The sequence below is a fragment of the Paenibacillus sp. J22R160 genome (assembly GCF_059692135.1).
The window spans coordinates 173,015-286,840 of sequence record NZ_JCAUAU010000002.1 but is presented as its reverse complement, the minus strand read 5'-3'; the positions used below and the strand labels follow the sequence as shown (position 1 = coordinate 286,840).

Annotated in this window: 126 protein-coding genes and 3 tRNA genes (1 of these 129 running past the window's edge); 35 read left to right on the top strand and 94 right to left on the bottom strand. The window is 43.9% G+C overall.

All coding sequences use genetic code 11. The features are described 5' to 3' along the window. The 5 genes from gntK to AC58UW_RS04785 all read right to left on the bottom strand — a co-directional run. On the bottom strand, positions 1-1,020 hold the 5' portion of the coding sequence (gene gntK / locus AC58UW_RS04805; protein ID WP_497419568.1) for a gluconokinase. The gene continues 552 nt to the left of window position 1, outside the view; 1,020 of the gene's 1,572 nt are visible here — the first part of the coding sequence; its start codon is at positions 1,018-1,020; its stop codon lies beyond the left edge, outside the window. Then, positions 1,017-2,288, bottom strand: a complete 1,272-nt coding sequence (locus AC58UW_RS04800; RefSeq protein ID WP_497419567.1) for a nickel pincer cofactor-dependent isomerase, group 22 — start codon at positions 2,286-2,288, stop codon at positions 1,017-1,019. The genes gntK and AC58UW_RS04800 overlap by 4 nt, the downstream gene beginning before the upstream one ends. 18 nt (positions 2,289-2,306) lie before the next feature. Beyond that, on the bottom strand, positions 2,307-3,311 hold the full coding sequence (locus tag AC58UW_RS04795) for a LacI family DNA-binding transcriptional regulator (RefSeq protein WP_497419566.1): 1,005 nt from the start codon (positions 3,309-3,311) through the stop codon (positions 2,307-2,309). A gap of 207 nt (positions 3,312-3,518) precedes the next feature. Beyond that, positions 3,519-4,115: a YkzI domain-containing protein gene (locus tag AC58UW_RS04790; RefSeq protein ID WP_497419565.1), complete on the bottom strand. Its 597-nt coding sequence runs from the start codon at positions 4,113-4,115 to the stop codon at positions 3,519-3,521. A 218-nt stretch (positions 4,116-4,333) separates the two neighbouring features. Beyond that, on the bottom strand, positions 4,334-4,570 hold the full coding sequence (locus AC58UW_RS04785; protein WP_497419992.1) for a DUF6953 family protein: 237 nt from the start codon (positions 4,568-4,570) through the stop codon (positions 4,334-4,336). 229 nt (positions 4,571-4,799) lie between these two features. Here AC58UW_RS04785 and AC58UW_RS04780 point away from each other — a divergent pair, with 229 nt between their 5' ends. Next, positions 4,800-4,898, top strand: coding sequence for a YjcZ family sporulation protein (locus tag AC58UW_RS04780; RefSeq protein WP_497419564.1), 99 nt, complete (start codon positions 4,800-4,802; stop codon positions 4,896-4,898). Positions 4,899-4,998: 100 nt separating this feature from the next. On the opposite strand, the gene AC58UW_RS04775 is transcribed toward AC58UW_RS04780, so the two are convergent. The 3 genes from AC58UW_RS04775 to AC58UW_RS04765 are packed head-to-tail and all read right to left on the bottom strand — an operon-like array spanning position 4,999 to position 8,275. Next, a complete protein-coding gene (locus AC58UW_RS04775) occupies positions 4,999-6,153 on the bottom strand; it encodes an ABC transporter permease (protein ID WP_497419563.1) in 1,155 nt (384 codons plus the stop codon). Then, a complete protein-coding gene (locus AC58UW_RS04770) occupies positions 6,146-7,327 on the bottom strand; it encodes an ABC transporter permease (RefSeq protein ID WP_497419562.1) in 1,182 nt (393 codons plus the stop codon). Before AC58UW_RS04770 ends, AC58UW_RS04775 begins: the two co-directional genes overlap by 8 nt. 12 nt (positions 7,328-7,339) lie before the next feature. Then, entirely contained in the window at positions 7,340-8,275 is a 936-nt protein-coding gene (locus AC58UW_RS04765) for an ABC transporter ATP-binding protein (protein WP_497419561.1), read from the bottom strand. Between the two features lie 159 nt (positions 8,276-8,434). Between AC58UW_RS04765 and AC58UW_RS04760 the strand changes: the two genes are divergently transcribed. Beyond that, positions 8,435-9,589 (top strand): sensor histidine kinase, encoded by a 1,155-nt coding sequence (locus tag AC58UW_RS04760; protein WP_497419560.1) that lies wholly within the window; start codon positions 8,435-8,437, stop codon positions 9,587-9,589. Positions 9,590-9,621: 32 nt separating this feature from the next. Next, positions 9,622-10,284 (top strand): response regulator, encoded by a 663-nt coding sequence (locus AC58UW_RS04755; protein WP_497419991.1) that lies wholly within the window; start codon positions 9,622-9,624, stop codon positions 10,282-10,284. A 1-nt stretch (position 10,285) separates the two neighbouring features. Here the strand turns inward: AC58UW_RS04755 and AC58UW_RS04750 are convergent, their stop codons facing one another. Further along, positions 10,286-11,140, bottom strand: a complete 855-nt coding sequence (locus AC58UW_RS04750) for a stalk domain-containing protein (RefSeq protein ID WP_497419559.1) — start codon at positions 11,138-11,140, stop codon at positions 10,286-10,288. 190 nt (positions 11,141-11,330) lie between these two features. Here AC58UW_RS04750 and AC58UW_RS04745 point away from each other — a divergent pair, with 190 nt between their 5' ends. The 5 genes from AC58UW_RS04745 (at position 11,331) to AC58UW_RS04725 (ending at position 15,402) form a co-directional block, all read left to right on the top strand. Then, on the top strand, positions 11,331-11,963 hold the full coding sequence (locus tag AC58UW_RS04745) for a YktB family protein (RefSeq protein ID WP_497419558.1): 633 nt from the start codon (positions 11,331-11,333) through the stop codon (positions 11,961-11,963). 111 nt (positions 11,964-12,074) lie between these two features. After that, positions 12,075-12,764: a hypothetical protein gene (locus AC58UW_RS04740; RefSeq protein WP_497419557.1), complete on the top strand. Its 690-nt coding sequence runs from the start codon at positions 12,075-12,077 to the stop codon at positions 12,762-12,764. 177 nt (positions 12,765-12,941) lie between these two features. Then, complete coding sequence (locus AC58UW_RS04735; RefSeq protein ID WP_497419990.1) at positions 12,942-13,670, top strand: ABC transporter ATP-binding protein; 729 nt, start codon at positions 12,942-12,944, stop codon at positions 13,668-13,670. Then, positions 13,667-14,695: an ABC transporter permease gene (locus AC58UW_RS04730; RefSeq protein ID WP_497419556.1), complete on the top strand. Its 1,029-nt coding sequence runs from the start codon at positions 13,667-13,669 to the stop codon at positions 14,693-14,695. Before AC58UW_RS04735 ends, AC58UW_RS04730 begins: the two co-directional genes overlap by 4 nt. A 38-nt stretch (positions 14,696-14,733) precedes the next feature. After that, a complete protein-coding gene (locus AC58UW_RS04725) occupies positions 14,734-15,402 on the top strand; it encodes a TetR/AcrR family transcriptional regulator (protein ID WP_497419555.1) in 669 nt (222 codons plus the stop codon). 214 nt (positions 15,403-15,616) lie between these two features. Here the strand turns inward: AC58UW_RS04725 and AC58UW_RS04720 are convergent, their stop codons facing one another. Then, entirely contained in the window at positions 15,617-16,789 is a 1,173-nt protein-coding gene (locus AC58UW_RS04720; protein ID WP_497419554.1) for an MFS transporter, read from the bottom strand. Between the two features lie 34 nt (positions 16,790-16,823). Then, a complete protein-coding gene (locus AC58UW_RS04715; protein WP_497419553.1) occupies positions 16,824-18,065 on the bottom strand; it encodes an MFS transporter in 1,242 nt (413 codons plus the stop codon). Positions 18,066-18,235: 170 nt separating this feature from the next. Here AC58UW_RS04715 and AC58UW_RS04710 point away from each other — a divergent pair, with 170 nt between their 5' ends. Next, the gene (locus tag AC58UW_RS04710) at positions 18,236-19,705 is read left to right on the top strand and encodes an aminotransferase class I/II-fold pyridoxal phosphate-dependent enzyme (protein ID WP_497419552.1); all 1,470 of its coding nucleotides are present in this window, start codon (positions 18,236-18,238) and stop codon (positions 19,703-19,705) included. Positions 19,706-19,790: 85 nt separating this feature from the next. Beyond that, positions 19,791-20,210 carry a DUF1885 family protein gene (locus AC58UW_RS04705; protein ID WP_497419551.1) on the top strand — a complete coding sequence of 140 codons (420 nt, stop codon included), beginning with the start codon at positions 19,791-19,793 and terminating at the stop codon, positions 20,208-20,210. Positions 20,211-20,343: 133 nt separating this feature from the next. Here AC58UW_RS04705 and AC58UW_RS04700 read toward each other — a convergent pair whose 3' ends face one another. The 3 genes from AC58UW_RS04700 to AC58UW_RS04690 form a co-directional block, all read right to left on the bottom strand. Beyond that, positions 20,344-20,655 (bottom strand): DUF1292 domain-containing protein, encoded by a 312-nt coding sequence (locus AC58UW_RS04700; RefSeq protein ID WP_127452090.1) that lies wholly within the window; start codon positions 20,653-20,655, stop codon positions 20,344-20,346. A 91-nt stretch (positions 20,656-20,746) separates the two neighbouring features. Next, positions 20,747-21,367, bottom strand: coding sequence for a stalk domain-containing protein (locus tag AC58UW_RS04695; protein WP_497419550.1), 621 nt, complete (start codon positions 21,365-21,367; stop codon positions 20,747-20,749). Positions 21,368-21,448: 81 nt separating this feature from the next. After that, on the bottom strand, positions 21,449-22,342 hold the full coding sequence (locus AC58UW_RS04690; protein ID WP_497419549.1) for an alpha/beta hydrolase: 894 nt from the start codon (positions 22,340-22,342) through the stop codon (positions 21,449-21,451). A gap of 146 nt (positions 22,343-22,488) precedes the next feature. Between AC58UW_RS04690 and AC58UW_RS04685 the strand changes: the two genes are divergently transcribed. Both AC58UW_RS04685 and AC58UW_RS04680 read left to right on the top strand, forming a co-directional pair. Beyond that, positions 22,489-23,241: an MBL fold metallo-hydrolase gene (locus AC58UW_RS04685; RefSeq protein ID WP_497419548.1), complete on the top strand. Its 753-nt coding sequence runs from the start codon at positions 22,489-22,491 to the stop codon at positions 23,239-23,241. Between the two features lie 167 nt (positions 23,242-23,408). Then, complete coding sequence (locus tag AC58UW_RS04680) at positions 23,409-24,986, top strand: sensor histidine kinase (protein WP_497419547.1); 1,578 nt, start codon at positions 23,409-23,411, stop codon at positions 24,984-24,986. A gap of 30 nt (positions 24,987-25,016) precedes the next feature. Here the strand turns inward: AC58UW_RS04680 and AC58UW_RS04675 are convergent, their stop codons facing one another. Both AC58UW_RS04675 and AC58UW_RS04670 read right to left on the bottom strand, forming a co-directional pair. Then, complete coding sequence (locus tag AC58UW_RS04675) at positions 25,017-25,454, bottom strand: GNAT family N-acetyltransferase (RefSeq protein ID WP_497419546.1); 438 nt, start codon at positions 25,452-25,454, stop codon at positions 25,017-25,019. A 74-nt stretch (positions 25,455-25,528) separates the two neighbouring features. Beyond that, complete coding sequence (locus tag AC58UW_RS04670) at positions 25,529-25,990, bottom strand: divergent PAP2 family protein (protein WP_497419545.1); 462 nt, start codon at positions 25,988-25,990, stop codon at positions 25,529-25,531. A 161-nt stretch (positions 25,991-26,151) separates the two neighbouring features. Here AC58UW_RS04670 and AC58UW_RS04665 point away from each other — a divergent pair, with 161 nt between their 5' ends. Beyond that, positions 26,152-26,583, top strand: a complete 432-nt coding sequence (locus AC58UW_RS04665) for a CBS domain-containing protein (RefSeq protein ID WP_497419544.1) — start codon at positions 26,152-26,154, stop codon at positions 26,581-26,583. On the opposite strand, the gene AC58UW_RS04660 is transcribed toward AC58UW_RS04665, so the two are convergent. The 8 genes from AC58UW_RS04660 to AC58UW_RS04625 all read right to left on the bottom strand — a co-directional run bounded on the left by AC58UW_RS04660 (position 26,552) and on the right by AC58UW_RS04625 (position 31,825). Continuing rightward, positions 26,552-27,760 (bottom strand): ArnT family glycosyltransferase, encoded by a 1,209-nt coding sequence (locus tag AC58UW_RS04660; RefSeq protein ID WP_497419543.1) that lies wholly within the window; start codon positions 27,758-27,760, stop codon positions 26,552-26,554. The two genes, AC58UW_RS04665 and AC58UW_RS04660, sit on opposite strands and share 32 nt — an antisense overlap. Positions 27,761-27,810: 50 nt before the next feature. Further along, complete coding sequence (locus AC58UW_RS04655; protein ID WP_497419542.1) at positions 27,811-28,167, bottom strand: EamA family transporter; 357 nt, start codon at positions 28,165-28,167, stop codon at positions 27,811-27,813. Further along, positions 28,164-28,508, bottom strand: coding sequence for a DUF2304 domain-containing protein (locus AC58UW_RS04650; RefSeq protein WP_497419541.1), 345 nt, complete (start codon positions 28,506-28,508; stop codon positions 28,164-28,166). Before AC58UW_RS04650 ends, AC58UW_RS04655 begins: the two co-directional genes overlap by 4 nt. A 6-nt stretch (positions 28,509-28,514) precedes the next feature. After that, positions 28,515-29,213, bottom strand: coding sequence for a glycosyltransferase family 2 protein (locus AC58UW_RS04645; protein WP_497419540.1), 699 nt, complete (start codon positions 29,211-29,213; stop codon positions 28,515-28,517). Between the two features lie 611 nt (positions 29,214-29,824). Next, positions 29,825-30,013 (bottom strand): hypothetical protein, encoded by a 189-nt coding sequence (locus tag AC58UW_RS04640; RefSeq protein WP_497419539.1) that lies wholly within the window; start codon positions 30,011-30,013, stop codon positions 29,825-29,827. Positions 30,014-30,227: 214 nt separating this feature from the next. After that, on the bottom strand, positions 30,228-30,761 hold the full coding sequence (locus AC58UW_RS04635; RefSeq protein ID WP_497419538.1) for a hypothetical protein: 534 nt from the start codon (positions 30,759-30,761) through the stop codon (positions 30,228-30,230). A 22-nt stretch (positions 30,762-30,783) separates the two neighbouring features. After that, a complete protein-coding gene (locus AC58UW_RS04630; protein WP_497419989.1) occupies positions 30,784-31,323 on the bottom strand; it encodes a superoxide dismutase family protein in 540 nt (179 codons plus the stop codon). A gap of 175 nt (positions 31,324-31,498) precedes the next feature. Further along, positions 31,499-31,825, bottom strand: a complete 327-nt coding sequence (locus AC58UW_RS04625) for a hypothetical protein (RefSeq protein WP_497419537.1) — start codon at positions 31,823-31,825, stop codon at positions 31,499-31,501. A gap of 308 nt (positions 31,826-32,133) precedes the next feature. Here AC58UW_RS04625 and AC58UW_RS04620 point away from each other — a divergent pair, with 308 nt between their 5' ends. From AC58UW_RS04620 to AC58UW_RS04610, 3 genes are all read left to right on the top strand, one after another. Then, positions 32,134-32,289, top strand: a complete 156-nt coding sequence (locus AC58UW_RS04620; RefSeq protein ID WP_497419536.1) for a hypothetical protein — start codon at positions 32,134-32,136, stop codon at positions 32,287-32,289. 143 nt (positions 32,290-32,432) lie between these two features. Next, positions 32,433-32,642 (top strand): alpha/beta-type small acid-soluble spore protein, encoded by a 210-nt coding sequence (locus tag AC58UW_RS04615; protein WP_497419535.1) that lies wholly within the window; start codon positions 32,433-32,435, stop codon positions 32,640-32,642. 196 nt (positions 32,643-32,838) lie between these two features. After that, positions 32,839-33,132 (top strand): hypothetical protein, encoded by a 294-nt coding sequence (locus AC58UW_RS04610; RefSeq protein ID WP_497419534.1) that lies wholly within the window; start codon positions 32,839-32,841, stop codon positions 33,130-33,132. Between the two features lie 69 nt (positions 33,133-33,201). Here the strand turns inward: AC58UW_RS04610 and AC58UW_RS04605 are convergent, their stop codons facing one another. After that, entirely contained in the window at positions 33,202-33,396 is a 195-nt protein-coding gene (locus AC58UW_RS04605) for a hypothetical protein (RefSeq protein ID WP_079420361.1), read from the bottom strand. 373 nt (positions 33,397-33,769) lie between these two features. On the opposite strand from AC58UW_RS04605, the gene AC58UW_RS04600 reads away from it, so the two are divergent. Next, positions 33,770-33,842: transfer RNA gene (locus tag AC58UW_RS04600), tRNA-Val, on the top strand. A gap of 272 nt (positions 33,843-34,114) precedes the next feature. Here AC58UW_RS04600 and AC58UW_RS04595 read toward each other — a convergent pair. From AC58UW_RS04595 to AC58UW_RS04585, 3 genes are read right to left on the bottom strand one after another with little or no spacing between them, the layout of a single operon-like run. Beyond that, entirely contained in the window at positions 34,115-34,495 is a 381-nt protein-coding gene (locus AC58UW_RS04595; RefSeq protein WP_497419533.1) for a YolD-like family protein, read from the bottom strand. Then, on the bottom strand, positions 34,492-35,763 hold the full coding sequence (locus tag AC58UW_RS04590; protein ID WP_497419988.1) for a DNA polymerase IV: 1,272 nt from the start codon (positions 35,761-35,763) through the stop codon (positions 34,492-34,494). Before AC58UW_RS04590 ends, AC58UW_RS04595 begins: the two co-directional genes overlap by 4 nt. 6 nt (positions 35,764-35,769) lie before the next feature. Then, entirely contained in the window at positions 35,770-36,138 is a 369-nt protein-coding gene (locus AC58UW_RS04585) for a YhjD family protein (protein ID WP_497419532.1), read from the bottom strand. Positions 36,139-36,499: 361 nt separating this feature from the next. On the opposite strand from AC58UW_RS04585, the gene AC58UW_RS04580 reads away from it, so the two are divergent. The 4 genes from AC58UW_RS04580 to AC58UW_RS04565 all read left to right on the top strand — a co-directional run bounded on the left by AC58UW_RS04580 (position 36,500) and on the right by AC58UW_RS04565 (position 39,092). After that, the gene (locus tag AC58UW_RS04580; protein WP_497419987.1) at positions 36,500-37,342 is read left to right on the top strand and encodes an ATP-dependent DNA ligase; all 843 of its coding nucleotides are present in this window, start codon (positions 36,500-36,502) and stop codon (positions 37,340-37,342) included. Positions 37,343-37,354: 12 nt separating this feature from the next. Beyond that, positions 37,355-37,510, top strand: coding sequence for a hypothetical protein (locus tag AC58UW_RS04575; RefSeq protein WP_497419531.1), 156 nt, complete (start codon positions 37,355-37,357; stop codon positions 37,508-37,510). 339 nt (positions 37,511-37,849) lie between these two features. Beyond that, positions 37,850-38,314, top strand: coding sequence for a DUF2243 domain-containing protein (locus AC58UW_RS04570; protein WP_497419530.1), 465 nt, complete (start codon positions 37,850-37,852; stop codon positions 38,312-38,314). After that, entirely contained in the window at positions 38,304-39,092 is a 789-nt protein-coding gene (locus AC58UW_RS04565; protein WP_497419529.1) for a cytochrome c oxidase assembly protein, read from the top strand. Before AC58UW_RS04570 ends, AC58UW_RS04565 begins: the two co-directional genes overlap by 11 nt. Before the next feature lie 63 nt (positions 39,093-39,155). Here the strand turns inward: AC58UW_RS04565 and AC58UW_RS04560 are convergent, their stop codons facing one another. Then, on the bottom strand, positions 39,156-39,281 hold the full coding sequence (locus tag AC58UW_RS04560) for a hypothetical protein (protein ID WP_497419528.1): 126 nt from the start codon (positions 39,279-39,281) through the stop codon (positions 39,156-39,158). A 170-nt stretch (positions 39,282-39,451) separates the two neighbouring features. On the opposite strand from AC58UW_RS04560, the gene AC58UW_RS04555 reads away from it, so the two are divergent. Together AC58UW_RS04555 and AC58UW_RS04550 are read left to right on the top strand one after the other, a co-directional pair. Further along, positions 39,452-39,736 (top strand): WGxxGxxG family protein, encoded by a 285-nt coding sequence (locus tag AC58UW_RS04555; protein ID WP_497419527.1) that lies wholly within the window; start codon positions 39,452-39,454, stop codon positions 39,734-39,736. Positions 39,737-39,827: 91 nt separating this feature from the next. Further along, positions 39,828-40,685: a manganese catalase family protein gene (locus AC58UW_RS04550; protein WP_497419526.1), complete on the top strand. Its 858-nt coding sequence runs from the start codon at positions 39,828-39,830 to the stop codon at positions 40,683-40,685. 65 nt (positions 40,686-40,750) lie between these two features. On the opposite strand, the gene AC58UW_RS04545 is transcribed toward AC58UW_RS04550, so the two are convergent. Continuing rightward, positions 40,751-40,933: a hypothetical protein gene (locus tag AC58UW_RS04545; protein WP_497419525.1), complete on the bottom strand. Its 183-nt coding sequence runs from the start codon at positions 40,931-40,933 to the stop codon at positions 40,751-40,753. 529 nt (positions 40,934-41,462) lie between these two features. Here AC58UW_RS04545 and AC58UW_RS04540 point away from each other — a divergent pair. Together AC58UW_RS04540 and AC58UW_RS04535 are read left to right on the top strand one after the other, a co-directional pair. Beyond that, positions 41,463-41,651, top strand: a complete 189-nt coding sequence (locus AC58UW_RS04540) for an MBL fold metallo-hydrolase (RefSeq protein WP_497419986.1) — start codon at positions 41,463-41,465, stop codon at positions 41,649-41,651. A 66-nt stretch (positions 41,652-41,717) separates the two neighbouring features. After that, positions 41,718-42,236 (top strand): DUF3231 family protein, encoded by a 519-nt coding sequence (locus tag AC58UW_RS04535; RefSeq protein ID WP_497419524.1) that lies wholly within the window; start codon positions 41,718-41,720, stop codon positions 42,234-42,236. Positions 42,237-42,395: 159 nt separating this feature from the next. On the opposite strand, the gene AC58UW_RS04530 is transcribed toward AC58UW_RS04535, so the two are convergent. The 27 genes from AC58UW_RS04530 to AC58UW_RS04400 form a co-directional block, all read right to left on the bottom strand. Continuing rightward, a complete protein-coding gene (locus tag AC58UW_RS04530; RefSeq protein ID WP_497419523.1) occupies positions 42,396-43,151 on the bottom strand; it encodes a glycoside hydrolase domain-containing protein in 756 nt (251 codons plus the stop codon). Continuing rightward, positions 43,148-43,648, bottom strand: a complete 501-nt coding sequence (locus tag AC58UW_RS04525; RefSeq protein ID WP_497419522.1) for a phage holin family protein — start codon at positions 43,646-43,648, stop codon at positions 43,148-43,150. Before AC58UW_RS04525 ends, AC58UW_RS04530 begins: the two co-directional genes overlap by 4 nt. Before the next feature lie 76 nt (positions 43,649-43,724). Beyond that, positions 43,725-46,466 carry a sialidase family protein gene (locus tag AC58UW_RS04520; RefSeq protein ID WP_497419521.1) on the bottom strand — a complete coding sequence of 914 codons (2,742 nt, stop codon included), beginning with the start codon at positions 46,464-46,466 and terminating at the stop codon, positions 43,725-43,727. Positions 46,467-46,506: 40 nt separating this feature from the next. Beyond that, entirely contained in the window at positions 46,507-47,256 is a 750-nt protein-coding gene (locus AC58UW_RS04515; protein ID WP_497419520.1) for a phage tail-collar fiber domain-containing protein, read from the bottom strand. Further along, entirely contained in the window at positions 47,257-47,820 is a 564-nt protein-coding gene (locus AC58UW_RS04510; protein ID WP_497419519.1) for a phage tail protein I, read from the bottom strand. It abuts the gene before it with no gap. Continuing rightward, complete coding sequence (locus AC58UW_RS04505; RefSeq protein WP_497419518.1) at positions 47,813-48,937, bottom strand: baseplate assembly protein; 1,125 nt, start codon at positions 48,935-48,937, stop codon at positions 47,813-47,815. The genes AC58UW_RS04510 and AC58UW_RS04505 overlap by 8 nt, the downstream gene beginning before the upstream one ends. Then, positions 48,934-49,257, bottom strand: a complete 324-nt coding sequence (locus AC58UW_RS04500; RefSeq protein WP_497419517.1) for a hypothetical protein — start codon at positions 49,255-49,257, stop codon at positions 48,934-48,936. Before AC58UW_RS04500 ends, AC58UW_RS04505 begins: the two co-directional genes overlap by 4 nt. Then, positions 49,254-49,652 (bottom strand): phage tail protein, encoded by a 399-nt coding sequence (locus tag AC58UW_RS04495; RefSeq protein ID WP_497419516.1) that lies wholly within the window; start codon positions 49,650-49,652, stop codon positions 49,254-49,256. The genes AC58UW_RS04500 and AC58UW_RS04495 overlap by 4 nt, the downstream gene beginning before the upstream one ends. Continuing rightward, positions 49,649-50,050: a phage baseplate assembly protein V gene (locus AC58UW_RS04490; RefSeq protein ID WP_497419515.1), complete on the bottom strand. Its 402-nt coding sequence runs from the start codon at positions 50,048-50,050 to the stop codon at positions 49,649-49,651. Before AC58UW_RS04490 ends, AC58UW_RS04495 begins: the two co-directional genes overlap by 4 nt. Before the next feature lie 4 nt (positions 50,051-50,054). Next, the gene (locus tag AC58UW_RS04485) at positions 50,055-51,098 is read right to left on the bottom strand and encodes a phage late control D family protein (protein WP_497419514.1); all 1,044 of its coding nucleotides are present in this window, start codon (positions 51,096-51,098) and stop codon (positions 50,055-50,057) included. Further along, positions 51,077-51,286 carry a tail protein X gene (locus AC58UW_RS04480; protein ID WP_497419513.1) on the bottom strand — a complete coding sequence of 70 codons (210 nt, stop codon included), beginning with the start codon at positions 51,284-51,286 and terminating at the stop codon, positions 51,077-51,079. The genes AC58UW_RS04485 and AC58UW_RS04480 overlap by 22 nt, the downstream gene beginning before the upstream one ends. Further along, on the bottom strand, positions 51,283-53,697 hold the full coding sequence (locus tag AC58UW_RS04475) for a phage tail tape measure protein (protein ID WP_497419512.1): 2,415 nt from the start codon (positions 53,695-53,697) through the stop codon (positions 51,283-51,285). Before AC58UW_RS04475 ends, AC58UW_RS04480 begins: the two co-directional genes overlap by 4 nt. A gap of 164 nt (positions 53,698-53,861) precedes the next feature. Then, positions 53,862-54,203 (bottom strand): phage tail assembly protein, encoded by a 342-nt coding sequence (locus tag AC58UW_RS04470; protein WP_497419511.1) that lies wholly within the window; start codon positions 54,201-54,203, stop codon positions 53,862-53,864. Positions 54,204-54,221: 18 nt separating this feature from the next. After that, positions 54,222-54,740, bottom strand: a complete 519-nt coding sequence (locus tag AC58UW_RS04465; RefSeq protein WP_497419510.1) for a phage major tail tube protein — start codon at positions 54,738-54,740, stop codon at positions 54,222-54,224. Positions 54,741-54,761: 21 nt separating this feature from the next. Continuing rightward, positions 54,762-56,210: a phage tail sheath family protein gene (locus AC58UW_RS04460; RefSeq protein ID WP_497419509.1), complete on the bottom strand. Its 1,449-nt coding sequence runs from the start codon at positions 56,208-56,210 to the stop codon at positions 54,762-54,764. A 5-nt stretch (positions 56,211-56,215) separates the two neighbouring features. Next, positions 56,216-56,482, bottom strand: a complete 267-nt coding sequence (locus AC58UW_RS04455) for a hypothetical protein (protein ID WP_497419508.1) — start codon at positions 56,480-56,482, stop codon at positions 56,216-56,218. Continuing rightward, positions 56,479-56,877, bottom strand: coding sequence for a hypothetical protein (locus AC58UW_RS04450; RefSeq protein WP_497419507.1), 399 nt, complete (start codon positions 56,875-56,877; stop codon positions 56,479-56,481). Before AC58UW_RS04450 ends, AC58UW_RS04455 begins: the two co-directional genes overlap by 4 nt. Before the next feature lie 35 nt (positions 56,878-56,912). Next, complete coding sequence (locus AC58UW_RS04445) at positions 56,913-57,488, bottom strand: phage tail protein (RefSeq protein ID WP_497419506.1); 576 nt, start codon at positions 57,486-57,488, stop codon at positions 56,913-56,915. Beyond that, on the bottom strand, positions 57,485-57,802 hold the full coding sequence (locus tag AC58UW_RS04440) for a hypothetical protein (RefSeq protein ID WP_497419505.1): 318 nt from the start codon (positions 57,800-57,802) through the stop codon (positions 57,485-57,487). Before AC58UW_RS04440 ends, AC58UW_RS04445 begins: the two co-directional genes overlap by 4 nt. Before the next feature lie 2 nt (positions 57,803-57,804). Further along, positions 57,805-58,101, bottom strand: coding sequence for a hypothetical protein (locus AC58UW_RS04435; RefSeq protein WP_497419504.1), 297 nt, complete (start codon positions 58,099-58,101; stop codon positions 57,805-57,807). A gap of 15 nt (positions 58,102-58,116) precedes the next feature. Next, a complete protein-coding gene (locus tag AC58UW_RS04430) occupies positions 58,117-59,163 on the bottom strand; it encodes a major capsid protein (RefSeq protein ID WP_497419503.1) in 1,047 nt (348 codons plus the stop codon). Between the two features lie 23 nt (positions 59,164-59,186). After that, positions 59,187-59,558 carry a head decoration protein gene (locus tag AC58UW_RS04425; RefSeq protein WP_497419502.1) on the bottom strand — a complete coding sequence of 124 codons (372 nt, stop codon included), beginning with the start codon at positions 59,556-59,558 and terminating at the stop codon, positions 59,187-59,189. Then, positions 59,558-60,664: a head maturation protease, ClpP-related gene (locus AC58UW_RS04420; protein ID WP_497419501.1), complete on the bottom strand. Its 1,107-nt coding sequence runs from the start codon at positions 60,662-60,664 to the stop codon at positions 59,558-59,560. The genes AC58UW_RS04425 and AC58UW_RS04420 overlap by 1 nt, the downstream gene beginning before the upstream one ends. Then, positions 60,624-62,183 carry a phage portal protein gene (locus tag AC58UW_RS04415; protein ID WP_497419500.1) on the bottom strand — a complete coding sequence of 520 codons (1,560 nt, stop codon included), beginning with the start codon at positions 62,181-62,183 and terminating at the stop codon, positions 60,624-60,626. Before AC58UW_RS04415 ends, AC58UW_RS04420 begins: the two co-directional genes overlap by 41 nt. Beyond that, positions 62,180-62,404 (bottom strand): DUF6148 family protein, encoded by a 225-nt coding sequence (locus AC58UW_RS04410; protein WP_497419499.1) that lies wholly within the window; start codon positions 62,402-62,404, stop codon positions 62,180-62,182. Before AC58UW_RS04410 ends, AC58UW_RS04415 begins: the two co-directional genes overlap by 4 nt. A gap of 21 nt (positions 62,405-62,425) precedes the next feature. Beyond that, positions 62,426-64,282, bottom strand: coding sequence for a phage terminase large subunit family protein (locus AC58UW_RS04405; RefSeq protein ID WP_497419498.1), 1,857 nt, complete (start codon positions 64,280-64,282; stop codon positions 62,426-62,428). Then, positions 64,230-64,901 (bottom strand): type IV toxin-antitoxin system AbiEi family antitoxin domain-containing protein, encoded by a 672-nt coding sequence (locus AC58UW_RS04400; RefSeq protein WP_497419497.1) that lies wholly within the window; start codon positions 64,899-64,901, stop codon positions 64,230-64,232. The genes AC58UW_RS04405 and AC58UW_RS04400 overlap by 53 nt, the downstream gene beginning before the upstream one ends. A 214-nt stretch (positions 64,902-65,115) precedes the next feature. Here AC58UW_RS04400 and AC58UW_RS04395 point away from each other — a divergent pair, with 214 nt between their 5' ends. Next, complete coding sequence (locus AC58UW_RS04395) at positions 65,116-65,295, top strand: hypothetical protein (protein WP_497419496.1); 180 nt, start codon at positions 65,116-65,118, stop codon at positions 65,293-65,295. 169 nt (positions 65,296-65,464) lie between these two features. Here AC58UW_RS04395 and AC58UW_RS04390 read toward each other — a convergent pair whose 3' ends face one another. The 3 genes from AC58UW_RS04390 to AC58UW_RS04380 form a co-directional block, all read right to left on the bottom strand. Continuing rightward, positions 65,465-66,022, bottom strand: coding sequence for a tyrosine-type recombinase/integrase (locus AC58UW_RS04390; protein ID WP_497419495.1), 558 nt, complete (start codon positions 66,020-66,022; stop codon positions 65,465-65,467). Positions 66,023-66,678: 656 nt separating this feature from the next. Continuing rightward, positions 66,679-66,894 (bottom strand): hypothetical protein, encoded by a 216-nt coding sequence (locus AC58UW_RS04385; RefSeq protein ID WP_497419494.1) that lies wholly within the window; start codon positions 66,892-66,894, stop codon positions 66,679-66,681. Further along, on the bottom strand, positions 66,881-67,921 hold the full coding sequence (locus tag AC58UW_RS04380) for a TIR domain-containing protein (RefSeq protein ID WP_497419493.1): 1,041 nt from the start codon (positions 67,919-67,921) through the stop codon (positions 66,881-66,883). Before AC58UW_RS04380 ends, AC58UW_RS04385 begins: the two co-directional genes overlap by 14 nt. 92 nt (positions 67,922-68,013) lie before the next feature. Between AC58UW_RS04380 and AC58UW_RS04375 the strand changes: the two genes are divergently transcribed. Continuing rightward, the gene (locus AC58UW_RS04375) at positions 68,014-68,223 is read left to right on the top strand and encodes a hypothetical protein (protein ID WP_497419492.1); all 210 of its coding nucleotides are present in this window, start codon (positions 68,014-68,016) and stop codon (positions 68,221-68,223) included. A 27-nt stretch (positions 68,224-68,250) separates the two neighbouring features. On the opposite strand, the gene AC58UW_RS04370 is transcribed toward AC58UW_RS04375, so the two are convergent. From AC58UW_RS04370 to AC58UW_RS04310, 13 genes are all read right to left on the bottom strand, one after another. Continuing rightward, complete coding sequence (locus AC58UW_RS04370) at positions 68,251-68,424, bottom strand: hypothetical protein (protein ID WP_497419491.1); 174 nt, start codon at positions 68,422-68,424, stop codon at positions 68,251-68,253. 6 nt (positions 68,425-68,430) lie between these two features. Beyond that, the gene (locus tag AC58UW_RS04365) at positions 68,431-69,738 is read right to left on the bottom strand and encodes a hypothetical protein (protein ID WP_497419490.1); all 1,308 of its coding nucleotides are present in this window, start codon (positions 69,736-69,738) and stop codon (positions 68,431-68,433) included. A gap of 85 nt (positions 69,739-69,823) precedes the next feature. Further along, complete coding sequence (locus AC58UW_RS04360) at positions 69,824-70,207, bottom strand: hypothetical protein (protein WP_497419489.1); 384 nt, start codon at positions 70,205-70,207, stop codon at positions 69,824-69,826. An 88-nt stretch (positions 70,208-70,295) separates the two neighbouring features. Next, the gene (locus AC58UW_RS04355) at positions 70,296-70,523 is read right to left on the bottom strand and encodes a hypothetical protein (RefSeq protein ID WP_497419488.1); all 228 of its coding nucleotides are present in this window, start codon (positions 70,521-70,523) and stop codon (positions 70,296-70,298) included. A gap of 1 nt (position 70,524) precedes the next feature. Next, positions 70,525-70,797 (bottom strand): hypothetical protein, encoded by a 273-nt coding sequence (locus tag AC58UW_RS04350; RefSeq protein ID WP_497419487.1) that lies wholly within the window; start codon positions 70,795-70,797, stop codon positions 70,525-70,527. A gap of 28 nt (positions 70,798-70,825) precedes the next feature. Beyond that, positions 70,826-71,125, bottom strand: a complete 300-nt coding sequence (locus AC58UW_RS04345) for a hypothetical protein (RefSeq protein ID WP_497419486.1) — start codon at positions 71,123-71,125, stop codon at positions 70,826-70,828. 350 nt (positions 71,126-71,475) lie between these two features. Then, complete coding sequence (locus AC58UW_RS04340; RefSeq protein WP_497419485.1) at positions 71,476-72,492, bottom strand: Lin1244/Lin1753 domain-containing protein; 1,017 nt, start codon at positions 72,490-72,492, stop codon at positions 71,476-71,478. A 65-nt stretch (positions 72,493-72,557) separates the two neighbouring features. Then, positions 72,558-73,007, bottom strand: coding sequence for a hypothetical protein (locus tag AC58UW_RS04335; protein ID WP_497419484.1), 450 nt, complete (start codon positions 73,005-73,007; stop codon positions 72,558-72,560). Between the two features lies 1 nt (position 73,008). Beyond that, on the bottom strand, positions 73,009-73,293 hold the full coding sequence (locus tag AC58UW_RS04330) for a hypothetical protein (protein WP_497419483.1): 285 nt from the start codon (positions 73,291-73,293) through the stop codon (positions 73,009-73,011). A 201-nt stretch (positions 73,294-73,494) separates the two neighbouring features. Continuing rightward, a complete protein-coding gene (locus tag AC58UW_RS04325; RefSeq protein ID WP_497419482.1) occupies positions 73,495-73,803 on the bottom strand; it encodes a hypothetical protein in 309 nt (102 codons plus the stop codon). A 37-nt stretch (positions 73,804-73,840) separates the two neighbouring features. Then, a complete protein-coding gene (locus AC58UW_RS04320) occupies positions 73,841-74,341 on the bottom strand; it encodes a helix-turn-helix domain-containing protein (RefSeq protein ID WP_497419481.1) in 501 nt (166 codons plus the stop codon). Between the two features lie 194 nt (positions 74,342-74,535). Further along, complete coding sequence (locus AC58UW_RS04315) at positions 74,536-74,724, bottom strand: helix-turn-helix domain-containing protein (protein WP_497419480.1); 189 nt, start codon at positions 74,722-74,724, stop codon at positions 74,536-74,538. A 79-nt stretch (positions 74,725-74,803) separates the two neighbouring features. Then, positions 74,804-75,022 (bottom strand): helix-turn-helix domain-containing protein, encoded by a 219-nt coding sequence (locus AC58UW_RS04310; RefSeq protein WP_497419479.1) that lies wholly within the window; start codon positions 75,020-75,022, stop codon positions 74,804-74,806. Between the two features lie 160 nt (positions 75,023-75,182). Between AC58UW_RS04310 and AC58UW_RS04305 the strand changes: the two genes are divergently transcribed. The 5 genes from AC58UW_RS04305 to AC58UW_RS04285 all read left to right on the top strand — a co-directional run bounded on the left by AC58UW_RS04305 (position 75,183) and on the right by AC58UW_RS04285 (position 78,635). Then, positions 75,183-75,611, top strand: a complete 429-nt coding sequence (locus AC58UW_RS04305; protein WP_497419478.1) for a helix-turn-helix domain-containing protein — start codon at positions 75,183-75,185, stop codon at positions 75,609-75,611. Between the two features lie 507 nt (positions 75,612-76,118). After that, positions 76,119-76,313, top strand: a complete 195-nt coding sequence (locus AC58UW_RS04300) for a hypothetical protein (protein ID WP_497419477.1) — start codon at positions 76,119-76,121, stop codon at positions 76,311-76,313. Between the two features lie 83 nt (positions 76,314-76,396). Beyond that, a complete protein-coding gene (locus AC58UW_RS04295) occupies positions 76,397-77,026 on the top strand; it encodes an ImmA/IrrE family metallo-endopeptidase (protein ID WP_497419476.1) in 630 nt (209 codons plus the stop codon). Then, entirely contained in the window at positions 77,004-77,396 is a 393-nt protein-coding gene (locus tag AC58UW_RS04290) for a hypothetical protein (protein WP_497419475.1), read from the top strand. Before AC58UW_RS04295 ends, AC58UW_RS04290 begins: the two co-directional genes overlap by 23 nt. A 3-nt stretch (positions 77,397-77,399) precedes the next feature. Next, complete coding sequence (locus AC58UW_RS04285; RefSeq protein WP_497419474.1) at positions 77,400-78,635, top strand: tyrosine-type recombinase/integrase; 1,236 nt, start codon at positions 77,400-77,402, stop codon at positions 78,633-78,635. A gap of 722 nt (positions 78,636-79,357) precedes the next feature. Here AC58UW_RS04285 and AC58UW_RS04280 read toward each other — a convergent pair. The 4 genes from AC58UW_RS04280 to AC58UW_RS04265 form a co-directional block, all read right to left on the bottom strand. Continuing rightward, positions 79,358-79,543, bottom strand: a complete 186-nt coding sequence (locus tag AC58UW_RS04280; RefSeq protein WP_497419473.1) for a hypothetical protein — start codon at positions 79,541-79,543, stop codon at positions 79,358-79,360. 152 nt (positions 79,544-79,695) lie between these two features. Beyond that, positions 79,696-80,208, bottom strand: coding sequence for a metallophosphoesterase (locus tag AC58UW_RS04275; protein ID WP_497419472.1), 513 nt, complete (start codon positions 80,206-80,208; stop codon positions 79,696-79,698). Between the two features lie 19 nt (positions 80,209-80,227). Beyond that, positions 80,228-81,571, bottom strand: a complete 1,344-nt coding sequence (locus AC58UW_RS04270) for a Na+/H+ antiporter NhaC family protein (protein WP_497419471.1) — start codon at positions 81,569-81,571, stop codon at positions 80,228-80,230. 9 nt (positions 81,572-81,580) lie between these two features. Next, a complete protein-coding gene (locus AC58UW_RS04265; RefSeq protein WP_497419470.1) occupies positions 81,581-82,420 on the bottom strand; it encodes an alpha/beta hydrolase family protein in 840 nt (279 codons plus the stop codon). An 86-nt stretch (positions 82,421-82,506) separates the two neighbouring features. On the opposite strand from AC58UW_RS04265, the gene AC58UW_RS04260 reads away from it, so the two are divergent. Then, entirely contained in the window at positions 82,507-83,712 is a 1,206-nt protein-coding gene (locus tag AC58UW_RS04260; protein WP_497419469.1) for a hypothetical protein, read from the top strand. A 49-nt stretch (positions 83,713-83,761) separates the two neighbouring features. On the opposite strand, the gene AC58UW_RS04255 is transcribed toward AC58UW_RS04260, so the two are convergent. Both AC58UW_RS04255 and AC58UW_RS04250 read right to left on the bottom strand, forming a co-directional pair. Next, entirely contained in the window at positions 83,762-84,496 is a 735-nt protein-coding gene (locus AC58UW_RS04255) for a DUF1906 domain-containing protein (protein ID WP_497419468.1), read from the bottom strand. A 133-nt stretch (positions 84,497-84,629) separates the two neighbouring features. Continuing rightward, complete coding sequence (locus tag AC58UW_RS04250; RefSeq protein WP_497419467.1) at positions 84,630-84,917, bottom strand: DUF2277 domain-containing protein; 288 nt, start codon at positions 84,915-84,917, stop codon at positions 84,630-84,632. Between the two features lie 179 nt (positions 84,918-85,096). Between AC58UW_RS04250 and AC58UW_RS04245 the strand changes: the two genes are divergently transcribed. After that, positions 85,097-85,594 carry a hypothetical protein gene (locus tag AC58UW_RS04245; protein WP_497419466.1) on the top strand — a complete coding sequence of 166 codons (498 nt, stop codon included), beginning with the start codon at positions 85,097-85,099 and terminating at the stop codon, positions 85,592-85,594. Further along, positions 85,591-86,088, top strand: a complete 498-nt coding sequence (locus AC58UW_RS04240; protein ID WP_497419465.1) for a hypothetical protein — start codon at positions 85,591-85,593, stop codon at positions 86,086-86,088. Before AC58UW_RS04245 ends, AC58UW_RS04240 begins: the two co-directional genes overlap by 4 nt. Before the next feature lie 149 nt (positions 86,089-86,237). On the opposite strand, the gene AC58UW_RS04235 is transcribed toward AC58UW_RS04240, so the two are convergent. From AC58UW_RS04235 to AC58UW_RS04165, 15 genes are all read right to left on the bottom strand, one after another. Beyond that, a tRNA-Ile gene (locus AC58UW_RS04235) sits at positions 86,238-86,311 on the bottom strand. A 10-nt stretch (positions 86,312-86,321) separates the two neighbouring features. After that, positions 86,322-86,398 (bottom strand) — tRNA-Met (locus AC58UW_RS04230). Between the two features lie 90 nt (positions 86,399-86,488). Then, positions 86,489-86,653, bottom strand: a complete 165-nt coding sequence (locus AC58UW_RS04225; RefSeq protein ID WP_164484139.1) for a hypothetical protein — start codon at positions 86,651-86,653, stop codon at positions 86,489-86,491. A 158-nt stretch (positions 86,654-86,811) separates the two neighbouring features. Beyond that, entirely contained in the window at positions 86,812-88,563 is a 1,752-nt protein-coding gene (locus AC58UW_RS04220) for a hypothetical protein (protein WP_497419464.1), read from the bottom strand. Between the two features lie 24 nt (positions 88,564-88,587). Beyond that, a complete protein-coding gene (locus AC58UW_RS04215; protein WP_497419463.1) occupies positions 88,588-89,847 on the bottom strand; it encodes an efflux RND transporter periplasmic adaptor subunit in 1,260 nt (419 codons plus the stop codon). 29 nt (positions 89,848-89,876) lie between these two features. Continuing rightward, a complete protein-coding gene (locus AC58UW_RS04210) occupies positions 89,877-92,987 on the bottom strand; it encodes an efflux RND transporter permease subunit (RefSeq protein WP_497419462.1) in 3,111 nt (1,036 codons plus the stop codon). A 289-nt stretch (positions 92,988-93,276) separates the two neighbouring features. Then, positions 93,277-95,427: a COG1470 family protein gene (locus tag AC58UW_RS04205; protein WP_497419461.1), complete on the bottom strand. Its 2,151-nt coding sequence runs from the start codon at positions 95,425-95,427 to the stop codon at positions 93,277-93,279. Between the two features lie 54 nt (positions 95,428-95,481). Next, positions 95,482-96,954 (bottom strand): ABC transporter substrate-binding protein, encoded by a 1,473-nt coding sequence (locus tag AC58UW_RS04200; protein ID WP_497419460.1) that lies wholly within the window; start codon positions 96,952-96,954, stop codon positions 95,482-95,484. Beyond that, positions 96,951-97,874 carry an ABC transporter ATP-binding protein gene (locus AC58UW_RS04195; protein ID WP_497419459.1) on the bottom strand — a complete coding sequence of 308 codons (924 nt, stop codon included), beginning with the start codon at positions 97,872-97,874 and terminating at the stop codon, positions 96,951-96,953. The genes AC58UW_RS04200 and AC58UW_RS04195 overlap by 4 nt, the downstream gene beginning before the upstream one ends. Position 97,875: 1 nt before the next feature. Beyond that, a complete protein-coding gene (locus tag AC58UW_RS04190) occupies positions 97,876-100,821 on the bottom strand; it encodes an ABC transporter permease (protein WP_497419458.1) in 2,946 nt (981 codons plus the stop codon). After that, the gene (locus tag AC58UW_RS04185) at positions 100,821-101,915 is read right to left on the bottom strand and encodes an efflux RND transporter periplasmic adaptor subunit (RefSeq protein ID WP_497419457.1); all 1,095 of its coding nucleotides are present in this window, start codon (positions 101,913-101,915) and stop codon (positions 100,821-100,823) included. Before AC58UW_RS04185 ends, AC58UW_RS04190 begins: the two co-directional genes overlap by 1 nt. Then, positions 101,878-102,651, bottom strand: a complete 774-nt coding sequence (locus tag AC58UW_RS04180) for an ABC transporter ATP-binding protein (RefSeq protein WP_497419456.1) — start codon at positions 102,649-102,651, stop codon at positions 101,878-101,880. The genes AC58UW_RS04185 and AC58UW_RS04180 overlap by 38 nt, the downstream gene beginning before the upstream one ends. Positions 102,652-102,892: 241 nt before the next feature. Then, the gene (locus tag AC58UW_RS04175) at positions 102,893-105,208 is read right to left on the bottom strand and encodes a cache domain-containing protein (protein ID WP_497419455.1); all 2,316 of its coding nucleotides are present in this window, start codon (positions 105,206-105,208) and stop codon (positions 102,893-102,895) included. 81 nt (positions 105,209-105,289) lie between these two features. Then, positions 105,290-108,022, bottom strand: a complete 2,733-nt coding sequence (locus AC58UW_RS04170; RefSeq protein WP_497419454.1) for a discoidin domain-containing protein — start codon at positions 108,020-108,022, stop codon at positions 105,290-105,292. A gap of 72 nt (positions 108,023-108,094) precedes the next feature. Next, positions 108,095-113,527, bottom strand: a complete 5,433-nt coding sequence (locus tag AC58UW_RS04165) for an S-layer homology domain-containing protein (protein ID WP_497419453.1) — start codon at positions 113,525-113,527, stop codon at positions 108,095-108,097. Positions 113,528-113,826 lie beyond the last annotated feature (299 nt).

The window sequence follows — 113,826 nt, the reverse complement described above, 5'->3', positions numbered from 1 at the left end:
CTCCGTCAAGTAATCATAGGGATCGATTCCTCGGCGGCGTGCTTCTTCAGACTCTGCGGTAGCGACCTGGTCCCGAACCCAGCGGAAAACTATGCCGCCATTGTTGATGGGTCCGCCAACGACCCAGAACTTTTCGGTTAGCGCATAGCAAAACAGCTTGCCCTCCGGGTCCGTTTGCGGCTTAGTCACCACGCTGCGCACTGCGCCGCTGGTTCCGATGGTGACAGCGACAACGCCGGGCTCAAAAGCGCCTACGCCGAGATTAGCCAAGACACCGTCAGAGGCTCCGACAATAAACGGCGTATCTTGGGACAATCCCATCGCAGAAGCATATTCAGCGTTAAGGCCTTCTACGCGGTATGTTGTTGGAACTAGTTCTGATAGCTGATCCGGAGTGACGCCAGCTTGACCTAGCGCTTCTACATCCCAATCCAAGTTCTCCAGATTGAATAAGCCTGTTGCACTGGCAAGGGAATGATCAATTAGATAACGGTCAAAAAGCTTTGCGAAGACATATTCTTTGATGCCAATGAACTTGTACGTCTCTTTCATGAGTCCAGGTTCATTATCTCGGAACCACATTAGCTTAAGCAGTGGAGACATCGGATGGATTGGCGTGCCTGTTCGCGAATAAATCTGCTGCCCCAGACCGCTGCGCTTTAATTCAGCCGCGTACATCGCGCTGCGATTGTCTGCCCATGTAATACAAGCGGTCAGCGGCATCGTGTTTTTATCAACAGCAATAAGACTATGCATAGCTGAACTGAAGGAGACGCAAAGCACTTGCTCAGGCTTGACGCCTACCATCCGAACAACTTCGCCAATCCCTTGCACGACAGCATCAAAAATTTGATTCGGATCTTGCTCAGCACGATCAGCAGCCGGTGTGAACAGGGGATATTCAATGGAGTGAGACCCCAGAACTTTCCCCTCGCGTGAAATGACGAGCGTTTTTGTACTTGTCGTACCAATATCAGCCGCGATGATGTAAGGCTTGAGGGTACTTAATTGGTCTGTCATTTGCTAATATTCCCCTCTGTGTTAAATGAAAGCTCGTAAGGCTCCGTTAAAATCTCAATATCTGGATGAACACGCGCTGCGTCGAGCAAATTCACGGAGATTTCAATTTCGCCAAGATGAAGCGTATCTTGGATCCGAACCAGCTTACACTTCGTGTAGTCTAGAATGTTGCAAGTTTTTACAGCAGCCTTAATCGCATAGAAATCATTCTCCAATGTTGTTGCAATCTTAGTTGGCGCACATACGGTGGAAGTTAATCCGTTAGCATAGGTGAACTCCAGGTTTGTTTTATCCACTAAGCGTTGAGTCGTAAAATCGGCCGTTCCTACCCCATTTGCATTTCCTTTTGTTTCTGGTGTCAAATCCAAAACAACCATTTTCGCAACATCAGGGCCACCGTGCGCATAAGGCGTCGGGTAACGGCCTGTTACGTTAGGATCCATGCCGTCGCCGCTAATATTTTTACCAATATAATCAATGACCAGCACATCAATCTCATCGAACAAAATCTTTGGAAGACGCGCCTTCGCTTCAATCAACAGCTGCTCTTCGCGCTCTTCAATTTCAGCAGCAGGTAGCACTTCTACACGGCAAGTCTCGTCGTACGCATTCTCAACAAGGGCTACGCCGAACACGATTGGCAGCTTCTGGATCATCAAGTTAGCCATGGCCGGCACATTTTCCGCCATATACTTAAAGCCAAGCTGATGACAAGCTTCAGCTCCCTTCTGCTTCCCTAGCCCGATCGCGATCATCTTCATGATGCCGCTCTCAATGCGCCCACGGAACGCTGTATGCGGCTTCACACGGTTAATTACGACGATGGCATCCGCTTCCGAAGCGATGCGATCCACATAAACCGGCAATCCGTTGGGAAGCTCGTCAATTTTCACGACTTCCATGGATGAGCGAATTGGCGCGCCCATCGTCGCTTCCGTGATGCCGAAGTGAAGCAGCACTTCCGTTTGTCCTTCTGCCGTTGCCCCGCCATGGCTGCCCATGCAAGGCACGATGAACGGGAACGCGCCTTTTGCCTTAATGGCATCAATGGTTGTTTTGGTAAACCCGGCGATGTTCGCAATCCCTCTGCTCCCTACGGCGACTGCAACTTGCTGACCTGGAAGAATGGTCTCCATGACCCCGGTGCTCGCAAGCTTATCCGCAAGCTCCTGCTCCGGATTTTCCAGAATCGTACGGTCGAACTTTTGACGAATCTTGACCACTTGCGGGATCGGAATATCATGTAACAGCTCTCTTAAAATGCTCATCGAGTTTCCCCTCTTTCTTTATGTTGACAGCTTCTTTACGGACTCCCGCACAACGAGCTCTGTCTTCAAAAGTACTTGCTCCGTCTCGTGCTGCTTATTTTCAATATTGCCCAGGAGCCGTACAGCGCCTTCTTTACTAATTTGTTCAATTGGCCTACGGACAGTTGTTAACGCAGGCGTAACGTAAGCTGCAAATACCGTATCATCAAACCCAACGACGGAAATGTCCGCCGGCACCTGCATGCCGGCTTCCGATATCGCTTTCATTGCGCCAAGCGCCATCTCATCATTACAGCTAAAAACGGCGGTAGGCCGCTCTGTCAAGGCAAGAAATTGCTGCATTGCTTTATGACCGCTTTCAAGATCGTACAAGCCTGGTATTCTGTAGATTGGCGGGATGCTTATCCCGTAATGCTTCATAGCTCTTTCGAAACCGTCTTTCCGGTTTTGAGCGGATTTAAAGCCTTTGCGCCCCTCAATCAACGCAATACGCGTATGACCTTGTTCAATTAAATAGGAACAGGCCAGGAAAGCGCCCTGCTCTTCGTCGGACAGGACATTCAACACGCCAGCCGTAGAAACCGGCCGATTGAGAACGACAAGCGGGATGCCTTTACTTGCGATATGGTCAATAATGGACTGGTCGTCATCGCTTTGAGAGACAATGATAATTCCGTCAAAGCTTTTGCGAGTAATGGATTGAAAGCTCGAATAGTCATCAATCCCTTTGACAATCAATTGGTACCGGTCCTGAATGACCGAGTTGACGCCGCGAATGGCTTCATAGAAGAAGCCTGCTGAAGTTCCTTTACTCAGTGTTGTAAAGAACAGTCCCAAATTATACGATCGATCGAGTACTAAGCTCTTTGCACTGTAATTGGGCGTATAATCCAGTTGCTCAGCTATGAGGCGAATACGTTCTTTCGTTTCCTCTTGAATAAGCGGACTATTATTAAGCGCCCTGGAAACAGTTGTATGGGACACACCCGCAAGCTTGGCAATATCCTTAATCGTTACGCTCATTCCTTCACCTCTATCAGAAGCATATCATATTTATGCACACGTTAACAATAGTCTTTTTCAATAAAAAAACTCCCTTTCCTGGGAGCGGTCTATCGATAGTTTAAGCAAAAAATCCAAGTAAATATACGTTTTCTTTTCCAGAAACACAAAAGAGAGTCCGTATGTATAAATACAGGCTCTCTTCTTATTCAAATCCACTATTCATTCTCACATCTCCAATAAGAGCATTTCTTGACGCATTTCAAGCAATTTGGTTTTACTCTCCATAATCGCTTTGGCATCCCCAGATACTATAGCATCATATAAGGTGGCTAGTTCATAATCGAGTTCCATGCGCAAAATAGGAATTCGCTCATCAGTACGCTTGGATCGCAGCGCTTGCATGACTTCTTCTACTGTCACGGCTGGCTCCTTCTGATACAGCACTTTATGTTCGATGCCGCTAATTTCGACCATGCGAATAATTTCCCCGAACATAATATTCTCAATGAGAATCTGCCGATCCTTAAATCTTTTGACTACCGCATGACCGCGTGTGTCACCAATCAGTTTTTCCATCATTTCCGCGAGCTTCTCGTCCTTGAACGAATAATTACCCACGATTTTATACTTTTCACCAATTCGCTCAAACTTCAGCTTAATCAGCTTGCGTCCTGTACGAATGGAAATGATGAATTGCAGCTCACTTTCGTTCCAATACAGAGAATAACCTTCCTGAATGAGCGCTTTAATGAAGTTCCGGATTAGCCGGCGATCAAATCGTAACTCTAGGTTGCAGTACTCCACTTCATGACTCTTACTCACGGCAATCCCCTCCATAATTGGTGCGTTTTGATTTTATTTAAATATTCAGACAACTTATCTTCTTATCCTTATCTTATTATGAATTCTATGTTTTAGCAACTTGGATTATTGACATTTTTTTAAGGAAAAACGTACAAAAAAAGCCGATGCCTGTTTGACAGCGGCGTCAGCCTAGCAAAAAAATGGAAGGTGGATTCTACTATGCAGAGGTGTCCAATTTAATGCCATCCCCAGAAAAATCCGTCACGCTCCCAGGCTGCTTTGCCGCCATGAAGTTTCTTGAATATTTTTTTGACCTCTTTGGAAATCGCTTGATTCCCATTTTCGTTGACATAAATAAAGGATTCTCCATAATGACGAATAATATAGTCAACCGCTTCTTTCTGATGTAAAATCCCAGCGGATTTCAACTTTTCCAGCATCCACTCCGCAACCTCGTTCGCCGTAACGGCCATTCCCGTTCTCCCCTTCATTTCAACTCGTTTTAAATAATTGAACCTTGTCCAATAAGATGAAGCCATCGTTCCATTGTAGCACATTTTCTTAACATGTATCGATCTAATAGGTACAGGAGCACAATCATTCCCATTCAGGTTCACTAGCCCATTCATTCCTAGGGAGATCACCATATGCTATCTCTGTAAGACAAACGAACAGTACTAATAAGCGAAAGGGTGATTTTGAATGGGTTATGGAGCTGGTGTTGGCGGTTATAATTCTGCCGCAGCAATTTTGGTTCTCTTTATTTTGTTAGTTATTATTTCTAGTGCATTCGTTATCTAATCCACTTCAAATACGAAAGGGCTGACTGGCAAATATGCCATCAGCCCTTTATTCGTAGTTTGAATGAACGGTTTGGTAACCCTCAATGAAGGAAAATGGACTAGCCTACCTCTGCATCCTCCGGTCTCAAAATCACTGTCCCGACACCTAACAGAATCAGAGCAAACAAGGTGAGCACGGCCATGTGCATCCACATCTGGGACAAAGACTGCCCCGCGGCCATAAGCTGGATTGCTTCTATCACCCATTTCTGGGGTATGAAATTGGCGATTTTCTGCATCCACCCCGGCATCAGTGAAATGGGCCAGAAACAGCCGCCTAACATGCAGGAAGGGGTAACGATCAAAGAGTTGATCATGTTCATATTTGACGCATTCTTCACCACGCCTGCAATTGCACTGGCAATTCCCATACTCGCTAATAAGAAAAACTCCAACATGACAAATTGCGAGAAAAACGGCAGTCCGTAATCGTATAGGGCCACATAACGGGTAACGATCAAGATAACAAGCACTTGCAATGTTCCTACAAAAAAGCTGCCCATAAAATTGCCTAGCATAATTTCAATGGAGCGAACCGGAGCCGTGAAGGTTCTTGCCATGGTTCGCATTCTCCGGTCCTCCATAATGACAGAGATCGTATTATTAATGACCCCCATCATGAACATCAGCATAAAGCCAATGACGAGATGCATATTCGGATTCACATACAAGTTCAGATCCGTGACACGCGCCTTAACCTGGTGCTTTTCCAGTTGGATCAAAGTCTTTTCCACGGCGTCCTGAAGCAATTTCTCCTGAAACCCTTGCTTCCGGTGTACATCTACAGTTCCTTGATAGCCAGTTAGGATACTGTCTAGCGTTATTTTCAACGTAATAGTCGCTTCACTTACACTCAGTTGATACATATCTACTTGCGGCACGGAGCCCTTCAACAATGTCTCACTGAATCCTTCCGGAATGACGAACGCGCCTCCGACTTTTTGCTTCGTGACACTTTCCTTTAAGGCAGCATCGGAAGCCTGTTCCTTCAGCCTGTAATCCGGCAGTCCGGTCAACTCCTGCACCAAGTGAGCGCCGAGCGGCCCGCGATCCATATTGATATAAGCAATATCAACCCGATGCTCCTGCTGCTGCCCCATTATACCAATAATCAAGGAAACCACACCTGCAGGGATGAGGAGATACATCAGTAAACCTCTCTTTTGTAAAAGTGTGCGACGAAGCATGTTATAGGCGATAAACAAACTATTCATGGTATCCCGCCTTTCGGTAAACGATGAAGGAAATGAGAAGCAATCCACCGCTAATGCACCCCAAGACGAATAAATGATGGCCTAAGACGGAGGGTTCACTGCCCAGCATAATGCGATACATACTTTGCATGGCCCAGTGATTCAGAGTGAAATCGCCAAGTTGACGCAGAAATCCATCAGGTAGAGGTGTAAAGCCTCCGCTTAGAAAAGACATTACCATCACCACCATCTGGAAAATGGTTGAGATCCCTTTGGATGATTTTACGATTAGAGCTATTAAAACGGCGAGACTCATGGACGCTATGATGACGAAAAAGCAGATAACTGCAAGTAACCCATACGAATTCCCCCAATTGACATGGTAAAAAATAACCGTTGTTCCGACGATGATCGCTGCCTGACAGATCGCTATAAAGGCGTTGCCGAGCACCTTTCCGAGTAAGATTGTATACTCACGAAGCGGCATGGCATTAAGGCGGGATAGTGTATGTTTATCTTTTTCTCCTTGCAGCGTCATCGCTGTGGACAGGCCAGAGTATAACAAGAACATGACCAGCATAGAAGCCGCGTAATATTGCATGGCGGAATACTGGGAATTAGACGTCGTTAACTTACCTAACTTAACGTGAGTAGCTGCAGAGGCTGAGACTTGATCCGATAAATTTTGGTATTGAATAGAAGCTGCTGCATCAGGACCTGCCGTTATCGCGATTGCCTGCCTGCGGTTCACGCTGTCCAGAAAGGAGCGAAGCACCATTTGGGCTGTCAAATTCTGCTCATAGTTGTTCCCGAGGATCATCTCCCAGTCTGCTTCCTTGCCCGCCATCACATGAGCACTGAAATCACTAGGGATAATAAGCGCAAATTCAGAGTCTCCTGATTTTAGCCGTTTGACTGCTTCGTCACGTGTCTGACTATTGGAGGCTTGAATCATATTCCCAAGTTCGGGCGAGTGTAGAAAGCTTTCAATACTTGATTTCAGCGCCCCTCTATCTCCCTGTACGACGTCCACTTTCACTGGATTGATGGCCCTGTCCTCCACTTTGAAAGCCCCTGAAAGCGCTGAGCCCAATATGAAAATGAGCAAGAGCGGCATTACAAATTGGATGGCCATGACATAACGCATGCGAAGCATTCGCAAAACTTCATATTTTGCAATAATCCATAACTGCATCGCGCTCTCCCCCTAATCCCGTAAAGTTCTACCGGTCAACGACAGGAATAATGCCTCGAGATCCGGTTCTATCTGCGCGAGAGATTGAATTTTGACATTGTGCTTGGATAAGATGAACAGGATGTCTTGCAAATAAGCTTGTGACGAACCAACGAGCAGTTCAAGCGCTTGCTCCTGAGTGTTAACCTGTTTGATTTTGGGATGTTCACGAAGCTCCGTTACCGCATCTTCTGTTAAATTTGCCACCTGAAGCATAATCTTGTTGTCCTGCGCGACTTTGCCACGAAGCTCCTCTTGCGTGCCGCAAGCGATCAGATGTCCGTGATCCATGATGCCGACACGCGTCGAAATTGCAGCTACCTCTTCCATGTAATGCGATGTGTAAATAATTGTAGAACCCATACGGTTCAAGGTTTTGACCGACTCCAGAATGTGATTCCGGGATTGAGGATCGATGCCCACCGTCGGCTCATCCATTATAATCAGCTTAGGATGATGCATAATGGCGCATGCAATATTCAATCTCCTCTTCATTCCGCCAGAAAAAGCATTCGGCTTAACGCTTGCCCGATCGGATAGGCCCACGAATTCCAGCGCTTCCTTCACGCGGCTCTGCAGTAGAGCGCCTCTTAAGCCATAAAGTCTAGCAAAAAACGTTACATTTTCCCTAGCGCTTAAACCTTCGAAAATAGCAAGCTCCTGAGGAACAAGACCAATGAGGCGTTTAACCTCCAGCGTATCCTTTGCAACGGACAATCCATCTACCGTCATTTCTCCCCCATCCATTTTGAGCAGGCCGCTTAGCATTTTGATTGTGGTGCTTTTACCCGCTCCGTTTGGGCCTAGCAGCCCGAAAATTTCACCTTGCTGCACGGATAAATTCAAATGATCAACGGATATTTGATTGCTGTATTTTTTGACAACATTATTAATTTGAATAAAGCTCATAGGATCCTCTCCCTTTTCTCGACTGCTTGAATTACACTCATTGTACCTCTTTAAAATTACATCTACAGGTAGATTAAGTCATCAAACAAGGTGACAAAAGTCATAAACACGCTATTTAACATGTAAACTCACTTGTCAAATATGCTATAATTTGGCTACATGCTTACAAAGGAAGGGAATCGCTTGTTACCTTTACTGCTTATTACCCGCTACACACTCATTCTCATTCCAGCGATTGCCTCCATGTATCTCGAAAGCTACGCGTCTGATGGTACGTATGTGTTCTTTATTCTTCTATTCTTTTGGGTTGCAGAGCTGCGGAGAACGATTTTCAAGAAATCCGTTGGGATGCTTCTGGTAGAAATCGGATTCGGCGGATGGCTTAGCTATTCGTTTGACGGCTTGTTATTCATCATCTTTTATTCCACATTGCTGACTTATCTTCATACCCTTCATCGTCAAATCCGATTTTCTTTCTTAGGTGTTCAATTGATCGCATTAAACCTGAGTTTACAGGGCCAATCGAGCAGTTATTACGTGCTTGCCAATCTCCTCTTTTTTACACTGGCGCTGCTGTTGCTGCATATGAACCAGGTGGAACAAAACAAAGTGGACATTGAACTCCTCTATGATCAGCTGCGGCGGCAGCATTATGAGCTGGATGAAGCTCGCATGCAGTTATTGGACTATGCCAGACAGGTTGAGAATATAGCCCAGCTGGATGAGCGAAACCGGATTTCCCGAGATATTCATGATGATTTGGGGCATCAATTAATCCGTCTGAAAATGATGATGGAAGCCGGTCTGCGGATATTGCCAACGCAAATGAACAAAGGCATGGAGATGTTAACCTCCGTTAGGGACCAGTTGACAGAAAGCATGGAGCTGCTTCGATCAACGGTACGCAAGCTGAAACCGGATGACGATTCCATGCAGTCGTTCACCTTGAATCGGCTTATTGAAGGATTGACCAAGGAGAAAGGCATTTCGATCGAGGTTGATATTCAGGGAATGCCCTATGTCCTGTATCCTAGTCTAGCCTTCATTCTATATCGCAACGCCCAAGAAGCCATAACGAATGCGATCCGTCACGGCAGTGCAACATCTGTCCAGATTCAATTAATTTATGAAACCAAGCAAATTACAATGAGCGTTTCGAATAATGGGCAGCTCCCTACCGCTCAAACCGCGAAAGGGCTCGGAATGACAGGCATGGAAGAGCGCAGCAAGCTTATCGGCGGTCAGCTTCATGTGACAATGGATTCCCCTTTTACGGTGACAACGGTCTTGCCCACTTTTCGCCAAACGCACTAATGCAAACGAAGAAAGAAAGGGTTGAAACAACCATGATACATGTTCTTATTACGGACGATGATCCATTTATTCGAGAAAGCTTACAATTAATTATCGGACTTGACGATAACATCACGGTTGTCGGTACGTGTACCCATGGCGATGAAGCTTTGGCTTTTATCCAGAGCGGCGTTCAGGTCGATGTAATCCTCATGGACATTAGAATGCCTATCTGCGATGGCGTGGAGGGAACGTTGAAAATCAAGCAAGCTAATCCCGCGATTTCCATACTAATTCTAACGACATTTGACGATGATGAATTTATCGTGCAGGCGCTTCGTAACGGAGCTAGCGGCTATTTACTGAAGAATATTTCCCCCGACCGTATCATTCAAGGCATAAAAACGGTTGAGCAAGGTAATTTGCTTATTCATCCTGATATTGCTAAGAAATTGGCAACTTTCATTAGCCCCGCCTCCGCACCAAGTGCCCCCCAACCTGCCACACTCCGAGAGTATGGGTTGACGGCCAGTGAACAAGCCGTTGTCGAGAAAATATCGGAAGGATTATCGAACAAAGAAATCGCCCAGGAACTTTTCCTGAGCGAAGGTACGGTCAAAAATTATATAACTGAAATTCTTAGCAAGCTGAATCTCCGCGATCGCACGCAAATTGCCATCTTTTATTTAAAAAAACAATCCGGAGTACGCAACTAGTTTAGTTATTTTTTACTTTAGCAACCTCGATATCCTCCTTAGAGGAACTTCCCACCACATAACCAAGCTGATTATTGATGCCATTAACCTGAGTCAGCTTGAGTGTCGTGCGGAAGTAGTGCCCGTTTTCAGTAAGCAAATAGCTGTAAGTATTGAGTTCAGGCAGGGCATCAATAACAATAGGACTCGAGATAAACGGCATCTTGTTGATTTCGTAGAATCGGAAGTCTTCCACATAATCTTTGAGTGTTTTTAACTTGACAGGATCATTCTCTCCTGTAATGGGAACACCATCCGTATTCGAATAAGATACTTGCGGAGGCTGGTTCCCCCAAGCCTTCTTCAATTCGTCCTCTCCGACATACAGTTCTTGCGAATATTTCTCCTTGGCTTTACGCAATCCGGCTGTTGGCACTCCCATTCGTTCCACATCCACTAATCGGTAGTACGTCTGTTCGGTCATATTCGTTACCACTGGATAAGTGGCGCCTCGATATTCAAAGTACTGGACGTAAGGGTATTGGAACACTATTTCCGTGTAACCTGTCTCATTCCCCTCAGCAGGTTGTCCGGGATTGATGCGCGGATTCATATAAATCGTTTTGGTGCTCTCCTGCCAATTAACGACTGCGCCCAAATAGTTTCCTAATTCTTTCACTGGCAAATAGCTGCTATTGTTATAAATCAACGGCGGATTCGTAAGCTTCACCTGCTGCCCATTCACAACTACCTTGAAATCATTTCTTAAATACGCATCAACACGTTGCAGCACATCTTCCGCATAGACGCCTGCCGTAAAGCATGTTCCCATTAAAGAGCCCAAAACAGCGATCACGGACCATTTCTTCATTTTCATAGCAGAATTCTCCTGTCTTTTCCATTTAGATTATTCCACATATTTCGGCAAACTCCTATTTTTTCCTGCTTTTTTTGACAAATTGGGACCTTCTTCCTACTTTCATTCTACGAAACTCGTAAAACATTGCAGAGCTCACTCATTTAATTTAAAATAATTGAAAAACGTAAGTGAAAAGAGGCACCCGATTATGAGCTTTACAGGATTTACACAGCATGATTTCGATACATTTGCCATAGAAGGTTTGGATGGACGAATGGAAGCCATTCGCGAGCGCATTCAACCTAAATTTAAAGCGTTAGGCGATTCGCTCACGCAGGATCTCTCGCTCTTTGCCGGAACCGAAATGTTCTTACATATTGCCAAGCATTTAAGACGCAAAATCAACCCGCCAGTGGACACCTGGATGGCCATCTGCCCGAATAAGAGAGGCTATAAACAAGTTCCTCATTTCCAGGTTGGCCTTTTTGATGACCGCGTGTTCATCTGGCTTGCACTCATTTATGAGCTGCCTAATAAAAGCAACATCGCCACCACGTACATGAATCAGATTGATCGCATTCAAAAGGAAATACCTGCCGATTTCGTCTTGTCCTTCGATCATATGAAAAAGGATGTCACACCGCTTGCTGATCTAGACCTCAGTGCTTGGAATGACGCTTTGATACGTTTCCGCGATGTCAAAAAAGTGGAGCTGCTGATCGGCAGAAACCTTCATTTCCAAGATCCTGTGCTTACCAAGCCTGACGAGCTTGAATCGTTGATTAAATCCACATTCGAGAAGCTGATTCCGCTGTATCAACTAGCTGTCGACGCGAAATAACTCGAATCTTGGAAATTTTATGTAAAACTAAGGTTATTTTAAACTAAAATTAATCCCTCCTGCACAGACTATGTTCTGTAATTCCTATTATTTGGGAAAGGAGGCGTACACATGAATCAGCCTTATATGAAAAAGCTCCTGGTGAGCACGATGGCCCTTTCGTTCGTCATGGGAGCTACTGTGCTCCCTTCACTTTCTGCTTCGGCGCAAGCACCTACCGGAAACCCGCAGGAAATCGTTTCTCTGCAGCAAGCCGATGAGAAAGGGCACGGGCGGCATGGCCGAAAGTGGCCGATTATCGAGGAGTCTGCTAATGTCATTGGCGTTGACAAAGAAGTGCTCGTGAAGTCGCTTAAGAGCGGTAAAAGCATCGTGGAAGCAGCCGCCGACAAAGGGATCAGTGAAGCCGATCTAACGGCAAAGCTCCAGCAGCTCCGTACCGGGAAGATTGAAGTGGCCGTGAAAGATGGCAAGCTGACTGCCGACCAAGGCGAGCACATGAAGCAAAAGCTTGGCGAACATTTGAAGTTCATCCTCAACGAGAAGAACCTGCTGGACAGCCATGGCCGAAGCAAATGGCACCGCTTCGGATTGAAGCCCGACACGGAGAAACTAGCCAAAACACTCGGACTGAGCAAGGATGAACTGCGTGCCCAGCTCCACGCCGGCAAATCGCTCACCGAAATCGCACAGTCAAAAGGCATTTCCAAGGACAAGCTCGTCGCGTCCATTAAAGATCAGCTAACCCCTTCCATTGAGAAGTGGGTTGATCACAAGAAAGAGAAGAAAGCTAAAGAATAGGCGCATAACAAAGGCTGCCCACTGTCATCATTGATGGCGTTGGAGCAGTCTTTTTCTTATTAGCATAATTATTTTTTCAAAATGAGTGATTACTCACTTCACAACAACATACAGATGACGTATGATGAGTTTGATAACGAAATGAGTGATTACTCACTTAGAAAGAGGTGCCGGGCCATGGCGATCAACACGTCCATCGAAGTGCAGCATGTCGGGAAGCAGTTCGGAGAAAAGGTTGTCTTGCAAGACATTACCTTGGCCGTTCCAAGAGCTCAAATATTCGGTCTCCTCGGCCCTTCCGGATCTGGCAAAACGACTCTCGTACGGCTCATTGCGGGTATCGATGCTCCCTCCTCCGGCACAGTCGAGGTGCTCGGAGAGCGTATGCCGCAATTAGCCATGCTATCCAACATCGGGTATATGGCACAGTCTGATGCGCTGTATGCCGATTTAACGGCACAGGAGAATTTAGAATTTTTCTCTGCCTTATATGGGCTCGCAGGCGCAAAGCGTAAAAAGCGTATCCAGGATGTTATGGAGCTCGTAGATCTGGGATCGCACTTGAAAAAGCAAGTATCGAACTACTCCGGGGGCATGAAACGCCGCCTTTCGCTCGCGATCTCGCTTTTGCATGAGCCGGCCATTCTAATTCTAGATGAACCGACGGTAGGTATCGACCCTGTCTTGCGCAAATCGATTTGGGAGGAGCTCACCCATCTGAGCCAGCAAGGCACCACGATCCTCGTCACCACGCATGTCATGGATGAAGCAGATAAATGCCATCAGCTCGGGATGATTCGCGATGGACAGCTGACTGCCGTAGGTACACCGAATGAATTGAAACAAGCGACCTCCTCCTCGACGATAGAAGAAGCATTCTTATACTATGGAGGTGTACGCGCATGAGAATTCGAGCCATTGTTATTCGGATTTTACGACAGTTTTTCCATGATAAACGGACACTCATGATGATGCTTGTCGCACCCATGCTCATTCTGTTCATGATGTCATTGGTTTTTAACGGGGATACCTATGTCCCTAAACTGGGCGCCGTGAATGTTCCTGCTCCGCTCATACAGAAGCTGCAGGATTTGAATGCGGAAGTCACGAGCTATACGGCTGAAGAAGCACAAGCCGAACTCGACGCTATCCATTTGGATGCGGTAATCACCATGAATGGAGCAGCTCCGCAGCTAACACTTGAGGGGAGTGATCCCAGCAAAAATAAAGCCGTTTTGTTCCTGCTGCAAAAGGCTTTGCAATCGGCTGTCCCAGCCAACTCCAATCTGCAAGCTCCGGTCATCACCTATTTGCATGGCTCAGCTGATATGGCTGCGTTTGATAATTTTGGTCCCGTATTAATCGGCTTCTTTGTATTCTTCTTCGTTTTCCTGCTCTCAGGTGTATCTTTCCTAAGGGAACGAACGGGCGGAACGCTTGAGCGTCTCCTAGCTACTCCGCTGCGCCGCTGGGAAATTGTCGTCGGTTATATTCTTGGCTTCGGCATATTCACAACCTTGCAAGCAACGTTGATTGCCTGGTTTGCTACAAGCGTACTAGGTTTAATGATGGTTGGATCTTTCTGGTATGTCCTGCTGATTACCGTGCTGCTTGCGTTAGCGGCACTTTCACTCGGAACCCTAATTTCCGCCTTCGCCGACAACGAGTTCCAGATGATTCAATTCATACCGCTCATTATCGTCCCTCAGGTGTTCTTCTCAGGCCTTTTCAGCCTGGATACGATGTCTGTGTACTTGCGATGGATCGGGGTCGTCATGCCCCTAAAATACGGCGCTGACGCGCTGCGCAATATTATGATTCGCGGCGTTGGATGGGATCGCATCTCGATTGACGTCGCGGTTCTCGCTGCCTTCACGTTCATCTTCATGATCTTGAACATACTGGCACTGAGGAAGCATCGTAAGATATAATAGTTGGATGCGACCACTTAACCGAGGAGGTGAATGCCGTGTCCGACATTGAAATCGATCCATGGCTGAAAGAGCTGCTGCGCCTGAACGACGAGGAAGAGAAAATGACCGATAAACAAATCAAAATTGTGCAAGCGGCCGTGGAAATTTTCTCGGAGAAAGGGTTTGCCGGCTCCTCAACCAGCGAGATCGCTCAGAAAGCAGGCGTAGCGGAAGGAACGATCTTCCGACACTATAAAACCAAAAAAGAGCTGCTGCTCTCGATTGTCGCTCCGATGATGACGAGGCTGATCGCTCCCTTCGCCGTAAAAGACTTTACCAAGGTCCTTGAAGCAGACTATCCCGACGCGGAACAATTTTTGCGCGCCATTACGGTCAATCGGCTGGAGTTTGCCCGCAAGCATTTTCCTGTGATCAAAATTTTCATGCACGAAATCCCGTTCCACAAGGAACTCAGGGAACAATTTAAGGAAACCGTGGCTGACATGGTGCTGGAAAAAGCATATAAAGCAATCCGGCATTTTCAGGGGGAAGGCCAGCTCATTGAGATCCCGGCTCCCACCAGTATGCGGTTGATTGTTTCGAGTATTATCGGTCTTTTGATTACCCAATTCCTATTGGTACCGGATTCCGAGTGGGATGAAGCGAAGGAAATCGATTATACGATTAACTTCATCATGCACGGTTTGTCGCCACGCAAAAACTAGTGCTAGCTGAACTACAGCTACTAGGCGCATATTTAGCAAAATGGTGACAAGAATAGGATAATGAGTTGAGACAAGGGAACTGGAGTCCGCTATTTGGATGAAAATGGTTATTTTTTGGTGCGTTGTTCAGTTGAAATCGGCAAAATAAATATTCAAAAAAAGCTGTACACCCGCCTTCTCCATAGAGAAAGCCAGTGTACAGCTTTTATTTGTGCTAAGCCGTTTGCTGTTGGACGCGCGTCTGACGATCGACAAGCACGAAGCGCTGCAGCAGCAGAATCGCCGCCAAGCAAAGCACGCCGCCGATAATAAACGGCAAGGAATGCGCGATGGCGAACACCGCTCCGCCAAGCAGTGGGCCAGCGATGCGGCCCAAGCTGTCCATGGAGGAGCTGAGGCCCGTCGCGACGCCTTGTCCCACTTTCGTACGCTGTGTAATCAGCGACGTCACACAAGGGCGTATCAGCGCGTTCCCTGCGCCGAATACGGACAAGTAAATCGCAGCGGTGACAACGCTGCTGGAGTACAGCAGCAGGAAGAAGCCAGCTGCTGAGAGCAATAAGCCGATGCCGATCACCTTCTGCTCGGCACCCTGCTTGACCAAGCGGCGAACGACACCGCCTTGGATCAAGGCGCCGACGATTCCGCTGGCGAGGAACATCATGCCGATGTCAAATGGCGTTGCGCCGATCTTGTCCATTTGATAATACTGAAGCGTCGCTTCTAAGCCAGCGAGCGTAAACGAAACGAAAAAGGATAACACATACAGATACTTGGAAGCTCCGGAGAACGCGGTCCACCTGGAAGGAGCCTTCTCCTTCACCGAAGTTCGCTTATTTGCCGGCAGCGATTCCGAGAGGATCGCAAAAGCAAAAAGAAACGATGCAAACGCTAGGATCGACGCTGCGAAGAAAGGCACGTAAGTCCCCCAGCGGCTTAGAATTCCTCCAAGCGCCGGCCCGAAGATAAAGCCTAAACCGATCGACATGCCCACCATTCCCATGCCTTTCGTCCGATTCTCAGCCGTTGTAATGTCCGCCACGTATGCGACAGCGCAGGCCGTTGCAGCACCTGAGAATAAGCCGCCCAAGATGCGAGACACGTACATAATCCACAGGTGTCCATCCGCGAATCCGAAAATCAAGAAGCTAATGCTAAAACCCAGCAGCCCAATTAAGATGATAGGTCTGCGTCCAATGCGATCCGAGACCGCGCCCCATATCGGAGACATCAGAAAGGAAGCCGCAGAGTAAACCGATAGCAACAGTGCGTTATGATACTCAGAGCCGGCTCCTTTGACAACTTCCGGCAGGATGGGAATGATAATGCCAAAACCTACGAAAATGGTCATCAACAACAGCATGATGATTCCAATCTGTTTATTCATGATGCTTATGAGCCTCCAAACCAAACATTTTCCCTTATCGTACCATACCTTTTTTGGGGATGGAAATGAACATTTGAAGAACAAGCAGCAGCACGAGGACTGAACCGCTCATCAAAAAAGGCGCATGATAGCCAAATACATCCCAAAGCTTGCCGGAAACAATCGGCCCGATGATCATACCCAGCCCTTCAATCGTTAGAAAAAAACCCCAGACAGCACCTCGTTTCTCAGGAGGTATAGCCGATGCAATCAGCGCATTCCAGGAAGGTATGATAAAGGCATAACCGATTCCAAGCAGAGCAACCAATATATACAGTATGGTCATAGACTTGGCATATGTAAACAGCAGCAAAGCAGCGGCGCTTATCGTAAAACCCGCAATCAAAAAAGGTCGTATGCCTTGGCGGTCCACCCATTTCCCCATTGGCACCAAACAAATGACTGTAACGGCTCCTCCTGCAACTAAAAACATGCTGTATTCAAAAGATGAAAGCTTAAGCACTTCTTTCGCATACAGAGTCAAAATGGGTGTCAATATACCGAGAGCAAACGTCTGCGCGAACATCGCGGGAAACATTAGTGGACTAACAGATATCGATCGCTTTACTTCACTTAGATAGGCCGAAATTCGCTGAGCGAGCGGGGCTTTCTCTGATTTAGCATGCGTCACGGCCTTTGCCATCGCCGCTGAATTTTTCCGAGGCAGCATCAGCGCTACGAGTACTACAACTGTCATGCAAGCAATCAATAATCGAAATGCAATGTTGTACCGATTTTCGCCTACAAAAAAGTTGATGGCTACAGGCCCTAGTCCAACACCCGATAACCATGCCATGTAAACAACGCTCATGATTGTTGCTTTGCCATCCTCCCCAGCCACCTCCGTCGTTCCTGTAATCACACATGGCCATAATGGGGCTGTACCAAAGCCAAGCAGCGCGCAGCCGACAATCATCCATATATATTGGGAGGTCGTTGCCATGAGGATGACAGAAAGAAAGGTCAGGAGTACACCTGTGAGCATCGTAGTACGGTATCCGAGCTTATCAATGATCCAGCCGACAGGCGTGCGCAGCACATTATCGCCAATATATTGAGCCGCAAGCGTCCAACCAATAATGAAAGCGGATGCCCCGAGCCCTGTTTTCATATAGACCGGCAATATCGTAATTAGCAGTGCGCCCTTCACAAATTCGACGATAAACATAATAATTAACAATTCGATCACAAATGGGGAAAACAGCCGGTTTTTCCGCCATTTTTGCATCAAAATCATGTGATTTCTCCTTATTTGGCCGTATTTTAACAAGTGTTGTTAGTTTTTCCCCAATTAGCACAAACTATTTTCAAAAAATTAGCTTGCATGAAATCTCTAGTTTGATATACTCATTTTGTTTGTTGCAACTTTCGACAAGCAATTCACGATAGAAGGGAAGCGATAATCAGGTGGATCATACCCGTACCCCCCTGTTCACTGCATTGCTCAAGCATGCTGAAAGAAATCCAATTCAGTTTCACATTCCTGGCCACAAAAAAGGAGTCGGCATGGACCCGGAGTTTCGTTCCTTCATTGGGGACAATGCTCTGTCCATCGACCTCATCAATATAGCACCGCTGGATGATCTCCATCAACCGATGGGTGTCATTGAGGAAGCCCAGAAGCTGGCTGCGGACGCCTATGGCGCCGACCATACGTTTTTCTCCGTACAAGGAACGAGCGGAGCCATCATGACGATGATTATGACGGTCTGCTCTGAAGGCGATAAAATTATCGTCCCGCGAAATGTACATAAATCCGTTCTTGCTGCGATTATTTTCGTTGGCGCTAAGCCGGTGTTTATCCAACCAGCACGTGACAAAAACTTAGGAATTGACCACGGTATTCCAACTCGTTCTGTCCGCAGAGCGCTCGAGAAGCATCCCGATGCCAAAGCCGTATTGGTCATCAACCCGACTTATTATGGCGTATGCACGGATCTTAAAGAGATTGTTGATCTGGTACACAGCTATAACATGCCAGTCCTTGTTGATGAAGCGCATGGCGTGCTCATTCACTTCCATGACAAACTGCCGATGTCCGCTATGGAAGCAGGCGCTGATATGGCAGCAACTAGCGTACATAAGTTAGGTGGGTCCATGACACAAAGTTCCGTCTTGAACGTCAAAGGAAATCGTGTAAATCCTAAGCGGATCCAAACGATTATCTCCATGCTTACGACGACTTCTACGTCTTATATCCTGCTAGCCTCGCTAGACACAGCCCGTAGGCACTTGGCTTTGAATGGGAATGAAATGGCGGAACGCACAATTGCTCTTGCTCAATATACCAGAAAGCAAATCAATGAAATTGAGAACCTCTACTGCTTTGGGGAAGAAATTCTAGGCGGAGAAGCTACGTTTACTTATGATCCGACGAAAATATGTGTCCACGTGCGAAAGCTCGGCATCACGGGCTTCGAGGTTGAGAACTGGCTGCGCGAGCACTACAATATCGAAGTCGAAATGAGCGATATGTACAACATCCTTTGCCTCATTACACCGGGCGATACGCCAGAGAACATAGAGATTCTATTAGAAGCTCTGCGCAAACTCTCGCATATGAATGACGATGTTGTCGAAGTCAAAGAGGTTGTCATTAAAGTTCCTGCTATTCCTCAATTAACGCTGACGCCGCGTGATGCTTTCTATGGTGAGACCGAAATTCTGCCATTTAAAGACTCCGCTGACCGCATCATCGCTGAGTTCATCTATGTATATCCGCCGGGAATTCCTATTTTGCTTCCAGGTGAAGTTATCACCCAAGAACTTATTGACTACATTGTCGAGCATGTTGAGGTCGGACTCCCTGTCAAAGGTCCTGAGGACCGCAGCGTTCAAAATGTCAAAGTCATCGTTGAGACACAAGCGATATTCTAGGCCTTGACCTGATAGGTAGATATTGTAAAACCGTTTACATGATGCTATGATGTTGGTGATGTTTAGCGAATGAGGTGAACAAGGAATGGCTCAAAGCGCTTATATTAAATTCGTAACAGGCTCCCTAGTACCCGCACTCACCTTGGATGAACTGAGGGACAAGCTTTTGCATTACCGTGAGCAGCTTAGTCTAACAGCCAAGCAGCTTGGCTGGGAATATGACGAAGCCGGATTCCCTTATACCATTGAGACGAAGCCGGAAGGCGAAGGTAAATGGTTCTATCTGAAAGGTATCAATCCTTTATACAAATATATCGTGATTGGTGTCGGCAGCGAGAAGAATCAAGAGGAAGATCGGCATTATGTCCAAGTCGTATTGCCTGACGACGCCACACATGGCGACAAGAGCAAAGGCAATGAGTTTTGCAAATACCTTGGCAAACTGCTTAAAGCTGAACTTCATCTATTTAACGGCAGAATCATGTACTTCAATCCTCGAAAATGAAATCTACCACGAACGGGGCTGTCCCAGAAGGTTACACCAAACTTCTAGGACAGCCCCGTTTAATATAATAGTGAAAGGGCTGCCCTTGAGTAGATTACCTACTTCATGGACAGCCCTTTCTTATGTATAGCTCTTATTCTTCGCCTTCTTGAGCTACGATCTCATTGTAAATGGTCACTACGCGTTCCCATTCTTCTTCATCCTCAATGTTGACTAAGAAAGCATCGTCGCCATCTTCCTCAACACGGAAAATTACGCCGTCCGCTTCAGGATCATTGCGATCAAGCAATACCGCATAAGCTTGCTCTTGAGATTGGAAGGTATACACCATAACCATCTCGTGCTCTTCACCGTTCTCGTCCGTTACGATAAAAACATCTTCCCCATGCTCGTGATCGTGGTCACAGTCCGGGCCGTGTACATGATCGTGCTTCTCATCGCTCACAGGCAGAACCTCATTTCGTCGAATAATTAGTTACGTAATCATCCTAACATTTTCATATTCAGAGGTCAAACCACTTTCTAGCGAGCTTATCCTATTCGGATTGGATCTGCTTCTCGGAAACAACAGAATAATCGCTAGCTCCTGCCGCTTGCATCGCAAATTTAACAACGTAAGTGCCTGCTTCGTCAAAAGAAACACCATACAAAGGTACCTTCAACCAGAAAGATTCTTTGGAGTCAGTGATGGATTTCACTACAGGTGTAACCACGCTCTTCCCGCTTGGCGATACAATGGATACTCTGACAGAATTAATGCTTGTTTTCAAGTTATCGACCTGTGCAAACACAATAAAATCCGCTTGCTTGCCACGCTCAACAACGCCAAACGGAACTATGGCAGAGTCTTTACGCACTTCCGTTGTAAAGAACAAATGCACGTTCGGTTTGTACAAATAGGCTGTCTTGTTGGTATTATCCCATTTCACCAACGCTTGCAGGGCATCGCTAACAGCGCGTAAAGGCAAAACAGTACTCCCATCGACGATAAGTGGCGGAACATCCGAATCCGCGAACTCCGATGTCGTATCGTTGACGATCAGACGTGCAATGTTGTAACCCTTAAAATCCCCCCATATCGATGAGGCCACCACTGCAGCCGTGCTTAAAACAAAAAACACCAGCATCAACGTAAATATCCGCTGAACAACTTTCATTTTGAACTACCTCCAGCTCTCGTTAGTAAACTTTATGTCTGCATCTTTATACTCCGAAGGTTAAAAAGAGTTGCGATGATTTTATAATTTTGATAAAAATGATAGAACGCGTTGGTTATACGCCTCTGGCTGCATATGATAGGACCCGACATGCCCTGCTTTTTGTGTCAGCCACAGTTCAAAAACATCCGGGTGTCGACGCCACATCCCTTCACTATTCGACCATGGAATCGCATCATCATCCTTGCTGTGAATAAATAGAATCGGCCTAGGATAGATATGGTCGACAGCTGCAAGCGCATCTACATGCCGGGGATTAATCCCTATCAATCTTGGCAAAATGCCCAAAATTAAAGGCGTGAACGGAAATCTTGGCAGCTTCGACCACACCGGCAAGTTATCTCGTAAGTAGGGGCTTAGTTGGCTAAAGGCGCTGTCCGTAATGACTCCCATAACGGTGGATTCTTCTGCTGCAGCTAAAAGAGACGTGCTTCCTCCCATTGAAAAGCCCAGCAAGCAAATTTTACTAGGCATGTGCTCCTGCACCCACTTAATTGCGCCAAGCACATCTTGCTTCTCCAAGTAGCCGACGGTCGTTACACTACCTTCGGAATTGCCCGAATTGCGAAAATCAAACATTAGCACATGATAGCCCTCATCAACCATTGCCTTCGCCAAGGCAAGCGCCGGCAGTCCCTTTTCCAATCGTGTACCTGCATATCCGTGTGACATAATGACCGTCGTTGCTAACTCGCCAGCGGGTGCTGAAGGTGATTTGAAAAACCATCCATCCAGTGCAACATCGTGCAACTGACTTGGAAATGTAATATCCTGCTTCTCCAAGCCATACTGCTCTGGGAACTCATCGACGATCTTACGTTTCGGATGTGTTAGCTGCCAGCCTACATAGGTAGAAATGCCTACCATAATCAAGCCAATCGTCACGATCAACGCACCAATTAGATACCAAATCATCCAAATATCATCACCTTAAATGAAATAAAAAATAGGTAAACCTCGCACTTTAAGCTTATATGTCAGACATATAATGGTTGAAATCGAGCAACCTCCCATGCTACATTAGAAAAAGATGTTTTTTGTCGAAAAATGGGGGCGGCTGAATGAGTTTGCAAATTCAAATGTTGGGAACCGGCAGTGCTTTTGCCAAAACATTTTATAATACAAGCGCATTAATCCGTTCAAACGAAATGAATATACTCATCGACTGCGGTTCAACAACTCCAAGATCACTTTACGACATACAGATACAACCTGATCAAATCGATGGCATTGTGATCTCACATATTCATGCCGATCATGTTGGCGGATTAGAAGAAATGGCTTTCCGCTTAATATATGAAAGCAATCGGAAGAAAACAAAGCTTTACTTGGCCAAAACGATCGCAGACGTCTTATGGGAGAACACCTTGAAGGGCGGCATGTATAATCCGGAGGACGGTTATCATTCCCTCGAGGATTATTTTGACGTCATTGTGGTGGAGGAGCAAGCGCCTGTTGTCATAGGTCCCGGCATAACCATCGAACTTGTGCCTACACTTCATATTCCCAGCAAACCTAGCTACTCGCTGTTTATCAACGACCGAATCTTCTATAGTGCAGATATCCGCTTCAGCGAAGATCTGCTCGTTCACGAAGTCATTGATAAAAGAAACTGCCATACCATCTTTCATGATTGTCAATTAAGCGGCCAAGGATTCATACACGCTACGCTTGAAGAATTGCTAACGTTACCTGTACATATTCAGCAACGGATCTATCTCATGCATTATGCTGACAACATGAGCGACTACATTGGTAAAACCGGCCGTATGCGGTTCGTTGTCCAACATGAAATTATTGATCTTCCAGAATAATTATCCTCATAGAACCTTAGGAATTCAATAGCCTATAGGTTCTTTTTTCGCGAAAATCCGTGTTTATTTCCTATTCTTTTTACCTGAAAGCAGGATTTGGGTAACAGACAGAGAACATGTCTCAAGAGTGGTTACTCTGGACATCGTAACTTGCAGGAGATGATACTTTGATAATCAATTGGATTCTTTTTGCTTATGCATTTGTTTTTATGCTATATACGACAGTTCTACACACTTCAATTAACACGCCTTTACAAATCCTTCTTGTTTTACTGTACATGATAAGTTTCCGCTATCCATCAAAAAATGCTGCAGTGCCATGGCTTCGCTTACTGATCATTGGCATCTTACATTACATCGGTCATTTAAATTTGATTCTCCCTCTATACATACTAACGCTGTTCCATGATATTTATACAGAAGAAAATCGCAAAAAATCGTGGGTGCTATCCGCCTCCTACGCGCTCATCTTTTTAGGCAATGTTTATCTCATTAAAGGGCTATATGACTTGCTTTGGATTTATGTCATTGAATGCTTGCTGCATTTCACAGCCGTTGCTTTACTTACGAAAGCGACATATTCCACACTCAAGCAAGCAGATCGATTGAAGAAAGAACGTTACTTATATTCGCAGCAGGATTCGCTAACAGGCCTTTACAACTACGAAGAATCCCATCGCCGGCTGGAGCAGCTCATCCGTCAGAAACAGGGCTTGGTCCTGATCCTAATCGATTGTACGGATTTGAAAGCGATGAATACAACCCGCGGCTTTCAGGCTGGAAACTTTATTTTGAAGCAGATGGCAGAACTCCTCCAAATCTTGTTTAAAGATGCACTATTTATTGCAAGATACGGCGGTGATGAATTCGCGGTGGTTATGCCATTAGTCGCTGACCAATCATCCACCTCTTCTTTAAAACTAAAACTGGATTCCGAGCTGCCGAAACTGACAGGAATACAAATTACATATGGGATTGCTTCCTACCCGCTTGATGGCTTGACGAAAGATGATCTGATCTTGTTAGCTGAGAATAATTTATTTACGAAGAAACGTGAATCGTGGTTAAAGCGTGAGGAACATATGCTTAGATCCGATAAGTTAAGGGTCATCGGTGAATTGGCCTCTGGTATGGCTCATGAAATACGGAACCCGCTTACTACCGTCAAAGGATTTTTACAAATTTCGAAAGCAAACGGTTACAATATTGAAAATTGGTATAGCTTGATTATGGAAGAAATTGATCGCATGAGTGACTTAACCGGCGAATTCCTACAATTCTCCAAACCGCATAGCATTGATTTCCGAGTCTATTCCTTACACGAGTGTGTGCTCAAGGTCATTGCACTGATGGAGTCGGAAGCCACCCGATTCGGACATCAAATTCATTACAAAGAAGCGACGGGTCCCGTCCTCGTTCTAATGGATCAAGATAAAATGATTCAATTACTGCTCAACATTGTAAAAAATGCCTGCGAAGCAATGGAAGAAAACGGTGTCGTGCACATGCAACTAACGTCTGATGCCAAAAATGTGACCGTCGTTATTGCTGATAACGGTCCTGGGATTCCAAATGAGCAATTGGAAAAGATCTTCCATCCCTTCTTCACAACGAAAGAATCTGGCACAGGACTTGGTTTGTCGATCTGCTACAAAATCGTGCAGGATCACCAAGGAACGCTGGAGGTGGAAAGTGAGCTTGGAACTGGCACACGATTCATTATCACCTTCCCTTTAGTGCATTAACATCATCATCATAGAAAAAAGCCGCTGTAATTACAGCGGCTTTTGCATTCTTACGTGCAGAATTCCTGCATCGTAGAATGGTTCTGTCGAGATGACTTTGTATCCAAGTTGACTATAGAAACCCTCAGCTTGGCACTGGGCATCCAGAATAGATGATGTGCAGTTCAATTCACGGGCTTGCTGCTCCATAGCAAGAATAATTTGCTTGCCTAGGGATTGTCCTCTATATTCTTTCAAAACAGCTACACGCTGCAACTTGGCAGTTTGGGGCTGGTATTCATACCAACGGGCTGTGGCTACAGGTTGTTCGCCGTCTAGAATGAGAAAATGATGGCAGGCTTCCGGCGATTCGTCCTTCTCATCCATCTCCAAATGTTCAGGCACTTGCTGCTCGTCTACAAATACATTGAAACGAACCTTAAAGCAATCTTTCAGCTGATCTTGATTAGTAACGCGAATGATTTCCATGTGGACTTACTTCCTTTCAATGAATTCCCTTGATCTTATCTCATTCATGAAAAGATGTCCACACGCGTCAAAGATTACCTCTTTTTCTCCAGCATATAGCTGAAAGCGCCAATGGCTACCCCCAAAACCGCACCGCCTAAGACTTCCCGCGGCAAATGCCCGAGTCTTTCCTTCAAAGCTTTACGTCTGCGTGTATGGTATAAGCCCGGATGCTGCTTAGCTAGTCGCTCAACCTGCTCATCTATTTCATTCACTTCTATGGCAATTTCCCCTGCTGCATGACGAATTCCCATGGCATCATACATGACTACAGCTCCAAAGACAGAGGTAACAGCAAAATCAATTGCGGAAAGCCCTCTTTTCATAGCGATATAAGTGGCTAAAGCCGACACTCCCGAGGAGTGCGAACTAGGCATTCCGCCCGTTTGAATAAGTTGCGACCAATCCCACTTCTTCGTCGTCATATAAGTAAGAGGAATTTTTATCGCCTGAGCGGTTCCAATTCCTAGCAATGCTGTTATAAGAGCTCGATTCATTCTACTCACCTCACATGTAGCATCCAACACAGGTTTAGATTCTATTCGTAAATTTTGATACAATAGGAGTGTTAGCTTACGAAGAAAGTTTTCCTGCGAAAAACTCCAAGCCTTTGCTAGCAACGTCAGTTTTCTTATGAAAACTCTAAGGAGTGTGAATGATGAATATCGCTTTTTTCCTTTTACCGAAATCCGAAGTTATTACAACAACTTTACAAACAACGCTTCGTCAAACACTTGAGCGTATGGAATATCACCGATATACGGCGGTGCCGATATTATCCGATGATGGTCATTACGTAGGTACCGTCACCGAAGGCGATTTATTATGGTTTATGAAAAATTCGGAAGGCATTACGTTTGAGAATGCCCACCGTCATTTGCTATCTGAGGTTCCGCTGCGTGTGCAAAACAAGCCCGTTCATATCCATGCTGACATGGTGGATCTCATTGATTTAGCCAAAGTGCAAAACTTCGTACCCATTGTTGATGATTCCGATAAGTTCATCGGCATTGTCCGAAGAAGTGAAATCATCGAATACTGCGCGAAGCAAGTCGTGTTCAAATCCCCCTCCGCTGCAGGAGAGAGGTAGTCACAGCATGCCGGATCAGGTAGAAGATTTGAGTAATCAAATGCGCGCTAGCCAGCATGAGGAATGGAAGCATGGCATACACATAACGATCTACAGGAATGAATACCATATGAACACCTAGAAACACGAGGAATGCGGCGGAAAGGTATTGGACTGCTTGGCTGCGGAAGAAGGTAATCATGACAATACTGCCCGCGGTGATCAAAAAGGTATGCAGATGGGTCAGCATCGACATATACCAAGCAGGGACGGAAAATGGATAAGGCCCGACCCACATGGTTTTGAAAAACACTTGTAATTTTCCAATGGTCATCCATTTTATCCATAACCGCGGCTCAGTGGTCAATCCTTCTTTGATCCTCTTCATGCCCTCTGCGAATTGATGTTCTTTATCGATATGGTCCCAATCAATGGAATCTTGGAAGTACGGGTCCGTTCCTCCCAGGAACGGATTGCCCGCTTCCCCTTTGGCGATGAAAATAAATTGATGAAACGTCATCCAATTCCGAATCCACCAAGGCATCATCACGCAAACAAAAGCGGCAGCTGCACTACAAGCATATGCGGCATCGATTTTCTTCGTTTTTCCCCACAGAAAGACATAGGGTAAGATTCCAAGCGGAAGCACATTCGGTCGAATAAGGACGCAAAGGCCAAGCAGCAGCCCCATCCATAGATGATCCTTCCGCTTGTTATCCTGTATCATACGCACCTGTACATAGAGTAAAGCTGTAAAAACAGTCAAAAACGGAACTTCTGTTAATATCAGAGACGTTGACCAAACGTAGGACGGATATACCGCGGCAAAGCCGCTTGCGATAAGTCCTGTTAACGGATGAAACAATCTTTGGCCAATCAGAAAAATGAACCCTATAGCTCCCAACGCAACAAAACAATTCAAGACTCGAACAACCATTAATGCAGATTCCAGTGACTCGTGGCCCGTAAGCTTGAAAATTGCCGCTAATAGTAACGGAAATCCCGGTGTAACCAACGAGTTCGGCACGTTATCTCGGTATGCATAAATGCCCTTGTCTATAAGTTGAACGGCTGTCTTCGTATACTCCAGCTGATCCCACTCCAATGGCGGATAGTCTGCTTCAAGCACATAGTGAAGGCGTAGATACAAGGCAGTTGCCATGATTAAAAAGAATACAAATCCTATGCCACGTTTCATATTTAAGCTTTCTCCCCTCTTCCCTTCTCCTATTTCCTATTTCCTATTTCCTATTTCGCCAGCAGGAACGCTCCTCCCACCAGAAAGAACAGCCCTAGCCATTGCGAGGACGAGAACGATTCCTTAAATACCAACCATCCGAACAACGCCCCAAGTACATAAGCTATGGACTGCAGCGGATAGACACGGCTGAGGTCGAATTTACTTAGTGCATAGAACCATATCAGTGTTGCCACTGCATACAACAAGCACCCTGCCAAAATATAGGGCTGCATCAAGACCGCCCCTAAATTATTAAGTCCAGTTAGCGGCATTCGGGTAAGCGCTATTTTCCATACAATTTGACCACAGACCAACAAAACGACATTCAGACATACAACGAATAATGGTTGCTGTAAAAGGGTCATTTGGAGCCACCTCCGCGTAATTGCTCCTCCAGCAGAGCCACCTCTTGAACAAGCCGGGTTAATTTACGGTGAAGCTTCGAAATGACAAGCGTTAGATGCATAATAAACGCAAGTGAAAATAACAATCCCACCAGAAACAATAAAGAAGGCGCATAATGAACATGCAGCTTGTACGATACTAGATCCAGCAAGTTAGGAAACATGCTGAATAATGCCATAATAAAGCCAAGTATGAGCCACAGAATGGCATACTGTTCCTGCAGTTTCTGCCTGCGTATCAGCTCAACAGAAATGAAAATAAACACTAAGCAAAAGGCTACTGCCAATAAATAAACATTCATCTTCGATCAACTCACATCACGGATTCTTGTAATACACACAGCTAAAGATACTTTAATCATATAGTAGAGCGATTTGATTGGAGTAATGGAAGATCTCCCTGCTTTCCTTGCATGCATGACCACTGAAACTTCCTTCACTCTAAAGCGCTTTCTTTCTAGCAAAACAATAGCTTCAACCTCTGGATAATCTTCGGGATACTCCTCTGCAAAAAGTTCAATGATAGGCCGATTCACAGCACGGAAACCAGATGTCGGATCTGTAAACGTTTTACCGGTCATCCACCCAATCATCCAAGTGAAAAATAGAATGCCTACTCTTCGATTCCAAGCTGACCGATAGCTTGTTTTCACCAAAAATCGAGAACCAATGCAGCAATCAACCTCCCCCGCTTCAATGGGCTCCAGGATATGTGACAGCGCTTGAGGGTCATGTTGACCATCTGCATCAATTTGTACGGCGATGTCATATCCATGCCTTGCCGCGTACAAATAACCCGTCTGCATGGCGCCTCCAATGCCTAGGTTGACGGGCAAATCAATCACCTTTGCTTGCTGTGTCAAACGGGCGACCCGTGAGGTATGATCTTTGGATCCATCATTGATGATTACGATATCCATCTCAGGCTGCGCACATTTAATAGCAGCCACGACTTGCGCTATGCTTTTTCCTTCATTGTATGCGGGAATGATGGCAAGCTTTTTCATTGTACTTGCTCCCTCCTATGTGAGGTTTGACTATTAGCCAGTCTAATTCCAAGCATACCCTCATCGCTCCCTAAATAAACCAGTTACCTAAAGGCATGGATAGTGTCACCCTTCCAGAGACAGGCAAGAGGAAAACATTGCTTTGAAAGGAATACGGTATCAATGAGTTAGATTGGCTCAATCGTCGAAGAGATATTCAACTCGTGTCTTGGGTTGCTGTCGGACAGCCTTCAGCAGAAGCCGTATTGGGAACAAAGTTTTCCATGAGAGGATGCCTGGCAACTCCTTGCTGCTAAGCTTTGGTAAGACGGGAGTAGAATCGGGTTATGTGGTTTCCGAGTACTTATTCAACTTTTACCGCAAAAAAAAAAGAACTAGGATTGGATCCCATTCTCCTTATTGTGGAATCGGCTAATAAAGGCGAGTATCAATAAAGTTAAAATTGGGGCGCCCTATCAGGATTCAAAGTTATTTGTTTCGGTGGATAATATGAATTTGAATATCGTTCGCATTCCCAAGAGTGGAGCGTCTTATCTGGATATGCACATCAAGATGAGAGGCGTCATTGAAGAATCGGCCTAAGTAGAGGAACGGCATACATGGCAATCTCTTTACCCTGAGTTGGAGTTCCGTGTTGGGATCGAAATGAAGCTCGAGGGCGTAGGCGTGATCAAATAATGATCGGCTTTACGAGTCCCTTCTTCCTGACCTGCATTCCCTTGATCAGACATCCATTTATACAATCGATCAGGCTGAATTCCGAGTTGATTCATCAGATGATGAATATCTATTTCTCTCATACACTACACCCCATCTATGGTTTGTCTCTTTCTGTTTAACTCTTCTTTACTTTATCGGTCAGACTCGATTATGTAAATAAGTGCATATTGTCGAATCGCCTAAAGAATCGATAAAACGCATCACCGAAAACCACATTAAAAAGGTTGTGTTTCGACAAAAAACTAAATAGAGCTGCAGCTAGCAGCTCTTTTACTTGTGTGATGACATCTAATATTATTGTAGCTGTCCATTAGAGGAGGCTTTGGATGATACAAATTCGCTAGCCCAATCGACCATGCCGTTCATTAACGTCAAAATCAGATTGACCGCGTCCTTCTCGGTTAATGTACCATTATTGGATTGACTGCTAACATACTGGGATGTTTTTTGTTCTAGCTTTTCAACCAAATCCTTAATTTTCAATAATTCATTGGCTAAGTCTGAGACTTGCTGCCCGTTAGCGCCATTTTGCCCATTTTGTCCGGCTTGCTGCCCCTGGCCCTGACCTTGACCTTGGCCTTGATCTTGACTCTGAGTTTGGGCCTGATCTTGTCCTTGTCCCTGACTTTGAACTTGATCCTGACTTTGTCCTTGATCTTGTCCTTGCTGTTGACCAGAATCCGAAGATTGCTGCTGATTCTGGCCACCTTGCGAGTTCTGGGATCCGCCTAACAACATTTTCTTTACTTGTTCGAGCTCAATTAGCACCAAATCGTTTTGTTTCGTGAGTTCGTCCATCTGCAGCTTGAGATCCTGTGTTTTGATCATGTTGTCAAGATTGCTCCTTCCTTTATTTCACGGTACCGCAGGCGATTCGTTTACCAGAATTTCCGGATGGATCCGTCTTCAGATCGTCAGCTTTCTCATGAATGACGAGAGAGGTTCCCCCTTGTTTAAGCAACGAGTTCGGCTTGTCAGGAAGCAGCACCACGGATTTGGTGACCGTACTCAAACGGCCATTTCCCTGCTCATCTACGACCAGATTAGGAAGATCCCCTGCATGAACCCCTTTTGGATTAAGAAAACCATGCTCTTTATGCATCGGATTAAAATGTGCACCAGCCGAGTCAAATGTCGGCGCGTCGCAAGCGGATTTTTCATGAATGTGAAAACCATGGGCACCAGGCGTTAATCCGCTTACTAGAAGATCAATTTGTACCCCATCTGGAACTGCTGCCAATTGCGCCTTTCCAACGGTTTGTCCACTTGCTCCAATTAATGTAACCTGTAGAGGTGGCGTAGAATCGGATTCTGCTGTCGCCGTGCTTTTTACGCTTTGACAGCCTGTCAGCACGAGTAGCCCCAAACCTACAGTCACAACAATTTTCATTGATTTCACGATGTATTTTCCTCCCGAAAACTTAGCATTTTACATAATCTACCCTTAGGATGCACAACTGACTTGTGCTGTAACCGTATTACAAGAATAAAATTTTCATATTTGTTCAGAAATAGTAAAAAGCCCGCAATCATCAGATCGCAGGCTTTTCATCATTTATTACCCCTTATAAAATGGTCATCAATTTGGCTATGATTTGTAGATTTTCAAGCTTTCGCTTGTAGAAATGGAACTCTACCTTCGTATGCTCAACGGCATCTTCCATTCGTAACACTTGTTCCTGCAAATCTTTCGTATAAGGCCACATTTCAGCTTGGCGCTGCTGTTCATTTTTCCCTGTCACCACGCCATCTCCAATGACCTCACATTCCTTCGCCAATAGTTCGTGCTTCGCCCAGCTCAGCTCAGATACAGCATCCACATAGATAGCTTCAGCTTGCTTGAGCAGCTCAGGTACTAACTGTAATTCCAAAATAACATCCGACCGATTCATTCGGACTCCTCCTAAGAGTTTTCGTAAGAAAACTATCTTTGTAAGCATAAGCTCAGCTTAGCAAATCATAAACTTTTGCTGCTTGCCTCATGTATATTCATAGAAAAATAAAACATGCTCACTAGAGAAATCCGGCGAAAATAAGTCATTCATAGGCAAAAAACGAGTATAATCGCTATCCCAATTCAGCAGTATACGACAAACCGATTAAGGTTTCATTAAATCTATTGATAGCCCTATAATCCTCTTGAATACCCTGATATTAGCGGATAGAATGATGATATACATATCAGAGGAGGTGACAATGCATGAGCCAAGAGGAAGAAGTTGTATCCCAAAACGAAGAAGAAATCGCTGAAGAGTCCACAGAAGAAGTGGTGAACGAAGAGGCGGCTGAAGAAGTTGCAGAAGCTAGTGAAGAAGCTGCTGCTGCTGAAGAAAGCGTGGAATCCGAAGAGGAATAATTGATCCTTATTTATAATAAATCCCCCCCCAGCCAACCGGTTGGGGGTTTATTGATTATATATATATTTTTTATTTATTTGCGCATAAATTTTCTGAACATTCAAATAATACTGGTGTACCATAAAAAAGGAGATGATTTTGAATGGCTAGAAACAACACTTTAGTCGTACAACAAGCAAAAGCAGCACTAGATCAACTGAAGTTTGAAGTCGCTCAGGAAATTGGTGTCCCTCTCTCCCCTACTGGCTACAATGGTAATTTGGCAACTCGTGATGCTGGCTCAATCGGCGGAAACATCACGAAGCGTTTGGTACAAATCGCTGAACAACAACTTTCCAGCTTCAAACGTTAATCCTTTGATGTAGCAGCAAACTACAAATGACTGATTTCACTCGATCCTCCTTAGAGTGATCATCAGTCTTTTTTCTTTTCTTCAATATCGTCATCTGTTTCTTCGATATCCTCACCAGTATTAACTCGCATATTCTATTCAGATTAGCTCTTTAGTATGATAGCTTTATCCCTTACATACTAAAGGAGTGGTAGCCATGACTGAACAGCAATATGAAATTTTCCGTGATCCGTACCGCATGCTTATTTTATTGGCCACATTAGTTAGCGAACAAAAAGGTGAAACAGCGCTGCAGTTTGACAACGCACCCTATTTCGAGAACGACACCTTCCTCATCCAGCACGGCAAATTTATTTACAAAAAAGCGCAGACTGAAATCACTTGGTTCCAATTCCTAGGAAGAGACATTGCCTGCAACAAAGACTGCACCCGTGAGGAATATAACAAAATGTTCGTTGATTGTTTGGCTTCCCTTTACAACATTGCCTAGGTAACTTACAAAAATGAAAAGCGCTGTTTAGGAGGGATGTACCCACCTAGACAGCGCTTTTTACCATGATTATTTCTTCTTCACTTCTTCTACAAACACATCGCTTGCATCACGATTACTTCCTAGCTCAAGAATTGTATATTTCTTATCGCCAATCATAATCACATCTTCCACTTCAGGAAGCGGATCACCCAAATAAACGGTACCTAGATATACATTACTGCTTTTCAAACGCAAATTCCATCGATGCTGCTGCTTCGTCATGCCTGTTCCTCCCAAACTCTAATGACACCAAGTTACCATAAATCCCGCTAATATGAAAGTCCTATATCAAAGGGCTGACTTTTTTGATATATTAGTGACATGATTGAGCAGAAAGGTTGACTAATCCATGACAACGCAAGGCGTAACTGACGATGAGCTATCCATCCTTTTGGGTAAAGGTCATACAGCAACTTTAGAAGCTTCATCTAATGAACTTTCCTTTATGCCCAGGTCCAAAAAGAAGCGTAAAACTTACCATATTCTCATAAAGCTTTTTCGACTTTGGCGCAGCTAATCTGTTTACAAAATAACCATCTTGTGTATTGACACACTTTAAAATTCTTGGTATATTACTAATTGTCTTCACAAAAACGACTTGTTAGCTCAGCTGGGAGAGCACTATCTTGACAGGGTAGGGGTCAGTGGTTCGAGCCCACTACAGGTCATATATAACAGAAACCCGCAAAGCCATGTGTTATGCGGGTTTTGTTTATTAGTACAGTCTTCAAAATGTATATATAACAGTTTGTTTTTTGATTCCTTGGGTACGCATTGGGTACCAAATAGTTCAAAACGATTCATAAAACGAATAGGTAACTTCATTTATAAACTACATTTAACGAAAAACAAGCCCATGGTAAATTCCTTTGGGCTTGTTTTATCTTCATTATAGGGATTGCTACTCTTCGAGTGGTCTCTCCTATAATTATTTATTTGTTCACGGATCTATCATTCCATCATCTGCCCATTCTTTGCAAAATTCAGCTTTAAGAACATCTCTGTAGGAAATCCATTCCCAATCCCCTGCTCCGCTAAAATTCTCCACTATGTCTAATCGAAATTCACCATGTTTACTACGACCTACGATGCCGGTAACTGATCGAGTCTTAAACTCTTCATATAATGTTAGAGCAACTGGTCTTTTATACATCTGTGACAAGCTCAGCACTGATGAAATATTTTGAATTTCTTGCTCATCTCGTATAGGTCGTGACATGCGTTGATTTTCTTTTCGACTTCTTAGCGCGGCTTCCTTTTGCTGCGGAAGCATCATCCGACTAGACTCCCAGAGTCCGTTAAGTTCTAATTTTTTACTCATTTATAGTGACCTCCAATTTTGCCTGCTCTGTCCGCTGCGAGTCCGGCTTTCATTAAACTTGAAGCCCTAATAATTGCCGTGTTACCGAACCGGTCCTTGATGCCGTCCAATACACTATCCAGCTTACGCAGTTTCGTCACGTCCTCGAAGAGGTCCAGCTGTGTGACTTCCTCATCATCAAGAGACCCCAGCGTGACACCAACTTTACGTACCGGATGACCATTCCAATTACGATGAAATATCTCACGAACTGATCCAAATACTTTTAGCGTATTGTTCGTTGCAAAAGGCATTTTTCGCTGCTGACTAAATCCGGTAGGATCATCGTACGGCGAGCACATACAGAATACATGAATGGTTCCGCTCGTATAACCCTTCTTTCGCGCATCACGGCATACTTCTTCCGTTAATTCAAGTAGAACAATATCTACTTCTTCTGCCGTCGTATAATCTCGTGGCAAGGTCATTCCGTGCCCTATTGATTTCGGAGCTACATTGAACGTTCCTGGCGTGACTGGACTATCATCTAGACCATTAGCTGTACGCCACATAACCTCCGCTTGAATGTCTGACTGTTTACCAAATCGTGCACGAAACTTCTGTTTGAGTACATGCAATGGCGTCCTTGCAACGTGACCGATTGTGGTCATGCCAAGATTAACAAAATGCCTCGTCATGCGCGACCCAACTCCGTACATCTTATCTACACTTAGAGGCCATAAGACACGTTCTACATCTTCTTTACCAAGTGTAAAAATGCCATTCTGGTTTTTCTTTGCGAAGTTGTCCGTTGCTTGTTTAGCAAGGATTTTAGTAGGACCGATGCCAACACGAATACGTACGTTCATTGATGCCGCGACCTTCTTTTGAATCATGACAGCCAGTTCTTCAGGATTACAACGAAAATGATTGAGCGAGCCTGTCACGTCCAGAAACTGCTCATCAATCGAAAATACTTCCACAAGGTCTGTATACTCCTTGTAAATATCCGTAATCGCAAGTGATACATCAATATAGCATTGCATGTGCGGCCGCATTACAATCACATTCGGACATAACTGTAGTGCTTCTCCAAGCCTCTGCGCTGTACTAATTCCAAAGCTCTTGGCTATTGGGCAAGCAGCCAAAATAATTCCTGATCTTCTAGCTGGATCTCCAGCCACCACAACCGGGAGATTTTCTAAGCCCGGATGAGAAGCTTTTTCAACACTAGCGTAAAAAGATTGGCAATCCGAGAGATAGATCGTACGATCACTTTTTTCTCTCAATACCATTTACAAAGACCTCCGCATTCTCATTAATGTTGTCATGAGTTCAGCCTTAATCAAACTGCGTAACATTGTAAAATGGTGGACGTATCCGCGAACTTTATATTCAACATTAATGCCTAAAGCTGTGGTTGATGTTTTTAACACTCTGATGTCACGCTCTTTCATTGCACTCTTAATATTTTGTATTTCAGGATAAATTGCGTCCTCAACTTCTTTTAAATAAAACAGAATATGACCATATATAATTTTATCTTTGTGAACCCTAAGCTCTTCCCAATCCCTTGCCAGCATATCAAGCAAAATAGGAAACAATGTAAATTCTTTGATTAATTGAACATCTTCGTCAGTCTCAACATTTGTCATGACACTCATTTAATCACCTCAAAATAAGAACATTTGTTTGTATATTATATACCGAACACGTATTCGCTATGCAAGTGGTTTTTATGAATAAATAAAAATCCCCACCAAGCTCTTAAAGCCTGTGGGGAAAACTCATCACAATCTGGTTGTCGAGTTTACTTAAAGAAGCCCAAGTAAAACAATGCTATCCGAAAGTTCAGCATAATTTACCTTCCTTTTAGCGCGTAGTACATTGGAAATGAGATAGCGGCTGCTATACTCAAACAAACAAAGGTACTTTGAACAATCAAATTCTTCATTACTTTGCTCCTTGCTTCCTTCAAATCCCATTAGTCATAGTTATCTCTAAGGTGTACCATTATTATGGGTGATGAAGAAAATGTTTATTCCTCCAATGCTTCTCCAATATGCCAAAAACAACGAACCGTTTGATGGTGATTCCACTTTCGCCGAATTGAAATGGGATGGTATTCGGTTGATTGTATCAAATATGGATGAGTTTAACCTATACACAAAGAACACGAATGCAACAGTAAAATATCCTGAACTACACAGTCCACCGATTCCTAAAGGAACTATTCTCGATGGAGAAATTGTTGTCCTTGATGAACAAGGGCGAGCGGACTTCGAAGCAACAAATGCAGGCTTCCGGTCAAATAAAAAGCGTAAACCAGTCGTATTTATGGCTTTTGACATTTTGTATCATCAAGGCGTGGACGTGACTGGGTTGCCATTAGTTCGACGTAAGCAACTACTTGAAGAGACACTTATGGAGACGGAACAATATAGAATTGTTCGGCCAATTAAAGGCAGTGCAAAGGACTTTTTTAAAATCGTATGTCAGCATGGTCTTGAAGGTATTGTCATTAAGAAAAAAGACTCGAAATATGAAAAAGGAGTACGCTCCTGGTCATGGCAGAAGGTTATTAACTACCAAACGGCAGAGGTATACATAACCGGATACAGCAAGAAAGAACATTCTTGGCTTCTTAGCTATCAAGAGGGTGAATCTGTCCGCAGTATTGGCACCATGGAGCTTGGATTAAGTAAGTCTGCTCGTGAATCAATGATGCCTGTGTTTCATTCTTTTAAAAGTGGTGAGAGCAAAGATTACGTCTTTATAAAGCCTGTAGTACGCTGTAGAGTTAAATATAGGGATTGGTATAAATCTGGAATCATGCGACTTCCAGTCTTTGAGGAATTTATTGTTTAGGGGATGACACTTATGGAATACCGAGTTAAGCATACAGAGACAGGCGAAGAGAAAACACTGAGTCATTTAGAAGTGAATGATATGGATTATGATGTAAATAGCCTCATCGTTGTTTTCGATACAAACATGGAGGCATATTTTTTAATTGATGAAGTTCAAGAGTACTGAATTGTCGAGAATTATTGGATTTCACCGAATAGAATAAAAATTAAGCCTGGGGGTGCCCCAGGCTTTCACTTATTCCAGCAAGTATCAAATCCGTGACTAACAAACGTTCCCGTTAAACAAAAGGGGCAGTTGTCGCGGCATCTGCTGCCTGGTTTTTGAACTACTATCGTTCCTAGTTAGCGTAATGACCTCTCCTGTCATTTATGCTACGGTCTCCGCAAGTTCACCTCCTATTTCAATTTATCATCCTCTTGAATCTATAAGTGGTTACAATTTCATAAACAGGGCAAATTAACAATAGGATATGTAGCTGGAAAATATCAAAAGGAGTTATAAAAAGTGGAAACAGCTAACCGTAATCTGTGGTCGGGTATATTATTTGGCCTTGGTTTAGTCGGCTTTATCGATGAAACAGTATTTCATCAACTCTTGCATTGGCATCATTTCTACGATAAATCCACGACCCAAATTGGTTTAATTTCCGATGGTTTGTTTCACGCTTTTAGTTGGTTTGTGACAGTTGGGTCGTTATTTATGTTTGCAGATCTTCGACGTAGAAAAGCGCTACACCTCAAAAGTTGGGTTAGCGGCATTTTACTAGGTGCTGGCTTTTTCCAACTTTATGATGGTACAATCCAACATAAAATCTTGCGACTTCATCAAATCCGTTACATCCCAAATGTCATCATTTACGATACCATATGGAATATAAGCGCTATAATTATACTTTTCATTGGAATCATTTTAACTATTCATTCCCGTATTAATTTTAATGTCGAGAGGGCACCTTCGGATGACAAATGATCATTTTACTCATGGCGGTGGCGCTTACTCTGACTTTATCCTCATACTCCTATTTTTATTTGTGTTATTTTTTTATCTGTACGCTGCAGTCATATCCAACCGCACCTATAAGCAATGGCCCTTCTCACGTTATATCTACTGGTTAATAGGTTTACTATGTTTTGCGATATCTGTTGTTGGCCCTATAGCAAATCTTTCACACATAAACTTCACAGCGCACATGATAGGTCATTTACTTCTTGGGATGCTAGCACCTCTATTAATTGCACTTGCAGCACCTGTGACTCTCATCTTAAGGACTCTCCCCCTACAATCTGCTCGTAGGATCTCACGGATACTTAGAGGCATGCCGTTTCGTATGTTTAGCGATCCTTCAGTAGCTTCAATATTAAACATCGGTGGACTATGTATCTTATACACAACCAACTTATATTCGAATATGCACAAGTTTTCAATTTTACATTTAATAGTCCATCTACATATATTTACTGCAGGTTACCTATTCACAATCTCAATGATTTACATCGACAGACCACCCCATCGAACTAGCTACGTTTACCGTGGTATTATCTTTATATTTACCATAGCCGCACATGGCATATTATCTAAAACCATTTATGTGAACCCCCCACTTGGAGTCTCAGCCATTCAAGCGGAAAACGGTGCTAAGCTTATGTATTATGGCGGGGATGCAATTGACACTTTTATTATTATTATCTTTTTCTATCAGTGGTTAAAAATCAGACACCCTCGTAACTCATTAGTATCTGAAACCTAGCACAACCTCACTTCATTGAAGTGAGGTTGTTTGATAGTTTATTAAGTTATTGAAATAAATTTATTAACCACCTGAATTAATATTTGCATCATCAATACCATTATTGCTGCTACTTTTTTTACTACTGTTTTGATTTGGTTTTTGGTTTTTTTGCTTTGCTGATTCATTACTCTTTTTTTGGTTCGTCATGACTTTAGCCCACCCATCTTAAGTAATTGGAACATCAATATTATATGTTTTTCGGAACAATCTACACCTTCCATTTAGTGGACTACGTTGGTAATCTCTTATTCGTATAATTGATTTACATAAAGGAGAAAACAAACGTGTAAACAAATTGTATGAAGGAGCGAAGCCAAATGAAAAAGAAGGCCTTTATGTTTTTTTTAAGTATCTGTTTTATGTTTCTGTTGTGTACAGGGGTATCGAGTGCCGCGGATAATACAGGTATGACTGGATCGGTAAATAACGGATATGGTTCAGTTAACGGTACGACTACTACTAATAGTTACGGGACAAATTCAACACCTACTTATAGAACTAATGCTGCTACCGATGACAATGATTCCAATTGGGGCTGGCTTGGCCTTCTAGGGTTAGTCGGTTTAGTTGGTTTAAAAAAGCGGAATCGTGAACATACCTAAACAAAAACAGCTGTCCAAATAACCGTCTTTTCTAGGCGGTTATTTTATAATTCAGCCCCGAGAATTCAATTTCAAAGAAATGAGTGAATGTATGTACTATTATAAAGAAGAACTAATTAATCAAATCGTTCCAGACCAACCAGATCCAGCTGCAGCTAAAGTTTTACAAGAAGCACTTGGCGGACACTATGGTGAGATGAGAACAATGATGCAATATTTTTTTCAAAGTTCTAATTTTCGAGGCAAAGCTACTCAATATCGTGACTTAATCCGTGGGGTCTTTCTAGAAGAAATTTCTCATGTGGAACTAGTTCAAAATACGATAAATCAATTGCTGAACGATTCTGGTAACTCCACAGGTGTAGGGAATTCAGGTATCAATGGTGCACCTCTTGATGAAGCTGTCAAACATGCAAATCCCCACCATTTCATTGTCGGCGCTCAAGCTTCCTTACCTGTCGATGCGGGTGGAAACCCATGGAATGGCTCATGGGTTTATTCACATGGTAATTTGATTGCTGACTTATTGGATAATTTAGTACTCGAATCTACGGGAGTACTCCAAAAAAGTAGAATTTATGAGATGAGCTCCAATAAAACGTTCCGAGAGACAATTGGGTTCCTCATCGTAAGAGACAATGCACATCAAAATGCTTTTGCTAAAGCTTTAGAAACGTTAGGTGTTGATTGGGGAAAACTTTTTCCAGTTCCTAATTACGATATTAATAAGTATCCGGAATGCAGAAAATTTGTAGATATGGGTTATCATAATATGCAGTTTAACTTCCGTTTAGATGATACGCGCATTGGTGAGGTTTTCCAAGGTGTATCACCAAGTAGAAATAAAGGACAGCTATTAGTTACCCCGCCACCGATGGGATTTCCAGTGCCAAACTTACCTGATATGCCAAATGAGCATAGCCCAGGATTGCAAGATATGAATTTTTAACATTCATATTATAGGCTTACTCCTGTATCAGCAGGAGTAAGCTTATAAATTTTGATAGACTTTTTCTAGTTGTTGTCATTATTGAATACTTCATCTAGTTCTGAACTATGTTCGTTTGTTGCTACATTGATTTCTTGATCGACATTACTAGACCCTTGAATTTGCTCCACGCCTTCTGCTTGATTGTTCAGTTGCTTAACAATTTGACCAGTGCCATGAGCTCCTTGCTGTCCTCTATTTGAAGTCATCGTATTTGTATCCTCCCTTTTGCAAAAAATGGACTTCCAGCTATATTATGAAGCTATTTCCTTCCCTTATACACAAAATATTAAAGCTGAATGAAAATAAGCAATACCGTTGGCCTTCGGTGTATAAATTTTTACCAACTGCTTCTTAAGCTTGCTTATATTATGTTTTTAGCTGGATTTCATCGCTTAATAATGGAACATATAAAACATTTCCTTTTTTTTCCTTTTAACAATTGCTCATTTTCGCAATGTAAACAACGCATGTAGTCACCTCTGTTGTATTGTGTCCAAAATAAATAATCAAAAATTCACTTTTAAGTAATTTTATTCAATATCCAGATATAACTATCAATTTAGATTAGAAATAATTGTGAGAATTTCATTTCGCATAACTAGGCGACACGGACACTAGTGCAACATACTCATGGATATTGAAGATACGTTGGCAGATAATTTTATAAAGATGAATTCCGTTAGAAGTGGTGTTGGTGATTAGGTTAGCCATGATCTATTCTGTTATACCAATCAGATAGTTAATATAAGTTTGGTTGGAACTGCTGAAGGTTGGGTGTTAGTTGAAATGGGTATGCCGCAATCCGACAACCGCATTTTAAAAGATCATTTTGGCGCAGAATTGATACCAAAGGCCATCGTTCTAACGAATGGGCACTTTAATCACGTTGGCGCTGTAGTCGGAGATGAATCGACGGGCACATGAATTTTAAAGGAACAAATGGATATGATAATCAAGTCATCAAATTAGAAAAAAAGGAGCTACACTCATATGGGAATTTTAAGCGGTAATCCAAAAGATGAACCTCTACACTACGGGGAAATCTTTAGTGTATGGACAGCATCCTCTGTGGCTAAAGGAGCTGTATCCTGTTATCAAGCTTATTTAAATCACTCAGGAGACAAAGATCTTAAAAAGGTACTCGACGGTCTCATTGATCAAGCAAATCTTGAAATTAAAGAATTAGATAAAGTGCTGATTGATAACGGAATTGCCACAATTCCAATGTTGCCAGAACGACCACCAGTAAAGCTCGAAGACATCCCTGTCGGGGCAAGATTCGCTGATCCCGAAATTGCAGCCAAAATTGCAGCTGACGTCTCATTGGGATTAGTTGCCTGCAGTCAAGCTATGGGCCAATCAATTAGAGTGGATATAGGTGCTTTATTTGCAAAATACCACATAACTAAAACAGCAATAGGCCTTAAAATACTGGACATGAGCAAAGAAAAAGGTTGGCTTGTTCCTCCTCCACTACAAATAAAAAGACCTGAGACCGTTAATGCTTAGTTTGATCTAATCCGCGTGGGTATGGATGGCTTAGAAACCCCAAAAAGCCGCCTACAACAAGGCATATAACCGAACAACTTTTGATATTTTCAGCTTGATCAAGAAATATAAAAAAAGCCCTCAATCCTATTTTGGAAAGAGGGCTTAATTGTGTTTATTTTATTGTAAATCTTGTCCAGAGGCTTTACGTAACTCATTGGCCAGCCAATGAATGTATTTAGCTTCGTCGTCTGCTCCAACTTTGTTGGCTGCCTCCCAGTCTGGTGAAAGCCATGTATTAATAATTGTATTTGCTACTCCACTATCAAGCACTACCTTTTGTTGATTTGCCATTCCTACTCTCCATCCTCCCGCATCACCATTAGATTCATCTCGGTCGATTCCAATCCCGTTCACGGTGACATCATTTTCGTATTGATAAATATTTGGATTATTTACTTTGGCACCACGGCTCCATGCATATGTCTGCCAAATTTTCTTGACTACACCTCGTTTTTGCATTTCTTCGCAAATCTCGAACTCACCATAAATGCCAAGCTCATAACCTTCTATTTGCTCATCAAATGCACGGAGATAAGCTTCAATCGCATTATAATGGGATGGGTTTACATCTGTATCAACAGCGGCATAAATGACGGTCTCTTCTGGCTGCCCAACCTCCTTGGCGTATTTGAGTGCTAATGCTCCATCTTCTTTCCCTTGAGCTGCTCCTGCTATCGCATTTTGCGCGCCGCGTTCAAATACAGATACTAACCAAAGCCCCGCATCTGTACACACATTAGCTTCATTGGCCGTAAGACGTTTCCATGAACCCACAGGTGCGAGATATCGGCATACAAACGTAAACCCTTGATCAACAAAAAGAGCCGCTGTTTTGGCATTCAGCGGCGTTGCACAATCGAATCCCTTGCTCATTTACCTTCACCCTTTCTAGAAGTTGCTCGTTCGATCTTAGCTTTAATTTCACTGCTGACAAAAGATGTGACACTTTTCGGAATCCACTGCTCCCATCCAGCTCTATAAGCATTGGCCGTCATACTCTCCCAAGTGTGGTAGATCAGCATAATTGTAATTGCAAAGAACGCGTACCCTGGCTGATTTATTCCGAAAACGCTTAGTGATACCTTATCAAGTAATCCTCCGATAATAGGAAACAAAAGCATTAAAATCGTACGAGGAATGGCTTGAATACCATACTCAGAAGCGTAGGTATCATCTTTCTTTGCTGCAGCTGTCCCAGTGATCCAATCAGCAACGATAACCGCAATAAACAGTATAAGAGCCCAAGCCTTTCCATTGCTAAATGAATGCATAATAAATGGAACAATGACTGCTCCTACGGTAGCAGCTCCTGCATTTGCTGGCTTAAATAATGTTTCTAGAGTAAGTATTGATTGTAAGAATTTGTTCATTACTACCTCTTTTCTACCTCGAAGGGTTTATAAATGTATATAGAAAAGACGACCGCCATTTTTGGCAAGTCGTCTATTATACCGCCGTTAACGCGGTTCGTAAATCCATCCAATGCTGCCCTTTGCGGTCAATTGTTGTGTCGATGATTGGATCTACACTCCACGTTGGAATGGTTACGCCTAGCGCGACATAGATGTCGTTAATCGCCTGTCTGAGTTCAATTAAGTGAATAGATCGTATATCTGTACTTGATGAGCCGTTCGTCCAATCCTTGACCGTTGAATCAGTCCATGCGATGACAGCTAGACCGCGAGAATAACGAATCGTGTTTACCTTGCTCCGGATATCGTCTATCGTTCTCTTGCTGATCGTCGTGTCATTCACTGCAATCGTCGTCGGGAATGTTGCGGTAGTTATCGTGAATTGTACCACCGTACTCCATAGACCCCAATCTTTACCATCATATCCCATGACACGAACGTACCAAGATCCCGCCGATCTATCACCGGAAGGTGTAAAGTAGATTGTCGAACCGGAAGCCGCCGACGTTGCGCTAAATAGTGTGGGATTGGTCGAAGCTCTGCCGCCTCCAACATTTTGAGTAAAAGCCGCATCTGTTGCGAATTGGACCTCAAAGTCCGTTAACACCGCATCATTTGCATCAAAAACAGTGAATTTAATTTTAGGTCTAGGTTTATACACTGTACCGCCCGTTACAAGGTTGTTAATAGTCGATATAACATAACTATTCGTTGTGAAATTCGTATAAGTTATAGGATTCGAATTTCCAGCTCCATCCTTGTACTGTATGCCCCAACGATATTGAGTTCCCGGAGTTAATCCAGTAAAGTTGTAACTTAATCCTGTTACACTCTTAGCCCATCCAGGTTCAGTTACATACGTGGTCCCATTCCATTTTTGTAAAATCAGAGACGTAAGAAATAATCCTGAACTTGCCGATCCATCGGAAAAGGCAGACCAAGAAACTCCATTCGACGTGGCATATAGTATGCCGTTCGTTTGTGTCGGCACTACCGGGACGGTAACATCGTAGTGAATCCACGAATCCATAAATGACCCATTATTAACGTGATCATACGCCCAAAATCTGATAGTGTGATAGCCATCGCCTTCATACGATGCATTAAAGTCATAGTACCAAGTGCCGCCACCCGCATCCACAGCGGGGAATGGACCAGACCATGCATTTTGTGCTTTGTTCAGGATATAAGCATCTACTCGGTTTAGTAGAACATTATCCGTCACACCCATTATCGCCATTCTCTGCGTCGCATTCCTTGTGTATGTTCCCGGAGTTATGGAACCGATCGTTGGCGCTTGGGTATCTACTCCAAAATAAATATTATAAAAAGTTGTGTCGCCCGGCGTGCCTGTACCCGGTCCGCTCTGAGCCCCTTGGCTGTCCCAAACCATCATTCTAAGGTAATAAGTCCCATCGGCTGTAATCCAGTCGGCCGGCATCTGCCAACTTCGCACATTACCATTTCCTACGAAATCTTTTAGCACCATCGAATAAGCGCTATCCACTAGTTGTATTCTGTATTGGCTTTGATAGTCTCCGGAATCTGGATCGCTGAATATCCATTGAACGATAGGCGTCCTCGTATTTATCCAAGAGTTGTGAATAGGGTATGTAACAACTGGTGCGGCAGGTGCTGAGTTAGTCACCTCGTAATAAGTCTTATTACCGTTGCTTTGCTCCGTAACCTCATAAGTAAAAGACACAGGATTAGACACCGCGAAAGGGTTAGTTAACATCATAGGATTTTTTATGTAGTTAAATCCCGTGTTCGTCGTGGTCTTAACTAATCTCTTCGTCCAAGTAGTAATGGAGTTAGGGTCATAAACAACATGCCATAGATTATAAACAGTTCCCACGTATTCGACATATAAGACATTTAATCTGCTTTGCGCGTCTACTGTACAAGATACGCCATACAAATCTTGTGTGTTAGGGATACCAGTGCCCCCGCTGGCCCATGTCGCTCCATTATCAGGTGAATACGTAACCTTGATATTCGTGTTATCTGAATAGACAATGTACAACCACCCGTTTATGGGATTTCTGCACATGCTCATCCAATCCCCTGTTGTGGGGTTAGGGTCGCTTACAGACCCTAGGTTCTGTACATTGTTGAAGTCCGAAAATTGTGTCGGTGCGGTCTTGTTTGCAACCCGAACATAGTACCCGCCAATCGATCGATAGTTATACGTGACTACTGGAAAATGAGAACTATTAAGAGTAAGCGCTACGCCGTACCACTGGGAATTGGCTGTCGAGTTATCCACGATAAACTGGTTCTTTACGCCCGCGATATCTTGCCAACTAGTATAATAAACAGCCCACTGAGAACCCGATCGATACGAAACAACCGCGTGAAATCGATCTGCCGCGCTACTATAAACCATATCCGCGCTACCGAATTCCGATACCGATTGAAATAGGCTACCGTAGGACATAGTCCCAACTGTTGTCGCGTCAAAAGCGCCCGCTTGCATGGTACCTACCGAGTCTTTAGGTGCTCCTATCCAGTGAACTTGGGTACCCCGTGACGCTATAGCCAGCTTACTGGACATAATCGGTAACGACGTGTCACTATTCAGCTGCGTAAGAAATGTCCACGTCGCGCCATTGTCCGTTGACTTCATAACCCTATTCCCAAAAACTAGCGAACTACTGTTGTAAGTATGAATGACAGTAATTAGCCAGCCATTCGATAACTTGGTTAGCCTCCTCCCACCGTAGTTAATAATTGGCGGGTCATATGGATAGTTGTCTAATAAGTATGTCGGCATTTAGTTAATACCCTCCTTTCTCAAAAGAAAAACGTCCCTATTAAGGAGCGTACTTTGTAGCTTGTGCGAATTTCGCATTTAATAGCTGCAGCGTGACTGCGTGCATTGCTTGCGTCGGATCTGCCGGGAGCGTTATGCCTGTACCTATGAAGACAGGGTTGCTCTTAGGTGCTAAAGCAGATAGGTCAACAGGTGGAATAGCTTGTATGGCCGTTTTCACAAAAGCGGTTGTAGCAAGCTGTGCTGTATTTGTACCAGCTGCAGCCGTGGGAGCCTTTGGTACATTGATAAACACCGGCGAATCAAGAGATGCCTTTTCGGCAAGCTCTTGCTGCGTGGCAAAAACAAGAGATTGATTGATAGAAGCTGAAACATTGGCCGTGTTTCCGACAATCGTAATGACATCAATTTCACGCTCAAGGATATCTTCCTCACCACCTGCAGGTATATAATCCGCAGCTTGTCCCGCATTACCATAACAATAAAGAATTTCTCCAATATCAGGATCTTGCGCAAATACGCCGATTTCACGAAAATAAAATCCGGTGGTAATGTCCTGATTAGATAGTGGAGCGCCAACAGCGGCAAGTCCTCCAGTGAGTGTCTTTAACTTCGTTATGGTTAATGATTTTTTTTCATGTACTAAGGCGTTCAATTCTGCGATGATTTGACCGCTCAGACTGCCATCTCCAATGGCTATGCGATTATAGTGAATCGTTGTTCCTATTTGAGCTTTCGCTTGTAAAGCCCTGCCTTTGTTTGTTATCTGTAAGCCGCCAAATGCTGACATTTACGTCACCTGCCTTAATGTGATGAAATCACCGATATGTACCACACCGCCAAAGCAAAGGTTCATCGAGTCGGCGATGGATACTTGGATGGCATCTAGCCTGGATCGAATGTTTTTAACGGAATTTAGCGCTTCTAAAAATTTTTCGGCCTGTTCATTTGTTGCCGTTGGATTGTTAGTTATGACTCGGAAGTAAAAGGGTTCCCCTCCGTACTCAAACCACTCTTCGACTTTACCGTCACCAAAAATGGTTGTTACCAGTTCTTCAACGGCTGAAGCTGTGCCTTTTCTCTTGTGCCAGGCAAAGCTTTTTTTAATGAGCTTTCTTCGTTGTTCAATGGGAAGTGACGGATCGTAGAAATCGACGTGAAACTGCCAAGCTAATTCATTCACTTCCTCATCGGACAAGCTATCAAACCGGTCAAAGTAAGACAGTTTTTGAATGGAAGCTGTGATATTTTGCAAATCTTGATCTATGGCTTTCGCTGCAGCTGATAAAGTAGGGTCGGATCGTAGATTCTCAGGCAATAAATCGAGCAAGCTGCTGTTTGACAACTCAATCATCCGCTAGACCTCCATAAGAAATATCAACGCTATCAGCAATAGCGATTTGTGTTTCGGCTACCGATGTAAAAGCGGGACTACTGAGCTCAACTCGATGTGCTCCAGCTACCATAACCCTCCGAATTAACTCGGATGGGTTAATATCTCGACCTAATTTGGATTTTTGCCATAAGGCGTAATCGTTGACGGCTGCTGTCACAGCTGCTTGAATGGCTGTAATTTCTGCAACGCGATCACGGCTAACCCAGTACGTAAAGTCAATTTCATAATGAGATATCGTGGGTGCTGCGACAGTGACATGATCGGTTAAAGGTCTTACTTTTTTAGAACTGCAGGCGTTAGAGACGGCGGTTAACATATCTTCATTTGGAATTAGTCCACCTTCCAGAAGTGGAACGATGACCACTACCGCATCAGATGGTGAGGTTACACTAACATCGATGATGGAAGGGCTAGCCGTCTTTGCCCAAAACCGATAGGCTCCTTCTGATCCAGCAACCGAAAAGGACTCTGGCGCTTCATGAATTCGATTTCGATAAGGTTCGTTATCCTCGATATCTGCACCGCCGGCACTTGTCGTTATATTCACGGCAGATACAACATACGGAATTGGGTCTACGATTTGCTTAACCTGACCAGTCAAATACCCGTTTCCAGAAACGCCAGGCACGGTGCAGGAAGAGGCAACATCTATTGTTAATGAGCCAGATGGAATCTCCACGGTTTCAGTTGTTGCAAAGTACACTTGCGGGTTTCCTTCCGTACTTACTCGCGTGCCTGCAGGAATGATAATGGCCGATAGTTGCAGAGCTGAAAGCTGAAATCGAAGGGTTGTCTTCGCTTTAGATGCAGGCAATCGGTCGGTTTCAGTAAATGCCCCCATCTCATCAAGAACGGGACCACTTGCATAACGAAGATAATTCATTTTGGATGTTTGGTTGATTAATGCTCGCTGCTGCACAAGAAGTGAAGCAATGGCATTAAAAAATAGCCGCCTTGGATCGCCTGGATACAGCGGTTTTCCATCTAAGACTTCAAACACCGCTATAAGACTATCGGTTATTTGGGTCGTATCGGTACTCACAAGATCAAGTTCAGGCAGATTGATCAGACTCACAGGGTATTCCCTCCTTCCTTAGGAGCAACTCGGATAATCGGTACCAACTTCCCTGCTTCGATATCTTCATGAAACAGAACTTGCACGATATCAACGCGAGGTTCATATTTTTGAATTTGCATAATGATTTCTGCGGTAAATAGCGGCTTTGCAAGGTGCAGTGGTCGATCCATGAAAGAAGGCTCAATCCCAAACTCCCTATCGAGTGGTACAGAGCCTTTTATGGTTGTCACAATGGTTCGAATGTTTTGAACAATTTCTGCCTCGCCTTTTGCCCCTAAATCGATAGGAACATTCGTTTTAAAGTTAATTTCAATCATGCATTCACCACATATTCTTCAAGTGATAGATTTGCTGATCCCGTGAGCACATTGCCTGCATTATCGATGCTGCCCCATGCTTGCGACAGTGTTGTTATGACCCATAATCCAACGCCTAGCCCTTTGCCGCCAATGGTGAGTGCCATAGCAGTTCCAGCGCGCTCCAATTCGACGAGTTTATCCATTTCTTTTCGCGGATTTATCCCGTGTGAAGCATGAAATTGCATGGTAAAAGAGATCGTATCGAGTCCTGGACCAATAAACTGGGTCTTGGGTTTTTGCATGAGTACATCATGCTTCGCCCAACGCCCTGCAGAGGATCGCGTAAAGTCACTAAAAGTTCGGAGAGTCTCGGCTGAAGCAACGAACACAACAGGTCCTAATGCGCCAATCATGATCCTCCACCTCCATGCGTCAGTGTTCCAGTAACCGTCACATTACCATCAATGATTAACCCGTTGTTTGCTTTAATATGCATGGTTCCTGCGGCTCGATCATAATAGACATGACTGCCATCTTCAAAAAACACACCCCACTTCAAATCAGATTCTGGTGGAGGTGCATCTAAATTATTGTAAAAAGATCCAAGACAAAATCCATTTTGAATGCCGTTGCTCAAGAACAGACATAAAGCAGGGTCGCCAATGGAAGGCATTGCTGCAGATTTTGCCCAATTGGATTTTGAAATCATCACGGGTAACTCGCCGCTCAGCATGTTACTGTTATCTGGGAAGGCAACTCGAACTGTCCCATTCTCCGTATTAATAGAAGAGACTTTGCCAACTCTTATCATGCTATCACCATCCTAATACTCTTCGAACATCAATATTCGTTTGATAACCACTACTGCCTAAGGAATGTTTGGCATTTTCGACAATGTACTTCCCATCAAAACGACCCCAACCCACCACGTTTAAGGTGATCCCTGTTGCGATGTTTGTATTACCAGGCATCGAGAAACTGCCTTTACCAAAGTTTTTATTTTCTTCTCTTAATTTTTTCTCGGCTAATCGAAGGGCATCGGCTTGTGATTCCACGCTTTCATTCACGATTAACACAGGGCCTTTTTCTGGCGCGTTTGGCGGTTTAAACGCAGCCTTGATATCAATGCCTTTTTTAGCGTCGTGGTAAATGACTTCGCAAGACGTGTAAGCTGCATCGGATGTGCTCCATGTCAGCGTATATGAGGAGACATTTTTACCACGAGCAATATCTAAAACGGTTGGAGCTGCTTCGTATTGGGCTTCATCAAATAAAATGAGGTTGCCACCCGCTATTTTAAGAGCAAGACCTTCTTTTACTGCGATATCCTGAAGAAAAGTAAGGTCAGTTTGCTCAGTTTGCTCCATACGATCATACGTTGGATTATTCGTTGCCTCGTATAACAGGGAAAGATCGGCATTGGCTGCAATATCAGCAGCAATCGTAGTTAATTTCACTTTCTCCCATGCCCTAGAACGCTTTTCTCGTCTTACGCTTGTCCCAATTGGCAGCGATATGGCCTTAATTCGAATAACATCTGGAGGACCCGAAAAGTCAATTCCATCCACCTCAAACGTGCCTAAATCTAAGGAAGCCGACTCATTTGAAGAGTTCCAATTCGTCGTTTTAATCGTTGCTTGAATGGTATCCCCTTCAGATGGCATCCAGTCGTTTTGCCATAAAGCCTTGGAGTCTTCCAACGTAATTTGTAGGTCATCCAATTGACCGGACGCATCTGTATAGCTTGCATCAAGCAAATAATCCTTAAGGGAAGCTGATATGTCGGCTCCGTTATAGGTGATAATGAACTCCGCACGTCTTGCTTCTTGTGTACTGATTAGGAACGCCCCCTTTTCCACGGTGGCAAAGAAGACGCGCTGCTGATTGTAATTTTCGGCACGTCAATCGCTATGTTCGATGAAAATACCACCGTGTTGGCATGTTCAGGGTTGGCAGCAAGGAGAATGGTCATGAGTGATTCCTTTTTGTACACTTTATAGGCTATGATATCCCACGTATCGCCAGCTTGTGTCAGGTAAGTACTCATCCAAAAGACACCCTCCTTTGTTGCCTCTGCAGTGCCTGCAGACGTTTTTCTAAATCATCGTTGTTGCTTGCTTGTGCGGCTTCAACTTGGGCGCGATCAACATTCCCATAGAAGTTATTCTGCGGTGCGTAGGTTACGGAAATGTTAGCGCCATTGCCTCCACCGCCTTGTGCGGCAGGTGTCATTCCAAGCATGGAGCCTGCAGTTTGCCAAAGGCTACGTGAACGCTCTGAATTGTTAATAGGCACAATAACTTCCGAGTCGCCACCCTCGCCAACCCAAGCGAGTTCAGGACTATTGACCACCCCGCCATCCGCATATCCGCCGATCTTAGAAAGTTCGGGTATATTGAGGTCAAATGAGCCGCCACCTAGCCAGTCTGGTATATCAAACTTAATCTTATTTATGCCTTGGATGACGCGGTTTATGGCATCAATGCTGTTGTTGATTGGAAAGGCTAACAGAGAACCTAGCGTGCTGAAAATTCCTCCGAAAATTTCCTTAACCCCAAGCCATGCTTTCCCCCAGTCCCCCGTAAAAACGCCAGTAACAAAGTCAATAACCCCGCCTAATATATCAAAAATGCCGCCAATAGCGCCTGAAATGGCCTGTATGGCATTCACTACGGTGCTCTTTATCGTCGGAAATGCGTAATTGAACGCAAGAACCAGCGCGTCAATAATTGGGCGAATGATGTTCCAGACAGAAGTAAAGGCAGATGCTAATTTATCCGTAACAGAAAGAATATGCGGCATGATGGCATTTATCGCCAATGCAATGCTTGGAACGACCATGGTCGAGATAAAAGAAGCGATGTTTGCAAATATGGGCATAAACTTTCCGAGCAAATAGGCTGCGACAGGTGCTAAAGCTCCGTAGATTTTATTTGCCATGGTGAACATTGTCGTAGATATTTTCATCATGATTGGAACAAGCTGGACAATGATGCTACCGACAAAACTGAAGATGGGTTGAATGAATGGAACAATCTCACTCCATAGTGTGAGAAACTTGTCACGGAGATCGCCTAACCTATGGAAGACATTCGCGATACTTGAAGCAATATCTTCAGCCTGGCTATCACTAAGACCAAGGGCTTTCGCGTAATTGATCGTGACACCCTCCATCTCTTTGTCAAACCCGTTTTCCCAAATCCAAGCCGCATTAGCTGCAATTTCACCAGAGGCGGAACTGATAAAGGAACCAACTTGACCGAGAGAGTTTTTGATGGCAGGCATTACATCAAACAGGTCGCTAATGTTCTGCATGACGGGTAACAATTTATTGGATAAAGGAATGAAGAGAGAGGTTTCGAACTGTCTGCCAATCCCTCTGATCGATCCTCCAAGGGATGTATATTTGACCTTGGCAATCTCGCCCATGGTATCTTTGGTGCTATCAAACTGCTTTTGTGTATTCCCCATCGCTGAAATAACCTTAACTTCCAGATCTTCAAATTGGGTGCCAAGCAGCGACACGCCGATGGCATTTCGTTTTACGGGATCTTCGACGTTCGAGATTAAATTTAGCACCTCGGTAAATGATTTCTTGGCTTCGGGTCCGCCTTTAGCAAATGTTTGCGTCATTTTTTCGGCATTTAGACCGAGCGCCTGGAAAGCTTGAGCAGAAGTTTTGGAGCCATCTTTGGCGCGAATGTTAAATTCTTTAACGGCATCGCCAACTTTATCGAGATTAAAGGCACCGGATTCAAGCCCGGCACTAAACGTATCGAACATTTCATCTGCAGAGAAACCCAGCGCTTTAAACTGAGGTGCGTACTCGTTGGCAGAGTCCAGTAGTTCGCCCGATTTGTCTAATCCCTTTTGAGCACCTGAAGCAAGGAGATTAAAAGCTTGGTCGCTGCTAATCCCAAAATTTCGCATCATCGTATCACTGGCCTTTAAGGTTTCAGGAATCTCTTGTCCAAACACATCACGCATGAGAAGCGCCTTTTGGGTTGTTTCCTGAAGTTCTTGCCCGTGCAGCTTGGTGATTGAACTTGTTTTGCTGATCGCGTCGGATAGATCACTCCATGACTCCCCTAGATTCATGTTATACATGGAGGTTGCAATGTCTTTGAATTCCCCCATTTGCTCTGTGGAAGCGCCGGTGGTTTGCTGTAAATGCGACATAGCAATCTGATAATCTTCAGCCATAGAAAAAGCGGCACCTCCTGCCACAATGGCAGCTGTTCCTATGGCTGCTGTTGCGCCTGCAGCAGCAAGTCCAATCCCCCCGAAAGCGCCGCCTAAACCACCTTTTTTTGAGGAAGTATGACTGCTCGTTTGCTCAAGCTTCTGCATACGCTTTTCAAGTTCAGCGATGGAATTGTTTGCTTGCGTAAAGGATTGGGAAAAGGTCGATTGAAGCTGTGCGCCAAGCCGAAATGCAATCTCATACTCTTTTGGCAACTATTTTTCACCTCGCTTTGCTAAGAGCTCGTTCGTAGCCCGAATCCAGTCCATGACTTCAAGAAGAGGTACAGCCAACCAATGAACAGTGGGTGTGTGGGTAGACATAGAAAGAGAGACAACCGCGCCCATGAGCAGTTGCCTCCATTCCCGATCCTTGAAGCCTATCCGAGCAAAAAATTTTGAGCTCTTAATGTTAACTTTGCGAAGTCTTTCGCGGAAAACCGTTGAAGGTCTTCGACTTGCAACCCTGCAGCTTTAGCCACAACAAAGGAAAGGAATTGCTTTGAGGTTTCTTTGACTGGCGCAACATCCCTTGTTCTCGCGGATAGCGCATTGTATTGCCTTTCTATGGCAAGAAGATCATCACCTGTTAAGGATTCGAAATCTAGCACAATGGTGGTAATGGTTTGATCTCCACTGACAACGGGTTTGCTCAAGTTAAATACTGTCTGGATTTCTTCTGTTACAGCTTCGTTCTGACCTTCTATTTGATTTTCTTTCACGAGTGCTCATCTCCTTATTTATAGGGCTAGTTGTGCGCGAACAGCAGCAAGATAGTCAACACCATCAATCACGCAAATATAGTTATATTTGTCGATTTCCACTAACGTTTTGCCATCGACAGTTGCTTTCAAATAAATGACCTCAAATTCACTTGAACTATCTGTCGTCGCGCCAGACTCGAGCTTACCAAAATCGAACTTTTTTGGAATGGCTCGGACAGATACTTTCGCACCAACAGGGAGGTAAGACCCCGTCTGGGTATCATACGTTTGTTGCGAAGCACGAAAATCCAGTGCATGTGCCTTAGGTGCTGCCAATCTAATAGCTGTAGGGTCAATCGTCCGCCAGTTGAGTGTGCATGTCATACTGCTGAAGTGTCCGATTGTTGGGGAATCTACTTCACCAGCGATGCCTGCGCCTTTAATGGTTTCGGATAGAGACTCCAGGCTAGGCAGGGTCACATCTGCCACACCAAGAAATGTACTTCCTTCGTGATATACAGAATATCCGGTTACTTTTTCAGGAATTTGTTTCATGTCGATTCCTCGCTTTCATAATTACGAAATGGTACCTAAGTACTGCGGATCATATTCAATTTTGAATTCAATTTCTTGGGCTGGTGACGGCGGTGTTACAAATAGATGAAAAGTGAGTTTCCCATTCATGAGGTCATTTGAGGAGTTTTCCGATTTCAGAAACTCAACACGACCTCCCAAGATTGCACCCGATGACTGCAGCCCATTGAACCACACATTGATGCTGTCCGTTACCGTCTGAACCAGTCGCTGATCCAGTGGATTATCCACTTTCGTCCAGTACGTGAGGATGACGGTATTAGAAATCCAATCGAATATGCGCCGAATGGGGATGAAGGTATTAATCGGGTCCGCGTCACTTGGATACATGCCAGTGCGATTTCCCCAAACCTTCCACCCGCCAATAAAGTTAAGTGCTGTCGTGATGCCTTTCGCATTGAGGAATGCCGCTTGATCGGGTCCGAGGAATAAATCCGCGCCTCCTTTTTGCACAGCACCATCTGCTTTTAACAGCTGATTGGACGGAGATAAGAACGGCACGCTGCCATTTTTGGCATCCGTTGCACAAAGCACAGCGGCAAGATGCGTAGAAAAGTGATACGTCTTCTTGCTGTATGTGATTTTGGGGTAAACAGGGAATTGCCGCTTGGATGTAAAGTGATTCTCTTCTTTCCACTCAGGTGCATCGGAGTAAAGGTCAATTTCTTCCGTTGGCAAATCCACGATCGCTTGTGCTTTAAAATGGCCATTAATGAGGGATGCCTTGCTCTCCATGACTGCTGCGACGGTTGGTTCGTGCGAGAAGCCTGGTGCAATGATTAGGCTTGGAACCATGCTAAAACGTGGGAAGACTTGCTGAATTAACTCAAGTCCCTCTGCTTTTCCTGTCACTCCGTCCAAGCCGCCAATAATATCGGTCTCTTCTACACCGCTTGCATTCAGTTTGGTGTAACCAATTTTCAAGGTCGCCACGTTGGTGGCAATGGCTCCGCCTGCTTTTGCAGTTACAACCAGATGTCCTGAAGCGTCATAGCCCACCGTAAAGTCAGTGTCCAGAATGTAGGTCGTTGCACCGTCCCCAGATTTAACACTTAAACCGCTTTTCATCACGCCTTCGACATTAATCACGGCGACACCCGATGAAACAGTCGTGTCGGCAGGTGAAACCACCGTTTTGTGGACAGCAGGATCAAGCACGTTAATTAGCACAGCCGGTGATTGACCGTAGAGCCTAAAAAAAGCGTCCATGAACTCGCAAAGCGTATAGGACTCAAAATCGTCGCTGTAACCAAAAGCATCTTTGGCCTCTTGGAAGGAGGAGCAAAGAATAGGTTCATTGATTGGTGGTGTGGCACGCGTGCTTAAATGAATGGGAGCTGTGCCGACAATGACAACGAGTGTTGGATTCGTTACTGCATTTGATAGGATTGTGGTAGGAATTTCAGTTGTGTAGATGCCATGTCTTTCCACTGTCATCAGACTCCTTTGATTAACCGCGCATAAGCGGCGTGTTCAGGCGTGCCTTGCTTTTGCACAGCCTGTTTGGTGATCGTTAAATGTTGTACGGGCACAATGAGTTGCCCGATGTCAGCATTCTCGCTAACTAATTCTTGTAGATGTGCAGGGATTCCATTTTTAAGAACGGTATATTGGGATAGTCGCCCGTGCTCGACGGTGGGGCCAACATAAATGAGTTGATCGCCGGTTGCTTGTACGGTTTTCTTTTTTGGTTTTATGCTCATACCGTCATCTCCTCTCGTAAAATGGTGGGCAGCGCCCACGTTGTGATGGCTTCACCAATCCATTCAGGTGATGGCTGTTCTTCAAAGAGTTGCCATTCATAGGGAAGTTGCAGTTCAAAACGATGGTCGAGGAGTCTTTGCCTCAGAAGCGAGATGCGAACATCTTCCATGACATTTAACACGTCCATAAATCCATCATCATCTGGCGACTGGGTCCCAAAGAGTAGTCTCACTGTTGTGCTGCAACCTTTATTCTCATCGTCGTTTCCTTTTAAAGCTCTAACAATGATATAGGGGAAATCTGAGTTTTGAGCAGAAGCCGCTGTTTTTTGAGGAAGGTAGCCGATATGCACCTGCGGCGTTCCCCCTACGCGATCCGCTAAAACAAGTTCCAAGAAAGCTTTAATCGCTTTTAGAAGTAAAATCGTCGTTATCGTCGTTCACCTGCCTTTTCGAGTGCGCGTAAGATTTCATGATTGAGCCGGTCTTCCATCGTATCGTGCGCGATCTGTTTTAAATGTTCGACAATGCTGTGTTCATTCAGAAGAACGGGAACAGCAGGCCCAAATATCTCTTGAATGGGGAATCGCTTCTTTCCAACCCGTTTAAATACACCAACGTGCCCTCCACGACCAACTTTGGTAACAAAAGCCCCCCGAATTGGCTTGAGACCGCTTTTTTTGATGGCAGCCTTTAGCACTCTTGGACGTTTATCGGGCACTTTGCTTGGAGTCGTTCGAAATTTAATGATTGGTGTATTTCCGCCTGACCAACGCAGTTCAACGCTAGCGTTTGCGCCTGTCTGGCGCGTGACACGCACCTTGTTGTTAACATCTTTGGTTTTGATATGGTACTTCTCGCGTACTTGCCGACTGCCTTCTGTTCGTACACGCTGAGAAACCCGACCTAAAGCAGCTGAGTACGCTTTTGGAATAAGCCGCTGAATCGATTGTAAGTTGCGACCTGCCATCTGCAGCTCCGCTGTACTCCCGTTAAACTCAATCATCGGTTCGCCTCTAACTTGATCACGTACATGCCAGCCTCTTCTATGACGTTTTCGACCATGTAGCGCTCACCGTTGATGACCATGACCTGCCCTTCAGCAGGTTTATATCCAATTTCAATGCAATCGACATAGAGCGTCATCTTATATAAGGAAACCCCTTCAGCATAGCCAAAGGGGTGTTTTGTGGTAGAATCTGCATCCTGAACAGCCCAAATATCAACGCCATCGACATTGAACACTTGAGCGAATTCATCGGGATTTAAGAAAGTGCTCACGTCAATGGAAAAGGTATCTTTCAATTTGGGCACTGTCATCATTAAACGTCCTGTTCCTGAAGCCAAGCCGCGTATTGATCAATACGATCTTGCTCATTTGTGCCTGGCGTTAGTCCGATCAGAACTAACTGTTCCTTTTGCGCAGGCGCTTTGAGTTCTGTAAAAGCATCGAGGGTCAATAACGTGATATTGGAGTCGATTTCTTCATGGTCTGTGTATTGGGCGAGACCTTCATCCACTAACCGATCTTGCTCTTCTTGTGGAAGATCCGTAATGGGATAACCTGCTTCATACCGAATGCCATTATGCGAAACGTGCCAAGAACTTATAATTCCCATATGTTGACCCCTCCCTTAAAATACTTTGGCAATATACCAAGAATTTACTTCATGCGGCACGGGCAGTGGGCGGCTATGCAATTGGGCGAATCGAGCTGCAGGGTCTTTCTGCATCCAGGAGTCAGGAATGCGAGGACCCTCATACGTTACAAACTGATTATCAACGGCAAGCGTGATCGCCCCATAAAGCATGGAAGAGCGGCTTCGCGTTGAGCCAATCAATACTGTCCCCGATGGCACCATTGGTTTCTCGACAGGGTTTTGCGGATCGGTCTCATCATCTAAATACCACTCATCGTACGAATAGAGATCCAAGCCGAGAGATACGATTGTGCCAATGTACGTTGCACCATTTGGCAATGTTTTTGGATCAATGCGACCAATATTAAACCCTCTATTGTCATACAGCTTTTGGACAATGGGGTTATTACGGAAGAAAGGGACAACATCGGAAGCTAGAACGGAAATATCAGGCGTAACACCAGATGTCTTAATGACTTCTAGTCGAAGTGCTTCAAGTTTTGCAATCGGATCACTTGATGGGTCATTCCATTTATCCGTTCCCGCAAGGATAACTTTATTTGTAAAGCTAAAGTCAATCGTCTGATTGACACCCTCCCCGATCATGTCTGCCTTTCCTGTGAAAAGGACTTGAGCAGCAAGCCACTCTTCCCTTCGTGTGATGGAAGAATCCAGTTTTTCAAGGTCGTTTGCCAGAAGTTCAATCGCGCGGTCATCTGGAGATTTTCCAGAATAAATGTTTTCGCCCATGGAACGTGTCTGCAAATCCCCAACTGTTAGAACCGTTTTGGGTTTAATCAGAGCAGGTTTGTAAGATTGCGTTGTGAATCCTTCGCGCTCCATCACTTGTCCTGGTAGTCGTGGGGAAACAAAAGGGGCCATTTTTCTTTTCCCTTTGTAGTAATCCACGTCAACAGCCTCGGTGACGAACGTTTCTGGTTTTGAGAAAAACATATCCTTCAAGAATGTGCGCGTGGGCATCATCGCCTCGATTGCAGCTAGCATTGTGCGTGGATCATAAATCGAAATATTTTTTGCCATGAATGCTGTTCCTCCTTAGTTAGTTACGCTTTTTTTGTTTTACGAGTGATAATACCGGCGTTACGGAGAGATTTTTTATGTGTAGCGACGGTGTCTGTGCCACCAAAGATCAGCTTTGATTCATTGAACTCACCGCGTACGTATACAACGCCTGGAGCATCGGCAGTTGTTGCGTCTACATCATCGGTTAGAATGCCATAAGGGGTCTGCGTACCATCGGATTTGGTGGAATCCACCAGTGAGCCTTTCGGCGTGGCTGTTGTTAAACCGATTACACTCCCTTTTAAGTAGGCTTGTCCTGCTTTCAAGGTGATGCTATCGGTCACGATCTCCGAATGACCGGCAACCAGATTGTCAAAGGTAACAGAATTCGTTTGAATGAGACTTTCAGGCATTACTTAACACCTCCACGCATTTTATTGATTACATCAGCAATTTTGCTACCCTTTGCCTCGATTTGTTTCTTGGATTCGTCTTTCCCACTGCTTACATCTTCCGCATCTTCTTGTGCGGACTCCACGTTATTGACACCAGAGCTGTCAGCGTCCTCGTTGCGTTCTTGACCCGCTCTTTGGCGGCGTTGGTTTTGCAGTTCAATAATGGCTAGCGCTGTATTCGCTGCCGATTCGAAGGTTTCATACTTCGCTTTTGCAACAAGATCGGCCGTTCCTGGAGCGGCTAATTTATCAAGGGCTTGAATACGCAGGCGTTCTTCTGCTGCGCTTGCTTTTACAATCTCAGCATATAATGTGGGGTGTTGGGCTTTTAGTTCTTCCAAATTCAAGGGTCTTGCACCTCCTATAGAATGGTTATTTAATACCGGCCATGAGCGAGGTTCGCTTTTGGCTTGCGGTAATTGGGGCGGATTGATGAAGCGCTCAAAGTTCATGCTCACTCCGTTGACCATAGCCACCGTTCCTTGCATCATGGCGGTTACGGTGCTGCCTACTTCAATTTCATCAATAAAGCCTTGATCGAGTGCTTCTTCTGCAGACATCCACGTTTCAGCATCCATCATAGCGATGAGGTCTTTCTCTGAAATGTTCGTTCGTGATGCATAGACAGACACAAGTGAATCTCTCACTTTGTCTAGGAAATCAGCAGCTTCACGAAAATCGGATGCGTCCCCCATTTGTATGGAGCTCATGGGATTATGAATCATCATCATCGAACCGGATGCCATCGTGATTTTGTCGCCTGCCATTGCGATAATGGAAGCAATGGATGCAGCCAAACCATCAACGATAACATGCACACTCGCGGCATGGCTCTTTAGGGTTGAGCGGATCGCCAGTCCATCGAATACACTGCCGCCAGCCGAGTTAATGCGTACGGTAATGTCTTTGACATCGGAACCTAGCGCCCGAAGATCTCGTGCGAACTGTGCAGCGGATACCGATTCCTCCCACCAGCTTGATCCGATGGTTCCGTAAATGGAAATTTCGGCGCTATCTTTCGCTTTATTTGTCGTCATCGTCCAAAAGTTGTTGTTGATTGTCATTTGTCTTTTCACCTCCTTCAATGAGTAAGCCGCCTTCGCGACGCATGGTTTCCTCGCGTACACGCTGACGATGATTCATTTCGAAATCGCCGCCAGTAAGTTCAGCCGTCTCGCGCTCACGGGTGGAGAAGCCTTCATCCACACGCATTTTTGCGGCGGTTGCCTCTTTCAATGGATCAAGCTGCCCGGCAGATGGTCCGTGCCATTCCGCTTTGAGATACGCTTTGCGAAAAAGTGGATCGTCAAAAAAGCCAGGCGCAGGGATACGTCCCTTCGCGACAGCTTCAGTAAACCACTCTTCATAAATCGGCTGACAAAAATCGGAGGCCATCCAAGATCTACGCATCCGAAACATTTTCCACGCTTCTAACAATGCGGCACGGCTCGCAGAATACGAGGAAGTAAAGTTTTTCACGAGCAACTCATAGGGAATTTCGAGAGCGGCACCCACTTGCCGCAGAATCGATGTGACAAAACCATCAAATGCGGTGTTTGGTCGTCCTGGATTCGCCATGGATATCTTTTCACCAGGCGAAAGCCCAACGATCGCTCCGTTACCGAGTTCATACGAATTGGGGTCGCCTTGATCAATCTCTTGGTCCATCATGACACCAAGCGGCTGATCGGATGTTTCCGATTCAATAAATACCGTGAACATGCCTGATACAACCGCTGCCATGAGTTCGGCTTCGGTATATCGACCTAGTTGTTTAAGTGATTCAATAACAGGCGCTAGAATGGGAACGCCTCGTCGCTGTTCAGGTCGCTCGGACTCCATCAAATGGAGAACATTGCGTCGGCCTGTCTGCTTGCCAAAGGCTTCGACCCTCACCCATTCCTTCTTTTTCTCCTGTTTGCCTAGCGGATGCTGATTCACAAACCAATAAGCGGAAACTCCGTTATAGTCATCGACCTCAACCCCGCCGAGAATATCTCTCCCCTCTTTATTCTGGGGATCACAGCAACGATCTGCTTCAATCACTCGGATACGGGTATCATAGGTGCTCCCAATTCGCTTCACCATGGGGAGAAGTACCAAGCAGTCGCCGCTCATCAACTGTGACAAACAAGAGAGTTGTTGAAGTTCGTAAAAATTATCCCGCCTGCTAGCATCGCATTCCACCGACTCCGCCCACAATAAGAACTCGCGCTCCACGATACGTTTGAGATCAGCCGCCTCATCTGGCGAAAGCCCCAAGAAATCAGCATCAATGGCAGGTTTTAACTTGAGTCCCGTACCAATGATGTTCGTACGCGCCGTTTTAATGGCTCCTGTAGCAAGTGCCGCGCCTCCCATATAGAGATCACGGGAACGCTGCCGCAGTGTGGACAGATTTAAAACGATGTCTTCATCGGGGCCGCCGCCGCCAAAGTTCCAACCAATCATAGATTTTTTGGATGTCGATGCGCCGTGATGGGAGTATCCTGAGTTAAGAACCTCCAGTTTTTGACGGGCAACAGCGCGGGAAAGTGCCACCTTTGGCGCGACAGATGCAATCATGCGCTCAAGCAGTTTCATAGGTCACGCGGAACGGCTGACATCATCCGAGCGCCAGTTCGTCCGCTTGCCGCCTTACTCACTTGATTCTGCCAAAAGATAATTTGCTTCTGAATCTCAGAAAGATTGGCTCTAACCAGTTCCCTTGTGCCGATCTTATAAGATTGACCTGTTGAAACCGCGAGTGACGCAGCCAACCAGGCATCAAGATGTTGCTGTGCTTGTTCTTGTGTAATTGTCATAGTCCTTTTCACCTCCTTTCCTTATCCGCCGACACCTTTTGAAATGGTGCCGCGTTTTCGGGGCGCTGCGACTTGAGTGTTTGGTTTATTTGGTGCGGTGGCAGTTGGAATTTCCTTATCCAAATTGGGGTTCAAGATCTCCAAAGCAGCTGTCGCATAGTTCCGAACATCCAACGGTTCATTCCGAGCGCCACTCTTTTTAATCCATTCAATGCGTGGCCTTCCTTTGTGGAAGCGAATAACCTTTTTTTCACTTGTGAGACCATGAAAATATTCCTCGCCGTAACCGCGTATGGCTTCGGTAGGAAAGTGACAGTACCCATCTGTGCCCTCAAATTTGTTTTTAAGGCGCGTCATAATGGTTTCTTTCCCTGCATCGACACCGATAATAAAAAGAGCGCATTTCTCGCGTGGTGTTCGCGACATGCGCCCTACAAAGGATATACCTAGTCCGCCTTGACCCTTAATGGCAAAGATGCGCCGGTGTTCACGTTTTACGCAGTACCGATAAATCTCTGTCGAGTGGTTCCCATTCCCTGAATCGATACAAGTGCAGGCAACCATCAATCCGCTGCCATCACTCTTATGAAAAGATCTGGCAATATAATCATCAAGATCGGTCCATACTTGCGGCTTCGTGGGGTCGCCATAGATGATTCGGTATTCAATCCCCCAACTCTCTTTGCCTCTCCCCCAGCCAACAACTTCAATTTCTAGCCGGTCATTCTGAACGTCAACGCCTGCCGTTAGCAGTTTAACATTGGCAGGAACAGGTGCTTCGCCATAGGCTTCTCGCCGATTTAACAAGTCATCTTCTTCAAGCTGCTCGCCTTTTTCTTCCCATGTTTCGCCTAGTGATGTATTAACCCACACCTTTAATGTCTCTGGATCTTTCTTTGCGTCAAGAAATTCAGCGATGATTGTACTCCATCGTTTCCATGGGGAAGCAAGCTCATTGAGATGAAAGCCTCGGACCTTAGATTCTGGTTTTCTCGCAACCCATTTCCCTGCCCCTTCTTTCCAATCAAACTCACCATGAATGGCTCCACAGTACTTGCAGGCCATACTCGCGTCATCAAAGCGCACTTGCTCCCAAGTGAGCGGTTGAAGATCGCCGCAACTAGGGCACGGCAGGCACCATTGTTCCATGGTGCTGATCATATACGCAGCTTCAATCCGCGATACTCCTTTAATGGTTGGAGTCGAGACAAGGGCAACTTTACGGTTCCAAAAGGTTGTCGTCCGCTTAACGGCTAATGATACAGGGTCGCCCTCTGTGCCGGCAGATGCTGGATACCGATCAACCTCATCACAAAGCACGATGCGGATTGGACGGGAAGCAAGAGAAGCAGGCGCGTTCGCACCCCCAAGCGTAATTTGTCCGCCTGGATATTTCTTGTGCAAGATGGTGTTTTCACCATCACGGCTTTTGACATCGGATATCTTGGCTGCCAGTGTTTCCGTGTCTCGAATCATTGGAGCAAGCCGATCTTTTGAAAAGGCTTCAGCAAGCCCCTCGGTTGGCTGAATCAGCATCATCGGCGCAGGATCGTAATCCACATAATAACCAACAATGTTGAGCAGCAGTTCCGTTTTCCCGACTTGTGCCGAGGACTGGACGACCACTTGTTCCAAATTTGGATCAATAAAGGCATCCATGATCTCCCGCATATACGGCGTGCGGTCTGTCCGCCACTGACCTGGCTCCGATGACGCTTCTGCAGACAGCTTGCGATAGGAATCTGCCCACGATGAAATGGTGTGCGGCGGTGGCGGCGCGACACGTTTGGCTAATTTCTTGAAAAAAGCAAACGTTTTTGAAAAATCACTGGTTGTCGTGTCCGTCATCGGCATCCACCTCACCAATGAAATTCTCATTCTTGTTATTAAATAAGAATCCGTCATAATCGGAAAGCTCCGTTAGAGCTTCACTGACTTCACGCGTTAACAGGCCAAGCACTTCACCTTGATTGGTTCTGCCAAGCAGTTGAGGAGCCAGTTTGGAAGGCAGCGAGAGCACTTTCGTCCGAAATGCGGCAATCATGTCATCCATCACCCATTCCACATCTTCAGCGCGGTGCAGGGTTCCTTTCATGACAGCCAAGTGCAGCTCCGCTTTTTCTCGTTTTGCCTTCTCGTGCTTGGCTCGTTCTTCAAAAAAATCAACTTCCGCTTTGCCCTCTTTGGTTTGAAGGGAACGAATGAAGTTCTGGACGGACTCTGCAGCTAAATATTTGCCTTTGGATGCTCGAATCAGAACGCCTTCTTCGGCAAGTTGCTGCACACGGCGAGGACTCAGACCGAGAATATTCGCGATTTGATGCGTGGTAAATGTAGTTTCTTTCGCTTCAATCCCCAGATGAGTAACCTCCTTCGTGATCGCACCTTGTTTGAGGGGCAAAATGGCTGATTTAAGACGTTTTTGCCATTTCGCATGTTTCGTTTTGAATTGCTCAATTTCTTTCGTTAAAGCGTTCCTGAAGCGTTCTTGGAACATCGAAAAACCCAAGCACCGCATGGGTTTTAGGCATTTGTATCTTTATGCATGGGTATGTATATCGAAACGAAGAAAACGAAATTTTTTTGTAGCTAGGTAGATTTCGGGCTCACGCGCACCCTCACCCTTATAAAGCTCCAGGAGTACCTTTAAAATAGATTAATTGGAGGAAATTCCCAATCGTTGTCGAACTATTTACTCAGGGGGTGATAATATGTCAGATAAACTCAAGCCAGGTACGCCTGCACCTAAGTCTGGTCAGTATAAAGTAGTCGGACCAAGAGGTGGAGACAAGGATAGAGAGGTAACTTCAACAAAAGGCAATCCTCTTCCGCCAACGCAAAAGCCCGGAGAAGGCTATAAGTTGGTCGATCCTACGAAACATAAGAATTAATTATTTGTTCTTCAAATTTCCTCGTATTAATTACGAGGATTTTTCTATTTTGACTGCACCATATCTTATATTGTGGTGCACTCGGTTACATCACTTTTTCCTTGATGTAGCAAGCTTTCAAACGCGTTAAGATAATGAGTGCACCATAGGCTATTTGTGGTGCACTGCTCTATAAATGCCAATCTCGAACCGATTTATTGATGTCATCCTGAGCAATTCCAATGTACCGTAAGGTCATGGATTGATCCGAATGACCAAGCAGATCCATGAGAGCTGCTATGTTCTTTTTTTCCTTGTAGTGGTGATAGGCGAAAGTTTTTCGGAGCGAGTGGGTACCAATTCGCTCCAGCCCATATTTGCGGGCAATGCTGCTAAGCATACGATAAGCGACACTCCGATCGATCTGCTTACGAATCCGATCCTTCTTCTTAATCTGACGGGAAACAAATAAGTAATCATGATTTTCCTTCCCTTCCATGACACCACGCAGCTCACGCCGCAAATAATTAGAGATTGGCAACGTAATTTCCTTGCCTGTCTTGGTTACTCTGATATGAAGCTCTTGCTTATTCATGTCACTGACTTTTAGCTTTAGAATGTCAGAGATCCGCAAGGCCGTATTAATTCCTAGAACGAATAAAGCGTAATTACGTGGCGAACTCTTCCGAAGGTCCCATTTAATCTTCGTCACAATATCAAGGTCACGGATCGGTTCAACAGTATTCATACAGAACCATCTTTTTTACACAGTCGACTTTAGAACAAAACTTCTTCGATCCATCCCAACGTCCCCACATACAGCGCAGCTTTACACTACCAATTGCTTTCATTGTTACTCCCTCCTTTGTGTAGTTGCCTACTATGTCGCCATACATGCTGGTCTAGAAGCCTTGCTGACAGTTGACGGCTTATTCTTATCTATTAATATTTTCAGCTTTTTAAACATCTATTTATTTCCCTACCCAAGTATCTTAGCTTAGAAATACAAACAAGCAGTGTAAACGGCTTGTTTTTCTGTCTGCTGATTGACATAAAAAAATACTTTTTTCTCTTGCTCATGATAGCCGTATGAACAATAGAAACTGTATGCCTATATAGGCATGCACTTCACATGGGGCATCTAACCCCTCCTCACACCACACCACTGACGCTAAACGTCTAAGGAAGTAAGATCCCACAGCATGACCGAGTAGCCACATATGATATAGGTTCAGTAGCCATTACCTAGAGAATTATTTCTCTACAATGGAACTTTACCTTTAAATTCAAGACATTTAGTAGACATACATTGGACAATTTCACTTAAAAACCCCGAGAAGTTATATTCTCACGAAAAAAATAAAAATAAAAAAACAGTACGACATTAAATGTCGTACTGTTTTTTTATTTTGCAAATGAAGGTCGTTTATTATTCACTGGCCCACTTATAACCTTAACGTATTCAGTATCTCCACCTTCAGCTGTTGGCCCAATAAACACTCCAGAATGATCATGACTAACCCATTTCTTTGTGGATTTATCACTATAATTCCTGGTCACCCATCGCCCAGTCGCAGATTCATAAATCGAAGGCTTTTTGTTTTTGTTATTTTGACTCATACTGAATCCCTCCAATTAGGTCTCTAATAGTATCAAAAAGTTCATTATTGGATTCGACAATTTCAGCAAGATTTTCATCTGATAATAAATTCTTTCCTGCTCCTGCTATGTGTATTGAGAGTACATGATCTGTATTCAAAGGATAACACAGTACAATAACTTCAACAACCTTTTTAAGTCTGTAGAACGTCCAATTATTGCTTAATGAAGCATCTAAAACAAAAATCTTACTTTGTGTAGTTTGCGGAGAATACCCATCAAATTCATAAAAACGATGTTTGCCTACATTTCCCCCAACTTGACGAATTCCCTTATTTCCTTCTTTTTTCCAGAATGCTGCACCTCTCACTCTAAATCCATCAGGTATAAATAAAGAATTCCGAACAGCTTCGCTACATGTATCATACATTAATTGTAGGTCTGATATTTTAAGATTTTTATTGAGTTCGTAAAAAAATGAAAGAATACTCTGCTTCTTGTCCATTTCAAACTCAGTGAGACCTAGAAGATCGATTGGATCCTCAAATTCACCTTCTTGTTTTATCGCTTTAGTAATATGCCCACAAGCTACGTCAGTGGCCGCGAGAAAATTCTCACGCACAGCTTGACTATACTTTAAAATAGTTATACCACTTAGATCTGATAAAAGGTGGAAATCTTTAATCTTTTCATCTCTAACTAAATCATCTCGTTCTGGTACTCCATTCGGAACAATCGCAAAGACACGCTTTCTCCGTAATTTCCCCCAAAAAAGACCCATTTCGAAAATTGTATTATCTCTTGTTATAAAAACATATTTCCCCCTATGGAGTGCAACATCATCTGCCGCGAACACGAAAACGCCAAAATCACTTATATCAAGTTGATTTTCCAAAGCTTCCATCGTGTAGCTATTGGCATCGAATGCTGTATACCACGGTGTAACTTGTGAGACGCGCTCCAAATTCTCATGAACTGCACGCGCATAATCAATCGCCTCTCTAGATGAACCAATAAATAATTCCGGCTTCTGTTCCTCAATCGTCATATCCTTGCTCCTTTTAGGACAATATACCTATATTATAAGGATTTTCCAAAGAGAAAGCAAAGATTGGAAATAAATTTAATTTGGAGGAAACAATGTTTAAGACTAGAAGTAAACTCTGGAAATTTCTAAAAAATCACGATTTGTCAGTTTATTGGCTTGTAGATGCAACTGGGCTAAGTAAAGAAGAAGTAAATAAACTTATCAAAAGTAACAAAGATCCCAGTGTCTCAGCAATGGTAAAATTAATAGTAAGTTTAAGAAATAACGGGTTTAAAGTCAGTTTGGAGGACTTTTGGGCTTAATTAATTTTTAAAAATATTTTAATTAAATCACTTTTTCTTCTGCTGACTTATATTTTGCGATAGTTTTTCAACAGTCTGATTTGCAATTATTTTTGCAAGTGCTTCAGGATTATTCATTAATTTTTCATACTTAGTTTTATTATTTTGCTGATTAAATAAGTTTCGTTTCCATCCATTTGAAGCCAACATTAGTTTAGCCATTAAACATCAACTCCTTAAATAATTTTGAAAGAAGTGCGCGTTCAACTCAGGAGTAAAATAATGTTTTCTTTTTACCCAAATAAATCCATCGCCTTTCGTAATTAATGCTACATCAATTGGACCTCCAACAGTCTCTGCATCTGCACTAATTTTTCTTTTGAACGAAGTCAAATTTACAAGGGTTTCAGCAATTACTGCTAATTCTTCTTTTGGCATCGTATGAATTGAATGTAGAACTGGATTAATATTCTTTATTTTCTTATATTTTTTTGTTTCTTCAAAAAAAGTCTTCAATAGTTCTTCAGATTGGCTAGTGAGCGTTTGAGTTAATTGCCCTACTACTGAGTCACTTAGATCAGGAACTGATTTAAGAATATTTTTTACCATTACCTCAGGATATTCCACAAATAATTCCTTTAATAACTCGTTCGAAAACGTCTCTAAATAAGGATCTATCCCACTCATAATACTATAAACCATATCGTCCTGTGCAAAAGGTACTACACCGCCAGAATCACTATGGCTTACTTTAACTGTCTTACTTAGATCAACTTTACTTTTTAGCTTATTTCCAATTTTCACTTCAAACTTATATGAACTTATAGCAGGAAAAAATTCATTATCCCCATAGCCTGCAATAACAATCCCTGAAGTGCTTTCACCAAATAAATCTCTACACAGGTAATTTAACCCGATGTTGCGCAAAATATCAGATGTTGCATCAGTCAGGGGAGTATCTTCGAACACTTTTTTTGCGATCCGTTCAATTAGATCCCCATATTCATCAGAATAAATCCCAATGTCTTCGGAAGTAAATTGTTCTAACAATGGAACCTCTATAACACTATTAAATCTATCCTGTATTCTCTCCTCAAATGCAGCCAGTACTTCATCGGCTTTAATATCATCCTGATCGTCGAATTCATTGGACAAACCTTCATTGACTTCTTCCAATAATTCTTCAAAATATCCTAGCATTAGTGAGGTAACACCTTTCCTTTTTAACTCAGGCGTGAATAACAAGGAATCATTTTCAATAATAAAATTTATGAAGTCTTCACCATAATCTGCCACAGATAAAAAACTATTATCATTAAGTTTTTTTCTGTAAAATTTTATGATTGCCTCCCATGGCATTCCAGACAATTCGGCATTTCCATATACCATAATACCGACGGGATGGTATTTAGATAATCTAAACAACTTATTAGCAGAGTTAAATATTTTTTGCCCTCGTCTATTAGTAACCGTAACTGCACTATCGGCAGCTAATGCTACAGCATGGGTGTTAAGTATTCCAATTTCAGCTGTCATTTTGACTGCCCCCGTTGATTAATTTAATTAGTTTTACCTATTCGACATTTAATGATAACTTCCTTTTTAAAAGAACCAAAAAAATTTAATCTATATATTTTAAAATATTGGCCACACATACAATACCCTCATATACTTTGCGGTCAATTGTTTTTTCACAGTAGCCCCATCCACTGAAACGTAAAATAGTCGCAGCACGGGTGTTGCCTTTGATAAAACGATACTCAGTTACTTCTCTTACATTATATTCTAAAATTCCGTCAACTGCCCGTTTTATCGAAGCACAAGCATTGCTCCATTCCGTTTCACGCTGTCTATTCAACTCTGTGATTGGCGGGTTTCGCTCGAATTCATTGAGAGCCCTCATCATTTTTGTGTATTCAGAAAGTTGAATTTTTGCTCTATTAATATCAGTTGTAGAAGCTACTGGAAACATGCTAAATTGCTCTTCTTTTTCGGCTACCATCATATTCTATACACCCCCTTTATGCTATAATTGGTGTAAGAATGACTTAATCCTCTGCGAGCCCGGCCAAGGTTACACGCAGAGGATTCTTTTATTGTGCTGTCTTAATAATTGCTGCTTTCATTTCTTTATAATAATCAAAAAGCTCCATGTCAGCTTTTTGCAGTAATTCTTCCTCACTTTCTGCCCCATATGTTCTAAATAAATGTTCTACTGCAACTGAGGCTTGCTCCAGAGTTGGCTTAGACTCCATTGCCTGAGTAAGGTACTCATTTAACCTACCATATGCTTTTAATTTTTCAATATCGCTAATTGCCAAGCTATCTACCTCCTTCTTTTCTTTGAGTCACCCATCCAAATGTACTGCCTATGCTAGTTGCTTCTACGATGTAAGAACTCCCTTTCTGAAGCCATTCATTTGCTACTACGACCAGCACACCGTATTTTGTTTCTACATATCCTTGTTCGGCTAGTGGGGACGTAGCCGTTACATTCATAACCATTTTCGAAATATCTCTTTTCTTATATTCGATCAGCGGCTTCAGAGCGTGTTCAATAAGTTTTATAACGTTCATTTCAATTGCAATGCTCATTTCTTCTTACTCCCATGCTCCTCAATTTTCATTTCATTATTTGCTCAGTTGAATGAATCTGAATTCCCTCACGTTCTAGAAAAGAGCAAATCTCATCAACAGTCATATCGCCAACCGACTTTTCATGTACAATACTTACTACAGGTTCTTTAATAAATCCGATTTCAGAAAGTGTATTGAATTCCACATGCAAACTTCCAACGACACTTTTGTCATTAACACCTGTTAAACGCTTAAATGCTTGGGGTAGAACGATAATTCTCTGTTTTTTATAACAAACAATATAATTACCGTTACTGTCTTTTTCAAATGAGATAAGTACTTTCAATGGCTTTCCCCTTTCTTTCCATCTCCTTAATCAATGCAAAAATAACCTTTTCCAATCCGCTCGATATCATCTTCCGTAGCAGGTGAAATGACGAATGCTCGATCATTGATATGAATTACATTCTCTTCACCTTCTTTCATATTTAGCAAAAAATTTTCGTGCACTGCTAAAGCTTTTCACTAGTGCTTCCTCCTGTAAATAATCATCAATGGTTGCCTGATTTGCCTCGTTGTATTCTTCCAAGACCTGTGTGTCACCTCAAACCTTTTCGTGATTTTCCGTTTTTAGCCGATTGGCTCAACGATCGGACTGGGATGCTACTTTGGGTCGCAGTTGATAATATAACCAATTCAACCGACCACGACCTTTTTATTAAGCCTTTCATCTAGTTTTCTTGCCTGCGCCCGAGCCTTTTCGAGCTCTTCAGGAGTTAAGCGACTTGGTTGAACCGCAGTAGACAAAACACCTTGTATTTTGGGTCTTGTTGACCCTTGTTGTCTTGATGACATCCGCCTTCCACTTCCCCTATGAAGATTGGATTGTTCAGGCTCATGCTCCACGTTCCAAGGTTCGTCCACATTAAGTTTTTCCCATTTACGAAGAACCCCTTCTATGAACCGCAACTTCTTCTCTCCAGCAAAAACTGCTACCTCAATTGCTCTTTTCAGCCATATTTCGGTGAAGTCTTCTTCTAAAGAAATTAATTTTTGGGAGACAATCTGTGACAGAACGCCTATTTCACGTTCATAAATACCAAATACATTGGTCTTGGTTTGTAAATTCGAACTCTCTTGACTTTGATTTGCTAGATTGCTAAATTCAGTGCAAGTTTTAGCCTGTTCGCTATCATCACCATTATTACTACTATCTTTTAATTCTTCTTTACTTTCCTTTACTTTACTTTGTGTACTTTCTGAGGACATATTGTCATCAATAGCAGAGTTATCGCTATCAGAAACCGCCGTTTTTTCCTCTTTTTCTTTAATCGGCACTAAAAGATATTCAGGCAAAATACTATTCTTCGCTCTTCGTGAAGTTGCCGTAAGAAATCGCTTTTGGAACCCTGCTGAAGTAAGAATTTCGTGTTTCTCATATAGTTTTTGATGGAAAAAACCCCACTTTATGCATTCAGAAACTACAGATATTACAGTGTTTACGTCTACATTAATCTTGCTACTAAAGGTATGATGCTCTCTCTCTGTCCAAGGATAAAAGTATCCGTTTTTATATACTTCAGACATAAGACGAACAATAATTCCAAAGCCAAGTGTGCCGTACTTACTAACGACAACTACCAGCTTATCGTCACCTTCGATTCCAATGTCCAGCGGAAAATATTCTAGTCCTTCTTTTTGTGGTCTAGCCATCGAGTTCATCCTCCTTCCCCTTAAATTTGATGCTTTAGAGGCTTCGACTAGCGTTTGCAAAAGTGTTACACCACACCAGAAGCCTCTCTAGCCCGTCTGACAATACTCCTGATCATATACCCATAACCTTCTTGAATCTCTCCATCTTGGACTCGTTTGACCTTGTAATGAATCCATGAAGACGTTCGCCTAATCTCTAGTACTACTGCTTCCACAGGTTGCTTCCCATCTTGCCTGTGCCCTCCCAATAGTGGATTAGGTACAAGCTTATTAACACGCACTGTATCACCAATTTCTGGTGCATTAAGCTCTAATTTCATGTCCTTTGTGCGTTTAGTGACATCTTTTTTTAAACCAACCATATGCTTTTGTGTCATTTGAGAGATATTGGTACAGTAATTATGTAGTAGAACAGCTTTTATTGCCTGCTCAAATTTCACCTCACGCTCGACACAAAACAGTGCTAATTCAGCTACGCAAGCGTTTCGATCACTCCATTGAAACTTAGATTTCATGCTATGAACACTCCTTTGTCTTAGGTTCAAAACTCTCAGGGAATAATATCTTTTCCGCTTCAGTCCATCGCTTTATTACTTCTGTTTTGAATACTAACGCTCTATTCTCTTCTATATTCTTTTCACAGATATTTAAAGAACGCATAGACCTTTCGATTCCTGCTGGATCTCCTAATAAAGTTGCATCATTCAGCCATTCTTGGTTGCGTGAAAATCGTTCCTTGTTCTCGTGAATTACTGTATCTAATGCAGACGTTATTCTATAAAAATCCATATTTGTATACATATCTAGCTTTCAACCTCCTCACTACGATTCTCGACCATTCTTAACTGAATACGGCCGTCATCATGTAAATAGACTACAAATCGCCGGTTAACCCACCAAATCTGGTCTCCAACCTTTAACTGAGTGCAATTAGGCCGGCACTCCCGAACATTCACTAGTTCTTGCTGCCATGTTAATCCCTCATCCTTGCTTACTCCCATATTAATGTGAGTCCTTTTGTAATATGGCAACTTTGAACGTTTCATGGATTACCCCCTTGCCTTCAATTGACATGAGAGATATACTTAATGGACAAATTATTTTTTCAGGATTTAAATAGGAATAGTCATCGTTCACAGCGGTGGCTATTTCTTTATTTACTGAAACGCCATTTTCCTTAATAATCCTTTGAGTCATTGCACTGATTGTTTCTTGTGCTCGAAAGTCCGCAGCCATTCTTCTAACCTCTGCTGCCTTCATTACACCGCTTGCGTATAGAACACCGGAATTCTGTCCTTCCGCATTTAACATTGAAATGAACAACGACTTCACCTACTTCCAATTTGTATTAACGCTCCCCGCGCTTAACTTCCATTTGATGTTTTTGTATCAAGCGTTTGCGATCTAATCCAAACTCTTCTTCCAATACACCTTTCATTACCATTGCCTTATCAATAACATCGCTGATTTCAAACCAAACTCTCTCTGCGCCTTCCCTACGTTTCTCGGGATCGATGTGTTTAGCTGTCACAAGGCCCTCCAATGCTGCTGTAAGCTCTGAAATTTCTTTTTGAAGTAAATCTTTAAGTGCTGCTGGGTGAAGATCTAAATTAGGTACATATCTTAAAATGTTTGAGATAAACCCATCTGTCCTTACGTCGATCAATTCCAATGTAGTTCTCCAATCAAGCCGAGATGATACAATTTGATCGTAGCCAGCTGGTAGATCACGCTTTCCTTGCTCAATTTTTGACAGATAACTAGCGTCCATTGATAACTCGTTTGCAAGCGCCTGCTGAGTCATGTTCCTTTTCTTACGATAAGAAATAATTGCCTCACCAATAGACATGATATTTAGCTCCTCTCATTCAATTTTCGTGTTCTTGGAATAGAAGTTAACGATTTGAGACCTTATATGGACAATCTGGCAAGATAACTAGGTAGATTATGGATGCCTACTATATATAAAATGAAATTAACAAAATAATCCTTCGTATTTCACCTCAGCCCACCTTCGTACGAGTGGGCACCTTTTCCAAGAAATTAACCATGGGCAACACTCTGTTGTTCCATTGATAATTTCCAATTCTCCAGTGACTCAAGACGGAAGAAGATTTGTCTTCCAACTTTGTAATGTGGGATTTGCTTTCTTTTTACCAATGTATACAAAGTGTCTCTATGTACTCGCAACTTTTCGGCGGCTTCCAAAATGTTCAGATCTGTTTGTTCCACATCCACACCTCCTTTCAAAAATTTTAATAGTCAACCAACGGTATCAAGCTCCTTTATCAACTTTGTTATGTGCGCCTGACTATATAACCATTCCGTTTAGTTCAGGACGTAAAAATTCCTCTGGAGGTACTCCCAATGCCTCTGCAATGATTTGAAGCCTGTTAGTACTAATAGAATTTCTCCCTGTAGAAAGGTGATGGTAACCCATTGCTGAAATGCCTAATTTCTTTGCTAGAAAAGATTTTGTAACACCTTTTTGGATTCTCATTTTTTCAATACGTTGATGAACTTGAATCACTTTTATATCACCTCCATTGACTAACCAATTTGTTTAGTTTAGTAACCTAATAATATACTAACCAAATCGGTTAGTCAATACTAAAGATAAACTTTTCGTTTATGTTATTAAACATTGCGTTTAGTGATGGTATGATAAGTAAACGGAGGTGATATAGCTGATGACTCTTGGTGAAAAATTGAAAATGCTTCGGGAAAACCATGGATGGACTCAGGCCCAAGCAGCCGAGAAGCTCGGTATTTCATCTCAAGTTGTTTCAAATTATGAAAGAGATTACAGATCTCCTGATAAGGAAATTCTGTCAACAATCTCACATGTATATAATTGTTCTCTCGATTGGCTTCTTGGGGTATCCGATGAATCGGGGCGAAAAGATGTCAAAACAGGTGGCCGCGCCTACTATGGCGGAGGAGATAACCTTACTGATGAAGATAAAGCAATAGCTAATAAAAAGTTTGACGAAATTAGAAATAAGATTTACATACAACATCCGGATGGATTCCGTGTCTTTATTACTCCAGATGAAGAGAAATACTTAATGGAGCAATTAAAAATGTATAAGGCATTCAAAAAACAAGAAGATAAATAGTAACTCCCTCAACCGATGAGGAATTTGTAAGGAGCCAATTATGTCCCTTTTCGAAAATTGGAATACCACATTACGATGGTTTTTATTCATCCCAAGCCTTTTTATTAGTTATGCGCTTACTAGTCTTGTAGGAAAATTTGCTTTGTATAGATATTTCGGTCCTGCTTCTGATTCAGGATTGGTGGGGCAATTAATTTATATTTTCTATCAAGATTTCATTAGCTTTGCGGTAGCTATAGTAATTTGTGCTTCCATGGTACCCAGAGGAAAAATAATTACCATTTCTATAATTTTGGGAATCCTTCTTATTGCATCTGGAATTAGTCTAGCACTAATTATTACACACCAAGTAAATGGTAGTGTTCCTACGTGGAATTTGTTGCTTTCGTTCATACTAAATCTATCCTCTTGTCTAGTGGTACTAATTTCATTTATTAGAGAACAAAAAAGAAATAGTTCATCAGTAAATGAACTGAACAATTTTGAGTACACGGGGGTTTAAAATTTATGCTCAAACGAAACCAAACTCTCCGAACCCCTGCCGATTTCGAAGAAGCTATGAAAACAGGCGTAAAAGTGATGGTCATGCAAAAAGGTAAGCTGCTTGATTTTGGCGCTCCGATCGAACGTTATACTGAAGATGCGGTATACATCGATGGTGGATACTTCTTAACAATGAATTGCGAATTTAGAGTAAGATAATAACAGCCCAAGCAAGGGCTTTTATTTTCAATTAAAAAGCGAACATATATTCTTTTTATTCCAATTAATTAGGAGAAAATAACATGGACCTAACATTATACAAACCTAATGATCTAGAAAGATGGATCACTAGAGAGTATCAAACCGCAGGCATTCATTACCCTGCTGAATTGGAATTAGACCGTATCGTCAGTTGGTTCAGAGGCGACGTGCAGTTTTATAACGGCCCCACTTGTGTGGATTATGATAACCCTTTCTATCCTGTCATTCTAATAAATGTTTTCCAAAGAACTGTTGAACGGCGTAAAGCCTTCTTTCATGAGTTAGGTCATATGCTTTTGCACACCGGAAATCAAGACAAACTTCCTCCTGGTTTAAGGGAACTCCAAGAAATGCAAGCCGATCAGTTCCAGCTCTACGCAGCTATGCCCTATTACATGCTTGAGCAATTCAAATATGTTCAAGCTCATAATCTGGTCAAAGTCTTAACGGAGGCTTTTGTACTCCCAGACTCATTTGTGAAGAAACGACTTGAGCAAATAAAAAATCGAATGTATTGGCATGAGCAGGACATTAAAATTAAGGAACGCTTTTCTCAAAAAGTAGTTAAAAGTACTAAACAAGAGCTCCAAGATTTCATCGCTGAAACTCATCGTAGATATACGGAAAGGTACGGTAAGACAAACGAAAATGAAAATCCGTGTTTATTATGAAGAAAATCCAGAACTAAATATATTGAATCCTGTTTGGCTGATTGTTTTCTTTGGCAGAGGCAAATTCAATTGGAACGCAAAACGCTTTTTCATACCATTAGAGGCACCGTTTAAACGAGTTAAGCGAGGTGATTTTGATATTGGTGAAAATATAATGAGCTTCAGTGTAACAATTGAAGATTTAGTGCTCGATGTATTGAGACCTGAAGGTTTTCTGGTAGACATCCACTCTATGCTTTCTCGCATCAAAGAACTGAAAAAAACGCAGTTCTTTGATCATCTGGATATCGATCAGTTCATCATTCAGATGTCTGACGTCGAACATGTTATGCAAATGAATATAAGCCGATATTACGACTGGGGGTTTTAATTTATGGCTAGCGTCACAAAACGTGGAGAGTATTCATTTCGCCTTCAAGTTGACCTCGGATACGATGTTAAAGGGAAAAGACTGTTTGAGCGTAAAACTGTGCATGCAAGCGATGAAATTCTTAAAAGCAAACGAAAATTAGAAAGCTTTCTTGATGATGAGCTTGCCAAGTTTAAAATGGAAGTTGAATCAGGCCAATACATTAAGCCGGAGAAGATGACGATCACGCAATTCGTAGAACTGTGGCGAACGGAATATGCCAATAACATTAAGAACCTCTCTCCTACTACACGACGTTTTTACAATGATGTTATTAACTCCCGCATTCTTCCCGTATACGGGCATAGGCTTCTCGATGAAATAAAAGTAATAGAACTTGTGAAATATTTGAACAAGTTAGAAGAACCAGGTCAACGACTTGATGGGAAAGAAGGAAAACTTGCCAGCAGTTCTATTGATAATGTTCATAAGACCTTCAATAATCTTTTCGAACGAGCAAAAGAATGGAATTTCATTAAATCCAATCCCATGGATAATGTTAAAAGGCCAACAATAGACACCAAAGAAAAACAATCCTACACCGAATCGGAAACCCACGCTACCATTGCCGCCCTCTTCAATGTTTCTAGAAAAAAACGCCTCATGTGTCTCGGAGCCATATTGGGTGGGTTTCGACGTGGTGAATTAAATGGTTTGGAGTGGCCCGCGGTGAATTTTGAAGGAAATTTCATATCCGTGATCAACAACATTCCTTTAACTGAAAATGGTGTTCCAGTTGAAAAAGGACCGAAGTCTAAGAGCTCAGTTCGTTTAGTAAAGATGCCAGCCTGGTATATGCAGGAACTTCGCTCATTCTACGTGGAGTGGAAAGCACAGCAAATGAACGCCAGACGTGTTTGGCGCGGCGGTGATCGCAACTACGTCTTTCATAATGATTTCGGTGAGCCTTATTATTATCAGTACATTTCTAAATGGTGGATGAAATTTTGCAAAAAGAACCAAATTCGTTATCTGACTTTTCATGAGTTGCGTCATACCTATGCTTCATTGCTTTTGGAAGATGGTGCAACAACCGGTGCTGATGAGGATTCTCTTTTGAAAATTCTTCAGAAGCAGCTCGGACACTCGAAACTTTCCACAACATCGGATATTTACTCTCATGTTAGCGAAAATGTGAAGGATATAACTGCTCGGAGGTTTGATAAATTTGATCCAAAAAAAGAAGCTGCTGCCAACTAAATTATTGGGTACGATTGGGGTACGAAATTGGGTACGGGGGTACAATTGGGGTACCAAACGATTCATTTTTGTTCTAAGTATCACCTGATAATTCAAGAATAGAAGTGTTAAATAGCTGATTTTTCAAGGGTTTTCAGACTAATACAGATTACTTCCAAATAAGAAACCAAGCTTGACAGGGTAGGGGTCAGTGGTTCGAGCCCACTACAGGTCATATATAACAGAAACCCGCAAAGCCATGTGCTATGCGGGTTTTGTTTATTAGTACAACAATTAATGAAATGACTACTGCACATCCATTTATATGAATTGCTCTTGCCACAATTTCAAGTAAAGAAACAACACTTCCACCGTCTGTCCAGGAAGAATGCGGAACCATCCCCTTATTGTATTGGGAAAAGGAATTAGGACAATCCTGGAGCACAAGATTGATTAAAATATGCATAGGACACAAATACGATAGAGTTTGTACTGTTCTGGAATTTTAAACACATCGAACACTCACCCTCTCAGATTTTAATCACACAACGTATAATATGTAATTCTCTATTTTCTCCTCTTCCATTTATTACATCACATCTTTCACGATCAAAAATTGATCTCCAATAACTATCAAGCCGATAAACTATCTCTCTGCACCAAAACGATTCAAATTTCACTATTAACGACAAAAAGACACCCGAATAACCAGATGTCTTCTCCCCTAACACTTTCAGAATATATCATTCACTTCGATTCCGTTCAAGTTCCTTCTGATGTGAATCGAGTTTATTTGTTATGTCATGAATCCTTGTTTCAAGCCAATCCTTCGTATACACTTTCAACAAGGCATCCTTCGATAAATCAATCGCATTCAAAATAATTTCGATTTCTGCCTCGTTTAAATAAGTGTTATTATCGTTTAACATAAGTTCAACCTCCTCGAACAATTAATCTCATTATTCCCACCTTTTACAAACCTTAAAACTTGCTTTTTCAATACCAGAAACAGGAAAACACCCAATTCATTTCAGGTGCTTACTCTTATAGGCATTCCGATCTATTTCATTAGCTGTTACTTCTACGCCTGCTCCTCATCCACGACAACAGAATCACGAATCTGCTCAAAAGACACAGGTGTATAATCCAATTGTTCCACACTCACATTGTAATAATGCCGCCCTTCATATTTCTGTCCATGAATATGACCATGAACATTCAAATAGGGCATTTGTTTATTCATATACATTGGCTCATGCGATAGAAAAAAGAAATTCATATAAATGAGAGGGTACTCACTTACCTCATCGAAACCAACATCAAGCCACCAGGTCCTGGATCTCCCCCGATCGTGATTGCCGAGGATGAGGATTTTGTATCCATTCAACTGTGAAACAATGGCCTGTGTGCGCTCTTTATTTAAGAAAGAAAAGTCACCTAAATGAAAAACTTTGTCCTCGTTACGGACGACCGCATTCCATTTGGCAATCATGGCCGCTGTCATTTCTTCAACATCAGCGAAGGGTCTATTTTCGAAGTCAATGATGTTTTTATGACCGAAGTGATGATCTGAAATAAAATAAGTTGTAGACATGTTACAGCTCTCCTTCTTTTCAATATCCGACGACAGCTTTCCCACTGCCCCTCCACACGTACGACCAAATTAAAGTACATAATGGCAAAGCCCAAAGAAAAGGTGCATAACTGACGTATTGCTCAACGGGAACCCCTACAATGGTTCCACATACAATAGCAAGCATATTCCAAGGTATCATAGCAGCAAGAATGAGGCTAGAATCTGCAACAACTCTGGCAAGCTGACTGCGCGGGAAGCGTTCTTCCCAGAAAGGCAGCAAGCTCCTGCCTGACATCATGATCGGGAGGGTTTGCGTGCACGAAACCATGCCGAGACCTAAGCCGAATAAGGCAGTCCGAAAAGTAGCTGCGAATAAGGAAGTGGAGCTCCCTCCCAATAATTTTTGCATATAGGCCTCTAAAACACGATTTTCCTCCAAAATGCCGTTGAACGCTCCCGCAAGTCCAATAAGTACAATTAACTCAACCATATTGAACAAACCTTTGGTTTGCAGCGAATCAAACATACTGGAATGGTAACCAAACCACATCGCATGCAGCCATTCAAACCAAGTGACTCCTTGAAAAATCAAGCCAATTCCTATTGCACTAGCAATGGAAAGGAGAAATCCGTTTCTTGTTTTAAATTTTAGTAGAATCGAAAGTAATAATAGGAGCACAGGCAATAACAACCAAATGCTGTAGTTAAAACCAGTACCAAATTGCTCACGAAGCAAATCTTTTTCCCCTTGATGCCACTCGCCGCTTATATCGCAAAACAAGAAAAAAACAAGGGTGATACATCCAGCCCCGATCGTAGTTGGCAACAACGCTTTAAATAAGTCTTTGACGGAAACACCTGTAGAAGATGCTACAAGACGGTTCGCACTTGAAAAAGGCGAAGTCCGATCACCGACAAAAGCGCCTGAAACGAGAGCCCCTGCAACCATCGGTAAAGGAATTTGCAGCAGCATAGCAAGACCAATTAGCGGGATTCCGACCGAGCTTAGTGTTCCCGTAGAGGTGCCAAGCAGCATAGAAATACACACGGAAAGAGCAAACGAAAAGGTAAGAAAGAAACTAGGATCTACGATGCGAAGTCCTAAATCGATCATGTAGGGGATTGTCCCGCTAGCTGTCCATGTTGGGATAACAATGCCGACTAATGCGAGAATCCACATGACCTCTTTGGTATGTTTGATGCCCACCCACATACTTCGCAGGATGCCCCTGAAGGCAGCTCCGCCTCGCCAGACGATGATTACCAAGGTTATCAATCCAAATGAAAAACCAATCGCCAAGGCGATCTGCAGCACATATGCGGCTGCGAGCCCAAGAATGGTAATAAGTATCGTTACGCCAAGTTGTCTATTCGTTAACATGTGATTTTTTTATCCTAACATTTCTCGAATCGTATTGAGGGTCTCTTGAATGGCTTGCTTAAGCGCTTGGGGCTCCCCTTGATAAGGATGAACGGAGCCAAAGGTATGATTGCCTTCAGGAATACGGATCCACTGGATAGCAGGATTTTGCTCGACCAGCTGTTTTGAGCCTCGAATTAGCCTCTCCCCATCCTCGGTACCTTGAATTAACGCAATTGGGAACGCTGCGCCGCTAATTCTACCTATAATATTGAAACGCTCACTATTGCTTTCCATATCTTCAAGGATCTCAAGATCTAACGGCATATTTTGCTTCGTACGACCGTTTAACGTATATGTTCTTCCTGCTGTGCGCATCTCTTTTTTATTTTCCTCTGTCAGCAGATCGACATTCGAAATCCCATTCCAGCTAATGACACCTGCAATTTGATCGGGATGATCCAGCGCATAAATCAGGCAGACCCCCGCCCCTCTGCTATGGCCCATAAGCAAGATCGGCTTCTCCCCTGCATCATGAAACTTTTCATTCCGCCGAATTTCCTTCACAACAACGTCCAAGTCTTCAAGGTCTCTGGAATATGTATCGCGTGCGAACTTCTCAAGCTCTGTAAATTCAAGCAGATCTTCTCCAACACCATTGTGAGAGAAATTGATTGCCATCACATTTGCATTCATAGCCAATGATTGCGCCACGTATGGGAACATCCCCCAGTTTTTAAAGCCTTTGTATCCATGACAAATGATAATCGTCCCTAGAGCCGGTTGTGATGCCGCTTCGTAGAAATCACCTCTGATCGTGCGATTCTCTGCTATATGTAGCTCAAATGCTTTACTTTCACTTGGTTGCATAAGTTAACCTCCCTTTCCTAAGTACTGTTATATTTTAACACAAATCCAATTCAGACAGCAGTTGACGATGAATGGTTCATAAATTTATGGCAATTAGTAAAAACTTGACTATGGCGTTTCATCCAGCAATTCAAATGTGGACCGCTACTAAAATCAATTCAGGAGGAAGCTTACCTATGCATCATGCCCGAGCAACCCGCTTGCTCCGAACGATGATCTGCACCCTGTTGCTTTCTGTGATGTCCGGCCATTCCTATGGTCAAGCCCTCAGTTATCAAGAAACGGCGAATACGAATACTTTTCAGTTGGTTGTCCGGGCATCGCCTCATGCGGCCTACCGATCAGAGTCATCTTTTGAAAATAAAAAGTTGCAGCGAGAACTTGAGCAACTAACTGCAGGGGCTTCGTATTCTGAGGCATTGCCGCCAGATGCCACCCTCATTTATCATAAAAAAGGGCAGACGCTAAACTACGGCGTCACGGTAAATGGTGAGTTGATTGATCCTATGACCAAATCCATCTTTGCTGTGTCGACTGGCGTACAAGATGAGCTTCGCACACAAGTTCAAGCCCTTAGAGCCCGGCACTATGGCGAAATCCTGACTTGGGAAGACGCAAGCTTGGTCATCCCTAAATATAGTAAATTCACGATTACCGACGTGGAAAGCGGTCTAAGCTTTGAAGGACAACGCCGCGCAGGCTCGAGCCATGCGGACGTCCAGCCGCTGACGAAGAGCGACTCCGCGACGCTCAAAACCATTTACGGCGGCGCCTGGAGCTGGGACCGCAAAGCGGTCCTCGTGAAGTTTAACGGCCGCACGCTGGCTGGCTCCATGCACGGCATGCCGCATGGCGGAGACGGTATTCCCGGAAATGACTTCGACGGTCATTTCTGTATTCACTTCCTCGGGAGCGTGACGCACGGCTCCCGTTCCTCGGATCCGGCGCACCAGGTCATGGTGCACCGGGCAGCAGGCTTGCTGTCGTCCTACATCAGCAAGCTTTCGCCTTGGGCGCTGATCGACGTCTGGATCAGCGGTGCCAACCAAGGTGACCTGCAGCTGCTGCAGGTCACCACAGGGCAAGAGCAGGCGGTGCATGTGCGAAGCATGCGCCGCCTGTCCAAGTTCCCGGAGCGGGACGTGTCCCAGCTCCTTGAGCTTGAGGCTGCGGTCGACGTTACGGTTACACCGTCACGTGCTTCCGCGCCTGCATACAGGCGTGTGCTCTTTCGGCTCGAAAGAGCATCGCTTGATTCGCGTTGGTATATTCGCAGCGCGGTCATGCAATGACAAAAGCCCGTTAGCTCTCACATGAAACGAGAGTTAACGGGCTTTCTATTTACTGCTGCGGCTGACCAGAAGCTTTGCGCAGCTCATTCGCTAAGCGATGGAATTCCGCTCGAGCTGGAAGCGAAGTTGTCGCCTCATAGCCAGCAGACAGGAAAGGTATAATTACATTGGCATCATGCGTTGCAAGTGGATAGGTCGCTGGTGTCAGCGTGTTCCACCAGCCTTCACTGCCGTAGGATTCATCATGATCGATTTGGATACCATTCACTGAAACATCATTCAAATATTGATAAATGTTAATGAATGTGGATTTTTTACCGCCGCTCCATGCATAGGTCTGCCAAAACCGCGAGCAGGCACCTGCCTTCTTCACGGCTTCCATTACCGCATACGATCCGTATACCCCAGTGGTATACTCCGGAGTCGCTTCACTTGCCGCTTGGATGTATGCAATGACCGTAGCCATCTGAGCGCTTGTCGCGTCAAAATCGACGGCAAAATATATACAGCTTCCTGCAGGCTGCCCCAACTGATGAGCCACCTGTACCGCGGTAGCGCCGTCAGCCAATCCTGCACTTCTTCCGCCGAGCGCCCGATTTGCCGTAGTTTCATAAACAGATACGATTTCCAAACCTGCTTGGCTAATCCGCTGCGCTTCACTTTTCGTTAAAGCCTTATACCCGCTCGGGACGAGATATCTGGCCACAAACGAGTAGCCATCTTTGACGAAAGCAGCGGCGGTTTGCGCCGTTAAAGGCGTTGAACAATCAAAACCTTTGGTCACTTTCTATCACCTAATTTCTACTAGTTTGTTACATCATATGCTCATAGACAATAGATTGCTACACTTCAAATGAGTTGCTTATGAAAAGAAAGCAACAAAAAGGCTCTTACCTAAGTAGGTAAAAGCCTTTTTGTTAAGACTCCAGTTTTTTTACGGTTCCAAACCGTTTGGTGTTTCTAGCGCGTGCACGCTCGATTTCGATTTCTCGATTGCGCGGCTCTGCATGAGTGACGAGTGAATCCATTAACTGGCGTGCAGCTAGCGACACCTCGCTAACAGCTCGGTTGAAAGCTTCCTCATTGGCCTTGGAGGGCGCGGTGAAACCCGAAATTTTTCTAACGAATTGTAGGGAAGCCGCCTGAATCTCAGCATCTGTAGCAACTGGATTGAAGTTAAAAAGCGGCTTAATATTTCGGCACATAACAAGCAGCTCCTTTGCAATTTTTTTGAATCGGTGAACGTAAGCAGAAGTCATAAAAATAAAATAACATGAGCTGAGCACTCAAACCAACTAATTTACGAAATAAGATTTTCTAGCATAAAAAAATCGCATCGCACGAATACTTTACCAGTATAGTCTAATTATGAAAGAGGACCGCTATGTTCGTTGCATTTATCTTAAGCCTGATTCTGTTCGTTGAGATCGTCTTCTTTGTCATCTCATGGCCCAAACTGCAGCGTCGACTTCACGTCATCGAACTGACGGCGATCATTATGTTCGCCTCGGTCTTGCTGCAGCAGTCCATCTATATCATCGACATCAATTTGAGTTTAAAAAATATCTCCGAGCATCCGCTGGACGTCATTGTTATGAGGGTCAGTCAAATTATTATTTTTCCGATGCTAATAGCTTGGCATTTTTACTACATGGCAAATGCGAAGGGAATACGGGGCAGTCGTCTGCTAAGCATAATTATTTGCGCTCTTGTATTATCTTTTATAACATTCCTATTTAGAATCCTCGGTTGCTTGCATTATACGGGTTGGAAAGAATTGTATAACATTCTGCTCTACGCCGGTATTCTCGTGCTGACTGAGATGTTCGATTGGCTGCTAAGGCTATATCCATTACGCAAGAATGGAGGTAGCGCGTCATGATATTAGTCGCACCCGAATCCTTCGATAGAAATGAATGGTTCATTATTGGTGCCTCGCTGGTATCCATGTTGGTTATGCTGCTTTTAAAGCGTCGCTTTCCGTCGATCGTAATCTGGTATGTGTTCCTGTTCAACTTCTATCTTGGACTTGTGGTCGATTTGAGTATAGCATCTATGCCACTGGATTTGTACGATGTTAATGATTCTAGCAAGTACGAATGGTTCGACGTTATTTTGTACTTGTTCTGCTACCCACCTTCCGCCTATGTGATCATTTACTTCTATGATCGATGGAATTTAAAGGGGATGCGATTGGTCCTGTATCTGATTGTCTGCGCTTTAATTACAACGGGCCTTGAGGGACTATCCGTATGGGCGGAAGTGTTTCATTACAAAGGCTGGAGGCTGATCTATTCCTTCCCTGTATATATGGCCGTATACCTGATGAATATCGGCATGCTAAAGTTCATACGCAAGAATTTAGGTAGGGTTTAAACCACGTACCCTAACATTGTTGTCCGAACTGCATGCGAGGTATTCCAAACACAAGCCCCTCATTTCCATCAAATTTATGATGAGAATGAGAGGCTTGTTTGATGTCTAGAAATAACAAAAACCCTTATAAATCAAGGGTTTTGATCGTATGGGCCCAGAGGGACTCGAACCCCCGACCAATCGGTTATGAGCCGACCGCTCTAACCAACTGAGCTATAGGCCCAAATAAAATTTGGTTGCGGGGGCAGGATTTGAACCTGCGGCCTTCGGGTTATGAGCCCGACGAGCTACCGAGCTGCTCCACCCCGCGTCATGTTTGCCGCTCAACAGCGACAAAAATAAATATACACTAAGCGCGAGTGGTAAGTCAAGCGTTAATTTTTAGATAAAATGCAGGAAATTACGTATTGTAACGAACGCCGAAACGTCCCTTCTTCGACTTGAAAACTTCTACTTCTTGCGGGCACTCATACCCATAAATCCACCAGTCTTCTTCCATTCTTTTCGCCAAACAGCCCGCTTGAAACTTGGAATCATATAATTTTGCCCAATATATCCAGTTCATCGCAATCACTCCGTTTTATTTGAATCGATAATCCTATCTTATCCAAAAGCAGGCCGTCTTATGAGTCTCATCTCCTGCACATCCTGACTGCGCACTAAAAACGAAAAAACCACTTAGCAGTGCTTCATGCACCACCAAGCGGTTTAACCATTGAACCATTATTGTTTGAAAGATGTAAGGAATCGTTTGACCGTTTCTCCGTATTCGTTCGTAAAGGTCTCATATACTTTGACTTGAATCGGGAAATCTAGTTGACTAGAACTCGCATTAAAGTCAATGGTGTTCGAACCACTGTACATTCTTCCTTCACCTGATAAGTCTGTTGTCGTTTTTCCAACCGGATTACCGACATTATCAAAAAGTTCGAAGGAAAGCTTGCTATTAAACTTATCCACTGTCACTTGTTTATCTGTTTTGATGTCCAGATCCAGCTTCAACTTGTAGTCGTATGACATTGCAGCTAGATAAATAGCTGAGAGGCTCCAGTCCTTAATAGTGATTTCGTAAGGGTATACGTTAAGAACATTACTGGCCAGATTATTTGTCTGGACAGGTACTTTCGCCGTTGCGAGCAATGATTTGTACGTCGTCTCTCCGCTTGCCTGCTGGCTGTATAGGTTCATCTTCAAGCCCTCGCCTGTTTCTGATGCAGGAAGAGAATAGGAGTAGCTGACAACATAAGAAGCCTTGGGAACAACACTAAGAGCTGTTGCCGCCTGTCTTTTGCCTCCATAAGCATAACCATCTTTACTTATAAGCTCGGTTTGAATCGCAGGAATAGGGATCGGGCGGTCGCTGTTATTTGTTAGTTTAAATTTGGCAACTGCCGTATTGAATCCATCATCTTCATTGTTTGTGACATGCAGTTCAACAAGCGACACATCGACATTGGATGGTACAAATTTATTCGTTGAATCCAGCTTGACTGGTGTTCCTAACGTGTAGGTTGGAGCCGGAATAACACCTTGTGTCGCTGCTCCAATAGGCAGTAAAATGTTCGCACGCCCTACACGGTAAGTTTCTTCTTGTAATTTGCCCTCACCCTGCGAGGCGAAGAAACTCTCAGGCGTCACGACATTCAAACTCGTAAATTCTGTGTCCAAATCGGTTGGGATAACGACATGGATATACCTTTTCTCACCTGGATCAAGCACTACGGAAGCTTCGGCGCGATTGCCAGAGTATACCTTACTTTCTGTTTTTCCGTCGACTCCGAAATTCGGAACTGTTAAACGTTCATTCGTTGAATTTACTACTTGAATTTGCACAACCGTTGATACGCCTTTGGCTGTGATTTCCTTATGGATATCCACTGGGATGAAACCTACAGATGACCTCAGAGACGGCAGTGTGAAAGGCTCTCCCCACTTCAGAAGCGCGGAGGATTTGGTGATCGTGCTGTCGCTGCCATTCCACACGAGCGCCGCGTCAACCGGAAGGCTCAGAAGTGTTGTTTCTTTTTTGGGATACACTTCCAAATCAACATCTACAAAGCTAAGCTCGCTTAGTTCAGCATTATCGCTACGTTCTACATTCGTCAGATAACTAATCTCTTGCTGTGTCTTTGGCAGAATAGACTTTGGATTTTTGGCACTTGGCTGCAACGTATATTCAATGCCATCCGCCATACGAACGCGCAATTCAAAATCAGGCACACGAGTTATTTTATCGGTTGTATTTTTAATGCGAATGACTGCTCCTAGCTTCGTTGTATCCGATTCATGCTCGTTGAGAATGCTTTTAATCTCCACTTCAACTTTATCTGTCAGCGAATAACTGGTGTTCGTGCTTGTTTGAGCGAAAACTGCCGAGCTCACACCCACCGCAGCCCATGCAGGAAAAGAAGCGGTAGTTAAAAGTGCAGCGGATAGTACAATGGTGGCCAGCGATCTCTTCATTTTCTTATTCACGTAGTTCTCCTCCTTGAGCTCGAGCTAGTTGCTCACTTTAATTTTATCTTGATCTTTCAGCTGGTGCTGTCCGGAAATCACGAGCATCTCGCCTTCCTTAACACCAGATAACACTTCTTGATTCGTTTCATTCAAACGACCAAGCTCAACCTTGCGCTTTTGAACCGTTTCACCGTTCACGATATAAACAAAGCTGTCGCCGCCTTCGCGGACGATACTAAGACTCGGGATAACCGGTACGATTTGTTCATCATCTTTGGTAAGCTCGACTTGAGCTTTGGAACCCGGTTTCAACTTGCCGTCAGGATTCGGGACCTCTAACTCCAGATCATAAGCCTTGGATTGACCATTGATCACATCAGATAAATACGTTACTTTAGCGTTGGCTTTGTCTGCAACGCCTGGTATGTAGAAAATAAGTTCACCTTTACCTCGAACGAGAGCCGCCGATGCTTCAGTCAGTTGAGACTTAATTTTAACCGGATTCGTCTGCTGCACTTCTCCGACACGGCCGCCTGGCGCTAAAGTTTCACCAACTGTCACATTGAGATCCGTTATCACTCCTGTTGCAGGCGCTTTTACATCGAGATTGCTTAGTGTTCTATCGATGCTGCGAGCGCTAACCTGAGCTGACTCTAAGCTAGTTTCCACTTGCGCAAGTGAATTCGTCTCTTGCGCAGTTTTCAGCGATCTACGTGCGCTCTCCAAATCCTTTTTCATATTCGTTAGGGCTGTTTCTGCCTGTTCTAACTGCGTTTTCGTTGCTGTACCTAGATCGTATTCATTACGAGCCTTATTGTAGGCTTTCTCAAGATCGCTAACAGCTGTCTCTAATTTAGAAACCGCGTCTTTGGCATCTGCAATGCCATTGGATGTCTTCTGTTTGGCTTCGACAAGTCCAGCTTGAGCCCCCTTAATGCTTACGGCATTCAAGTCTTTTTGAATCAAAACATCGGTCGGATCCAAGCGGAACAGTACTTCGCCTTTTTCAACTTTATCTCCGCGTTTCTTAAGAATTTCAATAACTTCCCCACCGGACTTTGCTACCACATCCAATTGGACGGAAGAGACAACGTCTCCTACTTGTTCCACAGGATTACCAATTTTTTGTTTGGCAATTTTAGCCGTCTTCACGCCTTTAACACCTTGCTCGGCAGCATTTGCCGGGGTTGCGCTTGGGCTTGCAGCAGGTGATGCGGAACATCCTGCGAATATCGCCGCGCTTAGCGCGACGATACCGAATAACTTGGCACTTTGCTTAATTGTAAACAACTGACGTTTCATATTCGATTTCTCCTTTTCCCCTATTCAGCTTATTGAAGCGCAGATGGTGCTTGCTCGGTTTGTATGGATGACGATTTCCCTTTTCTGTTGAACCAACGGCGTTCTCTCTTTTTAAATAAAATCTCATACATAATCGGTACAATAACAAGGGTTAACAACGTTGAAGTCGTAAGTCCCCCAATAACAACGACTGCCAATCCTTTGGAGATAATAGTTCCTTTGGATAAACCTAATCCGAGTGGTAAGAGAGCAATAATCGTTGCGCCTGCCGTCATAATGATTGGTCTTAAACGTGTAATCCCTGCCTCAATAAGTGCATTACGTATAGAATAATCTTGCTCCCTAAGCTGCTGAACACGGTCTACAAGTACAATCGCGTTCGTGACAACGATACCGATCAACATGAGGAACCCGATGAGTGAGGTAACATTGATGGATTCTCCTGTAATCAGGAGCCCTAGAAGCCCCCCAATTGCCGCAAGCGGCAGCGAGAAAAGAATGGCCAGAGGCGCTCTTGCGTTACCAAATGCGATTACCATGACGATGTAAACAATGAAAATGGATGCAAAGATTGCGATAAACATTTGCATAAAGCTTCTATTAATATCATCAGAAACCCCTTTTACTTCACGGGAAACCCCAGACGGCAGCTCCAGCTTCGCCAATTCAGCAGTTACTTTTTGGCTCACGCCACCTTTATCTGTGCTATCAATTTTAGCTCTTACACTTACAATTTGTTCTTCATCTTCACGACTTATGCTGTTTGGTGCGTCAATTTGCTCAATACGAGCGATTTCATTTAACTGAATGGTTTGACCTGTTGGCGTTTTAACTAAGAATGTGCCTAGTTTATCCACGGAGTTTTTATAAATCGGATTGAGCATAACTTTGGTTGCATAGGTAACATTGTTAAACTTCAAATCTCCTAGCTTTTCTTCCGCAATCCAAGAATTAACAGCTTGCAAAATTTGTGCTGAAGATAGCCCATATAAACGCGCTTTATTTTGATCCACTGTAATCTCGACTTCGGTTTTGGAATCACTCAAACTATCTTTGATATCGTTCAGTTCTGGAAATTCTTTCAGCTTATCTTCAACCATCTTTGCAGCTTGCTGAAGATAAAGCTGGTCATCGCCTTTCAGCGAGTAGGAGAAGTCAGCACCTGTTGATGTTGGAGGCCCGCCGGTAAACAACTGGATGTTGACTTCCGAACCCGGCGGCATCAATTTCAGCATATCTTCTTTGTAGGTTTTGACAGCCTCTGTCGCATCCGTGTCTGCGGATAGTTCAAAGAACATCATCGCTCTATAGGCATACCGGTCGCTGCTTTGGTTATAACCAACGAGAGATTCGATATATTTGAAAGCAGGGTTGCCCAATTTATCTTTATGCTGTTTCAAATCTTTTTCGAGCTCTTTGGATTTTTCATTCATCATCTCAATGGATGTTTCACGAGGCATTTTTATATCAATGGCACCCTGTTTTACAGCTTCACTGTTCGGCATGAAAGCTACCGCTAAATTCGGAACGGTAATAACAATAGAAAGTACAAGGGCTACTCCAGCTATCAAAAGCGTTTTAATGCGGTTATTCAGAGACCAGTTGAGCGCTTTTTTATATTTCTCACCCATAGGTCCAACATGATGCTCATCGTGATTGGTAAGCTTTTTGGAATTAAGCACCATTAGCTTCGCCAACATTGGGATAACAGTTAAAGCAACAATTAATGAAGATAAAAGGGCTACAACTAGCGTTATTGCAAAAGGACGGAAGACTTCGCCGACAACCCCGCTTACGAAGCCGATCGGACCAAATACACCCACTGTTGTAATCGTTGAGGAAGTAATCGCGCTCGATACTTGTTTCGTTGCTAATCGAATAACCGATTCATTACGCTGTTGAGCAACTTGCAACTGACTATAAATATTTTCGATAACGACGATACTGTCGTCCACGACCCTACCAACGGCGATCGCCATACCGCCAAGCGTCATGATATTCAGTGAAATGCCCAGTGGTCCCATGACTAGCAACGTGACGAGAATGGATAGAGGAATGGAAACGAGTACGATCAGTGTCATGCGTATATTACGAAGAAACAGCAAGATCATGACGGATGCCAGAATTGCGCCTAAACCGCCTTCTTGCACCATTCCATGGATAGAATCTTTGATATCGTTGGCTGAATTATAAATTTTGTAGAATTTCACACCAGGCAGTGTTTGTGTCCAGTCTGCCATTAATTTATCTGCGCTATCTGCAAATTCTACGGCATTCGCTGCTTTGGTTTTGTACAAAAGCACACCGATCGCTGGTTTATCGTCTAATCTGGCAATAAACTTAGATTCGCTAATGGCTTCCACTTTGGCAATTTGCTTAAGTAGTAGCGTATCGCCTGTTTTCGTAGTGATTTTTAAATTGTCTAAATTGTAGATGGTATCCATTTCGCCTTTCACGCGAACCATCTGCTGATTACCATTGAAATCCACTGTGCCTGCTGGGCTAGATACCAGCGCTGCCTTAATGGATCCAGAAACATCTGCCGGCGTTAAACCGTAATTGTTAATCGCTGGCGCATCCAGCTTAATCGTGAGCACAGCGTCCTGGTTACCGACGGAGTCTACATGGTCGATCCCTTTAAGCCCGTTAAAGCCTGGCAAAATTGTATCCTTATACGCATTATCTAGCTCTGCTTGGTTCATACTCTCGTCGCCGTACACGGCTAGATAGTATACCGGTTCGGAAGCGAAGCCGGCTGTTAATACTTTAGGCTTCTCAGAGCCTTGCGGAAGCTTTACATTCGAGATTAGGCTCTCAACGTCCTTCTTCACATCTTCCGGCTTCTTATCCTGATCAAGCTCCAGAATAATTTGTGAGTAATTATCCTGCGAGCTTGAACTGAGGGTTTTTAACCCGTCTAATCCTGCAACCGCCTTTTCGATCGGCTTCGTAACTTCGTCAAGCACATCCTTAGGAGGTGCAACGTATGTAGTACTTACAATGACGACTGGAAAAGTAATATCTGGAAAGCTTTCTACCTTGAGCGTCGTTGTGGAATACGTCCCACCTACGACCAACAGCAGCATCAGGATGAAAATTGCTGCTACATTTTTCATTGAAAACTCGGTTAACTTGATCATTCTCACTTCTCCCCTATCACCAGCTTTAATTCTCTAAAACACTCACTCAACCATCATACTTGGAATTTCTTAACAAAACATAAAATAGTATTGAAAATTTTATGTTTTTTTTCGACCTGGATTTATTATATATCGGGCCATGTATAAAAACAGGTGAGTGAAGTCATATTTCAGTCATATATTGGTCATATACAGGGCAATGCCGTTATGACTTCTTATGACTGAACACAAAAAAAGGGCTGCTCATTGGTTTTATCAGACCATTAGAGACAACCCTTTGATGTATGTTTTAATCTGTTGTAATAAACCAATCTGCTTTCTGAGAAGCGATCAATTTTCTCTGCCCTTGGAACTCGTCGTATACACTAAGTGTATATTTTTCTAAGAATTTTGTATTAAAAATAAGGCCGGGATCCGGGATCGAGATTTTGAAATTCTCTCTTTTTCCTAGTCGGATCTTCGTATCTTCATCGGCTGTTGAATCTCCATTGTAGACGTCAAAGTCTTTGAAATCGAATTTCTTCTCAAAACTTTTAATGCCGCCGCCATCCTCAAATACAAGCAATAAGTTATGGCCTTCGGTATTAATTTCAGTTAACTTCTCTTTCGATAACTCGTAGTTGAATTTGAGCGTAAATACATTATTGTCAATACTCGTCCCAATTTTATCAATGCTAATCGTATAAGGGAATAAGTCCACATTTTTAAGTGTATTGGCCACTTTCGTAATCTCCGTTGGCAACGAATACGCAACTGGATTTACGTAGGAATCAGCTACAGCCTTGTCGCCTTCCGATAGTTTGCCTTCCGTTACGGCTTCACCAAGGAGCAAACTCATATTCTCCGTAGAAAAGCCTTTAGGCACAGGCGCCCAAACGTTAAGCAGCGCTTTTCCTGATGGAGAAATTTTGTTCTTCACTTCCGCTACAGAAGCTGGGAATACCGTTCCGTCTGGCGACCGGAAATTCGCCACAAGCTTGGAAGCGTTCGTGAATCTTTTCTCTAGGTTAGTCACCTCAACCATAGCTGAATACATAATACTCGTCTTGTCCTCATAGGTCGATACGTTCCTAATCGCATATTTTGCTTTGCGCCCGACGTCTGTCGACGAATAAGATTCGCCAAGTCCAATAGAAGGAACAGCTTGAAGTTCTGCTTGTGTCGAGAACTCCAGTACGTCAGTTGCTGTTGTACTCGGAGTGTCTGTCCCCGTAGCCGGTGCCTCTCCTTCATTCTCTTGGAGTACAAGTTTCACTTGAGAGAATTCATACGTGTATGGCAATTTACCAGCAAGCTGCAGGTTAACGCTCGTACCCGCACCAAGCCCAATCACTTTAGCTGTCTGGATAAGCTTCGCATCGATTTTAACCGCATCATCCAGTAGGAAATAACCGGACAATTTCGGAATTGGAAGCGACTCATCTCCTTTGTTGCTGAGAACCAAATCGGCTGTCAATAGATCTTGATCCTCCCAAGGAAGACGATGAAGACCGCCCAACTGAGCCGTGTAAATGCCCGACTTATTGGTGAAAGAATACTCTTTGCCAATGGATCCGCCTTCCTGAGACGTTACTGCTGGGAGTTGAAAATTCGCTACAGCTACATTAAGCTTCAAATCCGCAATCGTGTCCGCTACGGAAAGCTGCCAACCACCCGCGGCTACCGCTACCGGAATGGAGCCGGAGAGCTGAATTTCTTTGCTCTCTTTTGGATTAATTTTCAAATCTTTCAATCCTTTAGCTTCCAATGGATACAGGAGTCCATCCTGTGTCCTTATTGAGAATAAGTAAGCTGGAATAGCCACAGCATGACTACCTGCATTCTCTAGCGTCAAGTAAACCGTGGGAACATGGTATTTTTCATTTTTGTTGCTAATGAACTTTTTAATTGAAGCACGTACTTCAACGCCGCCAACAGAAATGGTGCCTGCACCTTCAGAAGGGATGACATCTGTATAATTATCCGGTACAGCTACCTCTCCAAGTACCCGTTCGAAATTCGTTTGGCTAAAATCCCACTTGATGAATTGAACAACGAGGTCCTGCAGGCTCGTGTTTGCATTCACCGTTGCATAGAAGGTTAAATCGGTTGTAGAACCGGGAGCTACCCGGTTCTTATCTTTATCAGCAGGCAGCAAGCGCGCTGAGAATTGATTGCCGGATTTACTTTTCAACCTAGCCCAGTAATCAATAAATTGCAGTTCACTTGCGCCTTCATTATGAATGGTAATCGTGAAAGTTGCGATCTTGCCGCTTTGATCAGGTAAAACATGAATTTGTTTTAACTCAAAATAGCTGTTATTCGTAATAGGCACCTTACCTATCGCCATCGTTATAGCTGTTGGAGTGCCATCTGCCCAAACAGGCGTCATGGCGCCAAAGGCCATCGTAGCAGACAAAGCAATAGTAGCCGCATATTTATAACCGAACTTGATCTTCATGTTGTGTTTGGCCTCCTTCGTTGATTGTGACTGTCAGCATACAGTTTGTGCTATTTAACCAGCAGGCACAGCTTGCATCGTCATTGGATTCGGCATTTGGCCTGGATTTTCCTTCATTTGCTTCAACATCGCGTCGCCTTGGGTTTGCCATTGTTTGAGCCCCTCACGAGCTGTCGTCTTTCCTTGTAAAACACTGTTAAACATTTGGTGCCCAATTTCTTGGACCTGATAAATGTTCGGCTTATCTCGATAAATCTTCATGTTATTATCAGATGGCGCAGGTATGACATTGTAAAATGCCTCCATGTGGAAGTCCAAACCGTCTTTAGGCTTCAAATACTTGGAGCGTGCAACTAAGTTATAAGAGCTGTATGATTTCAGTTTAGCCCAGTCGTCGCCATTCACAAATTTAATGAACTTCCAGGCATCTTCTGGATTCTGTGCTTTTGCGTTAATTCCCATAATTCCATTCATATAAATGGAACCGCCAACGCCTTTAGCTTCAGGATGAGAAGGAATCGTTACAACATCCCAATCAATTGGTGTAAACCCTTTGTAGCTGGCAGCATTCTTGTTCGCATTCGTAATTTGTTGAATTTGACCATAATTAATAATTCCCATCGCCAAGCGGTTCGACATGAAATCGTCATAGGCAAAAGGATTTTCTTGATCAAATTTCCGATTCATCCCCTTCTGTGGATCCATAAGCTCAGGGAACACATTATCTTTTTGCAGCTGCGCCATTTTCGTCCATACTTTTTCCCACTGATCCGTATCCACCGTCATCTTCTCTCCGGCATCATCAAACATTTTGAGTTGAAGCGGAGCCGTGTACATTTGCATACCATAGAACAAGTCACCTTGAGCTTGTGTTGAGAATGAGAAGCCGTTCAAACGGTTTTCTCCTTCCCCTTTGGTAAGTCGTTTGGAAAGATCAAAAATCTCATCCCACGTCATGCCGTCTTTCGGAAAATCAACGCCAGCATCCGTGAACATTTTCTTATTATAAATCAATGCAGAAGACGAGAAGGTTGGCGCAAGTGCATACAACTTACCGCTTCCAGCATTCTTAATACCATCAATAACAGCAGGTACAATTCCTGTTGTATCGAATTTATCTTTCGTAATCAGCGGGTCCAGTTGAGTCAGCATATTGCTTTCAATAATATCCGGCAGCTGCTCGTAACCGACCATCACGACATCAGGAGGATTGTCGCCCTGCATAACCTCTTTCAGCTTCTCCATTGGATCTGGCATTTTCTCGCCAGGCTGTACGCCGCCGTACCGATACTTGTCATCCATCGTTGGAATCATTTCAATCTTAATATTCGGATTAGCGAATTCAAATATTTCCGTAAACTGCTGTCTGAAATACTCATCATCGCCAAAACCCATGGATGTAGCGATCTTAAGCACTCGTTCCTGTTTATCATCTGCTTTTTCACCCTTTGTGCAAGCTGCAGCAAGGGGTACGACCATGGCCAGGGTCAGTGATGTAGCGACCATTTTACGTGTAATTGATTTCATTTGGATTTACCTCCGTCAGCATGTGAATTCATTTCCTTGCCCCCATAAGCCGGTATGGCTTTCGGTGCTTTAATCATAATTTTCTCCCCATCAAACTCCATCGTGGCTTTGCCTTCGATTTGCAAGGCGTTCAGATAAGCTTTTGGCACTTGCAAGCGTCCTGCTCGGTCCAATACAACGAACTCTTCATGATCCTTATTCGCAAGCCCACCTGCAATACCGGCAGTGCCTGCAAGTGACGGACTGCGCGCAATAAACTCTGAGCTAGTCATACCATCCCGGATGGCAACGACTCGGCCTACTTTCCCAGCCATGGATAAATCATGGGTAACAATGACGATCGTAACCCCCAATTCTTTATTCAAACGCTGAAAAATATTTAGTATCATATCCGCTGTTTTCGAATCTACGGATCCCGTAGGTTCATCGGCGAGCAGCAACCTCGGACGGTTTGCCAGCGAAATGGCGATGGCCACACGCTGCTGTTCGCCTCCTGAAAGCTCTTGCAGTTTATTGTTCAGCCGATGGCTAAGTCCGACCCATTCCAGCAATTGCTTGGCATAGGCGGGATCATACTTCCCGCTGAGCATCATCGGCATTTCTACATTTTCGAGAGCAGTCAAATATGAAACGAGATTTCGGGCATTATTTTGCCAGATGAAGCCGACAGTATGCCGTTTGTACTCGACCAGCTGCTTATCTGTGATTTTCAGCAAATCCCAATCGCCGACTTTCACTTGACCTGCAGAAGGACGATCCAGACCGCCCAAGATGTTCAACAATGTAGACTTCCCGCTTCCGCTGTTCCCGATAATCGCCATGAGCTCACCGGCATCAACTTGGATATTGAGTCCTTGCAGAGCCACAACTTCAACTTCGTCTGATTTATAAATTTTGACTAAGCCCTCACAAGTAATCATTCTATTTCTCCTCCCCGAGCTTCACAGCTTGATGAACTCGCAGCCTTCTAATGTGCAAGAACAGCAGTAAAGCTCCTGTTGCCATCATGAAAGCTACAACGAAATAGAGCTGATAGGTGTCTTTGGAATCGAAAACAACCCGAAATGGCGGCACCTGAGTCTTCACATTCTGAGAGGTTTGCAAGAAAGGCAAAAAGAAATAACTCGTCAGTTTACCTATCGCAATTCCTAACGCAATCGATAAACCTGCCGTAAAACCTTGCTCAAGCAGCAGCATGCCAGTCAATTGCTTACGGGAAAGCCCCATCGCGCGAAGGACCCCAAACTGCACAACTCGGCTTGAGAGATTAAAGAACCAGTACAACATATATCCGATTAAAGATACAAGGACAGATACGAGAAAGCCTAAACTTAGAATCCCGAACACGCCGCCTCTTGCAGGAAGCTTGTTCTGCACAATGAGCTCATTGCGAACATCCTTGACGGAAGCAAGCTCGATCCCCTTATCCTGCAAGGCGGTTACAATCGGCGCCACCTTCGCGTCTGGTTTCATTTTTAACCAAACCTCATAAGGAACCATAGGTGCTTGATCATACACATAATCCAAATTTGTAATGAAAAATGGCGTCTGATCTGGATACTGACTTGGCCAGTAAGGAAGAATGCCAACGATGACAAATTCAACAGGCTGCTGGCTAATTGTAATCGAAAGCAGATCCCCAGCTTTCAGCGCATACTTGCTTGCATAATTAGAAGGAATAATAACGGCTTGCTCATAGCTGCCAAGCAAATTCAAATATTGATACGGAGGGGCCGGAAATAAATCAGGCCGAAACCATCCGACTTTGGCAAAATCGACATTATCAATGCCCATAACGAGCCCTTGGCCAGTCGATTTCCCAGAAACCACAACATTTCCTTTGGTTTGCAATACTCTTGCCGCTGCCTGAACGCCCTCAAGCTCGCGAAACACTTGAAACGGCGGCTCAACGTAGCGAATCTTCGACGGCGTTTCCTCGCCAGGATTTCCACCGCCCTGACCGCCTTGACCACCTTGACCACCGCTGCCTCCGGCTCCACCATTACCGGAACCACCGTTTCCGCCGTTATTACCTCCTGAGCCACCGCCCTGAGAGCCGCCCGAATTTCCTCCTGCATTAGGATCCTTAGGCAGATCATCGGAGAAGCCCTCCCACACGGTTTGCAGCACCACATCAGTTCCATACTGATAGAGCGTTCGCTCGGTGGAATTCAGATCAATCGTGCGTGCAGCCGAAGAATTGTAAACTCCGAGCCCCAATGTAAGAATCAACAACAGCATCAACGGATAGTAAGCTTTGGCTGACCTGGAAAGCTGTACAAGCGTTAAATAGAGAGGCACGGGAAGGAATCTCCGCCCAAGCCATCCAAAAAAGCGCAGCAGCCACGGGAAAATACGCAAAAAGAATAATCCCAACGCGAATATCGAGAGTGCAGGTACAAAGAACAATAGCGGATGCACTTGCAGCTGATCGGTCGTTAAGCCAGTCTGTACGGACAACACCTGACGCTGGTCGAACAAGTAAAAGCCATAGCCTACAACTCCGAGAAGCACAATGTCTATAAACCAACGCTGCCAAAGCGGTGATCGATCAGATCGTGCAAGGAGCTGCTTATAGTTCACGATCGATGCTTTAGCGAAAAGAATCGCAGGAATTACACTTGCCAAGATGGCGATGAGTACAGCAAGCCCGCCATATAGCAATGCTTCCTTGGTAAAGCTGACAGGTATTGATTTCCGGTCAACAAAGGTTAGGAATCCACTGGAAGACCCTATGCTCTTGGCCATGAACCAACCCATGAACGGTCCAACTACTAACGCTATGATTCCTAACGATAAACCTTCCAGAAAATATATCCCAATGATTTGCTTTGTACTGCCACCCCTGCTTCGCAGAGTGGCAATAACTCCCCGCTGTCGATCAAGCGATTGTCTGGCATTCATAACAATGTAATAGAAAACCATGGCAATCATAGGTGCTGCTAACGTGAATAATAAAATTTGCATTTGCAGGCTTTGCGCCTTAAATTCAACCAGCATCGGCTTGAATGATACATCGACCTTCGTATTCTTAAGTTTCTGGAACAGGTTAATGTCCAGCCTCTCCAGACGCTGGTCTAACGGTGATAATTGACTTGTTTGAATATTCCGCAGGTCGAAAGCATAGTACCAATTAGCCAGCTGAAGCGGAATTTTCTTCTCTGTTAATAGGGTCTTCATAAATACATCATCACTTACGATAAGTGAGTTAAGCAACCCCTCTAAGCCTTGAAACCAGTAGGCATCCGTTTCATTTTTTGGCTTGAAAGAACCAACAATCTTCACCTTAAGCAGTTGGCTGCCTCCTGCACCAGAGACCGAATAATTAAACACATCGCCGATGTGCAAATCATTCCGGTATAAAGCTTCATCCAAAACAACGGCTTCCAGAATACCGTTCTGTACTTGATCTGAAGCCATTTGGCCCATAGACCATTCAACGTGCTTATTCAGCTCGCTCCATGAGGTAAGCGCCATTTGGCGCCGCTTGCTGGGATCTACTTTTGAGGCATCAACTGGCGTTATTTGAGCTGCTTTGATCGTGTAGCTCTTGGCGAACGTCTCAATGGGAAATCCAATCTCTTTGGGAATTTCTTCTCCTATGTACTCATTGACGTCTTTCAGCTCGTCTAACCCTGCACGCTCTGTCCCTACCGCTTGATACCGCATGAGCACAGAACCTGCCGGAAGTCCGCTGCTCTTCTCTTCAAGCGACTTGGCTACGACACGCTTCAGCGATCCGTCCGCATACATTGGTATGCTGGTGGTGAAAGCAACAGCCATAATTAAACCAAGTAAAGTACTGAGCGTCAGCCAACGGGTATTCCACATTTTCCGAAATAAAAACCGCAGCATGGGGATAGACATTAGCGACCCACTACTTTCTGTCCGGCGGTTAGACCTTTAACAATCTCTACATCCGTTGACGTCTGTTGACCGATCTCCACATCAACTTCCTTCTTATTCCCTTGATTATCAACCACTTGCACATAATTCCGGCCCGAATAGGAACGAAGCGCAGCCAGAGGTATCGTTGTCGCGTTTTCTTTTCTTTGTGTAATAATCGTCACGCTTAGTGGCGTTCCCCGATTCAGACCTTTAGGAAATTCATCCAGCTGAACAACTAGATATTGATCAATTGAATCTTGTTTGCCGTCTTGCCCACCGCCTGGGAAGTTGCCATTATTATTCCCTGCCGCTTGTGGATTCGGCAACTGCTTGACCTTCCCTTTGTGCTGTCCGGCTGAGTTAATATCCACTTGGACATCCATCCCGATGGAGACTTTCTTTGCATCGTCTGCGCTTATGCTTGCTGCCACCGTCAATTCATTCAAATCGGCAAGTGTTGCAACGGACTCCTCCGATTTCACCGTGTCACCTTTCTTCGCTGTAACCGTCACAATCGTTCCGCTAAACGGTGCAAGAAGCTTTGCTTTACTCACTTGCGTTTCTAGCTTTGTGAGCTCCTCCCGCTTCAGTTCAAAATCAATCTTCGCCTGCTCAATTTGCTCGGGCGTCATTTCGTCTGCTTTCCGCAGCGTTTCGATCATCGTCAGCTCGTCTTTGCGGGTTTCAAGCTTCTTCCGCTTCAAATCGCTATCCATATCTGAAACGTCCAGTTCAGCAACGGGCTGACCCTTCTCAACTGTATCACCATTTTTCACAAGAATGGCACTGATCCGTTTAGAAGTCATATCCTCCGAGAAGAACAGCTTCTCTTCCTGCAGCGCCATAAGACGCCCGCTTCCTCTTACTTTCGACTCCAGTGTTTCTGTTTTCACTATGTATTCAGGTTTCTTGGAAAGCTTAGGCGGATTAATGCTCGGAAGCGCCTCTTCCTCCTGCTCCTTTGGCAGCAGCGAGCAGCCGGAAGCTAGTATAAGTGTTGTACATATAAGTAGTGCAGTTACGGGCTTTCTCCAGTTAGGAGACGAATTTCCCGTCCACCATTTCGTAAACATGATCGGCAACCTCCAAAATCGTAGGGTCATGGGTCGTCATACAAATCGTTACCTGCTCTGTTGCAATCATACTTCGGAAAACGGACATGATCTGTGCCCCCATCTGGGAATCCAGCTCAGCCGTCGGTTCGTCGGCCAAAATCAATGAAGGTCGATGCGCAATCGCCTTGGCAATCGCAACACGCTGCTGCTCACCGCCAGACAGCTCGAAAGGACGATGGTACATTCGCTTACCAAGCCCGACGAGCTCAAGGCAATAAGCTACCCTTTCTTTCCACTCAGACCGAGGAACACCTGCCATGCGCAGCGCGAGCTCCACATTTTCCCAAGCTGATAACAGCGGCATTAAGGCATACGATTGAAAAATAAAACCGATCTCTTTGCGACGAACTAATGTTCGTTCATTGTCGCTTCCTAAATGAAAAGCATGATCTAGGAACATAATTTCTCCTTCATTAGGCTGATCAAGCCCCCCAATTAAATTCAAAAGTGTTGTCTTACCTGAGCCAGAACGGCCTTTGAGCATAACAAGCTGAAGCGGTTTGAGTTCCATCTCAATACCTTTAAGTACCTCTAATCGCTCACCGCCAACTTGAAAAGAGCGATGCACACCCGTCACTGTTAATAAAGGCGAATTACGTTGTACGTGCGAAGATGCTTGCAGCTCGAATAGGTTCTCTTTCTCCTCAGTAGGAGTAGACTCAGCTATGCTTTTTTTGCGAAACCAATTCGCCATATGGTACTTCTTCCTTTCATTTCCAAATCAACTTGTATGATAAATTAGACGGCTCATCGCTTCAAAAAGTTCCATGAAACTGAAAATTTCCTGAAAGTTTTTGAGCACGAACGTTCTCTTGTATGAATCTATTAAAATATACTATCTTTTGTAAAAAAATGTCATGCAACAAAATACCTATTTTAAACAAAATAAGCTATTCTAACCATCGACCAATAAAAATAGAAAGAGGCCGCGATGATCACACCGGAGCCTTTAATTTATCATTTTTATTGTTGTATTCTCGATACTCAGTCGGAGTTAAGCCTGTATATTTTTTAAACGTACGCAGGAAACTTCTCGTATTCGCATATCCAACGGCTTCTGAAACGTCATTGATTTTAATGGATTTATTTTTCAAAAGCTCCATTGCGGCCTTGATCCGAATCTCAATCATATAGTCGATAAAGTTACTTTCCGTGTATTCCTTAAACAGTCTGCTTATATAAGGCGGTGTGAGACGGGACATGGCTGACAATCGTTCCAATGACAAATCATGTTCCTGATAATGTGACCTGATATAATCCAGCATTCCCTCGATGGTCTCATTTTTCCCGCGTTGGCTTCGCTTTTCCTCAATTTGTAAGGCCAAGCCCTCAAGTACTTCGCTAACGAGACGTTCTGCGTCCCTCCAATTCTCACATTTTCCAATCCGGTCGTATATGCTGTTCAAAGGCCCCATCGATAATTCTGGCTCAATCCCAATCGCATTCACGGTTTCCATCGATTTCAACATGAGATCATAACATAGCTGCTTAATTAGTTCCGGTGGAAGATTGCACTCAACAGCCTCACGGAACGTATCTGATAAATGAAGAAGCATTTTCTCACGGTCGGTTTGCTTTAATGCATCCATTACGGGATCAGTCATTCGGCTTAGTTTGTAATAATCCTGTCGATCTGGAGGATGTAGATCGTCTACTGAAATAACGGAATTTTTTCCGAAAATCATTTTATAATGCAGTGCTTTTTGGGATTCGTCGAACGAGAGCGGAATTTCCTTCATTTCCATACGACATGTCCCTACACCAATGGTAACGGACAAACCGAACTGTTTCCTCATAATATCGAGGATGAATTCTAGTAAGACTAATGTTCTAACATGATTTTGTTCCAGATCACCTTCCGCAAAACTGAGCAAGACAGCTGCTCGGCCACCGCCTAAGTCTATCGCTGCACCCGCATGTTCAGATCGGATTATCTCTTCCGCGACATTGCAGAACATATAGGTATACAGCGTTTCATCCCGTGGGGAAAGCTGCTCGCCATCCCTGCTAATCTCTGCTGTACATACTAGGAAGCGCTCTGGATACATCCGTATCTCTAGAAACTCCAAATGATGATAAGCCGCATGAAAATCAGTACGGCTTCCATTCAAAATCTCCATCATAATTTTCCACTTGAGCATCGGCTTCGAATCCCTCACATGCTGCTCCAAGTGTTCGCGATCCAGAACGATTTCATCGAAAATATGCTCCAAACTGCTTAATCCTAAACTTTCTGACACCGCTCCTCTATGTTTATTCAGACCAGACAGTTTGCCTGCTAAGCGATCCAAAGGCTTGAAAGTCCAGCGATTCACATAAAATAGAGCAGACAGCGCTAGGCCGAACATGATCACAGCAAAGATCAATAGCAGATTGCGTGTCACGTTAAGGGGCTCAAATAACTTGGATTCCGGCATTATACTGATGACTTTCCAGCCTGTATACTCACTTGTACGATAAAAAACAGATTGCTGAACTCCTTCCAGCTTCACATTAAACGCACCACTGTCTGGATCTGATAAAATCCTCTGTATGTAGGGTTGCGACTTCATGTTGCTGTACAGCTGCGCCTTGTCATCATGTGTAACGACATTTCCCTCCCTATCTAAGATAAAGAAATGGCCGGAGTGACCGTCCTCATAGATGGATTTTATCATTTGGAACAACTCAGACTCTTGGATGCTAATGGCCATAAGACCCTTTCTGAAACCAGGACTGCTAAGGGCTGGGAAGCTGCGGACCAAGGTTATGACATCTTCGTTTTTTTGGCCGTCCCACACTTTCTGGGTCGATAGCCATTTGAAGTATTCCGGCATATCCAAGTATTGGGCTAACCAGTTAAACTCCGTCGAAGCTTGCTTCACATAAGTTTCCTCTGTCATTAGATCTCCACTGACATGAGAATAAACAAAGACCGACGAATAGTTTGGATTATTGGCGATAAAATCCTTCAACCTGGTAGTCAATGTATAGTGGATACTATACCTATGCGCATTATCGCTATAACTATTGTTCATAAAATACACAAATTCCAGCCCATCTGCCATGGAGAGCAGATCTTTTTCCGTCTGACGAAAGGCCCCTTCAATCTTGGAATCGACCTGTTTCAAAAGCGCAAGATTCGTATCTTGCAAATCTTTTTGCAGTCTGCCAACAGTTCCCGTATAAGACAACCAGAAAGTAAGACTGATAATAAAGACGAACACGATGCCATAAATCATCATCGCCTTCGCGGATATACTGTTTCTCATTGATATCCCCCGTTCGGTCGTGCTTTTCGTTTTTATTGTAACATTTACACGACCGCTCGGGAGGAGTAATCCAATTGTCTATCAATTGATGGAAGTCACGTTTACTTCGTCAAGCGAGTAGATGAACAACGGTGCTCCTGTTAGAGGCACATTGACAACTCCGGAGACTGCAGCAATATATTTATAGCTTCCATCGATTCCAACCATGGTTAGTCCTGGTTCGGCCGTCGCGAGTTTGGCGGTTCGCGAAGTTGAGCTAGTCGTTTGCCAACTAGCATCCCATAAAGATGTAATGTAGCGATTTTTATTCTCATCCCAAAATTGATAGCCATAATAAGGATTCGCAATATCCGGTACTGCTCCTAAATAAGTGGCGTCCTTCAGCACTCTAATCAGCGTGTAGTATCCGTAATAGCTCTCCTTCGGTTTCCCATTCCAGTCGATCAACCCCAAGTTATGCTCTAAATTATTCGTCTCCGTACCGTCATCGGCAAAATCGTACCAGTGCATCGTTCGAATTCCATTAGCAATGGCATGCATGTAGGCTCGTGCCAAGTAATTTCTTTGGGTCGCGCGATCCACCTTCTTAAGATAGCTGCCTCCTGTGTAGGTGCTCCACCCTAGCTCTGTAACGACGATCGGCTTCTCGCCATCGCCATGGCTTATCATGGTGTCCTTTAATTGCTGCAGCGTGTCGAGCAGCTTTTCGGGCGTACCCTGATCAAGTCCGGGCACGGCCGGATATTCATATTTGACGTAGGGATGGACATCCATGACATCAAAATAAGTTTTCACAAGAGCACCGTTCTGCCCATCTGAATTATAGAAATCGTCAAGCCAGTTCAAGCCTTTGCCGGCAGCCAATCGATCGAGTCCTGCAAGAGCAGGCTCTACAAGCAAGCTTTTGCTGCTAACCGCCTTTAAACTGTCATGATTGATCTTAAGCTGACTTGCTACTCCTGCTGGATTTCGATTAGCGAGGTCAGGTTCATTGTACGTGGAGAACGTATAGACACCTCCTGCATTATCAGTAGGAACATAACTCGGACCGTGATAGAAGTAGTGAAAATTTAAACCACTTTTCCCGTATAGCGATTTCATAGCCTCACTGTGGTCCCACCATCTGTTCTTGTTAATACCTCCAAGGTCTCGCAGAAGTCGCAATTTGGTCATTAGAAACAAATCTTCACCTTCACCATGGTGCATGTAATTGCTCCCCCCATAAGGAGCGTCATTAATCGCGAAAATGTCTCCAACCTTTTCTCCGCCAAGCACAGATGAGGTCATCACTTTCAATGTCTCAACATCTTTCCGCTCACCTCCAGTTAAGTGGAACGGAGTCACCGCTATATAATAGGCCGTCTCTGGTTTCAAGGAAAAATAGGATAGATATTTACCTAGTTGTTCAACCGAATTAGCTTCTGCAGTAAACTTTGGACTTAATCCTTCTGTGCTAGTAAAAGGGGATGTTTCGATATACACACCATATTTGCTTACTTGATTGACAACATTATTGTAGCTAGACCAGTCAAGATACATCGTGCTGTAATTTTTGAGCTTGGCAGTAAGCTCTACACGGTCTGGTGTCGACTTCTTAGGTTGAGTCGTGTCGTACAGCTTCCAACCCCAGATCGCCACTTCACCAACCGTTAAAATTTCGGAATTCAGTGCATTATGCATAATTATTTTGACGTATTTGGCATGGAGACCTGGGACCCCATAACTAGGTGTATTCACGATCGTATTTGCATTACGGCTGGCAGTATTCGATGTATAGCTAAGTGACGTATAGTTCACACCATCGGTGCTCACGAGAACTTCATATCCATCCATGTACTTGTTTCCACCCGAGGCTAATGTCCATACGTCAATTTTCCCAATTTGATACATGTCGTTCAAGTTAAATACAACCGCACCGAACTTGCCTTTCGAACCCCAGATCGAGTTGGTCGTCGAAGCAGCATCGGATTCTGTACTTGAGCCGTCAATTAAGTCCGGCTGTCCCCCAACCGTGTCATTCTTAGAGGCATCGTTATCAAATTTGATCAAATCTCCGTCCGTAATGAATGGATTCTCTGTTAACCACTCATAGGATGCGTTCGTTGCAATTTTCGGCACTGTCGTGTTGTAGATACCGGAAGTCCTCAAGTAATTATTGCTTACTATTGCCATTGGCTCTAGTACATCACCATAAACAGCCACTTCCCCCAATCTCATGACTGGCATGCTCGTATCTTTATGCATAATGACTTTCAAATATCGGGCTGAGATGGTTGGTTTAACAACAAGCGTAACGGGAGCAAAGCCGGATCCCAGCGTATTCGTATTCTCCTGTGCCCCTACCTGATTGTAAGTTATTCCATCATAGCTGGCATACAACTCGAACTGCTTCATATGACTTTGATCATTCGTGTCCGCCCACACCGTTACTGAGGATACTTGGTAGACAGCTTTCAAATCATAAATGAGCGTTCCATAAACGGCAGAGCCTATGCTACTCCCTGTCACTGCACTCATGTTATCGTCAGGCCCGTTGCTTCCGTCGGTCATATCGGGTGTACCTGACCCATCTGAAACAGTAAGCTCAGAATCGGTTGCATGTGAGCCTTCAGTGAGCCATGTATAGGAAGCTGTCGTCGCAATTGAAGCTGTATCCACAGGGAATAGCTCACCTCCAACTGCGTTACCGCTTAGCAGTTTTGGATTGACTGCTGCTGCCTGAACCGTTTGACTGACGGGTAACACAGAGGAAACCAAGATAAGTAAAACAGCAAAAAGACAGATTAGAGAACAACTCTTTTTAATAATACTCATGACAATTCCCCTTTCAGGATTGTTGAATAAAGGGCCGATTCTGACTCAATCGTAACCGACCCTTCTTCATGATTACCTAGATAGCAGTCCGTAAATGATCTTGGCAGCTTGCGCCCGAGTGGCTTTCATGTTTGGCGCGAATAGATTCCCTTCAACTCCGTTAATAATGCCGGCCACTGTCATCGCTTCAACAGCTTCCAATGCGTAAGAATCTATGTCCGACTGATCTGCGAAGTTTGCAGGCTGTATAGATTTCTGTAAAATAATCTTTGCCTGTGTAATAGCTCTATACGCCATAACCGCCATTTCCTGTCTCGAAATGAATTGGTGGACGCCGAAGGATCCATCTTCATATCCCTGAACAATTCCTAGCTTTTGAGCACTCGACACTGCTGTGTAGTACCAATCCTCTCGGTTCACATCGCTGAAATTTGCAACTGCACTCGAATCTGCAAGATCAAAAGCGTTAATCAGCATTTGAAGAAATTGGGCTCTAGTAACCTGATCGTTAGGAACGAACCTATCCGTTTCCATCCCGTTAACAATCCCTCTAGCTGCTAATGCGTCAATGCTAGTTTTAGCCCAGATTGCATCCTGTAGATCAAGAAAGGTTACATGCGTATACAAAACTGTGTAGAAGCTGAGATGATTCGTAGTAAATGTTATTTGTTCCGTTGAAGCATCGTAAATCCCATTCTTCACGGCTTCGAGAGTATGGCCATCCCGAACATAATAAACGATCACCTGATCCGCATTCTCACCATGATCAAGCACGTAGTTCATTGAGATCTGAACCGCATCTCTATGGAAAAACTCTTGAATGTTTATCCCGTCAAGTACAACGTTAAAGTCGTACACTGGCTTGTTGCTAATTCGGTTTACAGCTGCCCCAGTAAGAGCCTCAGGACTAACCACTGCGATGGAAACCTCCAACACGCCTGAAGTCGGCTTCAAATATCCAGATAAAGCATCCGAAGTCAGCGTTAATTCTGCCATACCCGTTCGGAATTGTATCTTTTCGATATTCTTTGTTTGTGCTTTGTCAAACGCTGCTGCAGGGAGCTTGATCCGAACTCCCCTAGCTCCAGGTACTTTTGGAATATCAATCACTACATTCTGATCGGACGCAGACGCTCCTTCCAGCGCTTTCTCCAAGGTCAGCAAAGGTACATCTACTCCGGCGAAACCGTCTTGATTCACCAACGGTGTTGGAAATAGGATAGTCCCCTCTTGGACCTTAGGAAGTTCCGGAGAGGAAGTCCATGCCCCACCGCCTGAAGAACCATTGCCTACAATCGAAGGTGAGTACACCGTAATCTGACTTCTCGCCGTGTACCCGCCATCGGCTGTCGTCGCAGTAATCACTGCAATTCCAGCAGATACGCCCGTTACAGTTGCCTGTAGACCATAGACTTCTTGTGAAACGCTAGCCACCGCCGGGTCGCTAGTGGTGAAACGAACCTGTTTGTTCGTTGCATCGATTGGCTGGAGAGAAGCATTCAGAACAATCTCTTGCCCTATTTTCAGATCATCTGTTGAGCGATCCAGCTTCACTCCAGTGACCTTAACCTCTGGAGCACCTACTTGAGTGAAAATCAAATCCCCGAATAGCTGCGTATTTTTGCTTGAACCAATACCGCTCATGTATTCAAGCCAACCGCGACGGGTTGTTCCATCATTCTCATTAATAAGCATGGAAAAACCAAAAATGTCTTCGTCCGTCACAGATCGCCCTTCCGTGAGCAGCTCTGACCAAGGAATCGCAAGTTCATAGGTGGTGGCGATATTGCTTCGATAGACCGCTGCTTGCACGGTCGTTAACTCTCCTATTGGTTTGCCGTTTGCCGATAACCATCTCCAAACCATTGGGCCTTGTTCCCCTAGTGCAATGCCGAATTCGTTATTCGATGAGCTTCCAACACCGTTATCTCTCCCTGTATCAATGGCAAATTGTACGCTATCCCCTTGCCACATGTCGCCACCGGTTCCTTTTTGATAATGGATATTATCCTGAACTTCCATTCCGAAATAGAGTTGATTGCGATCCCACTTCAGAAAGCCTTTACCGCTTAAATCCGTTTCACCGCCCCAATTGGCAATGTTTTTATTTTGATCTTGCCGATTGATGACAAACGGCATACTAGTAAGCCAGCTTTCCTCGGATAGCTTACCGTCAATTACAGGCGCCGTCTGATCGTTCATAGCAGCAATAAAATTAAACGGTCTCTCCACCATTTTCGTAAAACCGCTGTCCAATTCAATCGACAATTTAATCTTGGCTCTAGCCTGCTCTGGAAGAGACGTGATCGGCATAGTGATCTTCTTAACTTCACCAGGCAGTAATTTGTTGATCACAAAAGGGCCGGCTTGTTGGCCTAATGCCATATATACCGCCTCAGTAACACGAACCGTGCCGTTAAGTTCTTTGTCCAGAGTCGCATTCTCCACATAAATAGCGGCTTGCCATTGATTCCACTGGCCGGGTGCAGCAGTCTCAGGCATAACTCGGACTTTGATCGTCTCCAGCACGCCAACCTTTAATTTCATGGAAGCAATGAGCGATGTGCCCGAGATAACTTGGATGGTAAGCTCCTGGACCTTCTCCTCCGCGTTAAGGGGAATAGGAATAGCTACTGGAATGGCTGTCGTACCCGCTGCAAAATTCACGTCCCCCTCTAGCTTCCAATCACCTGATGGGCCGATTAGCTCAATTTTACCTGCCAGTTCCGTTCCCATACCAGAGCGAAGGATAGCTGTATGAAGCATATCTCCACGCCTTACGTCCAATGAAGTATTTTTTAATACAAAAGAATCATCAATTGAAGAGATCTCCAGGCCTGAGCTGGAATAGATGAAAACAGGAGCACCGCTGATCGTTAAGCTCGCAGTTCCATCATGAACCGGTAAATAGGAATAACTCCCATCAATGCCTACAACGGTAAGGCTGCTATCCTGTGTTTTAAAGGTGGCTGTTTTGGTAGATTCATCTGCCGCCCACAGTGATGTAATATACTGGTTTTTCCCTTCATGCCAATATTCATAGCCATAGTAAGGATGATCGACATTTGCTTTAACGCCTATATATTTAGCGTCTTTTAATACTTTAGACATCGTATAGTAAGCATAATAGCTTGGCTTCGGAACGCCATACCAATCAATCAAACCAAGGTTATGTTCCAAGTTAGCCGGGTCGACACCATCATCCTGAAAATCGTACCAATGCATTCGCTTAACTCCGCCTGCAATCGCATGCATGTAGGCTCTTGCCAAATAATTACGTTGTGTGATGGTATTCACTGGACGGAGATAGCCGCTCCCTGTATAAGTGCTCCACCCAAGCTCCGTAAATATAACTGGTTTGTCCTGATCGCCATATTTGGCCTTTAATGCCCCGATCTCCTTGATTTTGCCGATCAGCATTTCTGGTGCGCCTGGAATGAGCCCTGGCAAGCTGCCCTCGTGATTTTTCACATAGGGATGCACATCAAGCACATCAAAATAGGTTTTCACTAGAGCCCCATTCTGACCGTCGGATTTATACAAATTCTCAAGCCAAGTCATACTTGCTGGCTCTGTTCCGCCCAGGGCAGGCTCAATCAATAAATTGCGGTTGTCTACCGCCTTCAAACTTTCGTGGTTCTGCTTAAACTGTAAGGCTAATGCAGAAGGATTCGTCCCTTTAAGATCAGGTTCATTGACAGTAGAAAACGTCCAAGTTCCTTGTTTGTTTTCCATTGGAACATCTTTAGCTCCATGGTAAAACGTATGGAATCCGACTCCGTATTGATTCGAGAATGTTTTCACCCAGGAATCATGAATCCACCAACGGTTAAAGTTAATCCCTTCGATGCTTCTCATCAGCATGAGTTTGCGGATGATATTTTCATCCTCTTTATCCCCATGCTGCTTGTAGTTGCCTCCACCATAAGGCGTATCATTGATGGCAAAAATATCTCCGATCTTCTCCCCGCCAAGAACACTTGGCGTCGTGATTTTGATTGTACGGACATCCTTGCGCTCACCTGAACTTGTACTAGTAGGTGTGATGGCAATGTAGTATGTCGTACTTGGCTGTAAAGAAGATACAAGAAGAAATTTCCCCTTCTGTTCAACTGAGCCGTTTTCGGCCGTTACATGAGCAGTAAGTCCGTTTGTCGTGGTAAAGTCGCTCTTCTGTATGTAAATACTGTATTTATTAACCTTATTCACCACGGAGTTATAGGCGGACCAATCCAAATACAGCGTGTTGTAATTTTTTAGATTGGTTGTTAAGTCGACCTGATCCGGAGTATCACTCTTAGCAAGCGTTGGGTCATACAGTTTCCAGCCCTTGATAGCAATTTCCCCCGCGATTAAGCGATCAGAATCATTGGCATTATGCATGACAATTCTTACATATTTAGCATGCTTGCCTGGGACGCCGTAGGAGGGAGTATTGAGCATGGCATCAGCGTATCGGTTGTTCGGATTTGCCGAATAGCCGATAGAGAAATAGTTGACATTGTCAACACTTAGCAGAACCTCATAACCATCCATGAAATTGCTGCTGCTCGCTTTGCTCCATACATCAATCATGCCAATTTGATACATGTCATTTAATGAAAAAGTAACAGTCCCATATCGACCTGGAGAGCCTACGGCCATACTTGCCGTTGTATCCGCCGTCTCCTCCGTGCTAGAACCATCGATTAGATCAGGCAATCCACCTGCACTTCCGTCATTCTTCGCACCTGACTCATTGTCGCTTGATAATAAGCCTGCCTGTGATACAAAGGGCTGCTCCGTTTGCCATTTGTAGGTTGCCTTCGTATCCAACTTTTGCATCCCTGTCGGATAGTAACCTCCGGGTTTTAATTGGTTATTGCTTAGAAGCGCCAGTGCTTCAGCAGCCTCTCCCCAAATTGCTACCTCTGCAAGGCTCATCATAAGCTTCTCCGGATTTTTATGAAGCACAACCTTCACATATCTGGCGTAAGGGACAGGTTTGATGTCCACAGTCAACGGAACAATACCTGCACTATCTTCGTAAACGTTTTCAGAAACCGCAACCTGGTTGTAATTAGTACCGTCAATACTTGCCGCAATCTCCACCTGTTTCAACCCGCTTGATGCTGTGAATTCTGACCATACCTGCAGAGAGGATATGCGGTGAACAGCTTTCAGGTCATAGACCAGCGTTCCAAAGGCATCTCCAAGTTCGCTTGTCGTCGAACTGACAACGCTTACAGAACCGTCCATCATTTTACGCGAATCAATAGGGTCTGTATCGACAAGACGGGAATCCGTTAAATAAATTCCTTCTTTCTCCCAAGTATATGTGGCCCCAGTCTCAATGAACGGTATATTAACAGGAAACAATAAACCTCGCATGTTACCGCTAAGCAGTTTCGGCGAATTAATTTCAGCTGCATGTGCGATGATTGGTTCCTTCGAGCCCATACCTAAGCTTTGTATGAAAAAGATCATTGCAATAAGGATAATACTTATCTTTTTTATGGGGGTCATCGCCGTACTCCTTCCTCTAACAAATGGTCTAACTGCATGTGACGATAGCCAGCAGAGCAAAACACTTTTTCGAACACCTCCTGTCTAACTAATAGTTACAATCGTGATGAAATTAACTTAGTCAAAAGCGGACGAAATCACAATAGACACTTTTTATAAAACGTCGCATTTCTTTCAATTCACTCGAATGGCAGGACTCTTCCTTCCTTTCCCGCTTAACATCATAAAAGATGTGACTTCATCCATCATGAGGTCACTGCATCCTTCACAAAAAAGGAAGGTCAGCCTGCATCAGCAAG

Coding starts and splice junctions, on each gene's coding strand:
- AC58UW_RS04380 (WP_497419493.1), bottom strand. CDS start 67,921: ATGACGATTGAGGAACAGAAGCCGGAATTATTTATTGGTTCATCTAGA.
- AC58UW_RS04180 (WP_497419456.1), bottom strand. CDS start 102,651: ATGGCGAATTGGTTTCGCAAAAAAAGCATAGCTGAGTCTACTCCTACT.
- AC58UW_RS04430 (WP_497419503.1), bottom strand. CDS start 59,163: ATGGCAAAAAATATTTCGATTTATGATCCACGCACAATGCTAGCTGCA.
- AC58UW_RS04385 (WP_497419494.1), bottom strand. CDS start 66,894: ATGAGTCAAAATAACAAAAACAAAAAGCCTTCGATTTATGAATCTGCG.
- AC58UW_RS04730 (WP_497419556.1), top strand. CDS start 13,667: ATGAGAATTCGAGCCATTGTTATTCGGATTTTACGACAGTTTTTCCAT.
- AC58UW_RS04440 (WP_497419505.1), bottom strand. CDS start 57,802: ATGACAGTGCCCAAATTGAAAGATACCTTTTCCATTGACGTGAGCACT.
- AC58UW_RS04655 (WP_497419542.1), bottom strand. CDS start 28,167: ATGACCCTTTTACAGCAACCATTATTCGTTGTATGTCTGAATGTCGTT.
- AC58UW_RS04465 (WP_497419510.1), bottom strand. CDS start 54,740: ATGAAACAAATTCCTGAAAAAGTAACCGGATATTCTGTATATCACGAA.
- AC58UW_RS04755 (WP_497419991.1), top strand. CDS start 9,622: ATGATACATGTTCTTATTACGGACGATGATCCATTTATTCGAGAAAGC.
- AC58UW_RS04195 (WP_497419459.1), bottom strand. CDS start 97,874: ATGATTACTTGTGAGGGCTTAGTCAAAATTTATAAATCAGACGAAGTT.
- AC58UW_RS04760 (WP_497419560.1), top strand. CDS start 8,435: ATGCTTACAAAGGAAGGGAATCGCTTGTTACCTTTACTGCTTATTACC.
- AC58UW_RS04260 (WP_497419469.1), top strand. CDS start 82,507: ATGGCAATTAGTAAAAACTTGACTATGGCGTTTCATCCAGCAATTCAA.
- AC58UW_RS04585 (WP_497419532.1), bottom strand. CDS start 36,138: ATGAGTGTCATGACAAATGTTGAGACTGACGAAGATGTTCAATTAATC.
- AC58UW_RS04650 (WP_497419541.1), bottom strand. CDS start 28,508: ATGAATGTTTATTTATTGGCAGTAGCCTTTTGCTTAGTGTTTATTTTC.
- AC58UW_RS04455 (WP_497419508.1), bottom strand. CDS start 56,482: ATGAGCATAAAACCAAAAAAGAAAACCGTACAAGCAACCGGCGATCAA.
- AC58UW_RS04595 (WP_497419533.1), bottom strand. CDS start 34,495: ATGAGTAAAAAATTAGAACTTAACGGACTCTGGGAGTCTAGTCGGATG.
- AC58UW_RS04715 (WP_497419553.1), bottom strand. CDS start 18,065: ATGATTTTGATGCAAAAATGGCGGAAAAACCGGCTGTTTTCCCCATTT.
- AC58UW_RS04795 (WP_497419566.1), bottom strand. CDS start 3,311: ATGAGCGTAACGATTAAGGATATTGCCAAGCTTGCGGGTGTGTCCCAT.
- AC58UW_RS04225 (WP_164484139.1), bottom strand. CDS start 86,653: ATGAACTGGATATATTGGGCAAAATTATATGATTCCAAGTTTCAAGCG.
- AC58UW_RS04240 (WP_497419465.1), top strand. CDS start 85,591: ATGATATTAGTCGCACCCGAATCCTTCGATAGAAATGAATGGTTCATT.
- AC58UW_RS04480 (WP_497419513.1), bottom strand. CDS start 51,286: ATGAGTACTTACCTGACACAAGCTGGCGATACGTGGGATATCATAGCC.
- AC58UW_RS04335 (WP_497419484.1), bottom strand. CDS start 73,007: ATGAAATCTAAGTTTCAATGGAGTGATCGAAACGCTTGCGTAGCTGAA.
- AC58UW_RS04410 (WP_497419499.1), bottom strand. CDS start 62,404: ATGACAATTACACAAGAACAAGCACAGCAACATCTTGATGCCTGGTTG.
- AC58UW_RS04610 (WP_497419534.1), top strand. CDS start 32,839: ATGACTGAACAGCAATATGAAATTTTCCGTGATCCGTACCGCATGCTT.
- AC58UW_RS04630 (WP_497419989.1), bottom strand. CDS start 31,323: ATGAAAATTGTTGTGACTGTAGGTTTGGGGCTACTCGTGCTGACAGGC.
- AC58UW_RS04405 (WP_497419498.1), bottom strand. CDS start 64,282: ATGAGAATTTCATTGGTGAGGTGGATGCCGATGACGGACACGACAACC.
- AC58UW_RS04510 (WP_497419519.1), bottom strand. CDS start 47,820: ATGATTGAGTTGTCAAACAGCAGCTTGCTCGATTTATTGCCTGAGAAT.
- AC58UW_RS04575 (WP_497419531.1), top strand. CDS start 37,355: ATGGAATACCGAGTTAAGCATACAGAGACAGGCGAAGAGAAAACACTG.
- AC58UW_RS04705 (WP_497419551.1), top strand. CDS start 19,791: ATGGCTCAAAGCGCTTATATTAAATTCGTAACAGGCTCCCTAGTACCC.
- AC58UW_RS04555 (WP_497419527.1), top strand. CDS start 39,452: ATGAAAAAGAAGGCCTTTATGTTTTTTTTAAGTATCTGTTTTATGTTT.
- AC58UW_RS04285 (WP_497419474.1), top strand. CDS start 77,400: ATGGCTAGCGTCACAAAACGTGGAGAGTATTCATTTCGCCTTCAAGTT.
- AC58UW_RS04665 (WP_497419544.1), top strand. CDS start 26,152: ATGAATATCGCTTTTTTCCTTTTACCGAAATCCGAAGTTATTACAACA.
- AC58UW_RS04420 (WP_497419501.1), bottom strand. CDS start 60,664: ATGACAATCAACAACAACTTTTGGACGATGACGACAAATAAAGCGAAA.
- AC58UW_RS04295 (WP_497419476.1), top strand. CDS start 76,397: ATGGACCTAACATTATACAAACCTAATGATCTAGAAAGATGGATCACT.
- AC58UW_RS04685 (WP_497419548.1), top strand. CDS start 22,489: ATGAGTTTGCAAATTCAAATGTTGGGAACCGGCAGTGCTTTTGCCAAA.
- AC58UW_RS04740 (WP_497419557.1), top strand. CDS start 12,075: ATGAATCAGCCTTATATGAAAAAGCTCCTGGTGAGCACGATGGCCCTT.
- AC58UW_RS04720 (WP_497419554.1), bottom strand. CDS start 16,789: ATGAATAAACAGATTGGAATCATCATGCTGTTGTTGATGACCATTTTC.
- AC58UW_RS04750 (WP_497419559.1), bottom strand. CDS start 11,140: ATGAAAATGAAGAAATGGTCCGTGATCGCTGTTTTGGGCTCTTTAATG.
- AC58UW_RS04745 (WP_497419558.1), top strand. CDS start 11,331: ATGAGCTTTACAGGATTTACACAGCATGATTTCGATACATTTGCCATA.
- AC58UW_RS04330 (WP_497419483.1), bottom strand. CDS start 73,293: ATGTATACAAATATGGATTTTTATAGAATAACGTCTGCATTAGATACA.
- AC58UW_RS04185 (WP_497419457.1), bottom strand. CDS start 101,915: ATGTTTACGAAATGGTGGACGGGAAATTCGTCTCCTAACTGGAGAAAG.
- AC58UW_RS04490 (WP_497419515.1), bottom strand. CDS start 50,050: ATGATAAGAGTTGGCAAAGTCTCTTCTATTAATACGGAGAATGGGACA.
- AC58UW_RS04215 (WP_497419463.1), bottom strand. CDS start 89,847: ATGAAACGTCAGTTGTTTACAATTAAGCAAAGTGCCAAGTTATTCGGT.
- AC58UW_RS04390 (WP_497419495.1), bottom strand. CDS start 66,022: ATGAATACTGTTGAACCGATCCGTGACCTTGATATTGTGACGAAGATT.
- AC58UW_RS04535 (WP_497419524.1), top strand. CDS start 41,718: ATGGGAATTTTAAGCGGTAATCCAAAAGATGAACCTCTACACTACGGG.
- AC58UW_RS04275 (WP_497419472.1), bottom strand. CDS start 80,208: ATGTCTACAACTTATTTTATTTCAGATCATCACTTCGGTCATAAAAAC.
- AC58UW_RS04270 (WP_497419471.1), bottom strand. CDS start 81,571: ATGTTAACGAATAGACAACTTGGCGTAACGATACTTATTACCATTCTT.
- AC58UW_RS04205 (WP_497419461.1), bottom strand. CDS start 95,427: ATGAAGATCAAGTTCGGTTATAAATATGCGGCTACTATTGCTTTGTCT.
- AC58UW_RS04190 (WP_497419458.1), bottom strand. CDS start 100,821: ATGTCTATCCCCATGCTGCGGTTTTTATTTCGGAAAATGTGGAATACC.
- AC58UW_RS04660 (WP_497419543.1), bottom strand. CDS start 27,760: ATGAAACGTGGCATAGGATTTGTATTCTTTTTAATCATGGCAACTGCC.
- AC58UW_RS04365 (WP_497419490.1), bottom strand. CDS start 69,738: ATGACAGCTGAAATTGGAATACTTAACACCCATGCTGTAGCATTAGCT.
- AC58UW_RS04770 (WP_497419562.1), bottom strand. CDS start 7,327: ATGCAGTTATGGATTATTGCAAAATATGAAGTTTTGCGAATGCTTCGC.
- AC58UW_RS04300 (WP_497419477.1), top strand. CDS start 76,119: ATGCTCAAACGAAACCAAACTCTCCGAACCCCTGCCGATTTCGAAGAA.
- AC58UW_RS04245 (WP_497419466.1), top strand. CDS start 85,097: ATGTTCGTTGCATTTATCTTAAGCCTGATTCTGTTCGTTGAGATCGTC.
- AC58UW_RS04785 (WP_497419992.1), bottom strand. CDS start 4,570: ATGGCCGTTACGGCGAACGAGGTTGCGGAGTGGATGCTGGAAAAGTTG.
- AC58UW_RS04320 (WP_497419481.1), bottom strand. CDS start 74,341: ATGTCTATTGGTGAGGCAATTATTTCTTATCGTAAGAAAAGGAACATG.
- AC58UW_RS04560 (WP_497419528.1), bottom strand. CDS start 39,281: ATGACGAACCAAAAAAAGAGTAATGAATCAGCAAAGCAAAAAAACCAA.
- AC58UW_RS04520 (WP_497419521.1), bottom strand. CDS start 46,466: ATGCCGACATACTTATTAGACAACTATCCATATGACCCGCCAATTATT.
- AC58UW_RS04515 (WP_497419520.1), bottom strand. CDS start 47,256: ATGTCAGCATTTGGCGGCTTACAGATAACAAACAAAGGCAGGGCTTTA.
- AC58UW_RS04290 (WP_497419475.1), top strand. CDS start 77,004: ATGAAAATCCGTGTTTATTATGAAGAAAATCCAGAACTAAATATATTG.
- AC58UW_RS04735 (WP_497419990.1), top strand. CDS start 12,942: ATGGCGATCAACACGTCCATCGAAGTGCAGCATGTCGGGAAGCAGTTC.
- AC58UW_RS04620 (WP_497419536.1), top strand. CDS start 32,134: ATGAGCCAAGAGGAAGAAGTTGTATCCCAAAACGAAGAAGAAATCGCT.
- AC58UW_RS04165 (WP_497419453.1), bottom strand. CDS start 113,527: ATGACCCCCATAAAAAAGATAAGTATTATCCTTATTGCAATGATCTTT.
- AC58UW_RS04370 (WP_497419491.1), bottom strand. CDS start 68,424: ATGGCTAAACTAATGTTGGCTTCAAATGGATGGAAACGAAACTTATTT.
- AC58UW_RS04565 (WP_497419529.1), top strand. CDS start 38,304: ATGACAAATGATCATTTTACTCATGGCGGTGGCGCTTACTCTGACTTT.
- AC58UW_RS04200 (WP_497419460.1), bottom strand. CDS start 96,954: ATGAAATCAATTACACGTAAAATGGTCGCTACATCACTGACCCTGGCC.
- AC58UW_RS04765 (WP_497419561.1), bottom strand. CDS start 8,275: ATGAGCTTTATTCAAATTAATAATGTTGTCAAAAAATACAGCAATCAA.
- AC58UW_RS04175 (WP_497419455.1), bottom strand. CDS start 105,208: ATGAGAAACAGTATATCCGCGAAGGCGATGATGATTTATGGCATCGTG.
- AC58UW_RS04550 (WP_497419526.1), top strand. CDS start 39,828: ATGTACTATTATAAAGAAGAACTAATTAATCAAATCGTTCCAGACCAA.
- AC58UW_RS04690 (WP_497419549.1), bottom strand. CDS start 22,342: ATGATTTGGTATCTAATTGGTGCGTTGATCGTGACGATTGGCTTGATT.
- AC58UW_RS04210 (WP_497419462.1), bottom strand. CDS start 92,987: ATGATCAAGTTAACCGAGTTTTCAATGAAAAATGTAGCAGCAATTTTC.
- AC58UW_RS04800 (WP_497419567.1), bottom strand. CDS start 2,288: ATGAGCATTTTAAGAGAGCTGTTACATGATATTCCGATCCCGCAAGTG.
- AC58UW_RS04545 (WP_497419525.1), bottom strand. CDS start 40,933: ATGACTTCAAATAGAGGACAGCAAGGAGCTCATGGCACTGGTCAAATT.
- AC58UW_RS04325 (WP_497419482.1), bottom strand. CDS start 73,803: ATGTTAAATGCGGAAGGACAGAATTCCGGTGTTCTATACGCAAGCGGT.
- AC58UW_RS04675 (WP_497419546.1), bottom strand. CDS start 25,454: ATGGAAATCATTCGCGTTACTAATCAAGATCAGCTGAAAGATTGCTTT.
- AC58UW_RS04400 (WP_497419497.1), bottom strand. CDS start 64,901: ATGTTCCAAGAACGCTTCAGGAACGCTTTAACGAAAGAAATTGAGCAA.
- AC58UW_RS04170 (WP_497419454.1), bottom strand. CDS start 108,022: ATGAGTATTATTAAAAAGAGTTGTTCTCTAATCTGTCTTTTTGCTGTT.
- AC58UW_RS04375 (WP_497419492.1), top strand. CDS start 68,014: ATGTTTAAGACTAGAAGTAAACTCTGGAAATTTCTAAAAAATCACGAT.
- AC58UW_RS04525 (WP_497419522.1), bottom strand. CDS start 43,648: ATGAACAAATTCTTACAATCAATACTTACTCTAGAAACATTATTTAAG.
- AC58UW_RS04640 (WP_497419539.1), bottom strand. CDS start 30,013: ATGAGAGAAATAGATATTCATCATCTGATGAATCAACTCGGAATTCAG.
- AC58UW_RS04305 (WP_497419478.1), top strand. CDS start 75,183: ATGACTCTTGGTGAAAAATTGAAAATGCTTCGGGAAAACCATGGATGG.
- AC58UW_RS04250 (WP_497419467.1), bottom strand. CDS start 84,917: ATGTGCCGAAATATTAAGCCGCTTTTTAACTTCAATCCAGTTGCTACA.
- AC58UW_RS04645 (WP_497419540.1), bottom strand. CDS start 29,213: ATGAAAAAGCTTGCCATCATTCCCGCATACAATGAAGGAAAAAGCATA.
- AC58UW_RS04265 (WP_497419470.1), bottom strand. CDS start 82,420: ATGCAACCAAGTGAAAGTAAAGCATTTGAGCTACATATAGCAGAGAAT.
- AC58UW_RS04635 (WP_497419538.1), bottom strand. CDS start 30,761: ATGATCAAAACACAGGATCTCAAGCTGCAGATGGACGAACTCACGAAA.
- AC58UW_RS04395 (WP_497419496.1), top strand. CDS start 65,116: ATGTCAGATAAACTCAAGCCAGGTACGCCTGCACCTAAGTCTGGTCAG.
- AC58UW_RS04780 (WP_497419564.1), top strand. CDS start 4,800: ATGGGTTATGGAGCTGGTGTTGGCGGTTATAATTCTGCCGCAGCAATT.
- AC58UW_RS04495 (WP_497419516.1), bottom strand. CDS start 49,652: ATGATTGGCGCATTAGGACCTGTTGTGTTCGTTGCTTCAGCCGAGACT.
- AC58UW_RS04425 (WP_497419502.1), bottom strand. CDS start 59,558: ATGCCTGAAAGTCTCATTCAAACGAATTCTGTTACCTTTGACAATCTG.
- AC58UW_RS04435 (WP_497419504.1), bottom strand. CDS start 58,101: ATGGGAATTATAAGTTCTTGGCACGTTTCGCATAATGGCATTCGGTAT.
- AC58UW_RS04350 (WP_497419487.1), bottom strand. CDS start 70,797: ATGAGCATTGCAATTGAAATGAACGTTATAAAACTTATTGAACACGCT.
- AC58UW_RS04340 (WP_497419485.1), bottom strand. CDS start 72,492: ATGGCTAGACCACAAAAAGAAGGACTAGAATATTTTCCGCTGGACATT.
- AC58UW_RS04445 (WP_497419506.1), bottom strand. CDS start 57,488: ATGATTGAGTTTAACGGGAGTACAGCGGAGCTGCAGATGGCAGGTCGC.
- AC58UW_RS04605 (WP_079420361.1), bottom strand. CDS start 33,396: ATGACGAAGCAGCAGCATCGATGGAATTTGCGTTTGAAAAGCAGTAAT.
- AC58UW_RS04615 (WP_497419535.1), top strand. CDS start 32,433: ATGGCTAGAAACAACACTTTAGTCGTACAACAAGCAAAAGCAGCACTA.
- AC58UW_RS04530 (WP_497419523.1), bottom strand. CDS start 43,151: ATGAGCAAGGGATTCGATTGTGCAACGCCGCTGAATGCCAAAACAGCG.
- AC58UW_RS04775 (WP_497419563.1), bottom strand. CDS start 6,153: ATGAATAGTTTGTTTATCGCCTATAACATGCTTCGTCGCACACTTTTA.
- AC58UW_RS04280 (WP_497419473.1), bottom strand. CDS start 79,543: ATGTTAAACGATAATAACACTTATTTAAACGAGGCAGAAATCGAAATT.
- AC58UW_RS04360 (WP_497419489.1), bottom strand. CDS start 70,207: ATGATGGTAGCCGAAAAAGAAGAGCAATTTAGCATGTTTCCAGTAGCT.
- AC58UW_RS04415 (WP_497419500.1), bottom strand. CDS start 62,183: ATGAAACTGCTTGAGCGCATGATTGCATCTGTCGCGCCAAAGGTGGCA.
- AC58UW_RS04670 (WP_497419545.1), bottom strand. CDS start 25,990: ATGAATCGAGCTCTTATAACAGCATTGCTAGGAATTGGAACCGCTCAG.
- AC58UW_RS04695 (WP_497419550.1), bottom strand. CDS start 21,367: ATGAAAGTTGTTCAGCGGATATTTACGTTGATGCTGGTGTTTTTTGTT.
- AC58UW_RS04500 (WP_497419517.1), bottom strand. CDS start 49,257: ATGATTGAAATTAACTTTAAAACGAATGTTCCTATCGATTTAGGGGCA.
- AC58UW_RS04580 (WP_497419987.1), top strand. CDS start 36,500: ATGAAGAAAATGTTTATTCCTCCAATGCTTCTCCAATATGCCAAAAAC.
- AC58UW_RS04625 (WP_497419537.1), bottom strand. CDS start 31,825: ATGAATCGGTCGGATGTTATTTTGGAATTACAGTTAGTACCTGAGCTG.